Raw genomic sequence first — 95134 nt, forward strand, 5'->3', positions numbered from 1 at the left:
TTGATTTGAAAAGTGTAAAATCTAAACCTAAATTGGTTTGTTTAGAAGTTTCCCAAGTTAAATCAGGATTTGCAATATTGTTAACCGTAAAGAAGTTCCCCATTGCCGATTTGATTGCGCGAACCGTGCTCATGTAACCTCCACCACCAATATTTTGGTTTCCAGTCTCTCCATATCCACCTCTAAACTTGATATTATCAATATATTCTCTAGTTCCTTCCATAAACTTTTCGTTCGAAAGTTTCCAATACCCAGAAACTGAAGGAAAGTAACCCCACTTTTCACCTGGACCAAAATTAGAACTTCCGTCTGCTCTCATGGTTGCCTGTAAACCATATCGATTATCATAGTCATAATTAAAAGATCCAAAGAAAGAATATAAAGCAGAACTTCCTTTATACTCTGAAGCTACAACTGAATCGGGATCTCCTAAACTAATAGAATGAATATCATTACTTAATAACCCAGAAACAGATTGCGAATTACCAAACCAATGACTATCATTAGCCTCTTGACCAGCCAAAACATTAAAATGATGATTTCCAGCATCAACTTTATAAGTTAAAACGTTTTTAACGTTCAGTCCATACCAATTGTTTGCTCTCTCTGTCAGCATATTGGTTTCTCTAACCGCTGAACCCCATTTATAAGTAGGCTGAAAACCTTCAAAATTATCTATATTAGTAGATCCACCAAAGTCAAAACGATACTCCAATCCTTTGGCAATTCTAAAGTTAGCATAAAAATTTCCTATAAAATTTTTCTTAATCAACTTATTAGTATTCATCAAGGCAGAAGCTACTGGATTGATCCAAACCCCAATTGATCCATCTGCTGGCGGACCAGCATAGTTGCCATTCGTATCTTTTACCGCAACATCTGGCGTAGACAAAATAGAAGTACTGATAATACCATTGCTAGCACCATTGATTGTGATATCTTCATTGGTTACACCTGCTCCAACAGACACTCCAACAGTAAGCCAATCTTTTAGTTTGCTGTCAACATTTGTTTTAAAACTATATCTTTTGAAACCAGAACCGATAACAATACCCTCCTGATTAGTATAACCTCCTGAAATATAATAGTTAGTACCGTCTTTTGCTCCCGAAAATGAAATCTGGTGATTGTTCATTATCGCAGTTTTATAAATCTCGTCTTGCCAATTTGTTCCTTTACCTAAAACAGACGGAACAGCAAACTCATCTCTTGGCGCTACACCATAAACACCTGCCAAAGCATTTTGCTGTTCAGCGTATTGGCTCAAAGTCATTGTATCTAATAAACGAGTAACATTTTGAATAGAAAAATAGGTATCATAGGTGATTTTTCCTGCTCCTTTTTTTCCTCTTTTTGTAGTAATAATAACAACTCCATTCGACGCTCTAGAACCATAAATAGCAGTTGCAGAAGCATCTTTCAAAATATCCATTGTCTCGATATCGTTAGGGTTTAAAAAAGCTATTGGACTCGAAGTTACGTTTCCTGTATTCGATCCTAAATAACCTGTAACAATTGAACCTCCAGTTGCAGTATTGGCAGCATCTCCAGAAATCGGAATACCATCTATAATATACAATGGCTCATTGGTTCCAGAGATAGAAGTAGTTCCACGTATTTTAACCGACACACTACTTCCTGGCTGTCCAGAATTGTTCGTTACTGTTACCCCAGCAGCACGTCCTTGTAACAATTGATCTACAGATACTTGTGGAGAGTCTGCAATATCCTTAGTAGTAACAGTAGAAATAGCTCCTGTCAAATCCTTTTTCTTTACGCTTCTATATCCTACGTTTACCAAAACTTCACGCAAATCTTCTGCGCTAAGTTTCAAGACAACGTTTACTGTTCCGCCATTTTTAACATTGATAGTTTGCGAAACATATCCAATAAATGAAACAGAAATAGTAGAGTTTGCAGGTGCTTCGATAGAATATTTACCATCAAAATCTGTTGAAGCCGTCTTCTTTGTAGCTGTAACTATGATATTGGCACCTGGTATAGATAACCCTTTTTCATCAGATACAGTTCCCGAAACCTTTACCTGAGCCGTAATAAAATTACTAGTCAGTAACAAAAATAATATCAAAGGAATGGCTTTGTGGTCAGCCCTCCAATGAATGAAGCTAGTCATTAGTTTTTTCATAATAAGTGTTTGGTTAGTTAAATTTGTTTATTGCATAATCCAAAAGTAAATGCCTGGGTAATTTTTACTTTTAAATTATTTAACAAATCTATAACAGAGAGGATTATCAAATCGATAGTATTATATCATTTAATGATAATATTTTTACTATAAGCCTTTAAAAAAACACATATAAAAATAAAAGCGCCTAAATTTTAAATTATTCGCAATCATATCTCCCTCAAGAACACAAACGATGCATAAAAACCAATGAAATCTTAAAAATCAAACGTTTTCGTTAAAAATAATATTTACTTGTGATAAAAAAGTATCACTATAAAATTCGTTTTAAACCAGAAAACTCCTCACGATATTGGCTTGGAGTACAATTTTTTGTTGCTTTAAAACTGCGATTGAAGTTTGCTATATTATTAAAACCAGATTTAAAAGCCACTTCAGAAACACTCATATCTTTTTCTACTAGCCAACGCGCTGCATAACCAATACGAATGTCATTTATATAATTCACAAAAGTTTTTCCGGTTCTCTTTTTAATGAATCGGTTAAAAGAAATTATAGACATACTCGCCACATTTGCTACGTCTTCTAAAGTAATTTTTTCAGCAAAATGTTTTTGCACATATTCGTAAACTAACTTCATTTTATCATAATCATCAAAAGTATCATAGTCTACTGTATAAGTCGAAAGCAAACGCTGATTTCTGGAATTGGCCAGATCATACAGTAAAGATGTAATCTCTAAAAAATAATCCATACCATCCAGCTTAGAAAGCCTTACAAGCCTTGGCATCAATTCTTCGGCTGTTTTTTTAGAAAAAAGAATCCCATGAATTGATCTATTAAACATATCTCGAATCGGATTCATGATACGTCTTGCAAGCAAAGATTCATGAAATAAATCATTATGAAATTGAATCGTAATTTCGTGTATTTTTTTATTTGTGCATTTATTCAATTCCCAGCCGTGATATAAATTGGGACCAATCAAAACCAGCTCGACATTATCAATTTCTTCAATATTATCTCCTACAACCCTTTTAACCCCTTTTCCATTCTGAATAAAATTGATCTCAAATTCTGGATGATAATGAACAGGAAAATCAAAACTATCTTTTACACGATCAAAAACCAAAAAGCTGTCACTCGCAGCAAGCGGTGCTATTTCTCTATAAAAATTCTTCGTATTACTCATCTTAAAAACTATTTCAGGAAAACAAATGTTCTTTTTTTGATGCAATAATATGATATATAATTGATAAAATAATATTAATTACACTATAATCATCCGTTTATCTTTGAAAAAATTAATTTATCATTTCTTTAAAAAGAACATTAATAATAAACATTAATCATTTTTTATTAAATAACTTTTTATAGTTTTAATAATTTTAACGCTAATCGCATAGAGAATTTTCGACAGAAGAAATGCTATTATTTAAAAACCGTAAACCCTTGTTTAGTTAGCATTTAGCTAAACAGCCAACTCTTATTTTTCGATGAAAAAACATTTTTTAACGCTTTTAACTGTAACTGCACTAAGCAGTTCGTGTTGGTCTCAAAAAAGCACTAGTAATATTAATTTGTCACTTTCAGATAAAAAAGCAACAATAGAAACTAAAACTTTATATAAAGAACTTAATACTTTAACTCAAAAAGGTTTCTTATTCGGACATCAAGACGACTTGGCTTATGGTGTAAAATGGAAATACGAAAAGGGACGCAGTGACATAAAAGATGTTGTTGGAGATTATCCTGCGGTTTATGGCTGGGATATTGCGGGTTTAGAAAATGACAGTCCGAATAATATTGATGGAGTTCCTTTTGCTAAAATGAAACAATATATTATTGAGGCAGATTCTAGAGGCGGAATTTCGACTATCAGCTGGCATTTTGACAATCCTGCAACAGGAAAAAATGCTTGGGATAATGTTCCAAATTCTTTAAAAACGATTCTCCCTGGAGCCGAAAATCATAAAAAATTTACTTCTTGGCTAGACAAAGCAGCTGTTTTCTTTTTGTCTTTAAAGGATAAAAATGGCAAAAATATTCCGATACTTTTCAGGCCTTTCCATGAACTTACTGGCGGATGGTTTTGGTGGGGAAAAGGAAATTGCACTCCAGAGGAATTCAAAACCGCTTGGAAATTCACTTTTGATTACCTTCAGAAAAAAGGGGTTCACAACTTGATTTATGTTTATAACACAGGAAGTTTTGGAAGCGAAAACGACTTTCTAGCCAATTATCCTGGAGATGATTATACCGACATGTTGAGTTTTGACACCTACCAAAACAGTAATGATCCAAATGGCGAAAAATTCGTTGCTGAAGTTCAAAATCAATTTAAAATATTAAACGAAATCAGCTCAAAAAAACACAAATTAATGGCACTCGCTGAAGCTGGTTATGAAGCCGTTCCAGACCCAAAATGGTGGACGGGAACTTTACTGAAAGCAATTGGAGATTATAAAATTTCTTATGTATTGCTTTGGAGAAATCACGGATGGCAGGAAAAAGAGCAAAAAATGCATTATTATGCGCCATTTTCAGGCCAAGTAAGCGAAAAAGATTTTATCGATTTTTACAATCTCGACCAGACTATCTTTGAAAAAGACATTCAGAAAAAATTAAAATAATTGCCCCAAATAAATTACAACCTTAAAAAATAACCAATGCACGACAAAATTAGTTTAAAAGAAAAAATCGGTTACGGACTTGGAGACGCTGCTTCTTCTATGTTCTGGAAAATCTTTAGCATGTATCTGCTATTTTTCTACACCGACGTTTTCGGATTGGCGCCTGCTGTAGTAGGAACTATGTTTTTAATTACTAGAATCTGGGACTCATGTTTTGACCCAATTGTTGGAATTCTGGCTGACAGAACCAAAAGCAAATGGGGAAAATTTAGACCTTATTTACTTTGGGTAGCGATACCTTTTGCCGTGATTGGAGTTTTAACTTTTTACACTCCAGATTTTGATGAAAAAGGAAAAATTATTTACGCCTATGTGACCTATTCCTTAATGATGATGATTTATTCTTTAATCAACGTTCCTTACGCTTCACTTTTGGGCGTAATGTCATCTGATAGAAAAGAAAGAAACACACTTTCGTCTTATCGAATGGTTTTTGCTTTTGGAGGAAGTCTTTTAGCGCTTTGGCTAATTGAACCTTTGGTAAATTATTTTGGAGGAAATTTAAATTCTAAAACGGGCTGGCTGGCAACAATTGCCGTCTTCGGATTAATTACAACTGTCTTTTTCTGGGCTTGTTTTGCCTTCACTAAAGAAAGAATCAAACCTATTGCAGATGAACAGAATAACTTGAAAGAAGATTTAAAAGATCTTTGGAAAAATAAACCTTGGTGGATTTTATTGGGAGCCGGAATCGGAGCTTTGGTATTCAATTCTATTCGTGACGGGGCTGCCGTTTACTACTTCAAATATTATGTAAGCAGTTCTGTAAATTTTGATTTTTCGCTTTTCGGAACCGATTTCCACATGACGCCAACTTCAATTTATTTGGTTTTAGGACAAGCAGCAAACATTATCGGAGTAATCATTGCAACACCAATTGCCAATAAAATTGGTAAAAAGAAAACCTTTTTTGGTGCAATGGCTTTGGCAGCAATTTTAAGTCTGATTTTCTATTTATTCGGAAAAGAAGATGTTTTCTTAATTATGAGTTTTCAAGTTTTAATCAGCATTTGTGCGGGCTGTATTTTTCCTTTAATCTGGTCCATGTACGCCGACAGTGCCGATTATTCTGAATGGAAACAAGGACGTAGAGCAACAGGATTAGTTTTCTCTGCTTCATCTATGTCGCAAAAATTTGGATGGACGATTGGTGGCGCAGGAGCAGGATGGCTTTTAGGATATTACGGTTTTCAAGCCAATGTTGAGCAGACCGCAACAGCACAAAACGGAATTCAGCTAATGTTAAGCATATTGCCAGCAATTGCGGCCGCAATTTCAGTAGCTTTTATAGCATTTTACCCTTTATCAGAAGAGAAATTACAGATTATAGAACAAGATTTAAACGAAAAAAGAGATCAAAATCATTAAAAACAAAAGACATAGAAATCAATTGATATGACAACGATAACATCTTCAGCCACTTTTCAAGAAAGAAAATCGGCATTAGAAAAACAACATAAAACATTGCTTGAGCAAAAAAACGAACCTCAAGAAATAGTTGGAAACGGCATATATGAACGTTACAAAAGCCCTGTCGTTACTGCGGCACATATCCCATTAAACTGGCGTTTTGATTTTAACGAAAAAACAAATCCGTTTTTACAAGAAAGAATTGGCGTGAATGCCGCTTTCAACGCTGGAGCAATAAAATGGAATGGAAAATATTTATTGGCTGTTCGAGTAGAAGGAATTGACCGAAAATCTTTTTTTGCTATCGCCGAAAGTCCAAACGGAATTGACAATTTCAAATTTTGGGACAAACCTTGCGTAATTCCACAAACTGAAGAACCCGATACAAACGTGTACGATATGCGTCTTATTAATCACGAAGATGGTTACGTTTACGGGATTTTCTGTACCGAAAGAAAAGATCCGAAAGCTCCAAAAGGCGATACCAGTTCAGCTGTAGCCAATGCGGGAATTGTGCGTTCTAAAGATTTAGTAAACTGGGAAAGACTTCCAGATTTGATTTCGAACACAGGACAACAGCGAAATGTAGTTTTACACCCAGAATTTGTAAACGGAAAATACGCTTTATATACACGTCCACAAGATGGTTTTATTGATGTTGGAAGTGGTGGAGGAATTGGTTTAGGTTACGTTGAAGACATGACCAATCCTGTTGTAAAAGACGAAAAAATCATTTTTGGGAAACAATATCATACGATTTACGAACTGAAAAACGGTTTGGGTCCAGCTCCAATTAAAACATCAAAAGGTTGGTTGCATTTAGCGCACGGAGTTCGAAATACTGCAGCAGGATTACGCTATACTTTGTATATGTTCATGACCGATTTGAATGATATTACGAAAGTAACATACGTTCCCGCAGGGCATTTTATGGGACCAGAAGGAATTGAAAGAGTTGGAGACGTATCGAATGTTTTATTTTCTAACGGATGGATCGAAGACGAAGATGGAACGGTTTACGTTTATTACGCTTCTTCAGATACTAGAATGCACGTGGCGGTTTCATCTGTAGATAAACTTGTCGATTATGTAATAAATACTCCAGCAGATACTTTTATTTCGGCAGGTTCAGTGCAAACCATCATCAATCAAATCGAAAAAAATAACGCAATTTAAAATATCGTGTCATTACAAAGAAAGCTTTTAAAATCGGAACTAACCGCAGAACTGGATTCTATCCTAAACTATTGGTCGGAACGTACTATTGACGATCAAAATGAAGGTTTTGTTGGCCAAATCGATTTTAACGATCATCAAATTGCTCATGCAGAAAAAGGTTCGGTTCTGAATGCCCGAATTCTTTGGACGTTCTCTGCCAGTTATCAAACCACTAGAAACGAAAACCACAAAAGACTGGCAAAAAGAGCATTCGAATTTCTTGCTTCTTATTTTTATGACACACAATTTGGAGGTCTTTTTTGGAGTATAAATGAGGATAAAACTCCAAAAGACACCAAAAAACAGATTTACGCATTGGCTTTTGCGATTTATGGATTGTCTGAATATTATGCCATTTCAAAAGAACAACGAGCTCTTGAAATCGCTAAAAACTTATATGCAAAAATTCAAGAACATAGCTACGACAAGATAAACAAAGGCTATTTTGAAGCTTTTACCAGAGATTGGCAACCCATTGACGATTTGCGTTTAAGCGAAAAAGATGCCAACGAAAAGAAAACCATGAATACGCATCTTCATATTATTGAAGGTTATGTGAATTTATATAAAGTTTGGAAAGATGAAAAATTGCTCCTAGATATTGTTGAATTATTAGAAACCATCGAGAAGTATTTTATCAATACTGAAACGGGACATTTACGCTTATTTTTTGACGAAAACTGGAAAGAAAAACCAGATGTCATTTCGTATGGACATGATATTGAAGCAGCTTGGCTTTTGCAGCAATGTGCCGAAATTTCGGGAAATGAAACTTTGATTGCCAATTATAAAAAACATGCCATTCAAATTGCAGAAGTAACCAAAGAAGGTCTAGATGCTGATGGTGGTTTATGGTACGAATATGATCCTAAAAAAAAGGAGTTAATTGCTGAAAAACATTGGTGGCCACAAGCTGAAGCTTTAATTGGTTTTTACAACGCCTATCAATTAACGGGAAAAGAAGAATATCTGGATATCGTTTACAGAAACTGGAAATTCATAAAAAAACACATGATCGATCAGAAAAACGGAGAATGGCATTGGGGAGTTTACAGTGATTATGCTATTATGAAAAAAGATAAGGCAGGATTCTGGAAATGCCCATATCATAATAGCCGTGCCTGTCTGGAGCTTATTCATCGAATTGAAAATTGAGGTTTCAAATAAAATCAAAACGTCTTACAGAACGTAAAGTCCTAGCCCCGATAGAAGCGGCATCCTTTTATGGTGGGGTTCACCATAAAAGATACAGCGGATAGCGGGATTAGCTCCTTAAAATATAAATTATGAAAAACAGATTTTTTAAAACCCTTTCATTGGCCTTGATTTTTACTGCAATCGCTTGTCAGGCACAGGAAAAAATCACCGTAAAAGGAAATGAATTTTACAAAGGCGATAAACCGTACGCTTATATTGGAACCAATTACTGGTACGGAAGTATGCTGGCTTCTAAAAAAATAGGCGATCGTAAAAGGCTTTTGCGCGAGTTGGATTTAATGAAGAAAAACGGAATCGATAATTTACGTGTTTTAGTGGGTGCCGATGGCGGAAAATATGATTTTACCGTTCGTCCAGCACTGCAATATGAGCAGGGAAAATATGATGAAGATTTATTGGACGGATTGGATTTCTTGATTAACGAAATGAGTAAACGAAACATGTACGCCGTTTTGTACTTAACCAATAACTGGGAATGGTCGGGCGGAATGTCGCAATACTTGGAATGGAATGGCAAAGGAGCAATTCCAGTTCCGAATATTCCGCCGAATACTTGGCCTCAGTTTATGTCGTATACAGAACAGTTTCATAGTTGTGAACCTTGCATGGAAGCTTTAAATAATCATGTGAAGTTTATTATTGGCAGAACTAATGCGTATTCTAAAAAGAAATACAACGAAGACAACACGATTATGTCGTGGCAGGTTGGAAATGAACCGAGACTTTTTACGGTAGAAAATGAAGTTAAATTCACGAAATGGCTCAATAACATTGTTGATTTAATTGACAGCTTAGATAAAAATCATTTGGTTTCTACAGGTTCTGAAGGGAAAAATAGTTCGAACGACAGCATGGAAATCTTCGAAAGAACGCATCAAAATCCGAATATCGATTATTTGACGATGCATATCTGGCCTAAAAACTGGAATTGGTTTAAAGCCGATAATGCCGAAGCTACAATGCCTGCAACAATCGAAAATGCTGGAAAATATATTGACGATCATATTAAGGTTGCCAACAATCTGAAAAGACCTATTATTATTGAAGAATTTGGACTTCCGAGAGAAAATGAAAACCTGAATGTGGGAGCCTCTTCTGTTTACAGAAATCAATTTTATAGCTATATTTTTGGAAGAGTTGCAGAAAGCGTTAAAAATAATGGTCCGTTAAGAGCGGCCAATTTCTGGGGTTATGGCGGTGAAGGAAAAGCGGTAAACGAAACTGGAAAATGGAATCCAGGTGACCCTTTAACAACAGATCCTCCGCAAGAACCGCAAGGTTTAAATTCTGTTTTTAATGGAGATAAATCGACATTAGAAATTGTAAAAAAATACAATTCAGAATTAAAGAAAAAGTAAAATTAATTTTCCACCATATAAGTTATATAAGTTCATTTAAAAGTTTGATTAAAATGAACTTATATAACTTATATGGTTTAAAAAATATCCAGATGAAAAATACATTTATTCTTTTTTGTTTACTATTCCTAAATCTTTCTTTTTCTCAACAAAAACAGAGCTTTACAATTAGTTCTCCTAATGGAAAAATAGAAGTTAAAATTGCTGTAAATGATAAAATCTCTTGGTCAATTTCGCATGAAAAAGATTTGATTTTGACTCCATCTGAAATGTCTTTGACTTTAGATCAAAATGAAGTTTTAGGAAAAAATCCAGCAGTTTTAAATTCAAAAAAAGAAAGCATAAATACTTCTTTCGAAACGCCCTTATACAAAAAGAAAACGGTTAAAGATCAATACAACAAACTGATTCTAAATTTTAAAAATGATTTTGCTCTTGAATTTCGTGTTTTTGATGATGGAGCAGCGTATCGTTTCATCACAAAAAAGAAAAAAGAGATTACGGTTAAAGACGAAGAAGTCGTTTTGAATTTCGATCAGGATTATAATACTTTGATGCCGTATGTACGTGATTTAAGAAATCCGAAAGATCAGTTTATTTCTTCGTTTGAATCGCATTATGAAAACAAAAAAATAAGTGAATTTGCTAAAGATACTTTGGCGTTTTTACCTTTTCTAATTGAGTATAAAAACCATAAAAAAACCGTTTTTCTAGAAGCTGATCTCGAAAATTATGCTGGATTGTTTGTAACCAATAATAAAAACAAAACCGGTTTTGAATCTCGTTTTTCTAAATATCCAACCCAAGAAACCAACGGCGGATTTAATTACCTCAACAAACTAATTACCGAAAGAGCTGATTATTTGGTAAAAACAAAAGGAACGAGAACTTTTCCGTGGCGAGCGATTGTCATTTCTGAAAATGATGCTGCTTTAGCCAATAACGATATGGTTCAGAAATTAGCCGAGCCTTCCAAAATAAAGGATGTCTCGTGGATAAAACCTGGAAAAGTAGCTTGGGATTGGTGGAACGATTGGAATATTTACAATGTAGATTTTAAAGCTGGAATTAATACGCAAACTTACAAATACTATATTGATTTTGCTTCTAAAAACAAAGTCGAATATGTGGTTTTGGACGAAGGATGGAGCGTAGAAACCGACATTATGAAACACAATCCGAATGTGGATCTGGAAGCTTTAATCGCTTACGCGAAAGAACGAAACGTGGGCATTATTTTATGGGCTTCGTGGATGGCAATAAATGATAAAACAGAAGCCGTTTTTGACAATTATGCAAAATTGGGCGTAAAAGGTTTTAAAGTCGATTTTATTGACCGCGACGATGCAAAAATGGTCAATTCGGTTTATGATATTGCCCAAAAAGCAGCCAATCGTAAACTGATTATTGATTTTCACGGAATGTACAAACCAACTGGGATTCAGAGAACGTATCCAAATATTTTAAATTTTGAAGGCGTAAAAGGTTTAGAAAATAATAAATGGACCCCAAATGATGATGTTCCACTTTACGATACCACAATTCCGTTTATCAGAATGATGGCTGGGCCAATGGACTACACTCCAGGCGCGATGCGAAATGCTACCAAAAGCGAATTCAAACCAAGTCATTCTACTCCAATGAGTCAAGGAACGAGGTGCCATCAATTGGCTTTGTACACTATTTTTGAAGCGCCTTTGCAAATGATGGCCGACAGTCCAACTGCTTTTATGAAGGAACAAGAAAGCACCGATTTTATAGCTAAAGTTCCGACTACTTTTGATGAAACTGTTGCCTTAGACGGAGAAGTTGGAAAATTCGTTTCTATCGCTAGAAGAAAAGGAAATACTTGGTACTTAGGCGCGATTACAAATTGGGATTCTAGAGATATTACAATTGATTTTTCTTTCCTTGAAAAAGGCAAAAAATTCCAAGCCGAAATTTTCTCTGATGGTGTAAATGCTGATAAAGCTGCTACCGATTATAAAAAAGAGATTATTACTGTTGACTCGACAACCAAGTTAAAATATCGTTTGGCAAGCGGTGGAGGACTGGCAATGACTATTAAATAAAAATAACATCCATTTTATATAACAAACCCGACAGGTTTTTGAAACCTGTCGGGTTTTAACTATTTAGAATCTAAACTGGACGTAGACGCACTACGGTACATCTCTACAATCCCGTGCATTAACAATTCACAATTAAGCTAATATCTTTTCAATCGCATTCAATTCATCCTGCGAAAATTCCTTATTTTGAAGACAATCAATATTATTACACAATTGTTTTACAGAGCTAGCTCCAATTAAAACAGAAGTAATTCGTTTATCTTTTTGAAGCCAAGCCAAAGCCATTTGCGCCAAAGACTGATTTCTATTCTGGGCAATTTCATTCAGCTGAATTAATTTTTGAATACGTTCCTGTGTCACCTCATCTTCTTTCAAATGTCCGTTCGGATTATGTGCTCTTGAATTTTCAGGAATTCCATTTAAATATTTATCTGTTAATAATCCTTGAGCCAAAGGTGAAAACGCAATACAGCCTACTCCTTTTTCTTCCAAAACATCTAATAAGCCATTTTCAACCCAACGTTCCAACATCGAGTATTTTGCTTGATGAATCAAACAAGGCGTTCCCAATTGTTTTAAAACATCAACTGCAACTCGAGTCTGTTCTGCCGAATAATTACTGATTCCGACATACAAAGCTTTTCCGCTTCTAACAGCGTGATCCAAAGCCATCATCGTTTCTTCAATAGGAGTTTCTGGATCTGGACGATGTGAGTAAAAAATATCGACATAATCAATACTCATTCGTTTTAAACTCTGGTCTAAACTAGATAAAAGATATTTTCTAGAGCCCCAATCTCCATAAGGTCCGTTCCACATCGTATAACCAGCTTTTGTAGAAATCACGATTTCATCACGCAGATTTCCCTGAAAATTATGCCATAAGATTTTACCAAAATTCTCTTCAGCAGAACCTGGAACTGGCCCGTAATTATTCGCTAAATCAAAATGAGTAATTCCTTTATCAAAAGCTTCAATGGCAATACTTTCGGCATTATCAAAATTATCAACCGAACCGAAGTTATGCCATAATCCTAAAGAAATTTCTGGAAGCAGCAATCCGCTTTTCCCGCATCTGTTATATTTCATTGTTTTAATTTAAAAGTTGGAGTTTTAATAGATTTTAAAAATACAAAAAACTCCCGCAGATTTTGCAGATTTAGGAGATTAAAAAAATCCATTTGATCTGCAAAATCTGCGGGAGCAAATTAAAAACCAATCTTTATTTTTTAATCTAAATCGTGTATTCTTTTCAACTTGAAAGAGAAATAAATATAAAAAATTCCAAGCGCGATAAAAGCAAAAGCAGTCCAATATACAAGCGAAAGACCTGCAAAAATAGGATTCCATAATAAGACAAACGAAAACACTGTCCCAAGTATTCCCAATATTAAAAGATTTGCCCAATCAGAAACAGCGTAACTCTTTAAATTAAAAGCAATAACTATTGCCATTATTGAACGGAATAAAACCACAAATCCAACATAAAGAGGCAGTAAAGTAATTGAAATTAATGGATTAATAATCAACAATATTCCTACTACAAAACCTAAAATTCCAGATGCTAATGTCCATCCCCAATTGTCAATTTTCTTTCTATTTGAAAGTGCAAAAATGATTTCAAAAATTCCGCTTCCTAAAAACGAAACACTAAAGAGAAATGCAAGAGTTAAATAAGCCGCTACGGGTGTGATAAAAGACCAAATTCCGATTCCAACAAACAGCAATCCCACCAATAATGGAATATACCAGTAATCAATAGCTTTTTTTACTTTTTTAAATAAAGAATTTTCCATAAGTATACTTTTAAAATCATGCTTACTCTATAAAGTTTTCAGCTTACCTTAACTGCCAATAAAAAAACATTTAAATGGCTGTCTATCAAAGATAAGACAAAAGCGTAAGCCAGAATATTTTTTACATAATAAAATACTGACATATAAACACTTACCATCACAAAAAAATCAATTGCGTCCAGCTTTAGAAAACATAAACACAATCAAAAAGGGCTTTAGCCAAACCTATAAAGTTTGGCTAAAGCCCTTTCCTTATTCAAATCTTATTCCCCTAGCTGAAGCTAGGCGCTATTCAAAAAATGTGAATTGCTTTTGAAGAAATTATTGAGGATTTTCCAGAATTAAATAAAGAAGATATTCTTGTTGCTTTAGCATTTGCAAGATAACAATTCAATTGCGTCCAGCTTCAGCTGGATGAAAATATAATCATAATCAAAAGGGCTTTAGCCAAACCTATAAAGTTTGGCTAAAGCCCTTTCCTTATTCAAATCTTATTCCCTAGCTGAAGCTAGGGGCTATTCAAAAATCTTTGCGACTCTGTGCCTTTGCGAGATTAAAAACTTTGTTACTTTGTTACTTTTCTCCTAAAAAACCTATTCTTTAATTTCAAAACCACTCTGCAAACCTTTATCAGAACTTCCTCCAACCATGATTTTAAAAGTTCCTGGTTCTACTAAATAAGCTCCTTCATTGTTATAAAAACCAAGTTCTTTATCTGTCAAAGTAAACTTTACCGTTTTAGTTTCACCTTTTTTCAGATTAACCAATTCAAAACCTTTTAATTCTTTTATTGGACGAACGATACTTGCAAATTCATCATGAATGTACAATTGCACTACTTCTTTTCCATCATAATTTCCTGAATTCGTTACCTCAACACTTACCTCAACATTTTCTCCTTTTGCAAAAGCCGTTTTATTCAATTTCAAGTTTTTATAATCGAATTTCGTGTAACTCAATCCAAAACCGAACGGAAACTGAGGCGTTTTCTCTACATCCATGTAATGCGACCAAAAAACATTTTTATCACTGTCAATTGGTCTTCCTGTGCTGTATTTGTTGTAATAAATTGGCACCTGACCTACATTTCTAGGAAACGACATTGGCAATTTTCCACTCGGATTATAATCTCCATATAAAACCTGAGCAACTGCATTTCCAGTCTGAGTTCCCAAATGCCAAGCTTCTACAATTGCAGGAACATTTTCTGCTGCCCAAGGAATGCTCAACGGACGACCATTATTTAAAACCAAAACCACATTCGGATTCACTTTATAAATTTCTTCTAGCAATTCTTGCTGTAATCCAGGGAGGTTCAAATCAGTTCTACTTCTGCCCTCACCGCTTTGGAAACCATATTCACCTAAAACCATTACGACAACATCGGCATTTTTTGCTGCTTTTTTCGCTGCTTCAAATCCGCTTTTATCAGTTGTATTGAAAACTGTTTCAGTTAAGAAAGTTGCTTTTTGTTTCAGTAAATCAACCCCTTTTTCAAAAGTTAGTTGATTGTCTTTGTATTGTTGCATTCCTTCTAAAACCGAAACCGCTGTATCATCAGAAGCCGCAATTCTCCAACTTCCTAGCGGACTGTTTTTATCATTTGCTAAAGCACCAATTAAAGCGATTTTCTGCCCAGATTTCTTTAGCGGAAGCAAATTCTTTTCGTTCTTCAATAAAACGATAGATTTCTTCGCCATGTCTAAAACACCTTCGTTGTTGGCTTTACTTCCAACAACTTCTTTCTCGCGCTTTTCATCACAGTATCGGTACGGATCATCAAATAATCCTAACTCAAATTTCACACGCAAAATTCTGCGAACAGCATCATCAACCAAAGATTCTTCTACTTTTCCAGATTTTACCAAATCAACCAATTTTGCCACATACAAATACGATTCCATATCCATATCAGAACCTGCAATAACTGCTTTTACTGTTGCATCGGCTTCGTCTTTTGCATATCCATGCGCAATCATTTCGCGAATCGAAGCATAATCCGAAATTACAAATCCGTCAAACTTCCATTTTCCTTTTAAAATATCTCTTTGTAAAAAAGCATTTCCAGTTGCAGGAACACCATTCAAAGTATTAAACGAATTCATAAACGTACGAACTCCCGCTTCAACCGTTGCTTCAAAAGGAGGTAAAACCGAATTATACAATTTAGAATTACTGATATCCACGATATTATATTCCAAACCTGCTTCAACATAGCCATAAGCAGCAAAGTGTTTCGCGCAAGCTGCAATCGTATTTACTTTGGCCAAATCTGCAATGGTTTCTCCTTGAAAACCTTTCACACGAGCATAACCCACTTTACTTCCCAAATACGGATCTTCTCCTGCACCTTCCATCACACGACCCCAGCGCGCATCGTTTGCCACGTCAACATTGGGTCCAAAAGTCCAGTTAATTCCAGATGCCGAAGCTTCATCTGCCGCAATCGCTGCCGATTTTTTAATCGCTTCCAAATCCCAACTTGCCGCTTCTGCCAACGGAATAGGACTTAACGTTTTATAGCCATGTATTACATCAAAACCAATAATTAACGGTATTCCTAATCTAGTTTCTTCCACCGCAATTTTCTGCACCGCACGAACTTCCTTTACACCGCGAACGGTCAACATCGAACCGACCAATCCTTTTCTTAAATGTTCGTATTTTAATTCGGCTGTTCCACCTTTTGGCGCAGGTCCAGTAACATCCCAAAAACCATTATATTGATTCATCTGTCCCACTTTTTCCTCCAGCGTCATTAACGGTAAAAGCAAATCGATACGCTGCTCAACAGTTTTATTCTTATCCAGATACGGCTTTTTTTGTGCATTCATATTTCCAACAGTAAACAGGGAAAATACCCCAATAATTAGTATTTGTTTATTTTTCATATGTGGTTTAGTTAGTTTTTCTTTAAGATTCTAAGGTTCTGAGGCACTAAGATTCTAAGGTTTTCTATTTTGGCGTGTCCCGCCGAAAAAGGCGGGTCGGGCTTTCGGCTTTATCTTTTGTTCCGTTTCTCTTCACAAAAGGATACCGCCTCTATCCCTCACGCAAATCGTTTTCAAAAGAGCGTTTTTGGTTATTTTGTCATCCTGAGGAACGAAGGATCACACTAGAAACTCCGTACAGAACTTCGCTAAACTTTGTCGAGTTAAGTGTGTGATCCTTCGTTCCTCAGGATGACAAACTTTATCTCTCACTTTGCGGAGCTTCGACTTCGCTCAGCCTGACAAAACAGATCATAATCTAAAATCTATATTCTATTTTCTATTTTCTATTTTCTATATTCTATTTTCTATATTCTAAAATCTAAAATCTAAAATCTAAAATTCACTAGTAAAACAAGAAGCAGGCAAATTGGCTTTATTAAACAAATCTGATTGTGTTGTATTTCCCCAAGCAAACCTCACTTTTGCTGGATTTACAACTTTTTTACTTGTCAAAATCACTTCATTATTTTTAATTGAAGCTTCGGCTGGGTAGAAAACTCCATCAGCTCCCGCAACTTCAAATTGATTCGATTTTTTATCTTTAAAATAAAGTCCGTCAGCATAATCGAAAGAAACAATTACTTTGTTTTTTTCAATCTTAACCTCTTTAAACAAGGGACCATTTACCAAATTAGAATTGGTTTTATACATTTCCTTCAAAGCCAGATTCGCTAAACGAATTCCAACTGATTTTTTATTTTTGGGATGAATATCAATCGTATCCGAAATATCGCTAATCACTACCATTCCTGTCTTTGGAACTTCTTTCAATAATTTTCTTTGAGAATTTCTTACCGTTACATTTGAGAAATTATTAGAACCCGTTTTAAACGGCGCAATCTGAACATAATAAAACGGAAAATTATCATTCCATTCCTTTCTCCAAGACGTAATTAACGCTCCAAGAGTTTTATCATAAACCAAAGAACCCACATTTGATTCTCCCTGATACCAAAGCGTTCCTGCAATCTTAAATCCCACAATCGGGTAAATCATGGCATTGTAAGCACGTCCTGGCTGTCTTGGTCCGTATTCCTGTTCGTTTAGTTTTTTAGCATTTTCTAATAAAAGCGGATCATTATTTACCACATCTTCTGGCATCCAGATTTCTGCAGGAGTTCCTCCCCAATTCGAAGAAATTAATCCGATTGGAACATTTTTCAAATCTTCGCGAAGGCGTTTGGCAAAAAAGTAACCAATAGCGCTAAAATATTTCATGGTTTCCGGAGTCGATTCTGTCCAGTTTCCAAGTAAATTATTCTGCGGACTTGTAGCCGTTAATTTCGGAACCGTAAAAAATCGAATGTTTGGATTTGTTGCGTTTTTCATTTCTTCTTCGCCATCATCAATTCCCCAACTTACCGACATTTCCATATTCGATTGTCCAGAGCAAAGCCAGACTTCGCCAATTAGAATATTTTTTAAAATGACTTCATTGTAGCCTTTTATCGAAATAGTAAAAGGTCCGCCAGCCTCTGGAGTTTTAATCGTTAATTCCCATTTTGCCTGATTACTGGCCACGGTTTTATATTCCTGATTGTTCCAACTCGAAACCAGTTTAATTTCTTCTTTTGGATTTGCCCAACCCCAAATTTTCACTTCAGAGTTGCGCTGTAAAACCATATTATCACTAAAAATATTCGGAAGCGAAACGTTTGCCATCATAGTACTGGAAATCAATAAAAAGAAAACAAACTTATAGATATTATTTTTCATTTAGTAACTTCTTTAAAAATGGAGCATATTCGTCTGCCAAAACCTTATGATCTGCCACATCTGGATGTCCCATACATCCGTTCGGCGTCATCGGTTTGAATTTAAAAATCTGAATAGGCTTATGCGCTTTATCATTCGCGAAAGCGTTTTTAACTTTATTTAGGCAATCTTCAAAAACAACTCCTCTTTCTCCTCCAACCATTGGACTATTCGTAATTACAATCTGCACTTTCGGATTATGTTTGTAAAGCATTTTGATGAAGTTTACATAATTAGAAACATACTTTTCAGCGTTAAATGGAAGACGTTCTTTTTTACCATCTCCGCCAGAAAAATCATTTGTTCCTAAAGCAATGCTGATAATATCTGGCTGAAAAGCGAAATCATATTTAGGTTTCGAAGCATCTTTCGTCAAATACAAATTTGGATAAGCATCAGGCATTATAACTTCGTCTTTATTCTCGTCATTCCAATTTCTGTACATTCCAATTCCAGAAACACAACTCATTAAATAATCGACACCAATTTCTCTTGAAAGTGTTGGACCGTAAGCATAATAACTATTGTGGTGATCGTAATATTCTCCTTTATCGCAAGGAATTTCAGAACCATCGCTTGCTGCACCGCAAGTAATCGAATCTCCGATAAACTCGATTTTCTTTTTCTTTTTAAACGAAATTGACGTCAGCTTTGCCGTTGTTCCAGCAAACAAAACTCCTCCTGTATGCGCTTCTGTGTTTTTATAAATTTCTAAACGATGTTCTTTCTGATTTGAAGTAACTTTTACTGGAAAAGATTGAACCGCACCTTTTTCAATTCTAATTTTCCCAATATATTTTCCATCCAAAACCAATTGAACATAATTATGATGTTGATAAGCATCTACACTTTGAAGTAAAATCGAGCATTCATTCCCAGTAAAATTGAAAGAAACAGAAGACGCCGTTCCGATTAGAATGACATTATCATGCTGCAATTTTTCTATGCGACCTTGATATAGAAAAGTTTTATTTGAATTTAGTGTTTGCGAGTTCGAAATGATCGAAATCAGCAAAAACGAAATTAAAAGCGCTATTTTTTTGGGAAACATAATTTATTTGTTAAAATCTAAATACGATTCACAAATATATTGGAAAGAGATTATCTAAAAAGATACTAAAATGTCAAAAAGTAATAAAAAAACACCACATAAACACATCAATTTTTGCCGATAGAACGTTAATTCTTACAATTGAAACAAATGGTATTCTATTGAAATTCTAGATTTAAGGCTTATCTTTACCGTTTAACCCTTTTTGTATATAAAATGAGATCACATTTTTTTATTTTTCTATCAGCCTTTATTTTATTTTCCTCTTTTAATTTAAAAAAGAAGGAAAAGGAAAACCTGCCTCAAACTCCAACCGAAATTAATCGTGATTCTATAATTGTTTATGCAAAAAAATATTTAGGAACGCCTTATGTATACGCGAGCAGTAATCCGCAAAAAGGTTTTGACTGTTCGGGTTTTGTGAGTTATGTGTTTAAAAATTTTGGAATGACGCTTCCTAGAAGTTCAAGCGGATATAAAAACATCGGCAAAACTTTAAAACCCGAAGAATTTAAAGTTGGAGATATTTTGGTTTTCTACGGATATAAAAACAGAAATGTTGTGGGACACGTTGGCATTATTTGTGAAGCCAACGGAATGCAGTCGAAATTTATTCACGCTTCATCAGGAAAAGCGCAGCAAGTAACTATAACATCACTTGATACAGAACACTACACCAAACGTTTTTATAAATGTGTGGATGTTTTGAGTAAATAGTTTTTTTCTGTTTACACTAAATTTATTTTCACGCAGATTTAAAAAGATTTAAGCAGATACATGCAGATTTATTTATTTTCAAAGTGTAAAAAATCTAATTAAATCTGCTTTAATCTGCTAAATCTGCGTGAAATTCATTTTCTATTCTTCAGTCAATAATTTGATAAGACTTTCATCTCTTCCGTAAATATCTTTGTAGAAGTTTAGATTTCCTTCGCGGTCTACCCAAGCGGTAAAATAGCCAATGTAAACTGGAACTTTTTTCTTTAAAGTATACCAGCTTTCTTTTCCAGCGTGCATTGCTTTATCAATTCTTGCAGGATTCCATTGCGGATCGACTTTTAATAATTCTATTGCCAATTCACGAGGTTTTGCGACACGCACGCAACCATGGCTAAAAGCTCGGCTCTCTCTTTCAAACAAACTTTTTGAAGGTGTATCATGCAAGTAAATATTGCTTGAATTTGGAAATAAAAACTTCACCAAACCTAAAGAATTATTCTTTCCTGGAAGCTGACGAACTGAGCCGTTATTCCATTCCAGATTTTTCTTCTGTAAATAGTTTTTATCTTTTGCCATTCCGGGTTTAATCTCCGATTTGATAATGCTTGGTGGCACATTCCAATACGGGCTAAAAACAATATTGCTCATCATCCCGCTAAAAATAACCGTTTTTGTCATCGCCCTTCCCACCACAACTGGCGAAACAAAAGCGATTTTTCCGTCTTCAACTATATATAATTTAAATTCAGGAATATTAACTTCAATGTATTTTTGACCTTTTTCTAATTCAGGATCAATCCAACGACAACGCTCCATATTAGCAATAATCGTTTTAATGCGTTCCGAAACTGGAATATTCAAGTCATTAATATGTTCTAATAAAATGGTGTTTTTGGGAGTGTAGCCATGGCGCACTTCATAGTTTTTAATAGCTTTCATTAAAGTCGTATCGCAAACCGCACTTTTATTGTCTTCTTTAAGATCTTTGGTCACAAAAAGTCTTTCTCTTATCTGAGCCACAACATTTGATGAGTCTCCAACTTTTAGAGCTTTATAATCTTCATCTGTTTCGATCGTTTTCCAACCACCATTTTTTTCAATTTCTCTATATTCTTTTAGAGCATCACGAAGTTTATAATATTGGCTGAACATCTTTCTTTTCTTATCATCCAAAATGGTTGATTTTTTAAAGATAGAATCAGAAAGCACTTGGTAATTGAACTTTTTGCGAGGCAAAAGCCATTCTAAAGAAATACTAGTTTTCTCATCAAAACCTGCATATACTTTTTCTGCATAGTAGTAATACAAATTTGACAGCAGTAAATCAGTATCTTCTTTGGATAATTTCTTGGTTGGATTACTTTCAAAAACAGAATTTAGTTCTTCTTTATAAGGATAATTAGCTTTCAATCCTTCTTGATCTAAATTTTTGTATTGATTGAATAGTGTATTTCCAAACTCCACTACTCCTTTATTATCCTGCCATAATTGAGTCGATTTGTTTTTTTGATACAAAGAAGTTACATCTCCTTTAAATTTCTCTAGTTTTGGATAATTTTCATAAAACTTTGCGATTCGGACAGTATCAATAGTAAGTTTTAATTCTGGAATTTTTTCAACAGTTTTTATTGAATTTTCCTCTTTCTTATCTGCTTTCGAATTACACGAAAAAACAACAAAAAAAACAACTGCAACTATAGGCGTATACCAAATTTTCATAGCTTAAAATTTTTGAATAAAAGTAGAAAAAATTCTATTAAAACAAAGTTCTCGGCAATAATTCTTAATCCTTATTTTTTTGAAGTTTAAACGATTAATAAAAAAATAAAAGCTCCAAACAATTTACATGTCTGGAGCTTTCGCCATATAACCAACCTATTAAAATTCTTAGATAACTGTACCTTTTAAAGTAAGTACTTTTGGTGTTGTTTCTGCACTAGTTGTTACAGTAACTGTTTTTGTAAAAGCACCTTTGTTTGCAGCATTGTAAGTTGCAGTAACTTTTGCAGATTTACCTGGCTGAATTGGTTCTTTTGTGTAATCTGTCGCTGTACATCCGCAAGATCCTTGAACGTTTGTAATAACTACAGCTGTTTTTCCTGTATTTTTAAATTCGTAAACAATTGCTTTTGGAGTTCCTTGTGGAATTTGTCCTACATCAATTGTTTCTGCTTTCCAAACAATTGTAGAAGCAGCTGTAGTTTCTGAAATTTCATTCTCTGAAACTAAAGATTGTACTGGTGCAATTGCAGAAAAAGACATAAGGCCTAAAGCCAAAGCTAACATCGAAATTTTGATCATTTTCATAACTGATATATTTAAAATGGTTTGTAGTTCATATTGATATTACAAAGGTAATTCAGACAAAATCAAATTGCTGTTAACCGCTTTCAAACGTTTGTTAATGACTTGTTAATCGCTTATTTTCAGGCTAAAATTGATTAATATTACACTCTCAAAATTTGTTATTCTTGAAAATTAATAAACTCAACAGCATCATTCTCTTAGGATTGGTAGCCATCATTAGTATTTTGGTTGCACAATTGTTATGGACAAAAGAAGCTTTTACAATTGAACAAAAAAAGCTTAGCCAGAAAGCCCATATTGCTTTGTTGGAAGTGGCTAAAAAATTATACGAAGGAACTAACCACGAACTGCCGGTTCAAAATCCGGTTCAGAAAATTGCCAACGATTATTATATAGTAAATGTCGATAACGAGTTTGAACCTGATATTTTAGAATTTTATCTAAAAACAGAATTCAAAAAAATGAACATCACGACCGATTTCGAATACGCGATGTACAATTGTCAAAGCGACGAAATGATTTATGGTGATTACATTTCGCTTTATAAGAAAAAAGCAGAATGCAAAAAGACCGTTTATTTTCCTAAACATAAAAATCTAGTCTATTATTTTGCCGTTCGTTTTCCAAATGAAACTACTTATTTATTTAGTTCGATGCGTTTTTGGTTTGTACTTTCAACGGCATTGATCCTGATTTTACTGATTTACGTTTATTCGATTTTTAAGCTTTTACAGCATAAAAAATATTCGGAACTGCAACGTGATTTCATTAATAATATGACGCATGAATTTAAAACACCTCTGGCTTCAATTCTTATCGCTTCTAAATATTTAATTGAACAAAAACCAATTAAAGAAGACAAAAAACTGTATACCTACACCGATATTATTATCAATCAAGGAAATAAATTAAACGGCCATATCGAAAAGATTTTAAACATCGCAAAATCCGATTATGCTCCTTTAGAACTTAAAAAAGAAAGTATTTTAATTGTGCCTATAATTGAAGAAGCAATTGAAAATATCAAATTAAAATATCCTGAAGCTTCTATTAAAATCGAAACTTCTTCAAAAGAATATTTGCTGGAAACCGATATTTTTCATTTTGGTAATTTAGTTTATAATTTACTGGATAATGCAGTGAAATATTGTAATGAAAAGCCAGAAATTACGATTAAATTCACAGAAGAAAACAATTGTTTAAAACTAGAATTTATAGATAACGGAATTGGAATTAATCCTAAAAAAATATCTTTTATCTTTGATAAGTTTTATAGAGTTCAAAATGAAAAGAGCAATGAAGTTAACGGATTTGGACTCGGTTTATATTATGTAAAAGAAATCTGCAGTCTGCAAAACTGGAAAATAAAAGCCGAAAACAATAAAGAAAAAGGTGTTACTATAACTTTATCAATTCCTAACAAAAAATGAGAAACTTCAAAATACTATATGCCGAAGACGACGAAACCCTTGCGTTTTTAACCAAAGATAATTTGGAGCAAAACAATTATGAAGTTATTCATTGTTCTGATGGAAAATCTGCGCTTAAAATTTTTGAAGAAGAAGAGTTTGATGTTTGCATTTTTGATATTATGATGCCAAAAATGGATGGTTTTGAGCTTGCTGAAGCAGTTAGAAAAATTGACGTCGATGTTCCGATTATTTTCCTTTCGGCTAAAACTTTAAAAGAAGACCGCATTAAAGGTCTTCGTATCGGTGCAGATGATTATTTGGTAAAACCTTTCAGCATTGAAGAATTACTGCTGAAAATTGAAATTTTCTTGAAACGTTCGCAGAAAAATATTTCTCCTGCAAAAACAATTTATGAAGTAGGAAAATATCATTTTGATACTAAAAATTTCATTCTTTTTAATGATGAAGAAAAGGTTGGTTTAACTCAGCGGGAAGCCGAATTATTAAAACTTTTTCTAGATCATAAAAATTCTGTTTTGAAAAGAGAACAAATTTTAACGTCTCTATGGGGAACCGACGACTATTTTATGGGAAGAAGTTTGGATGTTTTCATTTCGCGTCTTCGTAAAATCCTTGCTAATGAAGAAGGAATTTCGATTGAAAACCTTCATGGAATTGGGTTTAGGTTTTCAATAGGATAAATCACAATTCTGTTAAAAATAAAGAAAAATCTGTAAGTAGTTTCTCGAAAAACTTTGTATTTTTAATATCTAATTTTCTTGGATATGAAATTACATCATTTGCGAAATGCCTCTTTGGTAATTGAAACAGAAAAGCATGTCATTTTAGTTGACCCAATGTTAGGTAAAAGAAAAACAATTCCGCCTTTTACTATTTTCAGATACAAACCAAAACGAAATCCTTTGGTGGCTTTGCCAAAAAACAGTCGTGACATTTTAAGTCGAGTGACGCATTGTTTGATCACACATTTGCATCCTGATCATATAGACAAAGCTGGTGAAGTTTTTTTAAGAAGAAAAAGCATTCCTGTAATTTGCAGTTCTAAAGATGAAAAAGCTCTTGTGCAAAGAGGTCTTAGTGTAATTCAGACTCTTGAATATTGGGAACCGCAAAAATTTCTGGATGGAAAAATTACCGGGATTCCAGCCATTCACGGTTATGGTTTCATTGCCAAATTAATGGGAAATGTAATGGGTTTTCTTATTGAACTGGCAGATCAAAAATCGATTTACATCAGTTCCGACACTGTTTTTACAGAACATGTAAATAAAGTTTTAACGCAATTAAAACCAGACATTTCGATTATAGCATGCGGAACCGCAAGATTAGATATCGGCCAACCTTTGCTAATGCGAATGGACGACATTTTAAAGTTCGTAACACTAGCACCAGGAAAAGTCCTTGCCAATCATTTAGAAGCTTTAAATCATTGCCCAACCACCCGATTACAATTAAGAACTGCTCTTTCAGATCATGGTCTTTTAAGCAAAACTTCTATTCCGAATGACGGAGAATGTATAGAATACTAATCCTAAACTATTTTTTTGAAAACAAGAATCATTTAGATGATGTTTTATTTCCAGTTCTTCTAGAAATATTATATTTGGCTCGCTAACCAAATCAAAATAAATGGAGGATTTTTTAAGGAAGATAAATTTAGTTCAAGACATTTCTATACAATTACCCATTTCAAAAATAGATTTCATTCAAAAATTCAGAACTAACGTTGATGAATCTGATTTAAGTTTTGTTCCATTTGAAGTGTTTGAATCAAGCAAAAATGAATATAAAGGCAACATCCTTAATAATAGTTTCGAATTTAAAAAAAGGAGGAAATTCTTTAACAATAATTATTCGTTTGCAAAAGTAACCGGCACATTCAAAGAAGATCATAACCTATTAATTGTAAATGCCGAAATTAATGGCTTTAAGAAGAGAATGCTTTTATTTTTAGGAATAATGATTCTGTTTTATTTGATCTCGATTTTCAGTTCTATTTTCCTACCTGGTGAAAATCCCCCTTTCATTTTTTTTCCCTTTCTTTTTTTTTCCCTTTCTTTTTTTTTCCCTTTCTTTTATTCCATATGTCTTTAATGATCGGAATTCCTTATTTCGTAATCAGGCGAAGTGTTAAAAGAATGGTTTACGATGTAGAAAGAGACTTACATTACTGGGTAACAAAAAATTAATTATTCGAATTGTTTAAAGTACCAATAACCCAAATTCACGCAAAGTGTTTATCGGTTTAGAATACCAGAACAATTCGAAATCTTCTAGCGAAGTTTCAAAATCATTTTTGACTTCCTGAAAAGTATAATTTTTAGAACCTGAAACCGCTATTTTGGATAAAATTGAAGTCAGCCACTCGCCTTCTTCTTTTCCGGTTTGAATATTGAAACTTTCTTTTTTATCATGAAAAGTTAGCGACATCATTTCCCAACTTCTTCCCTTTTTTGATTTTGCGAAGATTTCTGCAGCAGGTTTTCCTCCAAGCCAAACCACTTTTGCATTTGGTTTAGTATTGAAATCGTTTTGTTCTTCTAATGCATTAAAAATAAAGTCAGGGTGAATTTTGGTTTTCGGAATTTTAAAATCGAACCAATCCTGAAGTTCATAATCGAAACAGATTCCGTGCATAAAATTAAAAAGCGATTTCTTTAATCCGAAACTAAATTTGTCGTGATTAATCCCTGTTGAATCCGTGTATTCTATATCGTTGTTGGCAAAAGTTCCAATTGTTTCTGTTTTTTTTGTTACACCAAATTGCTCCGGATACAATCCAACCGGACTATGAGCCGTCAACGCAAATTGATGCCAAAATCCTGACTGTAAAACTCCAGCTTCAAACAATTGACGAACCATTTCTAGACTATCTACAGTTTCTTGAATCGTTTGTGTCGGATATCCATACATTAAATACGCATGAACCATAATTCCTGCTTCGGTAAAATTACGAGTTACTTTTGCGACTTGCTCAACAGTTACTCCTTTGTCTATCAGTTTCAATAATCGATCTGAAGCAACTTCTAAACCTCCTGAGACAGCAATGCAGCCTGAAGCCTTCAGTAACAAACATAAATCTTTTGAAAAACTTTTCTCAAAACGAATATTGGTCCACCAAGTTACTGCTAGTTTTCTTTTTAGAATTTCAAGCGCCAAAGCACGCATTAAAGCTGGCGGTGCGGCTTCATCAACAAAATGAAATCCGTTCTGACCTGTTTTTTCGATCAATTCTTCTATTCGATCACAAAGCATACTTGCCGCAACGGGTTCATATACTTTGATATAATCTAAAGAAATATCACAGAAAGTACATTTTCCCCAATAACAGCCATGTGCCATGGTGAGTTTATTCCATCTTCCGTCGCTCCACATTCTATGCATCGGATTAACAATTTCGATCACCGAAATATATTTATCCAAAGGCAGATCTGAATAATCTGGTGTTCCAACTTGAGATTGCTTGTAGTCGTGTTTTAAAGAATTGTTTTTATAGACTACTTCTCCATTTTCTAATAAAAATGTTCTCTTGAAAGAATTCGAATCTGGGTTTTCTAAATGAAAAATTAATTCTTCAATTGGAACTTCACCATCATCTAAAGTGATAAAATCGAAAAATTCGAAAACACGTTTATCAGAAAGCGAACGCAATTCGGTATTAGGAAAGCCTCCTCCCATTGAAATTTTAATTTCAGGATAATTTTCTTTTACCCATTGCGCACATCTAAATGCGCTATATAAATTCCCTGGAAAAGGAACAGAAATTAGAAATAAAGTTGGTCTTACCGCTTCGATTTTAGCTTTTAAAAGTGAAATTAAAATCGAATCGATATAAGTCGGTTCTTGCTGTAAGGCTTCATACAATTCATCAAAAGAATTGGCGCTTCGTCCTAAACGTTCGGCATAGCGGCTGAAACCAAAATTCTCATCAACACATTCTACAATAAAATCTGAAATATCTTCGAGATATAAAGTTGCCAAGTGTTTTGCTTTGTCTTGCGTTCCCATTGTTCCAAAAGCCCAATCGAGTTCTTCTAGTTGCGCAAAACGAGAAGCTTCTGGCAGAAAATCTTCCTGACAAATCTGTAGAGCCAAAGTTGGATTTTTTCCTTGCAAAAACTGAATTACAGAATCGATCGTTTTGATGTATTCATCTTGAAGAGCAAAAATTCGCTTAGAATTATCAGAGATTTCAGAGCCAACTTCAAACTTCAGGCTTGAAACTTCAAACAAATCAATAAGTCCTTTCTTGGAAAACAATTCTAAAATCACATCAATACCCAAATCAGCCTGAACTGATTCTATATTTTTAGTATTCAGAAAACCTTTTATATACGCCGTTGCCGGATACGGGGTATTCAGTTGTGTAAATGGCGGCGTAATTACGAAAAGTTTTGTTTTCAAAAGGGAATTATTTTTTTGCAAAAATACGGGATATCTAGGAATTATCGAGAAAAGATTTTGGAAAGAACTTTTACAAAAAAAACCTAAAAAATTGAAGATTTACGTGAATGAAAAAACTCATTTTAAAAATCTTTGTAAATTTTTTTGATATAAACTAACTTTTATTTGGCCTGAATTAAAACCCAACTCGAAATTTCTTCTAAAGCTATTGGCGAAAAAGTTTGTTCAATAGTGGCATATTCAGTTGGAGAACCTGTCTTACATTCTTGAAATAAGTGATTTAAATCTGATAATTCTTTAATGGTTACTTTCTTATTTCCCGCTTCTGTCAAAACTTTTTTAATATTTTCAAGATTAACTTGGGCTGGAACCTGCAAATCTTTACTTCCGTTAAGTGCCAAAACTGGACATTTTACTTTTTCTAAAAAAGGCTTTGGATCAAGTTTTAAAAGAGCATAATACCACGGACTTGTTATTTGATCTGTAATGGTTTTAGCCATATCATCATTCCCTAATTTTGATTTAAAATACGAATTGACTTTGGCTTTCAAATCATCATCATTAACAGTACTTTGTAAAATAAGATCATAAGCACCTTTAAAATTTTCTTTACTCTGCTCTACCACCGCATCTGGAACTCCCATTTGTTTTTCTAGTAATTCTCTTTGCAAAAGCAGCAATTTATCGCCACGAATTCCTGGTCCAGCAAGTAGAACTATAAATTTAACATCTTTAGAATTTCCAGCTATCATTGGAGCAATTATACCGCCTTCGCTATGTCCGATCAAACCAATCTTATTTTTATCGATTTCTTTTCTCGTTTTCAAATAGTCTACTCCAGCTTGTACATCTTTTGCAAAATCCATAGTAGTTGCTTTTTTAAAATCACCTGTGGATTGACCAAAACCACGATCATCAAAACGTAAAACAGCGATTCCTTTTTTGGTAAGATAATCTGCTAAAACTAAAAATGGTTTGTGCCCTAGCATTTCTTCATCTCGATTTTGCGCGTCACTTCCAGAAATTAAAATAACTACAGGAAAATTACCTTCTTTTTTAGGCATTGATAACGTTCCTGCTAGAGTCACTTTATCTGTTTTATTTTCAAATTTTACATCCTCTGTATAATAAGGAAATGGCTGTTTAGGTTCCTGAGGTTTTGCAACTTCCATATTTCCTTTAGATAAATTAAGATCTAATGTATGTCCGTTTTGAATCAATTTCCCAACAAAAACATTATCAGCACCTAACCTTCCTTCGTATAAACCACCGATAGTTGCAATATCTAATTTCAATACCGAATTTTCAAAAGTAGTAGATGCAACAGGAATTCCTTTTGCATTTTGATCCGGACTATCCACCGTAGAACTATACCCTTTTTCTGTTTTAGTAATATTAAAGAGAACCCTGAGTTCATTATTTTGAATTTTTAAAACACCATTCCATTGCCCAGAAATACCCTGCGCAAATGAATTAAAAAAGCTAAAAATTAGAAGTGCAAAAAGTATTTTCTTTTTCATTTTAGTAATTAGTTAGTTAAAGATTCTCTTCTTTTTTATCGAGACTTCTAAATTTTAAAAAAGAATAGATTAATGGTACAAATGCAATAACAAAAACAATAGTTAAAAAAAATGTAGAAAAAGTAGCGCTTTCAAAAATCAAACTTCCTAAAATTATAATCAGACCTCCGATAAACCAAAGTTTACCAGCAAATGCATGAGTTTTTTTCCATACTCCTTCATGTTGCAAAGTCCACGGTGTTCTAATTCCGATAAAATAATTAGGCTGTATTACTTTAAAATAATTGCCCAAAACCACAAATAAAGCGCCAATTAAAGCAAAAATAAAACTAGGACTAGAAGTACTTTGACTTTTTGTGCTATAGATAATAAACAAAGCTAAAATTGACATAAAAAGAACCAAAACAAATTTGAGCTGGTACAATTTTCCTCCCATTAAAGACATTCTTTTCTTAGGATCAATCTTAGTAATCGTCGACATAATGACATAAGTCAAAACAGGAAGAATAAAAAGCATTCCAATCAAAGTAAATTTACTTCCCCATCCGTCAATTTCCCCTTTAGTGTTCCAATGAATAGGAACTATTTCAGGTAGTTTGTTCCAAACTGTTGCCAAATAAATAAAAGGAATCAAAACAATTCCTATTAGGGGAAGCTCTTTTTTTAATTCTAAATTCATTTTTTATTGTTTAAAGGTTAGTATCCATTGTAAAACATCTTCCATTATGGTGGTATTGATGGAGTAAATGATGAATTGTCCGTTTTTTTCAGATGTAATTAAATTCGCCCGTTTTAAAATATCCAAATGATGTGAAATACTCGGTTTAGAAATATTAAAAGCGTCTGCAATCTCTCCTGCAGATAGATCCTTCTCCTTTAAAAGATCCAGAATCTCTCTTCTAGTGGCATCATTTAATGCTTTAAAAATATCATTCATTATATTTATATATTTAGACAAATATCTAAATACTTTTCTAACAAACAAAAAAAAGCAGTAATTTTTTACATTACTGCTTTTAAAATATTTTAAATCTATAACCTAAAATTTATGTTCGTCTTTGCTAATGACCAAAAATGAAACTAAAGATATAAGTGCGGCGGTTACCAAATAGAAACCTACATAACTCACATCATAGGTCTTAGCTAACCAAATTGCTATCATTGGTGCAAAAGCAGCGCCCAAAATTCCAGCCATATTAAAAGTCAAAGAGGCTCCAGAATAACGAACATTTGTTGGAAATAATTCAGACAGAAAAGTTCCCAAAGGTCCGTAAGTAAAACCCATTAATGACATTCCGATGCAGGCAAAAATGGTAACCAAAACGATATTTCCAGAGCTTAAAAAGTAAGAAAAGAAAAATCCGAAAACGGCAATAGCAGCAGTTGCGACGATAAGCATTTTGCGGCGACCAATCTTGTCGGCCACAACCGCAGAAACTGGAATAAAAAGCGCAAAAAACAATACTGAGAATAATTGAATCAATAATCCGTCTCTTTTTACAATTCCCAAATCTGAAGTAGCCCAGCTAAGTGTAAATACGGTCATTAAATAGAAAACCAAGAATGTTGTTATTGCCGCGAATGTTCCAAAAATCAACTGATTTTTATATGATTTTACTAATTCCAGAAAAGGAACTTTTACCTCTTCTTCCTCTTTTTTGGCATTTTCAAACGAAGGCGTTTCTGTAATTTTAGTTCTAATATAAAAACCAACTATCACTAAAAATGCACTTGCAATAAAAGGAATTCTCCAACCATAATTCATAAAATCTTCATTGCTCATAGAATCTGTCAACAACAAGAAAGTTCCACCAGAAAGCAATAATCCTATTGGAGCGCCTAATTGCGGAAACATTCCGTACCAAGCACGTTTATTTGGTGGTGCATTTTCTATCGCCAATAAAACAGCGCCTCCCCACTCGCCTCCTAAACCAACACCTTGTCCGAATCGGCAAAGCATTAATAATAACGGAGCGGCTACACCAATACTCGCATAACTTGGCAAAAATCCTATTGTTACTGTCGAAATTCCCATTGTCAATAAAGCTGCAACAAGAGTAAACTTACGTCCGATCTTATCACCATAATGGCCAAAAAATGCCGAACCTAAAGGGCGCGACAAAAAGGCAATAGAAAAAGTGGCTAAAGATTCCAGAGTCGCCATTGTCGAATCTGAACTAGGAAAAAATAATTGAGGAAAAACCAACACTGCTGCATTGGCATAAATATAAAAATCAAAAAATTCAATTGTGGTACCAATAAGGCTTCCAAAAAGAACATGTTTTAGAGAGTTCTTTTTATTCTCGTTAGTTTTCATGTAAAATAGATATAACTTTTTTTTTGATTACAAAAATATAGTTTCATTATTAATAATTCATGTTTCAAAGAATTAGTTTTAAAACATCATACGTTTTTTAACAAATCTGATGTTTTTTCCATTTTAAAAACACGAATTTTATTTCAATTTAAAAACTTGATTTAAGGTACTTTAAAACAAAAATTAAAAATCAAATCTTAAGCATTCGTTAAAAGCGTTTTTACCTGTATATTTTCATTAAATTTACAGCTGTCAAAAATAAATTTAAAATTATGCCAACCGACTGTATCAGCTTTCAATCTTCTGGATATTTCTCTAAATTAATGCAAGATTACTTAGATCAGAAACCAGAGTTAAAACCGCTGTACAACCATTTTCCAAGCCTAGAAAATTTTGAAAAACAAATAGCTGAAAAATCAGCCAATTTTGATCATAACAATAGAAATGCATTGGTTGAAACGCTGGAAAAACAATATCAAAATATTGAAATTTCGGAGTCAACTCAACATAATATTGCGCTTTTAAAACTCGAAAATACATTTACCATTACAACCGGACATCAGCTAAATCTATTTAGCGGACCGTTATATTTTTTATATAAAATTATTTCTACGATTAATTTAACTAAAGAATTAAAATCGAAATATCCTTCGTACAATTTTGTTCCAGTTTATTGGATGGCGACCGAAGATCACGATTTTGAAGAAATTAATTATTTTAATTTTAAAGGAAAAAAAATCCGTTGGAATGCAGAAAGTACTGGTCCCGTTGGAAGACTTTCAACTGAAGGCTTAGAGAATTTGTTTGAAATTTACTCTCAAGAATTAGGTTCAAGCACCAATGCAAATACACTTAAGAAGCTTTTTGAAAATGCGTATTTAAAACACGAAAATCTAGCCGATGCAACTCGCTTTTTGGCCAATGCGCTTTTTTCAAGCTATGGCTTAGTAATTATAGATGCAGACGATACCAATTTAAAACGTGCTTTTATTCCGTTTGTAAAAGAAGAATTAGAACATCAGACTTCATTTAAAGCCGTTCAAAAATCAATTGAAGCACTTTCTGACTATACTGTTCAAGTAAATCCTCGTGAAATAAATTTATTTTACATTGAAGATAAACTGCGCGAAAGAATCATTTTTGAAAATGATAAATACCTAGTTAACAACACTAGAATTTCATTTTCTAAAGAAGAAATTCTAAAACTATTAGAAAGCAATCCTGAAAAATTCAGTCCCAATGTAATTATGCGTCCGCTATATCAGGAAATTATTCTTCCTAATCTTTGCTACATTGGCGGAGGCGGGGAAATTGCTTATTGGTTAGAATTAAAAGCTTTCTTTGAGGCAGTAAACATTACCTTCCCAATATTATTAGTTCGAAATTCAGTTCTTTTAGCAACCGAAAAACAAGTTAAAAAAGCCGATAATTTAAATTTAACTTGGAAAGATTTATTCAATAAATCAGAGAATTTAGTCAATCAGATTACGCATAAACTATCTCCGTTTCCAATTGATTTAACTCCTCAAAAAGAAGCGCTTGAAAAACAGTTTGCTTATCTTTTTGAATTGGCCGAAAAGACCGATAAATCTTTTTCTGGAGCAGTTAAAGCTCAAGAAGTAAAACAAAAGAAAGGTTTAGAAAATCTAGAAAAACGTTTGTTAAAAGCACAAAAAAGAAAACTAGCCGATCAATTGGAGCGTGTAACCGATTTGCAATGCGAATTATTTCCAAACAACAGCCTTCAAGAGCGCCAAGCCAATTTTTCTGAATTTTATTTAGAAAAAGGAGAACAATTGATTCCGCTTTTAATTCAGAAATTAAAACCTTTAGAACATAATTTTGACATCATAATAATCTAAAATAATTATCTTTAGAAATTAAAAAGTACAGATTTAGAAACAAATAACCAGCACATTTTCTAAATCTTTACTCTCTCAAACCAAATAGAATTATATTTTATAACCTATTAACTAACTAACCTAATGGTAAGAGAACGATTAATTTCGCTTGATGTCTTTCGCGGGCTGACAATTCTATTAATGACTATTGTAAACAATCCAGGTGATTGGGGAAATGTTTACCCTCCGCTTTTACATGCGTACTGGAATGGCTGTACACCAACCGACCTTGTATTTCCGTTTTTTATTTTTATAATGGGAGTTGCTGTACCGCTTGCAATGCCAGAGAAAAAGTATGACGAAACAACATTTAACAAAATCCTGATTCGTTCTTTAAGAATGTTCTGTTTGGGGATTTTCTTTAATTTCTTTGGAAAAATTCAGCTTTTTGGATTAGACGGAATTCCGCTTCTAATTGGAAGATTGGTCATTACTTTTGCGGTTGGTTATGCTTTGATGGGAAGTTTTAGCACGCGACTAAAAAACATTTTTGCATTTGGCATATTGGCTATTTATCTCATTTTAGCCTACGGCGGATTTGAAAATTATCAAGATGTTCGACTTCCTGGAGTTTTACAGCGTATTGCAGTAGTCTATTTTGTCGTTTCGCTTTTATATTTAAAGACATCTCGAAAAACTCAAATTATTACGGGAGCAATTTTACTTCTAGGGTATTGGGCGGTTATGACTTTAATTCCTGTTCCTGGTTTTGGAGAAGCAAATTTAGAGAGAGGCACTAATTTAGCCGCTTGGGTTGATAGCATTTTCTTGAAAGGACATATGTACCATGAAACCAATACTTGGGATCCAGAAGGAATCTTAAGTACTTTGCCATCTATTGTAAACGGGATTATTGGTTTATTCATAGGACAAATTCTATTGCTTAATGTAACTAAAATCCAAAAAGCCCAAAGAATGGGAATGATCGGCACTGCGTTAATCTTTTTCGGTTTAATCTGGGATTTAGTTTTTCCAATAAACAAATCAATCTGGACAAGCAGTTACGTTTTATATACAACAGGATTGGCAACAATCTGTCTTACAGCATTATATTATATAATTGACATAAGAGAATACAAAAAAGGCTTTAAGCTATTTGTTATTTGGGGAGTAAACCCAATGATTGTTTTCTTTGCTTCACAGATTATTCCTCAAGCTTTGGTACTCATTCGTTTTCAGCATCCATCGCTTCCTGGCGAACAAATTAACCTTTTAGATTATCTATACCGTTTCGGAATTGCACCATTTTTCAACAATCCAATGACTGCTTCTTTGGCAGGCGCATTAACATACGTTGCAATCTGGACATTTATTTTGTGGGTATTCTACAGAAATAAACTGATTTTTAAAGTATAAAAAGCACCACATTATGTAAAGACGCACCGCAATGCGTCTTTATTATTCTTTATCAAAATTGTTTATATGCTTTAAGAAAATGTTTTTCTTGACCAAAACATCATTCTAATGTGTTTAAATTATGAATTTATTAAAATCAATTCATAAAAAAAGTATACTTTTGCACAAAATTTAATAAAATATAAAATGGCAACAAATAGAACTTTTACAATGATTAAACCAGATGCTGTTGCAAACGGACACATCGGGAATATCTTAGCAATGATTACTAATGGTGGTTTCAAAATCGTTTCATTAAAATTAACTCAATTAACTGTAGCAGATGCAAAAGCATTTTACGCAGTTCACGCAGAAAGACCTTTCTACGGAGAATTAGTTGAATTCATGTCTCGTGGACCAATTGTTGCTGCTATTTTAGAGAAAGATAACGCAGTAGAAGATTTCAGAACTTTAATTGGAGCTACAAATCCAGCTGAAGCTGCTGAAGGAACTATTCGTAAAGCATACGCTACTTCAATAGGAGAAAATGCAGTTCACGGATCTGACAGCGACGAAAACGCTGCTATCGAAAGCGCATTCCACTTTGCAGGAAGAGAGCAATTCTAATAAGAATTACAAATCAAACAAAAAAACCCGCTTCAAATTGAAGCGGGTTTTTTATTTTTATTACGAACAGATTATAGAGTATTAGCAGTCTTTTTTACCATTTTCTCGATTCTTCCATCTAAATCTTTCAAAAGCTCATCTAATGCACTCTCACACATTGGCAATACTTTATCAAAAGATAAAACAGGAATACCTCCTACAATTGTTCCGGTTTTCTTAGATGTTGCTCCTTCATTGAAAGCAAATAATTTTTTTCCATTTTTGTCATACAAAGCAATTCTTGCATAAGCTTTCATTTTAATAGTGCCTGTTCCACCAACAGCGAATCCTTTTACTACAGCAAAATGAATTTCAGTAAACAAAACACCATCAGCATTATCTTTAAACATAGTTGCTGTAGCCACTTCGTTTGCAGAACCATTTATTCCTTCATAAATATATTTGTATCCCGGATAGTTGATAATATATTTTCCAGCATCTCCTTCTTTATCAAAATGAGGAACGTAATCAATATATTCTTGTTTTTGAGTTACTTCCGTTTCAGGAATTAAATCAAAAGGAAATTTTTTCGAATAATCATTAAAAAATGCATTATGATATTTCTCCAAAATTGGCAATAAGTTAAAATTCGGATTACTTCCTAAATCTGTCACTGCAGCCAAACCATTTAAACCAAGCTCAGAAAGATCTATTGTTTTATCTGTATAAAAAGAGACAACAGCAACTTTTTTCTTTTGTGCAGAGCTAGTTAAAGCAAATAATACGGTTAAAATAAGTAAAATTTTTTTCATTGTTTTTTTTAATTGTTTTTGGGTTACTAAAAGATGCTACTTACAAAAAATAACGCTCAAATGTATCGCAAAAAAAAACACTTCACAATAGAAGTGTTACTTATTTTTAAAGTTAATCTTATTAAAAAAAATCAAATGAAATCAGCGTAAAACAACATCTTTTACTACCTCGCGTCCCAATTCTTCATTAATCATTTTAACAATTTTATATTTTCCATGAGTTAATTCTTCGCGCAGAACAGACGAGCCTAATTCTACATAAAGTGTACTGCCTTTCAGTACAACATTTCGAGTATAAGTATTGACCCCACTCCCCATAAGATTTTTCCAAGCGTCACGAACATCAATTTGATCCATACCTGGTTGCAATTTATTCACTTGAATAATCTGCTGTAATACAGCACTAATCGTGCTTTCGTTATTTAGTCTTTTCGCCATCGTTCAAAAGTTTTACTGGTCCAGCTTTTTTATAATGATATTCAATTTTTTGTGGATTTTTAACCACCAATTTGTCATCAGAGAGCGAAATAATTTCCTCGCTCCATTTTGCATAATCCGTTTTATAATCTAAGAAAACTTGTTCTCCAGTAATACGAACCGAAACATTCTCAAAAGTGTCTGTTGTCAAAAATGTACCATCAAATTGTGGCATCACTTTCGTTCGAACTCCTTTATTATTTTTAATTTGAAAAAAATCAAAAGTCTCGTTCATTTTATATTCCTTCTCCTCGCCTTTCTCAAAAACCACTTTTTCAATTTCCCAATAACCATTTAATTTAGCGAGGTCTGCAGGCTTTATTTCCTGTTTACAGCTCACAAATAAAAGTGAACAAAACAAAACTATAAAAGTGTTTTTCATAAATAAAAATATTAAAATTTATTCTTTTTTAATCTGAATGAAGTCGAAGAATTAGGAGCTATTTCCTGCTGTCCGCTGTATCTTTTGCGCCGAACCCCGGCACAAAAGGATGCCGCTCCCATCATGGCTAGGCTTGCGGTTTCAAAAGAAGATATTCTCAGACTACAAAGATAACCTTATAATCCTCAAAAGAAATACTTTGCCTATTAATTATTTTAAAAGATAAAACTGCCCTATTCTAATACATAAAAGACTTTTAAAGACAAACAATATCTAACATTATACAGAACTTTATCTCATTTACACATCAAAAAAATCTATCAAAAAGACAATAGCAAAATAATAATCAATAACTCAAAACTAAAAGCAGTGAAGACCATATCATTATTAATAATTACTATTTTATTTTTTAACTGCACTAAGCAAAAGCACACAAGCCATAATTATACAAAAAACAAAAAACAACATCTGACAGACAACAACAACATCCTGAAAGACAGTTCACATTTTTACAAAAAAGATTCAACAAAAGAGAACAAAAAAGAAAAAATTGATATAAAAATCATAAAAGCAACAATACGAGAAAGCTCTTATTCTGATCATAAAGACATTGAAATAGTTTTTAAAAATACAGGCAAGAAAACAATTAAAGCTATCAAATTTGAATGGTCTTGCGTCAATTCTTTCGACGAACCTGCAAGTGGCAAGTACTTTTATGGAGAAGGAAATTACCAGGAAAAATCCGCTATTCTTTTAAAACCAGGCCAAACCCAAACAGAATATTGGGAAGATTTCTCCACAGATGCCGATAAAGTTACAAAAATAAAAGCTACCTATATTGTTTATACTGACGGCACAAAATGGAAGCTTAATAACTAAGACAATTCCTTACAAAGACAAAGAATCAACATTAATCTTAACTAATCGATTAAACTATTTTGTACAATATTTACATTTTAATCTATAATTGCATGCAATAAAAATAAAGCCGAATCAGATCTTGTTCCAACTCATGAAGAAACAATATATTTCCGTTTATAATTTTAACAAACACCGAATTCTTAAAAAAAACTATTTCAACAATCAAACTAGAATACAAACTTGAGAGAATCATTTTTAATCCCAAATTAAAAACCAAAATTGACAGGAACGGAACTAGCCTTCAATTTTGTAAAACTGCCTTTATTCAAACACAACAAAAAAATGGAACAAAAAAAGCTTATAAATAAAGTTTCATTAAAAACCTTTATTTATAAGCTCAATATTTTTAGAACGCTATATGTTAAGACAAAAAAGCTACCGATTTGTTTTTATTCTCTTAAGAACCCCTAAAAAGAATAAAATTATTCCCGCCACTAGCAAAGCATAATAGACCGAAAGATTTTTATCCTTTAAAACATTTGCCAGAACAAAAGAGAGTACACTAGCAAAATAAAAAGTTAAAGCTGATATATTTTTCATTATTAATTATTTAAAAAAGCTATCTACAAATTCATATTTATTGAAGACTTGCAAATCTTCAATTCCTTCACCAACACCAATATATTTTACAGGAATTTGAAATTGATCTGAAATTCCAATTACCACACCGCCTTTTGCTGTTCCATCCAATTTTGTAACAGCTAATGAAGTAACCTCTGTAGCTGCCGTAAATTGTTTAGCTTGTTCAAAAGCATTTTGACCTGTAGAGCCATCCAAAACCAAAAGTACATCATGAGGCGCATCAGCAACCACTTTCTGCATTACACGTTTTACTTTTGTCAACTCATTCATTAAGTTGATTTTATTATGAAGACGTCCAGCTGTGTCAATAATTACAACATCAGCATTTTGAGCAACTGCAGATTGTAAAGTATCAAAAGCTACAGAAGCAGGATCGCTTCCCATTTGCTGTCTTACAATAGGCACATTTACACGATCTGCCCAAACTTGCAATTGATCAATCGCAGCAGCACGAAATGTATCTGCAGCACCTAAAACAACATTATGCCCCGCTTTTTTAAATTGATAAGCCAATTTACCAATTGTTGTAGTCTTTCCAACTCCATTTACTCCAACAACCATTAAAACGTAAGGCTTTTTATCTTTCGGAATTTCAAATTCTGTTGCCTCACCTGTATTCGTTTCAGATAATAAAGCACCAATTTCATCACGAAGAATTTGATTCAATTCTTCTGTTCCTAGATATTTATCTTCAGCAACACGCTTTTCAATTCTTGTAATAATTTTCAAAGTAGTATCTACCCCAACATCAGAAGCCACAAGAACTTCCTCCAGATTATCTAAAACATCATCATCAACTTTAGATTTCCCTGCAACGGCTTTACTTAACTTCGAGAAAAAAGTAGTTTTCGTTTTTTCAAGACCTTTGTCTAAAGTCTCTTTTTTTTCGGTAGAGAATAATTTTTTAAAAAAACTCATTTTTTGTAGATTATTTAGATTTACTAGATTTCTTGATTTTCATGCAAGAAATCCAAATCTTTAAAGAAAGCGCAATTGTTTTACCAAAAAAGGCCAATTGTTACGATTCTTTAAATTTTTAGACAAATATAGGTAATAAAAAAGCTACTTCCGAAAGAAAGTAGCTTTTCTATATAATGTAATTGTAATTATTTCTTTTTCAAGAACTCATCAACTTCTTCAGGAGCCATAATAGATTCTACGAATGTATACGCACCAGTTTTAGGAGATTTTACCATTTTGATGGCTTTTGATAATCTCTTAGAAGATGTTTGTAACGATGCTACGGTTTTCTTTGCCATGATTCAAATGTTATTTGAAATTCATTAAATCTTCAAATGAAAAACCATTTGAGATTTAATCAAAATCTCTAATTATTACTTAATTTCTTTGTGAACAGTTACTCTTTTTAAAACTGGATTAAATTTTTTAATCTCTAATCTGTCTGGAGTATTTTTTTTGTTCTTAGTTGTAATATATCTAGAAGTTCCTGCAACACCAGAAGCTTTGTGTTCAGTACATTCTAAAATTACTTGGATTCTATTACCTTTCTTTGCCATCTTGCTATATATTTATTTAGGAAAAGATTATTTGATAAATCCTTCTGACTGTGCTTTTTTCAAAACAGCAGTGATTCCATTTTTATTAATTGTTTTTATCGTAGATGCTGCTACTCTAAGAGTAATCCATCTATCTTCTTCTGGAAGATAAAAACGCTTTTTAACTAAGTTTACAGAAAACTTTCTCTTAGTTTTGTTCATAGCGTGAGAAACGTTATTTCCTACCATCGCTCTTTTACCTGTAAGGTCACAAACTCTTGACATTATACTTATCTTTTATCGTTATTCAAAATCAGGGTGCAAAGAAAAGAAAAATAAACCATTGTAGCAAAAAATTATTGCACAAATTTTAAAATTTCTTTCTGTAATATTTCCAAACTCTTGACAGACGCCCTATCTATCACTTTTTCACGAGGTTGTCCGAAGTTAAATTCCTCGACAATTACCCCGTCTGGTGTTGCCAAAGCAATAAAAACAGTACCTATTTCAGCATCAGAATCGCCTTTTGATGGGCCTGCATTGCCCGTCGTTGCTAGCGCATAGTCTGTTTTTAGCAAATCTTTAGCACTCAAAGCCATAGCCGATGCAACCTCAGCACTAACCACCGAAAATTGATCAATTAAATTTTTCGGTATTCCCAAAACATTTATTTTAACTTCTGTCGCATAAGAAACAATACTTCCTTTAAAATAGCTTGACGAACCTGGAACAGCCGACAATAATGATGCAATTCTTCCACCTGTGCAACTTTCTGCTGTTGAGATGGTTTTATTTTGTTTCAAAAGCAACTTACCAATTACTGTTTCAATTGTTTCATTCTCTTCGTAACCTACAATTATATCATGAATGATGGCATCCAAGGACTGCACATTACTTTCTATCGCTTCTTCTAATTCCTCTTTATTAGTCCCGCGAGCAGTTAAACGCAAACGAACTCGCCCTGGATTGGGCAAATAAGCCAATTTTATAAATTCAGGAAGGTTGTTTTCCCATTGCTCAATACGTTCTGCCACTAAACTTTCTCCTTGCCCATACGTCAAAATGGTTTTATGAATGATATAAGGACGTTTGTATTCGCGGACAATTTTAGGAATTATTTCTTCTTCTACCAGATATTTCATTTCGTACGGAACTCCCGGAAGCGAAATAAATACGGTATTTTCTTTCTTCATCCACATTCCTGGCGCAGTTCCAACTTTATTATGCAAAACAGTACAGGTTGACGGAACAAGAGCTTGATCTTTGTTCAATTGAGAAATGGGTCTTTTATAAAACCCTTCAATTAATTCCGTCACATGCGCCAAAACTTTTTGATCTACAATTAACTCATCATCAAAGTATTCACAGAAAGTTTTCTTTGTTACATCATCTTTGGTTGGCCCTAATCCACCTGTCACAATCACAACATCTACTTTGTTTTGTAGTTGCGCAAAAGTACCTAAAATATGTTTTTTGTCATCGCTTATTGATAGCATTTCTGCCACCTCAACTCCAATTCTATCGAGTGATTTGGCGATAAAAGCCGAATTTGTATCTACGATTTGACCAATTAAGATTTCATCTCCAATAGTAATAATTGCTGCTTTCATAATCAGTGAAATATTTGTGTCGCTTAAATAAATAAGCTAATAATTTATAAGTAGAAAATTAAATTTTGTCTAGGAGGAAGGTATTAACGGCTTTTACAAACTATAAGCCCGTTTACAAAATTTAAAAAATGTTTTGACTTATTCCTTTAAAAACAGGAATAAGTCAAATTTTATATTAAAGATCAAAATCTTTTTTAATTTCTTTAATCGCTTCTTTTACTTGCACTTTAATACTTTTAAAAGTTTCGATAATATCTTTTTTCTTGCCTTCAGCTTTTGTCCAAGCTTCTACCTGCAAAATTTCTTCAAAAGCCACATTTAACCCCATCAAATCAAGTGTAGGCTTTATTTTATGAGCATAGGAATAGGCGTATTTATGATCCTTCTTTTTTATTCCTTCTTTAATTTGTTTTAAATCTTCTGGAACTTCTGTAACAAATAAGGTTAAAATTTGATTTACAAATTCAGGGTCATTATCTGAAAGCGCATAAACTTTCGAAAGGTTGTACTTTAAAGCCATTATTTTACTTGTATTCTGAATAATTTTTTATCTTCTAAAAAGCCTTCTAAAACATCATTTGGTTTTACAGCCGCAACACCTGCAGGCGTTCCTGTAAAAATAATATCTCCAATTTTTAAGGTAAAAAACTGAGACACGTGAGAAATCAATTCATCAATTTTCCAAAGCATCATATTTGAGTTTCCTTTTTGAACTGTTTCTGAATTGCTTCTTAATTCAAAATTAAGATTTTCCATAGAAACAAAATCAGTTTTTGGCAAAAAATCTCCAATAACTGCAGAACCGTCAAATGCCTTGGCTTTTTCCCACGGAAGTCCTTTTTCTTTCAATTTACTTTGCAGGTCTCGAGCAGTAAAATCGATTCCAACACTTATTTCATCATAATATTTATGAGCAAATTTTGGCTCAATATATTTCCCTACCTTATTAATCTTTACGATTATTTCAACTTCATGATGAACATCTTCAGAAAACTCCGGAATAACAAAAGGATGCTGCTTCAACAAAACCGCCGAATCTGGCTTCATAAAAACAACTGGCTCGCTTGGGCGTTCGTTTTTCAACTCTTCTATATGATTGGCATAATTCCTGCCGACACAGATAATTTTCATTCTTTTTTAAGTTACTGAGATACTGAGATGCTAAGATACTAAGAATCTAAAAAACTTAGAATCTCAGAATCTTAGCATCTTAGAAACTTATTTAGTATTTAATTTTCTTAATTTAATTGCTGTCAAAACTTTTTTGGTGTACAACGGAAAATCAGCATTTTGAATCCAGCTGAAATACCCTGGTTCTGTTTCTAGAACCTTCTCCACTTTAGCACCTTTATGTTTTCCAAAAGTAAAAATTTCTTCGTCATCTTTATCAAAAGCAATCATTCCTGCAAAATCGGCGATTTTTTTACGTGTCGTAAATTCAGACAAAGATTTCATGTCGTTCTCTAATTCTGGATAACGATCTAATTGCGCTTTCAAGATTTCGTATGTTGCCATTGTATCTGCTTCTGCCGAATGCGCATTGTCTAAACTTTTTCCACAATAAAATTTCAAAGCAGCACTTAAAGTACGCTCTTCCATTTTATGAAAAATAGTCTGCACATCTACAGAAACTTTGTTTTTCATATCAAAATCAACTCCTGCGCGAAGTAATTCTTCTGCTAAAAGCGGAATATCGAAACGATCTGAATTAAATCCGCCAAGATCACTGTCTTTTATCATATTATGAATATGCGGAGCCAGTTCTGCAAAAGTGGGTTCATTGGCTACTTTCTCGTCTGTTATACCATGAACTGCAGTTGTTTGTGGAGGAATTGGAATTGTTGGATTAACCAACCAGGTTTTACTTTCTTTGTTTCCGTTTGGAAAAACTTTGAATATTGAAATTTCTACGATTCTATCTTTACCGATATCAATTCCCGTTGTTTCGAGATCAAAAAAGCAAATTGGCTTGTTAAGTTTTAATTCCATTTCTAATTTTTATAAGTTTACAAATGTAATTTTTAAAGCGGAATATCTCTCTTTATTCTGATTTTTTTTGTCGAAAAATGCTTTCAATTAATCAATTTTAACTTTTCAAAAACAAGCTTTTAGTAAGTCTGCGTAGTACTGCTTAATTCTTTTCTTACAAAACAAAAAATCCGCCAAGTTTTAAACCTGTCGGATTTGAATTTATTTGTACTTTATTTTTAGAAATCTCTATCTACATCAAAAGCTTCTAAATATTCTGCTACTCTTTTCACAAAACTTCCTCCTAATGCACCATCTACAACTCTATGATCGTAAGAGTGCGATAAGAACATTTTCTGACGAATTCCGATAAAGTCACCTTCTGGAGTTTCAATTACCGCAGGCACTTTGCGAATAGCACCAAGCGCTAGAATTCCAACTTGAGGCTGATTGATAATTGGCGTTCCGAAAACACTTCCAAAAGTACCAACGTTTGTTACTGTGTAAGTTCCACCTTGCGTATCGTCTGGTTTTAGTTTTCCAGCTTTTGCACGGTTTCCTAAATCGTTAACCGCTTTAGCCATTCCAACAAGATTCAACTGATCTGCATTTTTAATTACAGGAACAATTAAATTTCCGTTTGGCAATGCTGCTGCCATTCCTAAATTGATATTTTTCTTTTTAATGATATAATCTCCGTCAACAGAAATGTTCATTCCTGGAAAATCTTTTAAAGCTTTTGCAACTGCTTCCATCATAATTGGAGTAAAAGTCAGTTTCTCGCCTTCTCTTTTTTCAAAAGCTGCTTTTACTTTATCTCTCCATTTTACAATATTCGTTACATCTACTTCAATGAAAGATTGCACGTGAGCCGAAGTCTGAACCGATGCTACCATGTAACCCGAAATCAGTTTACGCATTCTGTCCATCTCAACAATTTCGTCACCACCATTTACAGAAACCGGCACTGCCTGCTGGCTTTTTTGAACAACTGGCTCAACTGCTTTTGGAGCTTCAGCTTTTGGAGTTTCTGCAACAACTTTTGGAGCAACTTCAATTGTTTGCGGAGCTTGAATAGATCCCGATTTACGAGCTTCTACATATTTTAGAATATCTTCTTTAGTCACACGTCCATCTTTTCCAGAACCTGGAATGTTTTCGAGTTCGTTTAAAGAAAGACCTTCTTCTTTTGCAATATTTTTTACTAATGGAGAAAAGAATTTATCTGATCCTGAGAAATCTTGAGAAGTTACCGTTTCTTTAACCGATTCGATTGTTTTTTCGATTTCTGCAGCTTCTGCAGGAGCGGCAGTTTCTTGAACCGTATTTGCAGCTTCTGGAGTTGCTGTTTCTCCGCCTTCAGTTTCAATAATAGCAATAGTTTGCCCTACCTGCACTAAATCATCTTTACCAAACAATTGCTCAACTAAAATTCCTGATACTTCGCTAGGCACTTCGCTGTCAACTTTATCTGTTGCAATTTCGAGTACAGCTTCATCAGCCTCAATTTTGTCTCCAACTTCTTTCAACCAATTTGTAATAGTTGCTTCAGCGACACTTTCTCCCATTTTAGGAAGCTTTAATTCAAATCTTGCCATATTGTTAATCTAAAAGATGTTTTTGATTTTCAGATTGCGAAATTAATGAATATTTTAAACATAAATTTCATTTAATATAATTTTTTACTCGATTTTTACAATTTGCCCTCTGTCATTTCTAGAATTACTTCCAATAATAAAATGGGTATTTTTAGGCAAAACTTTAAAAGTAATACTCTTATCTTTAATAGTTTCTATGATTTCGATACATTTTTTGAATGAAATGTACTGATTATCCAAAATTATTTCGACGTTTTTTCCCTTAAAAATCAGGCACGAATTTACCATTTTTTCTTTCGGGATTTTTAAAAACTGGACTTTATTTTTTAAAATTAGGGCTATTTTGTGAGACAAATCTTCATTTAAAGAATAAAAAACATGCAATTCTGGATTTGGTTTTATTCTTGTTTTGCCTTGAAACATTTTTACAAAAGAGAAAAACCAAGTTCCGATTTGGATGAAGAAACTAAAAAACAGTGATTTCTTAAAATGCTTCTGATAAAAGAAATTCATAGCTTCCTGAAAACGCTTCATATATTTTTCGTCTTTTATGGTGCTTTCTCCTTTATAGTGCAAAACTGTAGTTTCGTGAAAGTAAAAATTTGCCTTTTGTTTTTGCAATGCCCTATACGATAAATCGATATCATCAGCATACATAAAACAATCTTCATCAAAACCTTTTAAATCTTCATAAAGCTCTTTTTTCAAAAGCATAAAAGCGCCAACGAGAATATCTACTTCCCCCGTTTCGTCTTCATCTAAATGCTGTGCGTAATATTGATTGAAGAGTTTGGATTTGGGAAAAACTTTATACAATCCGAAAATTTTGGTGAAAGCAACCCAAGGCGAAGGAATTCCGCGTTTGCTTTCTGGAAGAAACTCCCCTGTTCCATCAATTAATTTACAGCCAACAATTCCGAGATTTTTTTGCCTTTCGGCGAAAGCCAAAATCTTCGTAAAAGTATCTTCCGCAACGACGGTATCTGGGTTTAAAATACAAATATACTTTCCTTTCGCTTGACGAACACCAATATTATTGCCTTTCGGGAATCCAAAATTTTCTTTGTTTTCGATCAGTTTTACGTCTGGAAATTTTTCTTTCATCATCAAAACACTTTCGTCTGATGAGTTATTGTCAATCACAATAATTTCTGCATCGATTGCCGCAATTGCCTCCTGAACACTTAAAACGCATTGTTCTAGAAAGTAACGCACATTATAATTTAAAATGACAACCGATAACAGCATGAAAAATTGAATCTGTAGATTTTGTCCGAAGTTAGAAATTTTCTGATAACCCCAAACGCAGTGACCAATCGTTTTTACTAATTCCGTAATCTAATGCCAAATTACTGCCATTACGTTTATTCCATTTAATACGAATTCCGGTTCCAATAGCAGGATTCCATTTTTTAAATTGATAGGTATCTAACTTAGAAACCGAAGAAATATTAGTAAAAAAAACAGCACCAAAAAATCCGTTTCGACTTATGTCGGTCCTGTATTCGGTTTCAAAATAAATAAGAGCATTGCTTCGGTATCTATTTTTGGTAAATCCACGTCCTGTTTTGCCTTCACGATCCCAACCAATACTTGGCAAATCTAAGTAATGCGGTTTTCCGCCAAACGTTGACCAGTAAAAAGCTCTTGAAGCCCAAACTCGATGTTTGGTTTTACTGAAAGAATGATATTTTCGAGCATCAAAATACAAAGATTGCCATTTGTTTCCTTCTACACCGCTAGTGTTCATTCTAAAATCGGCTTCTATATACAAACCTTTTTCGGGATTAATAATGTTTTCCCTCGAATCGTAAAGTCCCTGCAAGGCAAAACCAAACGAAGTCTCGTTAGAGTAATCGCCATTCATATATTTGTAATAATCGGTTTCTCCGTCTATATAGGATTCTTCCGAAATATTTTTATAATTATCTAAAAGAAAGCCAACTCCCAAACGATAATTTCCAATAACCTGCCTGGTAATAAACTGATAAAAACGCCATTGCTGGTAATCGAGCGTTGACATTTCTTTATCTGAATTGTCTTCGCCCAATCCATAAGTATCTTGGGGATAAATCATGTAGCGATAATCTCCAATAAGACTCCATTTATTATCTTTTGAATAGATGTAAGACTGAATTGGAAATACAAATTGCTTAGTAAAACTAAAATAAGGCGAAAAAGTAACCTGAGACATTCTGGTTGTTTTGGGATCTCCTAAATAAAATGTTGTCAGAAAAGAAACCACCAAACCTGTGCTGGAATTAACACCAACTGGAACCGGCAATAAGGAAAAAGCTAGTTTTTTATTTCTTTCTGGACGAATGGTGTCCTGCTTATCAAAAACTCGATGAATAACATCCAAAATATCTCGTGTACCCACATTTGTGCTATCATTTTGAGCTTGACAAAACGATCCAATTAAAAATAAAACTACAATGTATTTATTTTTTAAACCATTCACACACAATATTTTAAAAACACCCTCTTACAAATTTAGAATTTTATTAAGAATATCAATCATTTTTTTATGCTAATCTGAATTACATAAAAAGTTATATTTGAAATGCTAAATTATTTGATTTTGAAAATCTTTGCTATGTTTCGCTATTGTCTTTTTCTTCCGTTGATTATGCTCTTTGGCTTTTCAGCAACCTATCAGAAAAATGAAATAAATCTTGTAAAAACAAACAAATGGTTCATTGCTGGGCCTTCTGTAGAAAATGAAGACATGCTGAATAAATTCCGCCTACAAAATGGAATGGTTAGCGTTACAACAAATGACAACCCTAAGGGTGAAATAGAATTGAATGTCACGATTACTCCCTCTGAAACCAATGACGGAATTCCCGCAAATCTTTCAGACGATTCTAAATACCTCAAAATTACTTATCAATCTACACAAATTATAAAACTGCAAGCGAGAGAGGGCAATCAAGAAGGCACCGGTTGTGCGCACGGAGGTTCACATCCAAGAGTTTCTATACCTGCTTCTCCTAAACGCTTTTCTACAATAAAAATTCTATGGTCAGATTTCAGACAAGATGAACTCCCTGACGGAAAACTTTTAAACATTCATAATTTATGCAAGCTTAATTTTGTCAATTACAATCCTACTTCAGGTTCTGTTCTGAAGATAAAATCGGTGAGTTTTTAGTTTTTTTGTTTCAGGTTTCAGGTTTCAAGTTTTATCCGGAACTTGAAACATTGTCTTTTTTTTCTGCAAAATACGCAAGTTTTTGTTCTATGTTCCACTCACTACAAACGCAAAGTTCGCAAAGCTTTAAAAAACTTTGCGAACGTTGTGTATATCGTTGCGCTCTTTGCGGTTAAGTTCAACAACATGAAACTTGAAACTTGAAACCTGAAACTTGAAACCTTAAAGATGCAGCTGAATTTTATATCGATTCAAGATTTTCATAACATAAAGCATAATGATAGAAAATACTAAAGACCAAATAATTCCAAGAACTCCTTCTCTAAAATATCCGGGAATAATATGAAGATTAAACGCTTTACAGAAATAATAAATCACGCCTGGCAAAATATAAATCAATAACGGATTTGCCGCTGCAGGCATAAAAAATTCACTCCATTTGGTTTGTTTTTTAACTTCCATCAGCCAATACAACAAATAGAACAAAACGGTACATATTGCTGCCGAAAACATTGTCCACGATGGTGTTCCTTTAATTTTTGAAATTCCAAAGTAAGGACGAAGCAAAATAGCCGTGATTGTAAATAGCGCAACAAAACCAATTACAGACCAGTTGATTTTGGAACTGATTTTTCGATCAAAAAACAATAACGAAACTATTATTCCTGCTGAAGCTAAAGAAGCATGCGTTAAATGTCCAGCTATAAAACTCAACCAAGAAGTATTTTGTACAAAAGAATTTTCCGTTAGATTAAGCGAATTCATTGCAACAGAAAAAACTAAAAATGCAATCATTGCCCATAAATTTCCAGAAACTAACCAATAATAAACTACTGTAAAAAGATACGCCCAACCGATTAATCCGAGTATTCCCCACCATTTTGGAGTCATTCCTCGATCTCCAGTTTCTTGAACATATAAAAAATACAGTGTTACTAGAACTAAAATCCCTCCGTATTGAAGTATGCTTTTTAACCATAAAGGAAAATCTTTTGGATATTTATTCCAAATCGGAATTGGCATCGCATAGGCTAAAAGCCCCCAAAACGCAGGTGCGATTATCATTTTAGAAGCGTCGTAGCCATATTCGGCATTGACCATAAAAACGCCAATTACAATAAGAGCAATGGCTCTTTTAAGAGTATGTGTCCAAATTGTTTTCGGGCTGTCACCTTTTATCAATCTGGCATTAAAAGCAAACGGAATAGACATTCCAACAATGAATAAAAAAGCAGGGAAAACTAAATCAACAAAAGTCATTGCATCGGCATCTGCGGGCATATGTTTTAACCATTGCGGCACATTTTGAATGCTCGCAAGCTCATTTACAAAAATCATTACAAAAATGGTAATTCCACGTAAAGCATCAATAGAAATAATACGCTGATTAAACAGATTCTCTTTTATTTTCACAATTTTTTACTTTTTTACTAAAAATCAAATATAACATAAATCTAAAATGTCTTGTTACAAATTCTAGATTAATTTTGCACGCTATAAAACTGATTTATACTTTTTTGTTACATGTTATCATTCCTAAAACCAAAACCCATATTAAAAGAACTGCTTGACGGAAGTTTTGTTGACATTCATTCTCATATTTTACCAGGAATTGATGACGGAGCAAAAAACATAAAAAAATCAGTTGACCTGGTTTCGTCTTTACAAGAGATTGGGGTTTCTCAAATTATTACGTCGCCGCATATTAGTCATTATGTTTGGAATAATTCTCCAGAAATCATAGCGTCTAAACTTCTGGAAACAGAAAAAGCGTTAGAAGAAAATAAAATTGAAATTCCTGTTCGAGCTGCAGCAGAATACCTCATCGATAGCTGGTTTGAGAATCACTTTAAAGAAGAAAAACTTCTGACTTTGAAAGACAATTATATCTTAGTCGAAATATCGTATCAAAATGCTCCTTTAAATATTTACAAAACTATCTTTGAGATACAATTGGCTGGTTATATCCCTGTTTTGGCTCATCCAGAACGTTATCTCTTTTATCACAATAAATTTTCTGAATACGAGAAGTTAAAAAATGCAGGGTGTCTTTTTCAGCTAAATCTGCTTTCTACTGTTGAGTATTACGGTTCTAAAATTGCAAAAGTTACCGACGAACTTTTAGCGAAAGGAATGTACTCTTTTTGCGGAACAGATGTTCATCATAAAAAACATATCGAAGCTTTTGACAGCAAGTTAAAGATTAAAAACATTCAATCTTTAAAAGAAGTAATTGCGAATAATCAGTTTTTTAAATTTTAAAAAAGCTTAATAAGCGTTTTCTTCGCCTTTAAAAATATTAATTATCGTTTTTATAATAATCTTAATATCAAGCAGGAAACTCCAGTTTTCGATATACCAAATATCATATTCCACTCTGTTTTCCATATCGCTTAACACTTTTGTCTCTCCTCTATAACCATTGACTTGAGCCCATCCAGTAATTCCTGGCTTAGCATATTGTCGAACCAGATAATTATTAATAAGATCACTGTATTCTTTGGCAAGATTAACCATATGCGGTCTTGGTCCTACGACTGACATGTCTCCCCAAAAAACATTGAAAAACTGAGGCAGCTCATCGATACTTGTTTTACGAATAAAAGCTCCAAATTTTGTTATACGGCTATCGCCTTTTTCTGCTTGTTTATTATGAGCAAGTCCGTTTACATACATGCTTCTAAATTTCAAACATACAAATGATCGATTATCTCTACCCGATCTTTTTTGTTTAAAAAACACAGGGCCTGGAGATTCGATTTTTATAATAAGTGTGATAATCGGAAACAACCAAGGAAAAATTAGCAGGATTACCAAACTTGAAAAACAGACATCAAAAATCTTTTTCAAAAGTCTGTTTGAAGCAAATTCTAAGGGTTCTGTACGAAACATTAATACAGGAGTATTTTCGTAAAAAGCCACCTCAACTTTACTTGCTTTTGTGTACAGTTGAAAATCTGGAATAAACTTAATTCGAACCATTTTCTGCTCGCAGATTCTTGTGAGTTCATTAATTATTTCGATATTATCAATATGCAGTGCGACATACATTTCATCTACTTCATTCTCGTCCAAAAATGTTTCGATACCTTCAAACTTTCCGATAATAAGAGTAGGATCAACAATATTACCCTCCTTTTTTTCATCAAAAAAGCCTAAAAATCGATATCCGTAAGTTAAATCTCTAGCTAATACTTTTCGAATTTTTTCTCCAGATTCGTTTGCTCCAACAATTATAAAAGTTTTAAAATTGTATCCTTTTGCTCGAACATATTTTAAAAGTTTCATCGAGAAATATCGAGAAAACATAAGCAATCCGAAAAAGATCATGTAGAAATAAACTAAGCGAAGCCTAGAAATGTCGGTGTATTTTAGATAAACCACAAATATAGAAACCAAGGCAGCATGGATTGAAATCTTTTTGATTGTTCTCCATAATATCGATTCTATCGGCTCTACTCTCACGCTTCGATTAGAATCTTTTTGAAGCAATAACGCCACCCATATTAAAATTGCTAAAAGCGAAATTGTTCTTTCTTCTTTAGACAATAATTTATCCAAATCCCCAAACCTTGCCAACGCAGAAAGCAGCGTGGCAGAATTTAATAAAATGACATCAACTACTACAAACAAAAGTTTATAATACCGTGAAATTCTAAAGTGTGATAATTCTTGTAAAATTTTCATGTCGGGGCGAAATCTTATCCAAAAGGAATAAAAAAGACTTTTATAATAAAAGTGCTGCAAAATAACATTTAAATTATATTTTTTGATACTTATTTCATTCTAATTATTTAAAACTTTACTTTTATGTTATGCTGACCTAATAGTGCAATCATGCTTAAAATTATTTTTTTCTTTTTAACAATTACTTCCGTTTATTCCCAAATTCCTGGCTGTACCGATCCGCAAGCAGAAAACTACAGTTCATCATCTCTACAAAATAATGGTAGCTGCAATTACAAAAGTCTAAAAATCAAACCTGTATATTCTTATCATCTTAGCGATTCTATACGAGAAACCTCTGGCTTAATTGCTTTTCAAAATTTACTCTGGACACATAACGATGATCATGACACCGCAATTTATGGATTGGATACTTTAGGAAAAATCAAAAAGAAAATTATTCTTCCCGAAACTATCAATCACGATTGGGAAGAAATCTCGCAAGATAGCACACATCTTTATATCGGCGATTTTGGCAATAATTATTCTGGAAATAGAACCGATTTGAAAATTCTTAAAATTGAAAAAAGATCTTTTTTAGAAGAAAATCCGAAAATTGAAACCATCCTATTTTCTTATTCTGACCAAACTAATTTTTCTCTATCAAAACCAAACAAAACCGATTTTGATTGTGAAGCATTTATTGTTTCCAAAGACAGCATCTACCTATTTACCAAGCAATGGAAATCGTCTAAAACCAATATTTACGCTTTGCCAAAGCAAGAAGGAACACAAATTGCAAAACTCAAAGCAACAATTGATACCAAAGGTCTGGTTACTGGTGCCACTTATTTAGAAAACAAAAAACTAATTACTTTGTGCGGCTATACCAAAGTAGGAAAACCTTTTTTATATCTGCTCTACGATTTTAAAGATCAAGATTTTTTATCTGGAAATAAAAGGCGAATCGATTTAAAACTTCCTTTTCATCAAATTGAAGGAATTGCGACGAAAGATGGTTTACATTATTTTTTAACGAATGAATCTCTTGTTCGAAAACCAGTTATAAATGTTCCTCAGCAAATTCATTATTTCGATTTAAGTTCCGTTCTAAGGTTGTATCTCCATAAATAATTCGCAAATGCAAGATAATAGTTTACTTTTGCAGAAAGTTATGTTTTAGAAAACATTCATAACTCATAATTTATAACTTATAATTACAAAGTGAATTACTTATCAGTCGAAAATATATCAAAGTCATTTGGAGAAAGAGTCCTTTTTGACAACATTTCTTTTGGAATTAATAAAGATCAAAAAATCGCTTTCATTGCAAAAAATGGTTCTGGAAAAACAACCATAATGAGCATTATTAATGGTTTGGAAGAACCAGATACTGGGCAAGTTGTTTTAAGAAAAGGAATCAGAATGGCATTTCTATCGCAAGACAATAATCTTCAAGATGAACTTACGATCGAAGAAAGTATTTTTGCCTCAGATAACGAAACGCTTAAAGTTATTGAAGCTTATGAAAAGGCTTTAGAAAATCCTGCTGACGAAGAAGCTTACCAAAAAGCTTTTGATGCTATGGATCAGCATAATGCATGGGATTTTGAAACGCAATACAAACAGATTTTATTCAAATTAAAGCTGGAAGATTTCAAACTTAAAGTTAAAAATCTTTCTGGAGGACAGAAAAAACGTCTTTCTCTAGCCATAATTCTAATCAATCGTCCTGATTTATTGATTCTAGATGAGCCAACCAACCACTTAGATCTAGAAATGATCGAATGGCTGGAAAGTTACTTTGCCAAAGAAAACATCACTTTGTTTATGGTAACGCACGACCGTTTCTTTTTGGAGCGCGTTTGTAACGAAATTATAGAACTAGACAACGGAAAACTATACCAATACAAAGGAAATTATTCTTACTACCTACAGAAAAAAGAAGAAAGAATCACTTCTGAAAATGCTAGTGTTGACAAGGCTAAAAACTTGTTTGTAAAAGAATTAGAATGGATGCGCCGCCAGCCAAAAGCGAGAACAACCAAATCTAAATCACGTCAGGATGACTTTTACATTATTAAAGAAAAAGCGCAAAGCCGACGAAAAGAAAATAAAGTTGAGCTTGAAATTAACATGGAAAGAATGGGAAGCAAAATCATTGAGCTTCATAAACTTTCTAAAAAATTCAAAGACCGCGTTATTCTTGACAATTTCAGTTTTGATTTTCAACGTGGAGAAAGAATCGGAATTATTGGTAAAAACGGAACTGGAAAATCGACCTTCTTAAATCTTTTGACAGGAACAATTCCTCCAGACAGCGGACGTGTTGTTAAAGGAGATACTATAAAAATTGGATATTATACACAGTCTGGAATTAACCCAAAACCAGGTCAGCGTGTTATTGATATTATAAAAGAGTACGGAGAGTATATTCCGTTGACAAAAGGAAAAATTATTTCGGCTTCGCAATTATTGGAGCGTTTTCTTTTTGATGCCAAAAAACAATATGATTACGTTGAGAAATTAAGTGGTGGAGAATTAAAGCGTTTATACTTGTGTACGGTTTTAATTCAGAATCCGAACTTCTTGATTCTAGATGAGCCTACAAACGATTTGGATATTGTAACGCTAAACGTTCTAGAAAGTTTCCTTTTAGATTACCCAGGATGTTTATTGGTAGTTTCGCACGACCGTTATTTTATGGATAAAATTGTCGATCATTTATTTGTCTTTAGAGGTCAAGGCGAAATAGAAAATTTCCCAGGAAACTATTCTGATTTCCGTGCTTACGAAGACAGTGCTGATGTTGCTCAAAAAGAAGAAAACAAAGCAGAAAAGAAAGAATGGAAACAAAATAATCCAACCGGAAATCTAAGTTTTAACGAACAAAAAGAATATCAGAAAATCGAAAGAGAAATTAAAGATTTAGAAGCTGAAAAAGCCAAAATCGAACAATTATTCTCTGACGGAAAAATTGCAGATGCCGATATCGAGAAAAAAGCAAACGAACTTCAAAACATAATTAATAAAATCGAAGCAAAAGAAGAACGCTGGTTTGAACTTTCTGCTAAACTTGAAGGATAGATTTTTTGTTTCAAGTTTCAGGTTTAAAGTTTCAAGTTTTACTTTTTAAAAGAATTATTACACTGAAAACCGAGACTAAGACAAAAAACAATTTTAATATATTTAAGCTCTTTAAACAAATATCACAATGAAAAAACTATTAGCCGCAGTATTTACTTTAACCTTATTTATTTCTTGCAACAACACGGAAAAAGATACAGAAAAAGACACATCTGAACCAGCAAAAGATTTCACAGAACAAAACGAACAGGACATTAAAGATTATTTAGCCAAAAATAATTTAACTGCAACCAGAACCGATTCAGGCCTTTATTATATCATTACAGAACCAGGTAATGGCGCTCAACCAACTTCTACTTCTAATGTAACTGTTGCTTATAAAGGTTATTATACAAACGGAAAAGTTTTTGATCAAAGTAAAGATGCAGGAATTTCATTTGGTTTAAATCAAGTAATTAAAGGTTGGACAGAAGGTATCCCTCATTTTAAAGAAGGAGGATCTGGAGTTCTATTAATACCATCTCGTTTAGGTTACGGAAGTTATGATTACATGACAATACCGGGAGGTTCGGTACTTATTTTCGACGTAAAATTGATTAAAGTAAATTAATCTTTCATTCTAAATTTCTAGATGCTTTTTCAAATAAAATCTTATCTAAGCTTTCTTTGGCATTCTAAGAACGAACATGCCGTTCATTCGCCGTTTGTTTTTAATTTACTGACAAAATGTTTTTATGATAAGAAAACAAAACCTGAATATGCAATTCTAAAAAAATATAGAAAATCGCTTTTAGAAAATAAAAACTTCATTGAAGTAACCGATTTTGGAGCAGGCTCCAGAGTTTTTAAATCAAATCGAAGACAAATTTCTAAAATTGCACAAACAGCAGGAATTTCGCCAAAACGAGCAGAATTGCTGTTTCGTGTTACCAATTACTTTAAGCCAGGAAATATTTTAGAAATAGGAACTTCTTTGGGTTTGGCAACTTCTGCCCTAGCTTTAGGAAACCCAAAAGCAAAAGTCGTTACTATTGAAGGCTGTCCAAATACTGCAAAAGTTGCCCAAAATCAATTGACTGAATTTGATTGTAATAATATTGAAAATGTAATTTCTGAGTTTGAATCTTTTTTAATTTCCGAGAACATTCAAGCAACAAATTACAACCTAATATATTTTGACGGAAATCATTCTAAAAAAGCAACTCTAGGTTATTTTGACCTTTTACTACCAACGATCGACAATGATTCTGTATGGATTTTCGACGATATTCATTGGTCAGAAGACATGGAAGAAGCTTGGGAAATCATCAAAAATCATCCTCAAGTAAAAGTTACGATTGATACTTTTCAATGGGGATTTGTATTCTTTAGACGAGAACAACTGAAAGAGCATTTTATAATTCGAGCATAAAAAAAGACGATCATTTCTGATCGTCTTTTTCATTTTCTAATTCAAAATTTTAAAATCTTATTTTTTTGCGTCTTTGTTTTCTTCAGATTTAGCTCCCATTCTATTTACAGTATACATTGGTGCAAATTTTACTTTCAAACCAGCAATTTTACGATTATCTTCAGCTGTTAAACCTTCTTTTTCAACTGTATTTTTACGGCTGTCAAGAGCTTCATACATTAATTTGATTTCATCCCAGTCTTCTCTAGAATATTTATCTTTATTATTTTCTACAGTATGAACAAACTGCTGATAAACGCTATGAATGTTTTGGGCATTAACCCAATTAAAACTCATATCATCACCAATTTTTCCTGCACCAAACAACGCATCTCTTAACTGTTGTTTCGGACTAGGAGCTGGAGGGGCAAATTGGGCGGTCATTTCATTTTTAAATTCCTCGTACTTAATTTTACTTGCATTTATTTTTTCTGTTGCGGCAGCATTATCTTTAATATCAGCCAACGCAGCTTGCGCTTCGGTAGATCTTCTATCATATTCTGCTTCTACACTTTTCCAATTCTCTTTTAAGTCAGCAGCTGCCACATTTTTAACAGAGTCAACATAGATTACATAGTTCTCTACTGTTTTTTGAGCTCTTTCTTGTTTTTCATCTTTACACGATGTTAACCCTAATACTAATAAAGCAATTCCTGTAGCTATTTTGATATTTTTCATAATCTTGATTATTTAATTAATTGATTAATCAAATTTACCAAACGCTTTTCTTAATAAATTACATTATTATCATGTTTTTAAAATTAAAAACATCTTAAAACTATAAAAAACACAAAACAATGATAATATTGCAAAATATTTTAAAAAAGATATAACATTATTCTCTTTTAAAAATATATTATATAAAAACGTATTTACGAAAGAGGTTTTGTAACAAAAACCAATTCTGAACTACTTATCCTTTTTATTGAAAAGTGTTTTGTACTTTTAAATCCAAAATTGTAAAAAAAAATGGCTGAACCATTAATTAAAATAACCGACATCAAACGAAATTTTACTTTAGGAAATGAAATCGTTTATGTTTTAAAAGGAATAGATCTAGAAATACAAAAAGGCGAATACGTTGCTTTAATGGGACCTTCCGGATCAGGAAAATCTACATTAATGAATTTATTAGGCTGTTTAGACACTCCAACTTCAGGTCGTTATATTTTAAATGGAAAAGATGTAAGCAAAATGAAAGATGATGAACTGGCAGAAATCAGAAATAAAGAAATTGGTTTCGTGTTTCAGACTTTCAATCTTTTGCCAAGAACTACGGCTTTAGATAATGTTGCCTTACCCATGATTTATGCTGGTTACGGAAAATCTGAAAGAATTGCTCGTGCCACAGAAGTTTTAAAACAGGTTAATCTTGCCGACAGAATGGATCACCAGCCAAACCAGCTTTCTGGAGGACAGCGTCAGCGTGTTGCGGTTGCAAGAGCATTAGTCAACAGACCCTCTATTATTCTAGCCGATGAGCCAACTGGAAACTTAGACAGTAAAACCTCTGTAGAAATTATGAAGCTTTTTGGAGATATTCATGCACAAGGAAATACTGTAATACTAGTAACTCACGAAGAAGATATTGCCGCTTATGCACATAGAATTATTCGTTTGCGAGATGGTCTAATTGAAAGCGACACGAGAAAAACTGTTTAATCGTTTATTTGGTTAATCGTTTAATCGGAAAAAAACTTATAATTTCAGTTCAATCCAGATAAATTCTAGGGATAGAATCTAGAAAAATAAGCTCAAAGAAGAGAAAACTTAGCATCTCAGAACCTTAGCATCTTTAAAAAAAATGAAAGTATATACCAAAACAGGCGATAAAGGAACAACGGCTCTTTTTGGAGGAACGCGTGTACCAAAAGACCATATTAGAATTGACAGTTATGGAACTGTTGACGAATTGAATTCTTATATCGGATTGATTCGCGATCAGGAAATGGATTCTCATTATAAAACTATTTTAATCGAAATTCAAGACCGCCTTTTTACTGTTGGTGCCATTTTGGCAACTCCACAAGAAAAAGAAGTTTTGAAAAACGGGAAACTTCGTTTAGAAAATCTCGGCATAATTGATTCGGATATCGAATTACTGGAAAACGAAATAGATAAAATGGATGAAAGCCTTCCGCCAATGACTCATTTTGTTTTACCAGGCGGCCATCCTACCGTGTCACATTGTCATATAGCGCGCTGTATTTGTCGTCGCGCAGAACGTTTAGCAGTGCATTTAAGCCATAATGAACACGTTCCTGAAATAGCAATCACGTACTTAAACCGACTTTCTGACTACCTTTTTGTCTTGGCACGAAAGTTGTCCTCAGACTTAAAAGCGGAGGAAGTGAAATGGATACCCAGAAAATGAATTTTCTGAAAATTCCAAATTTTTGAAATCCCAAATTCCAAGAGAAAAATTTAAATTCTTTTGAATTTATAAAAAACAAAAAAAGCCTTCCAACATTGGGATTTGGAATTTAAATATTGGTTTTTAAACTTCTTTTTTGAAGTTTGGAATTTAAAAATTGGAATTTAATAATCGACGTTCTTAAATTTTATTAAAATAAATCAAAATTTACTTGTCTTTTTCAGTAAAAAATTTATTTTTGCACAAACTAAACAGATAACAGATGTATTGGACATTAGAATTAGCATCTTATTTAAGTGATGCGCCATGGCCTGCTAACAAAGATGAACTTATAGACTACGCTATCAGAGCAGGTGCTCCATTAGAAGTAGTAGAAAACCTTCAATCAATCGAAGACGAAGGTGAGATATATGAATCAATGGAAGAAATTTGGCCTGATTATCCAACAGACGAAGATTATCTTTGGAATGAGGATGAATATTAAAAAATAAACCAAAGGAAAAAGTCTCTCATCATAGAGACTTTTTTTTTGGTTCAAATACATATATATAATAAAGAAATACAATAAATCATGAGTTTCATAAACAGTATTATTAAAGTCTTTGTCGGCGATAAGTCGCAGAAAGATGTCAAAGCTTTACAACCTTACTTAAACAAAATTAAAACATTCGAAGCTCCTTTAATGAGTCTATCAAACGACGAGTTAAGAGGAAGAACCGTTTATTTTAAAGACAGAATAAAAGAAGCTAGAGCTGATAAAGATGCTAAAATTGCTTCGCTTAAAGCAGAAGTAGAAAACATCGAAGACATCGATAAAAGAGAAGACATTTATGATGCAATAGATGCTCTTGAAAAAGAGGCTTATGAAATCTCTGAAAAAACTTTATTGGAAATTCTTCCAGAAGCGTTTTCTGTAGTAAAAGAAACGGCTCGTCGTTTTAAAGAGAACTCTCATATTGAAGTTACTGCAACTCCAAAAGACCGCGAATTCTCAGCAACAAAATCATACATTACTATTGATGGCGAAAAAGCGATCTGGGCAAACAAATGGAATGCTGCTGGAAAAGACATCACTTGGGACATGATTCACTATGATGTTCAGTTAATTGGTGGTATGGTATTACACGAAGGTAAAGTTGCTGAAATGCAAACGGGAGAAGGTAAAACTTTGGTTGCTACTCTTCCACTTTATTTAAATGCTTTGACTGGAAATGGAGTTCACTTAGTAACAGTGAATGACTACTTGGCAAAACGTGATAGTACTTGGAAAGCTCCTTTATTCGAATTCCACGGTTTATCTGTTGATTGTATCGATAATCACCAGCCAAGTACAGAGCAAAGAAAAAAAGCTTACGATGCTGATATTACTTACGGAACTAACAATGAGTTTGGTTTTGATTACTTAAGAGATAATATGGCGCACTCTCCAAGCGATTTAGTGCAGAGAAAACACAATTTTGCAATTGTCGACGAGGTTGACTCTGTATTAATTGATGATGCTAGAACACCTCTTATTATCTCTGGACCAGTTCCTCAAGGAGATCGTCACGAATTCAACGAATTGAAACCAAAAATCGAAAACTTAGTTGCACAACAACGTCAGTTAGCGAATGGTTTCTTGGCTGAAGCTAAAAAATTAATTAAAGAAGGTAATACTAAAGATGGAGGTTTCCAATTATTAAGAGCTTACAGAAGTTTACCTAAAAATAAAGCATTAATTAAATTTTTAAGTGAAGAAGGAATTAAACAATTGCTTCAAAAAACTGAAAATCAATACATGCAAGATAACAATCGCGAAATGCACAAAGTAGACGAAGCTTTGTATTTTGTGATTGAAGAGAAAAACAATCAAGTAGAATTAACAGACAATGGTATTAAATACCTTTCTGGAGATACTGATGCAGATTTCTTCGTTTTACCAGACATTGGAACAGAAATCGCTGCAATTGAAAAACAAAAATTAGATAAAGACGCTGAAGCTGAAGCCAAAGAAAGATTATTCCAAGATTTTGGAGTAAAAAGCGAGCGTATTCATACTCTTACTCAGCTTTTAAAAGCATATGCTTTATTTGAAAAAGATGTAGAGTACGTTATCATGGACAACAAAATTATGATTGTCGATGAGCAAACAGGTCGTATCATGGACGGGCGTCGTTATTCAGACGGTCTTCACCAAGCGATCGAAGCAAAAGAAAACGTAAAAATCGAAGCTGCAACTCAAACTTTTGCAACTGTTACATTACAGAATTACTTCAGAATGTACAACAAACTGGCTGGTATGACTGGTACAGCTGTTACAGAAGCAGGAGAGTTATGGCAGATTTATAAATTGGATGTTGTTGAAATTCCAACAAACCGTGGAATTGCAAGAATTGACAAGGAAGATTATATCTACAAAACAACACGTGAGAAATTCAACGCTGTAATCGAAGATGTTACTGAACTATCTCAAGCTGGAAGACCAGTATTAATAGGAACAACTTCTGTAGAGATTTCAGAATTATTAAGCCGTATGCTTAAAATGAGAGGAATCACACACAACGTATTGAACGCTAAAATGCACAAGCAAGAGGCACAAATCGTTGAAGAAGCGGGTAAAGCTGGAGTTGTAACTATTGCAACAAACATGGCTGGTCGTGGTACCGATATTAAATTATCTCCAGAAGTAAAAGCTGCAGGAGGTTTAGCAATTGTTGGTACAGAGCGTCATGATTCTCGTCGTGTAGACAGACAGTTACGTGGTCGTTCTGGTCGTCAAGGAGATCCAGGAAGTTCTCAATTCTATGTTTCTCTTGAAGACAACTTAATGCGTTTATTCGGTTCTGAAAGAGTTGCGAAAGTAATGGACAGAATGGGATTGAAAGAAGGTGAAGTTATTCAGCATTCTATGATGACTAAATCTATCGAACGTGCTCAGAAAAAAGTAGAAGAAAACAACTTTGGTGTTCGTAAACGTTTATTAGAATATGATGACGTAATGAACTCTCAACGTGAAGTAGTTTACAAACGTCGTCGTCACGCATTGTTCGGAGAGCGTTTGAAACTGGATATCGCGAATATGCTTTACGATACTTGCGAATTAATCGTAAGCAACAGTAAAGTAACAAATGATTTTAAAGGATATGAGTTTGATTTAATTCGTTATTTCGGAATCACTTCTCCAATCTCTGAAGCAGATTTCTTAAAATTATCTGATATTGAAGTTACTGGAAAAGTGTACAAAGAAGCTTTAGCTTTCTATACTGAAAAAACAGAAAGAAGCGCTAGAGAAGCTTTCCCAATTATCAAAGGAGTTTACGAAGAGCCAAACAATCATTTTGAAAGAATCGTAGTTCCATTTACAGACGGAATCAAAACTTTGAATGTGGTAACTGACTTGAAAAAAGCTTATGATAGCCAAGGTGCTCAATTAATTGCTGATTTCGAGAAAAACATCACACTTTCTATTGTGGATGAAGCTTGGAAAAAACACTTACGTAAAATGGACGAATTGAAACAATCTGTTCAATTGGCTGTTCACGAACAAAAAGATCCATTGCTTATTTACAAATTAGAAGCTTTCAACTTGTTTAGAGGAATGTTGGATAACGTTAACAAAGAAGTTATTTCATTCTTATTCAAAGGTGATTTACCAGCTCAAAACGCTCCTGAAATTCACGAAGCAAGAGAAGTCGCTCGTCCAAAAGAAAATTTACAATTAAGTAAAGACGAAATCCCAAATAGCGAAAGCATCAACCGTGAAGCTGGAGAAACTCAACAACGTCAAGTTACAGAAACTATCGTTAGAGATATGCCAAAAATCAACAGAAATGATACGGTTGTAGTTCAAGAAGTTGCTACTGGTAAAACAGAAACAATGAAGTACAAAAAAGCTGAAGCTTTAATAGCAGCTGGAACTTGGGTTTTAATTAACTAATAATATTTTAAGTATTCAGTCGCAGGCACAGTTTACAGTATAGGCTGATACTTATAAATTCCATAAAAAAAGACCGATAGTTTCAACTATCGGTCTTTTTTTATGGAAAATTATCTTTATTTCCAATTCACTCCCTCGTCCTAAAACTGAGACTGAGACTGATCACTAAATACTGAACACTAATCCCTCGGGTTATCCTGATAATAACGTTCTTCAATTCGTTTTATATCTTTGATAGAGTTTTTCGCCCAAAGTAAGCGTTTTACTAAAATTTCTTCCTCTGTCAATTTCCAATTAATATCAGATCTGCGAAGTCTATTGGTTAAACTTTGAATGATAATGGCAGCCGACACAGAAATATTTAAACTTTCTGTAAAACCAACCATAGGTATTTTTAAGAAACCATCGGCGTTGTCCATAATTTCTTGTGACAATCCTTCTTTTTCTGTTCCAAAGAATAAAGCACTTGGTTTTGTAATATCGAAATCTTCCAACATGCAATCTTTCTCGTGCGGAGTAGTCGCAATAATTTGATATCCTTTACTTTTTAAATCGGAAAGGCATCCTGAAACCGAATCAAATCGATTGATGTCAACCCATTTTTGCGCACCCAAAGCAATTTCTTTGTCGATTCTTTTTCCAAAACGCTGTTCAATTACATTTAATTCCTGAATTCCAAAAACTTCACAGCTTCGCATTACTGCGCTTGTATTGTGCATTTGATAAACATCTTCTACTGCAACTGTAAAATGCTTTGTTCTATTTTCTAGTACTTTTAAAAAATTAGCTTTTCTGTTTTCTGTCAATATATTTTCTAAGAATGCGAGGTAATCTAAATCAATCATTTTATTTATGTTTGGCGCAAAAATAATAAATAAAAGAGAAAGAAGACTTCACCTTATTTTTCAGCCTGTCAAATCTGCAATAAAATTGACATTAAGTTTTTCGTGCAAAGCATGAAGCTGAGCCAAATTCACAGACAAAATATCGTCTTTATATGAATCTCCCGTAAAAACTGCTTGTTCATTTTTAGAATGTTTTTTAAGACGTTCCAGCATAGCGTTCAATTCACTTTCAGAAAAATCAACATTAATAAAAGCTATGAATCGCTCTATTACATTCTTCATTCCATCATTGTAATTAAGCATTATTATATTTTGGTCTCTTTCGTAAAAATCTAGAAAACTTTGAAAATACTTCTCTAAAACCAAAACTTGATATTGCTGAAAACTTACTTCTTCAACTTCTTTAGAAGTGATTCCGAAAACACTTGAAGGAATTAAATTTGGAATCATGTGCATGCCTGCCATTTTTTGATGCGATCTCAAAACTTCTCCTGGATTTCGGTACAATAATGCAAACGGAATTTCAGGAAAAACAGATCTTAAATAAGAAGCTTTAAAAATACTCCAAGCATCTAGTTTTATAATCAAATGTTTTTGTTCAGAAAATCTTTTTTGCCCTAAGAATCTCAAAACCGATTTCAGCAAAGTGGTTTTCATGGCGGAATCAAAAGCATTACTTCTTAAAATCTGATCGATGATAGGAGCTTCAGAAACCATTATATTTTCAGATGAAGTGGCAAGAGACTGACTCAACATGGTAGATCCGCATCTTGACACATGAAAAACCAATCCTTTTAATTCTACAAAATCGAGTTCTTTAGACCAGTCAATAATATTCTCTGCTGTACTTATTAATTTAAATGATTTTGAATTGTAGTCATGGCTTTGGCATTTTACAATGGTTTCTTCAAAAAAAGGTTCTGCAAATGGTATATCAGCAAAATAAGTCCATTCGAAATAAACCTCATTATCTTTTTCGATCAATTTAATCGGAATCCAATTTGAAATAAAATCTTTTACCTTTTCCATTTTATTATTTCATTTGAGATTGAAGTTCGGCAATAATCTTATCATTTGTCTCCGATGGATTTCTAGAAAGCTCCGCAATAACTTGTCTTTTCACTTCGTCTGAACATTCATATTTTGGCACATAATTCAGATCAAAACCCATTTTAGAAAATAATTCATCAGACCATTCATTTCTAATGCAATCCAAAGTTAAATGAATTCTAGGTTCTGGGCTTTTGTTCAGCACGCTATGTGGCAACTGAAAATTGGCGTACCAGCATTCTCCCATTTTCATTGGAACTTTCTGATGATTGACATAAAAATAAACTTCCGAGTTTGTAATAATTGGAACATGAATTCTAAAAAATCCATCTTCATATGAAGTATCATTATCAACATGTTCTTTAATTTCGCTATTAGGCCCAAGTCTTAATAATCTTACGGCCTCTTTTTCGCATTCAAACCAATCCATTATTTCTTTAAAATAAGAGCAACTGTCAAGCAAAGTCGTATTTTTATACTCTTTATCTGGAAAAGAAAAAATATCATTCTCTAAACCCGATTGCGATCGTAAAGAAACACTTGTCCAATTTCCTTCATATCGATTGGTATTAAAATGTGGTGTCCATAAATTGGTTTCGCAAATCAATAAATCATTTTGCAGTTTTTCTATCGAGAAAGAAATCGGAAGCTGACAAGAAGAAGGATTCATAACCTTAAAAATTTAAATTGCTAAGTATAAAATGGTAGAGTTTATTGGTAGAAGCTGAAACGGTTTCAGAATCTGTTTTTAATACTAAATCTGCTTTTTTCGGAATTTCAAAAACATCGCTTATTCCTGTAAAACTTTTAATTTTATTTTGATCACTGTCTGGCAGCAAGGCTCTTTTGTATAAGCCTTTTGGATCTCTTTCGATCAAATTAGAAATGGCGCAATCCAGAAATACCGTTTTTACAAATTCAAAAGACCTTAATTCATTTCTAAGATTTTCATATGGATTAATAACCGACATGAGAACTATTTTCTTTTCCTCAATTAAATTTCGCCCAACATTAAAAAGACGTCTTACATTTTCGCAACGGTCTTCTTTAGAAAATCCCAAATCTTTACAGATCGTTTGTCGGTACACATCACCATCTACAATTTCGGCTTCATAATTATTTTGAAGTAAAAGATGTCTGACATTTTCTGCCAATGTCGTTTTTCCCGAACCAGATAATCCTGTAAATTGAATTAAAATCATTTTAGCATCACTTTTATAAAACGTGACATTAAAACTAAATAATTTAGAACGAGAGACAAAGAGTATAAATACCCTTTATTTACTAGACATTTGAACAAAGAAATCACTATTTTTATCTTTTAATTAAACTAAAAATGAAAAAGAAACTTGTTGTTTTAACAGGAGCAGGAATAAGTGCTGAGAGCGGAATTAAAACTTTTCGAGACAGTGATGGTCTTTGGGAAGGGCATGATGTGATGGAAGTTGCAACTCCAGAAGGCTGGCATAAAAATCAAGAATTGGTTCTCGATTTTTACAACAAAAGACGCCAGCAGTTAAAAGAAGTCAATCCCAATCTTGGGCATATCATTTTGGCTGAATTGGAAAAAGATTTTGACGTACAAATTATCACTCAAAATGTTGACGATCTTCATGAACGTGCAGGAAGCACAAATGTTTTGCATTTGCATGGCGAATTATTAAAAGTACGTAGCACACAAAATAAAAATCTAATTTTAGACTGGACCGAAGATTTGCAAACTGGAGATTTAGATACAAACAGGCATCAATTGCGTCCGCATATTGTTTGGTTTGGCGAAGAAGTTCCTGCACTTGAAGAAGCTATTGACATTACAGAAACCGCAGATTATTTTGCCGTAATTGGAACTTCGCTTCAGGTTTATCCAGCTGCTGGATTAATTGCTTATACTCCAAGTACAACACCGGTTTTCTATATTGATCCGAAACCAATTTCGATTCCGAACCTTCGAAATAAAGTTGAAACCATTGCCAAATTTGCTTCCGAAGGAGTCGCCGATTTAAGAGAAAAATTACTTACCTTAGAAAAAACAACATGATTTTTGAAAGCTGGCTACAGCAGTTATTTCAGTTTAATATATTCTGGCTCTTTGTTTTCTTTTTAATAGAAAATGCAGCGTTAGTAGGTTTATCTGTTTTAATTGGAAAAGTAATCGAATCTGAGAACACCGTTTTAAAAAATAAAGATCGAAAATGGGTGTTTTCTACACTGCTTTGCAACACATTCATCACTTTAATAGGTTTTGAATTATATCGCTACGGAATACTGAACATAGATTTTTCTGGATCCTTAAAACTTATCATTTTTGATACACTTTTATTGATTCTTTTAATGGATCTTTTTATGTTTATTTTTCATTTTCTGGTTCATCATTTAAAATGGCTTTACCCCATTCATAAACTGCATCATACACATGTTGAAACGAATGTTTATAGTTTATATGTGCTTCATCCGATAGAAACTCTAGGTTTCGGTTTTATATGGCTGTTTTTAATTACGATTTTTACTTTTAATTATCTGAGCATCATTATTTATTTGATTCTCAATCTTTCTTATGGAATATTTGGACATTTAAAAAAAGACATATTTCCATCTTTCTGGTACAACAATTACTTCACAAAATGGATATCGACTACTAAATTTCATAATGATCATCATAAAAATGAATCTCACAATTACGGTTTTTACTTCACAATCTGGGATAAAATTTTCAAAACCATAATTTAAGCTCTAATATAGCTTTCAGAAGTTTTAACAATACCTTATATTTGCACCTTTCGAAAAACAACATAACAATGACTACTCTAAACGAATTGAATGCTATATCGCCAATCGATGGAAGATATAGAAATAAAACTCAAAATTTAGCACCTTTCTTCTCTGAAGAAGCTTTAATAAAATACCGCGTTTTGGTTGAAGTGGAATACTTCATTTCTTTATGCAAAATTCCATTACCTCAGTTACAAGGTATTGACTCTAGTTTATTTGAAAGCTTGAGAAATATCTACAAAAACTTCTCAACAGAAGATGCACTTTGGATTAAAGAAACAGAAAAAGTAACCAACCACGACGTAAAAGCAGTTGAATACTTTATTAAAGATGCTTTTGAGAAATTAGGTTTATCTCAGTACAAAGAGTTCATTCACTTCGGATTAACATCTCAAGATATTAACAACACTGCTATTCCGCTTTCTACAAAAGAAGCGTTTGAGCAAGTTTATATGCCAACCTTAATCGCAGTAATTGCAAAATTAAAAGAATTAAGTGTTGAATGGAAAGACATCCCGATGTTGGCACGTACACACGGACAACCAGCATCTCCTACTCGTTTAGGAAAAGAGATTTTGGTTTTCGTAGAACGTTTAGAAGAACAAATGCGTTTGTTATTCAATATTCCGTTTGCTGCTAAATTTGGAGGAGCAACAGGAAACTTTAATGCGCATCACGTAGCTTACCCGCAAATTGACTGGAAACAATTCGGAAATAAATTTGTTGAAACCGATCTTGGTTTAAAACATTCTTTCCCAACAACTCAAATCGAGCATTATGATCATTTCGCAGCTTTCTTTGATGCTTTAAAAAGGATCAATACGATCATCATCGATTTAGATCGTGATATTTGGACATATGTATCAATGGATTACTTTAAGCAAAAAATTAAAGCGGGAGAAATTGGTTCGTCTGCAATGCCTCATAAAGTAAACCCAATCGATTTTGAAAATTCTGAAGGAAACTTAGGAATTGCAAATGCAATTTTTGAACACTTGGCTGCAAAACTTCCTGTTTCAAGATTACAGCGTGACTTAACTGACAGTACTGTTTTACGTAATGTTGGTGTTCCTTTCGGACATACTATTATTGCATTTGAAGCTACTTTGAAAGGTTTAAACAAATTACTTTTAAACGAAAACAAATTTGCTGAAGATTTAGAGAGAAACTGGGCAGTTGTGGCTGAAGCTATTCAGACAATTTTACGTCGCGAAGCTTATCCAAATCCGTATGAAGCTTTAAAAGGTTTGACTAGAACTAATGAAGCGATTGACAAAAATGCGATTCATAACTTCATTGCAACTTTGGAAGTTTCAGATGCAGTTAGAGCAGAATTATTAGCGATAACACCTAGTAACTACACAGGAATTTAAGAAAAACACCAAATATTTTATCAAAAAAAGCTATCTTTATCGAGATAGCTTTTTTTATTTAACCTGGGGTAGTCCAGATTACTTCACTTAACTTTATTTTAGTTGGAGTTCAGTGAATTACATTAAAAAAGTCGTTTTGTTCAGAAAGCCAGAGTTTGAACAAAAAACTTTAAATAAAAAGCTGGATCAAGCTCACTGAAAACTAAAATACCACCTATGATTGCACTAAGCGCCGCTGCTGAAACTACACACCACTTACAACCTTTAATTAGTGATTTAGGTTTAATCCTAATGACTGCCGCAATTGCCGTTCTATTATTTAGAAGATTGAAACAACCTTTGGTTTTAGGCTACCTGATTGCAGGTTTTTTGGCTGGAAACCATTTTGATTTTTTCCCATCTATAACCGACATGAAAAGTGTTGAAGTCTGGGCCGAAATCGGGGTTATATTTTTACTTTTCAGTTTAGGACTCGAATTCAGCTTTAAGAAACTAATGAAGGTTGGAGGGACTTCGTCTGTCACCGCCATAACCCAGATTTTGTTTATGACCGTAATTGGTTATGCAGTCGGGCAATGGATGGGCTGGGGAAAAATGGATAGTATTTTCTTAGGAGCCACACTTTCTATTTCATCCACAACCATTATCATTAGAGCTTTTGACGAATTGGGAGTTAAAGGAAAAAAATTCGTAGGGATTGTTTTCGGAGCTTTAATTGTAGAAGATATAGTTGCCATCTTAATGCTTGTTTTATTATCAACTATTGCCGTAAGCGATCAGGTTTCTGGAACTGCATTATTGCAATCTGTTTTAAAACTTGTTTTCTTTTTAATCATCTGGTTTTTAGGAGGGATTTTTATTATTCCAACCATCTTCAAAAAAGCAAAACATCTATTAACAGACGAAATGCTGCTCATTATCTCATTAGCCTTATGCTTAATGATGGTGATTTTTGCTTCAAATGTTGGTTTCTCTCCAGCGTTAGGCGCTTTCATTATGGGATCTATTATTGCTGAAACTACAATGGCAGAAAAAATCGAACATTTAATTCAGCCCGTAAAAGATTTCTTTGGTGCTGTTTTCTTTGTATCAGTAGGAATGTTAATCAACCCTATAACATTGGTTAATTATGCTCTTCCTGTGGCTATAATCACTTTATTGACCATCTTCGGAAAAGCATTCAGTTCTTCTATCGGAGCTTTAATTTCTGGCCAACCTTTAAAACAATCTGTTCAAACCGGGATGAGTTTGGCTCAAATTGGAGAGTTCTCTTTTATTATTGCAACGCTTGGAATGACTTTAAAAGTTACCAGCGATTTCTTATATCCTATTATTGTGGCAGTATCTGCAATTACTACATTTACTACTCCTTTCTTAATTAAATATTCAGAGCGGTTTGCTTTCTTTTTAGAAGCAAAAATGCCTAAAAGGTGGGTTAAAAATATTAACCGTTATAGTGTGAATGCCCAAGCGATTAAATCTGTCAGTACTTGGCAGATTGTTCTTCGTTCTTCGATTACTCAAATTGTTCTTCATACGATCATTATTACTGCCATCATATTATTGTCATCTAAATTTGTAGCGCCTTTAGTAGCCGATACACGATTCGGAAATACTTTGGCTGCTTTACTAACTTTGGTTGTAATTGCACCGTTTTTATGGGCACTTTCGCTTCGTCGTGTAAAAGTAGATGAAGTTGAAGCACTTTGGGAAGAACGTAAATATCGTGGTGCACTTTTAATGCTTATTTTGATTAGAATGAGCCTTGGTTTATTCTTTGTCGGGTTTTTATTGAATATTTTCTTCTCTCCTTTGGTTGCTTTCGTCGCGCTGATTATTGCAATTGGAGCTTATCAACTTTTTCCTAAAAAATTAAACGAGCAATACCACAGAATTGAAAGTCACTTTTTAAAGAATCTTAACGATCGTGAAAACAAAAAGATCGACAGAAGATATGCTAATTTAATGCCATGGGACGGACACATGTCTTTCTTCGAAATTAAAAAGGAATCTAATCTGGTCGGACAAACTTTACAAGAACTTAAAATTCGCGAGCAATTAGGAATTAATATCGCTTACATTAAGCGAGGAGAAGTCACAATTCCGATTCCTACTAAAACCGAACGATTATTTCCAGGCGACGAAATTTGCGTAATCGGAACTGATGCTCAAATTACAGAATTCACAAAATTCTTAACTCAAAACGAAACAGAACCGCCTGCAAAAGTAGAAGAAACCGATATTGTTTTACGTCAGCTTGAAGTTTCTCAAGACGAATTTATTCAAAAAAGCATCGGACAATTCAGAGCCAAAACAGATGGGATGGTTGTAGGAATTGAACGAAACGGAAATCGTATCTTAAATCCTGAATCTAGTTTGATCTTGGAGAAAAATGACATTCTGTGGGTTGTAGGAGACAAGAAAAAAATGAATGCTTTGTTGGCAGCCAAGTAAGGTTCTGAGCCTTTTATATATAAAGCGTTGAAATTTTCATAAATTGAAAGTCTCAACGCTTTTTAATTTTCTTTGCTTTTCATAAAAACAAAAAAGCTAAAATTCTAAGAAAAAAAAACTTAGAACCTTAGCATCTTAGTATCTCAGAACCTCAAAAACTACTTATTCGGCTGCGGCGTCAAACGCAAATAAGGTTTGATTGGCGTGTGTCCTTTCGGGAATTTTGCTGGAATGTCACTATCTGGAATTGCTGGTGCAATTACCACATCTTCTCCATCTTTCCAGTTTGCTGGTGTTGCAACGCTGTAATTCGCTGTCAATTGTAAGCTGTCAATTACACGAAGTAATTCATCAAAATTTCTTCCTGTAGAAGCTGGATATGTCAAAGTCAATTTGATTTTTTTATCTGGACCGACAACAAAAACAGAACGTACTGTGAATTTATCACTTGCATTGGGATGAAGCATATCATATAGATTTGCTACTTTTTTATCCTCATCGGCAATAATTGGGAAATTTACTTCTGTATTTTGAGTTTCGTTAATATCTTTAATCCATTCTTTATGCGAGTCTAAACCGTCTACACTCAAAGCAATAACCTTAGTATTTCTTTTTTGAAATTCTGGAACATAGTTCGCTACAGTTCCTAATTCAGTAGTACAAACAGGAGTAAAATCTGCTGGATGAGAAAATAAAACACCCCAAGAATCTCCTAACCATTCGTGAAATTTAATTGGTCCTTGTGTGGTTTCTGCCTGAAAATCTGGAGCTATATCGCCTAATCTTAATGTTGACATAATTTATATTTTTTTAGTTCATCTAAAATTAACTAAAAAATGCATTTAGAAAACATTCAAAAGGTAAAAAAAAGTTAAAATTCTACATTCTCTATCTAGTTAGTGTTTTAATCTGATTTTAACACATAAAAATATAGATTTTGTAATGTTTACTGAATTATTTTATAAGCCTCTTTTTCATAGTAAAATTGCTCGCAAAGTCGCAAAGACGCAAAGTTTTATAAAAAACTAAAAAAAAGAAAAACTTAAAAAGAAAAGACTTAGCGACTTGGCGTCTTTGCGAGATTAAAAAACAAGTAAGAGATTAAATAAAACTTACCACAAAGTACCAAACAGCAAGCGTTACAAAGGAAATTGGAATTCCGAAACCAATCATCATACTGCTTAATTTTGGCTTTAATCCGTATGTTGAGGCTAAGATTGCACCGGTTATCATTGGGGCCATAGCAGTTTCCATTATAGTGATTTTTATGACTTCAGAATGCTGGTCAAAAATAAATACATACAGCACAAAAATCACAAAAGGAATTAAAAGCAGTTTAAAGAAAAGCCCCAATCGCAAAAATTTCCAATGCTGACTTTTTCTATCAAAAGTTAACTGCAAACCAACCGAAAGCAAGGCTAAAGGCGTTACCAAACTTCCAATTTTTAATAGTGCTGATTGAAAATTTTCATTTAAATCAACTCGAAAAATATTCATTAAACAAGCGATAACAAACATTATGAAAGGAGGAAACAAAATAATCTTTTTAAAAATACCGAAAGCATCTGGGCTTCCTTTAGAATAAAAAGCGGCTGTAAAAACACCAAGTGTTGAAACCACAACAAAAGTTCCGGGCTGATCTACCAAAACGGCAGTTTCTAAACCTTTCTTACCAAACAAAGCTTCAATAATTGGGTATCCGAGAAATGAGCTGTTACTTAATCCTGCTGTCAAAATCAAACATCCAATCAGTTTATTCGACCAGCCATTTCTTCTTCCCAAAAAATGAAAAAAAATAAAAGCCAGAATATAAGTAATCCACCCTGCTCCTATCGGAAACAGTAATTCGCTACTCCATTTTATCTTCGGAATATGGTATAAAGTAATCGCCGGAAGACAGAAATAAATAACAATTTTATTGAGCGTTTTGTAAATATGAGTCGGGAATTGTTTTACTCGCTGTAAAATCAATCCGAGTGAAAGAAAGAGAAATATTAGAATGAAGTTGTTCATTAATTGGTTTTTAGTAATTAGTAACTAGCCTTTAGTGATTAGTTGTTAGTACTTTTTTTTAGGAATCAATTTGTTAGAATTTAAAATTAATGCTCACAATTCTTTTTTCCTACCATTTCCGCTTACAATTAATAGATTTTACTAATTACTATGCAAAAGTAATAATTACAAAGTATCAAAAGCTCAAGACTAATTACTAAGAACTAGTTACTAATCACTAATAAATAAAAAAAAGTTAAATTAGTATTTTGTGTTACAAAAAGATGTAAATTTGTAACATATTTTATTACAGTATGATTTCAGGTAAGTTTGCCATAACGATTCACATTCTCACTCTGCTGCATAAATTCCCTAATGATTATTTATCATCGGAGTTTATTGCGGGAAGTATTAATTTAAATCCTGTTTTGGTTCGAAAAGAAATTGCCAACCTAAAAGCACATCATGTTGTAGAAAGTAAAGAAGGAAAAAATGGCGGTACAAAATTGGCGGTTAATGCTGCCGAACTGACTTTAAAACAAATATTCGAAATGACCTTTGAAACTATTGGTTTAGGTTTTGCTAAAAACCAACCGAATCCTGATTGTCCTGTTGGAAAAAACATCAATCAGCATTTGGAGAATTTATACAGCGAAATGAATCAGAAAGTCAGCTTACAGCTGGAAGGTATTTCATTGGAAGATTTTTCGAATCAATTTTAAAACTATTTTTTTAACCTAAACTGTAACATTTTTTATTACTAAATAAATTTATATATTATGAAAATCGCACTTATCGGAGCTACAGGATTTGTTGGCTCAGCAATTTTAAACGAATTAGCAGACAGAAAACACGAAATCACTGCTATCGCAAGAACTCCAAAAGACACAGCAAACGCTACTTGGGTTGCTGCAGATATCTTTAATGTTGATGCTTTGGCAGAGATCTTAAAAGGTCATGATGTTGTGGTTAATGCTTATAATCCGGGATGGACTAACCCGAATATTTACGATGACTTTTTAGCGGGATCTAAAGCTATTCAGGAAGCGGTTAAAAAATCGGGGGTTAAACGTTTTATCACTATCGGTGGTGCAGGAAGTTTATATGTTGCTCCAGATTTACAAGCGGTTGACACTCCAGATTTTCCAAAAGAGATTTTCCCAGGTGCGAATGCTGCAAGACATTATTTAAATATCATAAAAGAAGTAAAAGATTTAGACTGGGCATTTTTTAGTCCTGCTTTTGAAATGCATGCTGGAACTAAAACAGGTAGAACTGGAAAATACCGTTTAGGTTTAGAAAATCCGGTTTTCAATGATGAGCAAAGAAGTATCTTATCTGTAGAAGATTTAGCGGTTGTAATTGCTGATGAAGTAGAAACTCCAAAACATCATCAAGTACGCTTTACAGCTGGATATTAATTTTCTTCAGCCACGAATTCACGAATTTTCTTTTTAAAATCTTTGAGATTATTTTTTTCGAATTAATTCGAATAATATTAGATAAAGATTTTAAAAAGAAAATTCGTGAATTCGTGGCAAACTTTTTTTTACTCCTTTTGAGAATAACAAATTAGCGGAAATTCGTGTAATTGCTTCGCCTGTTCGCTATCGCTCGGGTCGTGGCAAACTAACTTTTTGAAACTGTCTTTGTTTTCTGTACTTTTACATTTCTAAAAAGTGCGTTTTGTCAAATTCTAATAAACAAACTGGTAGCATATCTGAAAAAGCTGGAATTTCACCTCCCGAAATCACCAATATTTTGGCTATCAATCAAATTAAAAATAAACGCAGACAGCAACCCTCTTCGCAAGAATTAATTAATGGTATTTTAGGCGGCAATAGAACTTCTTTAAGCCGTGCTATTACTTTAATCGAAAGCACTAATCCAGATCATTTTGAAAAAGCTGGCGAAGTCATTCAAGGCTGTTTGGCTCATGCCAATAAATCAATTCGAATTGGAATTACTGGAGTTCCCGGTGTTGGAAAAAGTACTTTTATTGAAGCTTTTGGAAAACATCTAACTGAACTTGGAAAAAAAGTAGCGGTCTTGGCCGTTGATCCAAGCAGTTCCCTTTCGCACGGAAGTATTTTAGGTGACAAAACCAGAATGGAAGAATTGGTTAAAGATGAAAATGCTTTTATTAGGCCAAGTGCTTCTGGAGAAACTTTAGGTGGAGTGGCTCGAAAAACCCGAGAAACGATTATTCTTTGTGAAGCCGTAGGTTTTGATACTATAATTATAGAAACAGTTGGTGTTGGCCAAAGTGAAACTGCTGTTCACAGTATGGTCGATTTCTTTTTACTTTTAAAAATTTCTGGTGCAGGCGATGAACTCCAAGGCATCAAACGAGGTATTATGGAAATGGCTGATGCTATCGTGATCAACAAAACAGACGACGACAATATAAAAAAAGCCAATCAGGCAAAATTAGAGTTTAATCGTGCTTTACATTTATTTCCTCCAAAAAAATCAAATTGGCAACCTAAAGTAACCACTTGCAGTTCGCTAACAAAAGATGGAATTCCCGAAGTTTGGAGTACGATTTCTAATTATTTAGAATTGACAAAAGAATCAGGATTTTTCCAAGAAAAAAGAAACGAACAAAATCATTTTTGGATGATGGAAACCATCAATGAGCAATTGAAACAGAATTTTTATAACCTCCCTGAAATTATTTCATTATTGGAAGAAAACAAAAAAGCAGTGCAAAACAATGAAATTTCATCTTTTGCCGCTGCTTCTGAGTTATTAAAATTATATTTTAAAAAAAGGTTCTAAGATACTAAGCTTCTAAGTTACTAAGGTTTCTTGTCTGTTCGAGCGGAGTCGAGAACCATATAGCATTTCGACTTCGCTCAATGTGACAAAACTTAGAAGCTTAGCAACTTAGTACCTTAGCATCTTTATTTCTTGGCTCTCAGCTTATACTTACTCTCTTTATACAAATTCCCTGCTGTAATAACATGCGCTAAGGCATCTTTTGCTAAATCTTCGTTTAATTTAACTGGAATTAAAGTTGTATCATTTTTGATTTCAAATTGTAATGGTTTCAAATTGGGCTGCATGATCACAACTTGATTCTCAACTCTAAATGCATTAATGTCATTAAACTGCATAATAGATCTTCCTTGCACTTTTGAATCTAATTTTGTCAAGTTGCGTCCTACCATTGGGGTTTCAAAAGGCATTCCTAAATACCCTAACAATGTTGGCGGAATATCAATTTGACTTGCTAGTCTGTCATAAACTGCTCCTTTTGGAACTCCCGGCCCCATAATAAATGCTGGAATATGGAATTTATTTATTGGAACTAAATTTTTGCCGTATGTTCTAGTATTATGATCTGCGATTACAATGAAAATTGTGTTTTTAAAATAATCCTCTTTTTTTGCCATTTCAAAGAATTTTCCAATAGAGAAATCGGCATATTTCATGGCATTATTTACCGTGTTAGGTTTTTTATCATAAGGTTTAATTCTTCCTGCCGGATATTCAAAAGGTTCGTGATTAGAAGTCGAAAACATTAAGGAAAAGAACGGTTTATCTCCTTTTGATTTAAAATACTGATTGGCTTTGGTTACCAAATCTTCATCAGAATATCCCCAAGTTCCTTTAAAAGCATATTTATTCCCATCAGATTCAAAATCGGTTTGATCAACAATATCTTGAAAACCATTTCCATTAAAAAATGAAGCCATATTATCAAAATTGGCCATTCCTCCGTAAATGAAACTGGTGTCGTACCCTTTTTGTTTTAAAGCATCTGCTAAGGTAAAAAAGCCTTGCTGTGAATTTCCTAATCTTACGACACTTTCAGATGGCGAAGGCAAAAATCCAGTTACTACTGCTTCAATTCCGCGAACACTTCTGGTTCCTGTGCAATACAAATTAGTAAATAATGTTCCTTCTTTAGATAATTTATCAAATTCTGGCGTTAATGGTTTTCCGCCTAAAATTCCAACGTACTCTGCGCCTAAACTTTCTTGCAAAAAGATTACTAAATTGTAAGGTTTCTTCAATAAAGAATCTGGTTGCTGGACATGCAAAAACGGAATTTCAGCATCGGTAAAATCCTTCGGCCCTGCGATCATGTATTTTTTTACACGAGCAATAGCTTCGGCTTCATCCATTTTTCCATACATTTTTGTATTTCCTTCATTTTTGATTGAATAGGCAGCAAAAGCAACCGTATAAAATGAATTTAATCCAAGAGCATTTGTTAATTGATCGGTAGAAAAAACAGCATTACTCGCATTAATAGGACGTTTTGAAGTTAGACTAGAACGTGCTCCAAAAAACAATAAAAAAGCTACTAATGGAAATATCATTAACTTGAATTTGTATTCTGCACTTGAAGTATAGAATAATTGCTTTCCTTTTTTGACAGCAAAATAAAGCGCAACTCCTAAAATTAGGAATGTTACGATTATAGAAGTCAGATAACTTTTTAAAAGCATTCCCACTACTTCCTTTGGATAAATAAGATAATCTAAGAAAATCTTATTTGGACGTGTATCATATTGTTTTACAAAATCTGGCGAAGCTAATTCTACAAAAAGAATTAAAAACAGAAACAGAAAACTATATATTACCAGAAACTTATTGGTAAATTTTAGCCATTTATTCGGCAAAAAGGTAATTAGTAATGCTGGAAGAAACGACAAATAACAAAGTAATATCAAATCCATTCGAAGACCGATTGGAAAAATATACCAGAAATCTGGCGTTTGAACTACTCTTTCTTTAAAAAGAAAAAATAAAAATACTCGACTTAGAGTTGTAATCAATAATCCGATTGCGATGAAACTAAAAATCGGTTTTAAGAAACGTAAGTTTTTCATTAAGATAGTTATAAGAACGTAAAATCAGACAAACAAATTACTCTTCGTAACGGTTTATTTCTCTGTCATAAAACTCATTTGCTTTTTCAATTAAATCTTCCATTTCGGCATTTAATTCTGCTTCGTCAAGATCTTCAGCTTCTTCTAAAAACTCCACCTCATCATCTTTCAAATTGATTATAAATCTTGGATAATCTAAGTGAATGATAAAAATATCGTCTGGAAAATCTGTGTTATCTCCAAGTAAAAATTTAGGTAATTCCATATGTGTTTATTTTTTTAGTAATTGATTATTATTTTTTTAACCGATTTCTCTTGTTTTAATCTTCAAAATCAGTGAAATATATTTTTCAAATTTAATTATTCTATATCTGATTTCGCAATTAATCTCTTTGTCAAGTAATGAAAACGAATATAAAGACAAATTGCCGCTGCAGTCAAACCTGCCAAAAGTCCGACCCAAACTCCTTGCGCCTTCAGTTCTGTGTGTTCTCCTAAATAATAGGAAATCGGAAAACCAATAACCCAATAGGCTACAAAAGTAATGTACATTGGAACTTTTACGTCTTGTAATCCGCGTAAAGCGCCTAAAACAACAACTTGAATTCCGTCAGAAATCTGGAAAACAGCTGCAATTAAAAGCAGTTTTGAAGCAATGCCAATAACTTCTTCGTTATCTAAAATCTGCCCTGTATTTTCCATATTTAAGAAAATGTATGGAAGATAATCGTGGAAAATAATAAAGAAAATTGCAAATACGGTCTCTAATATTATAGCAAGCAAAAAGATAGAACGGGCAACAACAATCAGTTTTTTATAATCCATCAGTCCTCTTTGGTTACTTACACGCACCATAGAAGTTACACTTAATCCCATTGCAAACATAAAAGTCATCGAAGCCAAACTCAAAGCAATCTGATTGGCAGCCTGACTTGTTTTTCCGATGTTCCCGCAAAGCCAGATCGAAGCGGTAAACAAAACCACTTCAAAAAGCATCTGCATTGCAGAAGGAAATCCGATACTGATAATTTTTTTGATCATAGTTTTTTTGATTTCATTAAAACTAAAACCTTTAAAAAATCGCTTTAAATCATCTCTTCGCGAAAGCATAATATGCATGAACATTACCAAAAATATTCTCGAAATTACGGTTCCTAATGCTGCGCCAATAATTCCCATTTTTGGAAAAATCCAGATTCCGTAAATCAAAACATAATTTATACCTACGTGAAGCACATTTGCCATTACCATCGCATACATAGAATATTTGGTCAAAGACATTCCGTCTGCAAATTGCTTATACCCCTGATACATTACAAGCGGAATCAAAGAAAAAGCTACCCATCCTAAATAAGGTTTTGCAAGAACAATAACATCTTCTGGCTGTTTTAACAATTCCATAATTGGTTTAGCAAACATGATAACGGTAAAAAGTACCAATCCTAGAATTGTACATAGAAATAATCCATGATGAAAGGCAGAACGAATTTTGGTATCGTTTTTCTCCGCATCACCTTCGGCAACGATTGGCGTAATAGCTGTAGAAAATCCAATTCCTAAAGACATCGCAATAAAAATCATACTGTTACCCAGTGAAACTGCCGCCAATTCTGTGCTTCCAATTTTACCAACCATTATATTATCAACAATACCAATTAAAGTATGCCCGACCATACCCAAAATTACGGGATATGCTAGTCTTAAATTATACGAAAACTCTTTGGTGTACTGCTTTAAATTCACTTTTATTCTATTTTGTGCGCAAAGATAGTCAGAAGCTTCGAATTCTATCCTATCAATAAAAATATATACCAATTTTAAGACAAAAATAAGACGAACTCAATATTATGTAACGATTTTTAAAAATTGTATAACAAACTCCAAACGCCTCCAATATAATTTTACAACATAGAAATTTCAAAAATATAAGCCATGAAAAAATTACAGATGTTATGCCTAGCTGCGTTCACGTTTTTATTTGCCAACACCACTTTTGCTCAAGAGAGCGGAGTAGAAAATTACGATCAGGGTTTTAGATTAGGAGTCGGATTAAATGGAGGATTACCTACCGACGGTGATTACGACTGGGCTCTTGGGGGAGACGTTCGTTTACAATATGATCTTTCTAAGAAAACATCTTTGACTTTAACAACGGGATTTACAAACCTATTTATGGGAAAAGATGACCTTGGAAACAACATAAAAGATCTTGGATTTATTCCGGCCAAAGCAGGTTTTAAAGCTTTTGTCTTAAAAGATCAATTTTATGTTTTAGGAGAACTGGGTGCTGGTTTTGCGGTAACAAATGGTTACGATAAAACAACTTTTTTATGGGCTCCAGGAATTGGTTATGCCAACAAGTACATCGACTTAAGTGTTCGTTACGAAGATTATCATGATTTTAGAACCAATCAAGTAGCATTGCGTGTTGCTTATGGTTTTAAACTATAAAAAATAGGTTTAATTTATTATTTTGTTTTTGGTAAAAACCCGACGGTCTCAAGAGTCTGTCGGGTTTTTTATTTTTACAACATACCATTGGTCAAAACAAAAGTGCAAGTAGTCAAATGATTTTTCAGGATTGATTTGGAACGCGGTAATTCGCAGAAAAATTAATCAAATCATGAACAAAACAATCTTTTATCTATCGCAACTTTTACTTTTTTTACTTGCCACAGTTGCTGCACGCTCACAATCGGGAATTTCAGGCGAATTTAAACTCGATTTTGTCCCTTTTTCTAAATATGTAAGGCCATTGGACAGTACGAAAACAAATGCCGAAAGCAATTTTAAAAGATCACAGATCGCTTTTGAAGTACCCCTATCTATAAAAATGGATAAATACGATCATCCAAAACTCTGGTCTGTATTTTTTAATAGCAGTTACGCCAAAATGGAAAACAGAAATTACAATATTCAAGATCTACCAGTAGAATTTCAAGGCGGATTTCCGAATGAATTACTCAATACGCAAATTGGAGTTAAGCATTTACGTTCCATTTCTTCTTCATGGTCTTTATTAATAATGGCTTCCGTTGGTGTTTATACAGACATGGTCGAAATTAATAAAGATGATGTCCTTATTCAAGGGGGAATTCTTTTTATCAAACAATTTAACCCTAAACTGGCTTTGGGTGCAGGTCCTGTTTTGACTAATAGTTTTGGTGTTCCAATGGTGCTTCCTGGAATTTATTTTAACTGGGAATCTACTGGAGCTTTACATTTTAAGGTTGCTTTTCCGGAAGGCGTAGAAATAGGCTATCGAATGTCTGATCATTTTGACTTAAAAGCAGTAGCTGAATTAAGCGGAATGACAGCTGAAACCAAAATTGGAAATAAATCTACATTACTCGGATATCAGCAGATAATTGCAGGCTTAAGACCTCAGATGAAATTTGGAAAACATTGGATTTTAGAACCAACTGGCGGAACTACTCTTGTTCGAAGTTTTTCGACGACGAACCGAAAAATTAAAGAAATCTTTAAAGAAAAAGATATTGCAGATCCAAGATTCACTACTACTTTTTATGGAGCAATAGCTCTAAAATGGAAATTCTAGAGCTATCTGCTTAACAAGTTTTTATACACTACCTCTTTCAATAATACTTCTCTTCGAGTTCTTGAAATAGGTAGTTCTTGTCCTTTTATAAATAATCGCCCGCCAGAAATAGAATCTATATGTGTAACATTTACCAGAAATGATTTATGGATTCTAAAGAAAATTTCTGCAGGAAGTGTTTCTTCTAATGATATCATCGTTTGATGAATAATTAGCACTTTATCTTTAAAATGAAGCTTAGCATAATTTTGCATTCCTTCGATATATAAAATATCGATCCAAGAAATTTTCTGAAATCCTTCTTCCTGACGTACATACAAAAAGGGATCTAATTGACTTTGTTTTGGAGAATTCATCATTTGATGCCATTGCTTTGCTTTTAACGAAGCCTGATAAAAACGCTGAAATGTAATGGGCTTTAATAAATAATCTACAACCTGAAGTCGGTATCCGTCTAAAGCATGTTCTGAATAAGCAGTTGTAAAAATTACTAAAGGTGGATTCTCTAAAGATTCTAAAAACTCCAATCCCGATAAATAAGGCATATTGATATCCAGAAATAATAAATCGATCTCTCTTTCCTCAAGATATGAAGTCGCTTCTAGAGCCGAAGCACAAGTCGCTACGGTTTCTAGAAAATCAATTTTAGAAACAAAATCTGCTATTCCGTTTCTTGCTATGGGTTCATCATCGATAATGAGACATTTCATGTTCATAGTTTATTGTTTCTGGTTTGGTGTTTTTTTCACGCAGATTTGTTTTTTAACCGCAAAGAGCGCAAAGATTTACGCAAAGTTCGCAAAGTTTTAGTTTTATAAAAGGACGCTAATAACTAAAGCAATATGTTGAGATTTTCAAGATTAAAAATTCGCGTTAATTCGTGCAATTGCTTCGCCTGTCGCTATCGCTCGAGTTGTGGCAAAAAAATATAATCTGTGGCAAAAAATCATTTCAAATCTAGAGTCACTTCAACAGTAAAATCAGAATCGGTTTTATGGATGTTTAAATTGTGTTTTCCTGGATATTGTATTTCCAGCCTTTTCTTTACATTTTCCAAACCTAATCCTTGATTTTTTGAAGATATTTTATATTGCTCTGTATAAGAGTTTTCGATTTTAAAACTCAATTGATTGTTGAGCTGTTTGCAGGACAAATGCACATATCTTTTTTGGTTCGGAAGCCTTGAAACATGTTTAAAAGCATTTTCAATTAGCGGAACCAAAAGCAAAGGCACAATCTGAAGCTGTCCATTTTCAATACTCCATTTACTTTTAACCTCTAGCTCATTTCCCCATCTGGTTTCTTCAACAGCAATTAAATCTTTTAAATATTTAATTTCAAGATGCAGAGGCACATATTCCTTATTGCATTCGTACAATTGATACCTCAAAATATCCGAAAACTGAACCAATAAATCTGAAGCTAACTTTACATTGCTTTGCATCAGAATATGAATATGGTTTAACACATTAAACATTAAATGCGGATTGATCTGATCTTGTAAAATCTTAATTTGTGCTTCTAAATGAACCTGCTGTAATTGTGCATGATTTCTTTCGATGACATTATGTTCCTGATAAAATCGAAGTCCGCAAGCAGTACCACAAATTAAAATCGCTGACGGAATGTTGCCATAAAATCGTGCCCACAAAAATTGTAGAGAATCTACATCTGCTGCTTCAGGATATGCTTTCCTTCTCAAAACCGAATCAGAAAAAACAATATAAATCAATGACAGACAAAACCCCAAAAGCATTACAACAAAAACGCTTTGTACCGCAAACCAGCTCATTTTATTTTGTTTTAGCGCTTTGGGCAGTATAACATCACTTAAAATATGAGCTAAAACAGCAGAACAAAACAAAACTAAAACAGCCTGAATCGTAGCGGTCAAAAAATCGTAATCTTCGATCATCTGCGCCCAAATCGTGATACCTAACAAGCTCCAAAAAAAGACTAAAAATATCCAATGCCTATTTTTACTGATTGCAATCATTTATAGTTAATTTATTGAGAAAATTTGACTTCAAAAATAGTCCTATATTTTTTGAAACAAATAACAAAGGAGCATAAACCACAAGCACTATTAAAATTAGTTTGACGAACTGCATTTTTGTTTTGACCAATGGTATTTGCAAAACAGTTTAAAATTTTCTCAGATATAAATATAAAATAACCCCGATAGGTTTTTCAAAACTTATCGGGGTTCAAAAAATTATCAAATTGACTAATTATCTCAATTGTTCCATTACTTCTCTCCTAATTCTTTCTTATACAATTCAATATTGGCAGCCGTTTTTTCGTCTAACTCAGGTTCTTTAATATCGGTATGCTTTTTCATTTCTTCCCAAATAATTTTTGCTACAATATAGCGTGACATTTCTTTGTCATCTGCAGGAACAATATACCATGGTGCATGCGAAGTCGATGTTTTATTGATTGCGTCTTCATAATACTTCATGTATTCATCCCAATAACCGCGTTCTTTTAAATCGCCTGGAGAAAATTTCCAATTGTGTTTTTCTTCCTCCAAACGACGCAATAAACGCTGGCGCTGTTCTTCTTTGCTCAAATGCAGATAGAATTTCATTACGATTGTTCCGTTTTGAGAAATATGCTTTTCAAAATTATTAATCTGTTCAATTCTATTTTTCCAAAAATCAGGCGTAATATTTTCTACAGAATTAATTTCTGGTAAGTTTTCGGCCAAGACATATTCAGGATGCACACGGGTTACCAAAACATTTTCATAATGGGTTCTATTAAAAATGGCAAACTTCCCTTTTTCTGGAAGCGCAATATAATGGCGCCATAAATAATCATGCTCCAGTTCTGTTGAAGTGGGCGTTTTAAAACTATGCACCACTACTCCACGCGGATTAAACTCCTTAAAAACTTCACGAATCAAACTATCTTTCCCCGAAGTATCCATTCCTTGCAGACAAATCAAAACACTGTATTTGTTGTGTGCGTACATTACGTCTTGCAAATCGCTTAATTTGGCTTGTACCTTATCTAATTTTTCTTCTTTTTCGTCATCATCTGCTTTGACATTCAAAACAGTTGGAATTTCTTTAAGCTTTATTTTATCTACAACTTTAAAATCTTTCGGATCTATTGATTTCATATCTTTTTCAATTTTTGTCTTATAAATATAGTAATTTTACGAAGCATATTCCTGCTATTCATTGCAATACTTTTCAATAAACTGCTTTTTTCCAAAGCCATAACAAGAGCTTCCGTTGGTCGCTTTCTTATGTCAGGAAAAAATGCAATTTCTTTTCAAAGTATTTCCATTTCTATCAGGGCTAGACATTCATTTTCAAAATAACAATTCAAGTATTTCAAATTCATAATGAAAAAGATATTTCTAATTGTATTTTTACTTTTCTTAAATAAGTCTTACTGTCAAGATGGAAATTACTCAAATCCTGAAAAAGCTTTAATTAAAGTATATGGAAAATGTTACGAGGATTTAAAGTCAATTGAAGGAACAAGAGGTCTTATTCCTGAAAAGAAAAATGTAAAATTCTGTTCCCTATACCAATGTGTTTCAAGAATTGAATATGCAGAGAAACAGAAAGATATCGAAAAAGCAATTATCAAAAGAGCTGTAGAAATAACTGTTAGACTTTATAGCGAAGGAACTCCTGTATATTTAATCTACGGGATGAACAGTTCAAGCCAAGCCGATTGGGATAATCAAATTTTGACAGACGACGATAATTTAGTCTATATAAGTGTTGCAGAATGTATTGTTTCAAACTCTTTAATAAAAATAAGTGAAGCTGTAAATAAAGCGACAATGGAGTTAGTTAATAACTCAAAATCAGTAAAACAAAAAAAATAAAATAACAGAAGCTCTCAAAACAACATTTCATGGAAAAATTCACCTTAGAAATATTATTTCAAATTATCGGAATCGGTTCTGCATCAGGATTATTTTACAATAACGATGCACTTTATGTAATTGGCGACAACAGCGGATTCCTTTACGAATACAATATGCAGAATCAGCAATTAAATCAACACGCTTTAATTGACAATCCGACGCAAAATATTCCGAAAAATCTAAAACCTGATTTTGAATCCCTAACGCATCATAACGACACATTGTATGTTTTTGGTTCTGGTTCAACCGAAAACCGAAATAAAATGATTGAATTTGATATTAAATCGAAAACGGTTTTACAAAAGAATAATTTAGTCGATTTGTACGGGGTTATGCAGAATTTCGGAGAAATAAAACCCGAAGATTTTAATCTGGAAGGCGCTATTTTTGATGGAGAAAATTGGTATTTATTCAATCGAGGAAATGGGGCCACTAACAAAAACACCATTTTTACCATTCACGCTAAAAATCTCGGAGAAGAATTTGCGCTGATTTCGGTCAATTACAAACTGCCAAAAATAAAAGGCGTTCGCTCCAGTTTTACCGATGCTGTTTTGGTCGATGATAAAATCTATTTCCTTTCAACTGCCGAAGATACCAAATCAACTTACGATGATGGTGCAATCTTAGGAAGTTTCATTGGAAGAATAGACGTTAAAACGATGAAAATAGATTTCACTCAAAAAATTACGGCAACCAATAAATTTGAAGGTCTAACTTTATACAAAAAAGAAAATAATAAAATCGAGTTTTTGCTTTGCGAAGACAATGACACAGAGCTTTTAGAAACGAAAATCTATAAATTGACATTACCGATTAAGTAAAAGCTATTCGATTACAATATTAACGTAGAGACGCACCGCAGTGCGTCTAACATGAGAGAATCCATAATTTGATATTCTTTGCGTAGACGCACTGCAGTGCGTCTCTACAATAAAACCTTTGTAGCTTTGTAACTTTGTAACTTTGAACCCAAAAAAAATATTTTAATATTTTTTTCACCCCCATCCCAACCTTTTTATCTTTTTATCTCTCTATACAAGAAAGACAACAATTGTGATAAACGAGACTCAAATAGCAAACTGTAAAAAAATGCACCGCGACGCCCAGCGTGAGGTGTACGAATACATGGCGCCTAAGTTGTACCGCCTATGCAAAAGATATTTAAAAAAGGAAGAAGAAATTGAAGAAGCGTTAGCCGATTCTTTCTTTACTATTTTCACCAAACTGGATCAATTAAAAGAAGCTTATGCTTTTGAAGCTTGGGCTAGACGAATAACTGTAAATCATTGTTTGGCAAGTATTAGAAAAGCAACCAACTTCAACATGTATTTAGACGACATAAAGCTGATTTCTCAGCCTTCTGTCGATGAACTGAATACGTTGGAAGAAGAAGATCTACTTAATTTATTAAACCACATTCCTGACGGCTGTAAAACTGTTTTTAACCTTTTTGTTATTGAAGGTTTCTCTCATAAAGAAATAGCCGAAATGCTAAAGATTTCTGAAGGCACCTCAAAATCACAACTGAATGCCGCTAAGACCAAACTGAAAGAACTGGTTAATAAACTGTATTATCAAAAAGCAAAATAGTCATGGACAATCAAGATAAATTATTCGATAAAATAAAAGAAGCTTCGCAAAAAGCCGAGTTTCAAGACTTTCCAGGAATGGAAAAAGTCTGGTCGCGTGTTGAAGAAAAACTGGACAAAAAAGAAGATAAAAAAACAATCGCTTTATGGAAGAAAATTGCAATTGCGGCTTCTCTTCTTTTACTTATTTCTTTAGGATATCAATTTTTACATGCAGATAAAGAAACTGTAACAGAAACGCCAAAAGTGGTTTTTGATGCAAAAGAAATCAAACAATTGGAAAAACCAATTTTAGATAAAAAAGTGGAAATTACTTCTTCAGATTCAGAAATAGTTTCTAATGAAGAAGCGGTTAAAATTTTAGAAAATCAAACTAAAAACAAAGAACGAGTTGCGATTCAAGAAACAATAATTCCTAAAGCAGAACCAATTCAAGCTGTTGCAACACCAAAAATTGAAGCAGAAGCTACTATTCCTGCAAAAGTTGCAATAAGTGAAAGTTTTGATGAAGAAGATGCTAGTTCTTCAAAAAAAGATGCTTTTGAAGAAAGAAGTTATCTAGACACAAAAAACAGACAATCTGCTAAAGTTGCTTACGCAGCCGCACCCGCTCAAAAAGCTAAGAAAAATGCTCCTCTGGTAATTCTTAACGGAAATGCGATGGCACACAGTGACGATGCTAAAAGAGATAAAATGATGCAAGCAGAAATGTCTAATTTACAGCCTGAAAATGTTGAGTCTCTAGTAGTTCTAGACGATCCTCTATACATTATCGACGGCATCTATTACTCTGAAGAAGATTTATTTGGTAAAAACCCAACAAGTCCTTATGCGCCTTTAGACAAACAGGAAATTAAAACAATAACTATTTTACAAGACCTCGAAGCTACTTCTAAATATGGCGAACGAGGAAAAAAAGGAGTTCTTATTATTACTACTAAAAACGGAAAACCAGCTCCGAAAAAATAATCTTATGCTTTGTCAAAGTCTGCAGCTTTGACAAAGCAAAATCAAAACATTAATCTTAAAACTTATTATCATGAAAAGTCTAAAACTTATTTCATCAGCCATTGCTATGCTTATATGTTTCGTAACCATGGCACAAGAAAGAACCATTACAGGAACAGTTACAGATGAATCTAGCCTAGCGCTTCCGGGGGTTCAAATAAATATTAAAGGAACTAAAAAGTATGCCCAAACCGATTTTGATGGTAAATATTCTATTCAGGCACAAAGGGGAGACGCTCTTGTTTTTAGTTACATCGGTATGGATACTCAAACCTTTTATGTACAATCTTCAAATATTATCAATGTTAAACTAAAAAGTAGTCATGCTGAATTACAAGAAGTTGTAGTTGTTGGCTATGGAACTTCCAGTTCTGAATACGAAGACCGAAGTTATGCTCGTGCTGAAAGAAAAAGAGAGAAAAAAGATGCTAAGCAAGCACTTAAAGGAAAAGTTGCAGGAATTCAAACTCAAAATTCTATCGCATATTCTGCTATGCCAGCTCCAATTGCTATTCGCGGTACTGCATCAATTTCACCCATAAACGAACCTATGTACATTATTGATGGAGTTCCTGCAAAAGCCAATCAAATGGCAAAAATTAATCCGAATGATATTGATAATGTTTCGGTTTTAAAAGACCAAGCGGCAACTTCGATTTATGGAAGCAAAGCTTCAAATGGTGTTGTAATTATTTCAACCAAAAATGAAATCTACAAAAACCTTTCTGAAAAAGAATTGGACAAAAAATTAAACATTATGCCAATTCCGACTGAACCAACTCAGGAAGATTATGATGCTTTTGTAGAAAATGCTTTTGAAAGTCCGAAAACAGCGCCACTTTCTACTTTTTCTATAGATGTCGATAATGCTTCTTATACGAATATTAGACGATTTTTAAACAACGGACAGCAAGTTCCAAAAGATGCCGTTCGTGTAGAAGAAATGGTTAATTTCTTTAAATATACTTATCCGCAACCCAAAAACGAACATCCATTTTCGATCAATACCGAAGTGAGCGATTCGCCTTGGAACTCCAATAACAAAATCTTGAAAATTGGTTTACAAGGAAAAAACATTCCAACTGAGGATTTACCCGCTTCAAACTTGGTTTTCTTGATTGATGTTTCTGGATCTATGGAAGACATGAACAAATTGCCTTTGCTAAAACAATCATTAAAAATTTTGGTTAACGAATTAAGAACAAAAGACAAAGTAGCGATTGTAGTTTACGCTGGTGCTGCGGGAATGGTTTTGCCTCCAACTTCTGGAGATGAGAAAAAAACAATTATTAATGCCTTGGATAATTTGCAAGCTGGAGGAAGTACAGCCGGTGGAGCAGGAATTGAATTAGCCTATAAAATTGCAACTGAAAACTTCATTAAAAGTGGAAACAACAGAGTAATCTTGGCTACCGACGGAGATTTTAACGTTGGAAGTTCTTCTAATTCTGATATGGAAAAACTAATTGAAGAAAAAAGAAAAACAGGCGTTTTCTTAACTTGTTTAGGTTATGGAATGGGAAATTACAAGGACAGCAAAATGGAAATCTTGGCTGACAAAGGAAACGGAAATTATGCCTACATCGATAACATTCAAGAAGCCAATCGTTTTTTAGGAAAAGAATTCAAAGGTTCGATGTTTGCTATCGCGAAAGATGTAAAAATCCAGATTGAATTTAATCCAAAACAAGTTCAGGCGTATAGATTGATTGGCTATGAAAACAGAAAATTGCGTCCAGAAGATTTTAAAAATGATGCAATTGATGCAGGAGAATTAGGCAGCAATCATACGGTTACAGCTTTGTATGAAATTATTCCGGCTGGAGTAAAAAGTGATTATTTAGCCGAACAGCCAGATGCTTTAAAATACACTAAAACCGAAAATAGTTCTACTAATTACAGCAATGAATTGGCTACAATAAAATTCCGTTACAAAAAGCCTGACGGCGATAAAAGCATCGAAATGGTTCAGGTAATCGAAAACAAATCGGTGAATTTAGAGAAAGCAAGTGATGATATGAAATTTAGTTCTGCCGTAGCTTGGTTTGGTTTGAAATTGAGAGATTCAAAACTAATTGCGGACAAATCTTCTAAAGAAATTATAAAACTAGCAAAACAAGGAAATTCAAACGACGGCGAAGGTTACAAAGCAGAATTTATTCGTTTAGTTGAAACTTCGAAACTGCACAATTAATAAAAATTATATTACATTTGCGGCTTTATTTTTAAAACTTATTTTACACACGTATGAATCCTATTTTAAGCCAAAATCTATTTTTAGTAAAAGAACATGTTGGAATGTTCAAAGCCGCAAACAATTACGATATTTATCATCCAGAAACCAATCAAATTATAATGAACTGCCGAGAAAACAATCTTGGTTTTTTCACCAAAGTATTTCGTTTTACAGATTATAAAAGAGCAACTCCGTTTAATGTTGAAATTACAACTGCTTCTGGAGAAAAATTAATAACAGTAAGAAGAGGTGTTGCCATCTTTAGATCTACTGTTGAAGTTTTGGACGAAAAAGATCGTTTGGTTGGAACTTTCAAACAAAAATTCTTTTCTATTGGAGGAAAGTTTGATATCCTAGATAAAAACGAAAAACCAGTTGCAACGCTTCAAGGAAAATGGACCGGTTGGGATTTTAAATTCTCTCATGAAGGCAAACAATTAGCGCAAGTAAATAAAAAATGGGCTGGATTAGGAAAAGAGTTTTTTACAAGTGCCGATAATTATGTACTTCAAATTGAAGAGACAGTAGCAGCCGATAGTCCGTTGAGACAGTTAATTTTAGGAGCCGTAATGTGTATAGACATGGTTCTGAAAGAATAACAGAAAGTTGTTAAACTTAGATTAAGAATATCTTTTAAAGCATCATTTTAGTTTTCAAAACCTTATTTTTGTAAGACTTAAAATGATGCTTTCTGCATTTCTAAAAACACAATCATGACCGACTTAAAAAATAAAAATGCCTTTATTACTGGCGCAGGAAAAGGAATAGGAAAAGCTGTGGCAATTGCTTTGGCCAAAGAAGGCGTAAACCTAATTTTAGTTTCGAGAACAAAAAGTGATATTGATCAGCTGGCAGAAGAAACTGCTAAACTGGGTGTAAAAACTTTGGCTTTGTCTGCCGATGTTTCTGACATCAGTTCTATCAATTCTGCTGTTGAAAAAGCTATCGCAGAATTTAAAAGCATTGACATTTTAATCAATAGCGCTGGAATTGCTTCTTTTGGAAAATTCTTAGAATTAGAGCCAGAAGCTTGGGAAAGAATTATTCAGGTAAATTTAATGGGAACTTATTACACAACTCGTGCCATTATCCCAAATATGATCGAAAGACAAACTGGAGATATTATTAATATTTCATCAACTGCTGGATTAAACGGAAACGCTTTGACAAGTGCTTACAGTGCTTCTAAATTTGCAGTTTTAGGTTTAACTGATTCTTTGATGCAGGAAATGAGAAAACACAATATTCGTGTTACGGCCTTAACACCAAGTACTGTCGCAACTGATATGGCAAAAGACTTAAACTTAACTGATGGAAACCCAGAAAAAGTAATGCAGTCTGAAGACATGGCAGATTTAATCATTGCTCAATTAAAACTGAACAGAAGAGTGTTTATTAAAAATAGCAGCATCTGGTCTACTAACCCATAAAGAATAAATTCTAAATTTTTGAAATTCCAAATTCCAATCTCAAAGTAATTGGAGTTTGGAATTTAAATATTGGAATTTGGAACTAAATTATTGGAATTTAAAAAAACATGATGGAACAATATTTAAGACAATTGGTCGAAATAGAATTTCAGGATAAAAAACAGATTTTCTCCGGATTTCTTATTGATTATTCTGATGAATGGATTTTGCTTCGAAATAATCCTGTAGATTTTATTTTGGATGGTTTTGTTATTTTGAGAAATAAAAACATTGAAGCCGTAAACCGAGATCACGATTTGGCTTTCACAGAAAAAGTAATTCGGATGAAAGGATTAAAAATTAATTCGGATGATATTATCCCGATTAAAGATTTGGCTTCGATTATTAAATTTATTTCTGAGAAATATGGCATTTTTCAGATTGCAAAAAAATCATCTAAATCTGCTTATCTAGGAAAATTAATCGAATTAAATGAGGAAGAATTGACTATCGATTTTTTAGATACGCAAGGTCAGTTTGGAGGAGAATTAAGTTTTAATCCCGAAAAAATTCGAGTTATAGAATTTGATACCGATTATATTAATTCTTTGAAATTGGTTGTTCAGGAAAATGAATAATTTATAAAAACAGAAAAGCCTCTAATAAGAGGCTTTTTTTTGTCATTCCGAGGAACGAGGAATCACACTAGTAATTCCGTATGTTATAATTGTCAATCTTTGTAGAGTTTCGAGTGTGATTCCTCGTTCCTCGGATGACAAATCTTTGAGTATATTTTTTAAGCTTCCGCCAATTTATTCAAAAACTCCAAACGAACACTTCCGTCTTCGTCTATTTTTGTCAAATTGATTTCTTGCAAAGTATTTACTAATTCTGGATTCCAAGGTGTTTTTACTTTTACGTAGTTTTCAGTAAACCCATGAATATATCCTTCTTTATTTTCGCTTTCAAAAAGAACTGTTCTGTTTGTTCCTAACTGGCTTTCGTAAAAAGCACGACGTTTTTTAACTGACAAACCGCGTAGCATTTTACTGCGCTTTGCTCTAACATTTGAAGGAACTACGCCTTCCATATCAACAGCTTCGGTATTATCTCTTTCTGAATACGTAAATACGTGTAAATACGAAATATCCAATTCATTTAAGAAATGATACGTTTCTAAAAAGTGTTCATCTGTTTCTCCAGGAAAACCAACAATCACATCGACACCAATACAAGCGTGTGGCATTACTTCACGAATTTTATTGACACGGTCAATATAAACTTCACGCAAATAGCGACGTTTCATCAATTTCAAAATATCATTGCTTCCTGATTGCAACGGAATATGAAAATGCGGTACAAAAGTTCTGCTTTTAGAAACAAATTCGATCGTTTCGTTTTTCAATAAATTCGGTTCGATAGACGAAATTCTTAAACGCTCAATTCCTTCTACTTTATCTAAAGCCTGAACTAAATCTAGAAAAGTATGTTCGTGTTTTTTGTTTCCGAACTCCCCTTTTCCGTAATCACCAATATTTACACCCGTTAAAACAATTTCACGGATATTTTGAGCCGAAATTTCTTTGGCATTTTTTAGTACATTTTCTAAAGCATCACTTCTAGAAATTCCTCTTGCCAACGGAATTGTGCAATAGGTACATTTATAATCGCAACCGTCTTGAACTTTTAAGAATGCTCTGGTACGGTCTCCAATAGAATAACTTCCTACGTAGAAATCGGCTTCAGCAATTTCGCATGAGTGAACTTCGCCCATATCGTTTTTGCTCAAATCATGGATATAGTCTGTGATTTTGAATTTTTCTGTTGCGCCCAAGACCAAATCAACACCATCAACCGCCGCTAATTCTTCTGGTTTTAATTGTGCATAACATCCAACAGCAGCAACAAAGGCCTTTTCATTCAGCTTCATTGCTTTTCTAACTACCTGCTTAAACTGCTTATCTGCATTTTCTGTTACAGAGCAAGTATTAATGACATAAATATCTGCTATTTCTTCAAAATCGACGCGGTCAAAACCTTCGTCATTAAAATTTCTGGCAATTGTAGAAGTCTCTGAAAAATTCAGTTTACAACCCAGCGTATAAAAGGCAACTTTTTTTCTGTTTTCCATAATCTGCTTAAATTAATGAAATCGTTGTCAAAAAATTTAAGGCTGCAAATTTACGAACAATATTCATCAAAAGAAAGCAATTAATTTACTTCGAATCAATAATTTGACACTAATGTTAATTTAGAAACATTCGAAAGCTAATTTTTTCTATTTTTATTAAAAAAAAATCTGAGCCTGATATTCTTGAAATTTTAATGCTCTGATAAGAATTAAATGACAAAATAATCGATTAAA

The 95134-nt window shown here is 33.4% G+C and carries 88 protein-coding genes (1 of these 88 running past the window's edge); 43 read left to right on the forward strand and 45 right to left on the reverse strand.

Annotated features, from left to right (window positions below):
* A protein-coding gene (locus tag BSF41_RS18730) for a TonB-dependent receptor (protein ID WP_095931030.1) crosses the window boundary here: on the reverse strand, nucleotides 1-2146 show its 5' portion. The gene continues 1022 nt to the left of window position 1, outside the view; the window shows 2146 of its 3168 coding nt (coding positions 1-2146); it begins with the start codon at nucleotides 2144-2146; the stop codon falls past the left edge of the window.
* Nucleotides 2147-2459: 313 nt separating this feature from the next.
* Entirely contained in the window at nucleotides 2460-3338 is an 879-nt protein-coding gene (locus BSF41_RS18735) for an AraC family transcriptional regulator (RefSeq protein WP_095931031.1), read from the reverse strand.
* Between the two features lie 304 nt (nucleotides 3339-3642).
* On the opposite strand from BSF41_RS18735, the gene BSF41_RS18740 reads away from it, so the two are divergent.
* The 6 genes from BSF41_RS18740 to BSF41_RS18765 all read left to right on the forward strand — a co-directional run bounded on the left by BSF41_RS18740 (nucleotide 3643) and on the right by BSF41_RS18765 (nucleotide 12115).
* On the forward strand, nucleotides 3643-4779 hold the full coding sequence (locus BSF41_RS18740; RefSeq protein ID WP_095931032.1) for a glycoside hydrolase family 26 protein: 1137 nt from the start codon (nucleotides 3643-3645) through the stop codon (nucleotides 4777-4779).
* A 36-nt stretch (nucleotides 4780-4815) separates the two neighbouring features.
* Entirely contained in the window at nucleotides 4816-6207 is a 1392-nt protein-coding gene (locus tag BSF41_RS18745) for an MFS transporter (RefSeq protein ID WP_095931033.1), read from the forward strand.
* A 27-nt stretch (nucleotides 6208-6234) separates the two neighbouring features.
* Nucleotides 6235-7425 (forward strand): glycosidase, encoded by a 1191-nt coding sequence (locus tag BSF41_RS18750; protein WP_095931034.1) that lies wholly within the window; start codon nucleotides 6235-6237, stop codon nucleotides 7423-7425.
* A gap of 6 nt (nucleotides 7426-7431) precedes the next feature.
* Complete coding sequence (locus tag BSF41_RS18755; RefSeq protein WP_095931035.1) at nucleotides 7432-8622, forward strand: AGE family epimerase/isomerase; 1191 nt, start codon at nucleotides 7432-7434, stop codon at nucleotides 8620-8622.
* Nucleotides 8623-8753: 131 nt separating this feature from the next.
* Nucleotides 8754-10043: a cellulase family glycosylhydrolase gene (locus BSF41_RS18760; RefSeq protein WP_095931036.1), complete on the forward strand. Its 1290-nt coding sequence runs from the start codon at nucleotides 8754-8756 to the stop codon at nucleotides 10041-10043.
* 92 nt (nucleotides 10044-10135) lie between these two features.
* Entirely contained in the window at nucleotides 10136-12115 is a 1980-nt protein-coding gene (locus BSF41_RS18765; protein ID WP_095931108.1) for a glycoside hydrolase family 97 protein, read from the forward strand.
* Nucleotides 12116-12247: 132 nt separating this feature from the next.
* Here the strand turns inward: BSF41_RS18765 and mgrA are convergent, their stop codons facing one another.
* Both mgrA and BSF41_RS18775 read right to left on the reverse strand, forming a co-directional pair.
* Nucleotides 12248-13204 (reverse strand): L-glyceraldehyde 3-phosphate reductase, encoded by a 957-nt coding sequence (gene mgrA / locus BSF41_RS18770; RefSeq protein WP_095931037.1) that lies wholly within the window; start codon nucleotides 13202-13204, stop codon nucleotides 12248-12250.
* Nucleotides 13205-13344: 140 nt separating this feature from the next.
* Entirely contained in the window at nucleotides 13345-13911 is a 567-nt protein-coding gene (locus BSF41_RS18775; protein WP_095931038.1) for an HdeD family acid-resistance protein, read from the reverse strand.
* Nucleotides 13912-14216: 305 nt separating this feature from the next.
* Here BSF41_RS18775 and BSF41_RS18780 point away from each other — a divergent pair, with 305 nt between their 5' ends.
* Entirely contained in the window at nucleotides 14217-14297 is an 81-nt protein-coding gene (locus BSF41_RS18780) for a DUF433 domain-containing protein (protein WP_095931109.1), read from the forward strand.
* Nucleotides 14298-14504: 207 nt separating this feature from the next.
* Here BSF41_RS18780 and bglX read toward each other — a convergent pair whose 3' ends face one another.
* From bglX to BSF41_RS18795, 3 genes are all read right to left on the reverse strand, one after another.
* Nucleotides 14505-16802, reverse strand: coding sequence for a beta-glucosidase BglX (gene bglX / locus BSF41_RS18785; RefSeq protein ID WP_095931039.1), 2298 nt, complete (start codon nucleotides 16800-16802; stop codon nucleotides 14505-14507).
* Nucleotides 16803-17237: 435 nt separating this feature from the next.
* Entirely contained in the window at nucleotides 17238-18620 is a 1383-nt protein-coding gene (locus BSF41_RS18790) for a sialate O-acetylesterase (RefSeq protein ID WP_095931040.1), read from the reverse strand.
* The gene (locus BSF41_RS18795; protein WP_095931041.1) at nucleotides 18610-19710 is read right to left on the reverse strand and encodes an SGNH/GDSL hydrolase family protein; all 1101 of its coding nucleotides are present in this window, start codon (nucleotides 19708-19710) and stop codon (nucleotides 18610-18612) included. Before BSF41_RS18795 ends, BSF41_RS18790 begins: the two co-directional genes overlap by 11 nt.
* A 216-nt stretch (nucleotides 19711-19926) precedes the next feature.
* Between BSF41_RS18795 and BSF41_RS18800 the strand changes: the two genes are divergently transcribed.
* The gene (locus tag BSF41_RS18800; RefSeq protein WP_095931042.1) at nucleotides 19927-20427 is read left to right on the forward strand and encodes a C40 family peptidase; all 501 of its coding nucleotides are present in this window, start codon (nucleotides 19927-19929) and stop codon (nucleotides 20425-20427) included.
* 141 nt (nucleotides 20428-20568) lie between these two features.
* Here the strand turns inward: BSF41_RS18800 and BSF41_RS18805 are convergent, their stop codons facing one another.
* Nucleotides 20569-22149 carry a murein L,D-transpeptidase gene (locus BSF41_RS18805; protein WP_095931043.1) on the reverse strand — a complete coding sequence of 527 codons (1581 nt, stop codon included), beginning with the start codon at nucleotides 22147-22149 and terminating at the stop codon, nucleotides 20569-20571.
* 168 nt (nucleotides 22150-22317) lie between these two features.
* Entirely contained in the window at nucleotides 22318-22737 is a 420-nt protein-coding gene (locus tag BSF41_RS18810) for a DUF1573 domain-containing protein (protein WP_095931044.1), read from the reverse strand.
* A 164-nt stretch (nucleotides 22738-22901) separates the two neighbouring features.
* On the opposite strand from BSF41_RS18810, the gene BSF41_RS18815 reads away from it, so the two are divergent.
* The 4 genes from BSF41_RS18815 to BSF41_RS18830 all read left to right on the forward strand — a co-directional run bounded on the left by BSF41_RS18815 (nucleotide 22902) and on the right by BSF41_RS18830 (nucleotide 26264).
* Nucleotides 22902-24167 (forward strand): sensor histidine kinase KdpD, encoded by a 1266-nt coding sequence (locus BSF41_RS18815; RefSeq protein WP_095931110.1) that lies wholly within the window; start codon nucleotides 22902-22904, stop codon nucleotides 24165-24167.
* The gene (locus BSF41_RS18820) at nucleotides 24164-24850 is read left to right on the forward strand and encodes a response regulator transcription factor (protein ID WP_095931045.1); all 687 of its coding nucleotides are present in this window, start codon (nucleotides 24164-24166) and stop codon (nucleotides 24848-24850) included. Before BSF41_RS18815 ends, BSF41_RS18820 begins: the two co-directional genes overlap by 4 nt.
* A gap of 84 nt (nucleotides 24851-24934) precedes the next feature.
* Nucleotides 24935-25699, forward strand: coding sequence for an MBL fold metallo-hydrolase (locus tag BSF41_RS18825; RefSeq protein ID WP_095931046.1), 765 nt, complete (start codon nucleotides 24935-24937; stop codon nucleotides 25697-25699).
* Nucleotides 25700-25799: 100 nt separating this feature from the next.
* Complete coding sequence (locus tag BSF41_RS18830; RefSeq protein ID WP_095931047.1) at nucleotides 25800-26264, forward strand: hypothetical protein; 465 nt, start codon at nucleotides 25800-25802, stop codon at nucleotides 26262-26264.
* A 108-nt stretch (nucleotides 26265-26372) separates the two neighbouring features.
* Here the strand turns inward: BSF41_RS18830 and BSF41_RS18835 are convergent, their stop codons facing one another.
* From BSF41_RS18835 to BSF41_RS18855, 5 genes are all read right to left on the reverse strand, one after another.
* Nucleotides 26373-28574 (reverse strand): radical SAM protein, encoded by a 2202-nt coding sequence (locus tag BSF41_RS18835; protein ID WP_095931048.1) that lies wholly within the window; start codon nucleotides 28572-28574, stop codon nucleotides 26373-26375.
* 161 nt (nucleotides 28575-28735) lie between these two features.
* Nucleotides 28736-30094, reverse strand: coding sequence for a S9 family peptidase (locus BSF41_RS18840; protein ID WP_095931049.1), 1359 nt, complete (start codon nucleotides 30092-30094; stop codon nucleotides 28736-28738).
* Between the two features lie 16 nt (nucleotides 30095-30110).
* Nucleotides 30111-30773, reverse strand: coding sequence for an SdpI family protein (locus tag BSF41_RS18845; protein ID WP_095931050.1), 663 nt, complete (start codon nucleotides 30771-30773; stop codon nucleotides 30111-30113).
* Nucleotides 30774-30776: 3 nt separating this feature from the next.
* Entirely contained in the window at nucleotides 30777-31031 is a 255-nt protein-coding gene (locus BSF41_RS18850) for an autorepressor SdpR family transcription factor (RefSeq protein ID WP_095931051.1), read from the reverse strand.
* A gap of 102 nt (nucleotides 31032-31133) precedes the next feature.
* The gene (locus tag BSF41_RS18855) at nucleotides 31134-32411 is read right to left on the reverse strand and encodes an MFS transporter (protein ID WP_095931052.1); all 1278 of its coding nucleotides are present in this window, start codon (nucleotides 32409-32411) and stop codon (nucleotides 31134-31136) included.
* Nucleotides 32412-32683: 272 nt separating this feature from the next.
* On the opposite strand from BSF41_RS18855, the gene bshC reads away from it, so the two are divergent.
* From bshC to BSF41_RS18870, 3 genes are all read left to right on the forward strand, one after another.
* Nucleotides 32684-34273 (forward strand): bacillithiol biosynthesis cysteine-adding enzyme BshC, encoded by a 1590-nt coding sequence (gene bshC / locus BSF41_RS18860; RefSeq protein WP_095931053.1) that lies wholly within the window; start codon nucleotides 32684-32686, stop codon nucleotides 34271-34273.
* Nucleotides 34274-34396: 123 nt separating this feature from the next.
* Nucleotides 34397-35668, forward strand: a complete 1272-nt coding sequence (locus BSF41_RS18865) for an acyltransferase family protein (RefSeq protein WP_095931054.1) — start codon at nucleotides 34397-34399, stop codon at nucleotides 35666-35668.
* A 186-nt stretch (nucleotides 35669-35854) separates the two neighbouring features.
* On the forward strand, nucleotides 35855-36274 hold the full coding sequence (locus BSF41_RS18870; RefSeq protein ID WP_012026941.1) for a nucleoside-diphosphate kinase: 420 nt from the start codon (nucleotides 35855-35857) through the stop codon (nucleotides 36272-36274).
* Nucleotides 36275-36345: 71 nt separating this feature from the next.
* Here the strand turns inward: BSF41_RS18870 and BSF41_RS18875 are convergent, their stop codons facing one another.
* From BSF41_RS18875 to BSF41_RS18885, 3 genes are all read right to left on the reverse strand, one after another.
* Nucleotides 36346-37065 carry a hypothetical protein gene (locus BSF41_RS18875; RefSeq protein WP_095931055.1) on the reverse strand — a complete coding sequence of 240 codons (720 nt, stop codon included), beginning with the start codon at nucleotides 37063-37065 and terminating at the stop codon, nucleotides 36346-36348.
* A 141-nt stretch (nucleotides 37066-37206) separates the two neighbouring features.
* Nucleotides 37207-37503, reverse strand: coding sequence for a DUF721 domain-containing protein (locus BSF41_RS18880; protein WP_095931056.1), 297 nt, complete (start codon nucleotides 37501-37503; stop codon nucleotides 37207-37209).
* On the reverse strand, nucleotides 37484-37924 hold the full coding sequence (locus BSF41_RS18885) for a lipocalin family protein (RefSeq protein ID WP_095931057.1): 441 nt from the start codon (nucleotides 37922-37924) through the stop codon (nucleotides 37484-37486). The genes BSF41_RS18880 and BSF41_RS18885 overlap by 20 nt, the downstream gene beginning before the upstream one ends.
* A gap of 369 nt (nucleotides 37925-38293) precedes the next feature.
* Here BSF41_RS18885 and BSF41_RS18890 point away from each other — a divergent pair, with 369 nt between their 5' ends.
* The gene (locus BSF41_RS18890; RefSeq protein WP_095931058.1) at nucleotides 38294-38803 is read left to right on the forward strand and encodes a hypothetical protein; all 510 of its coding nucleotides are present in this window, start codon (nucleotides 38294-38296) and stop codon (nucleotides 38801-38803) included.
* 417 nt (nucleotides 38804-39220) lie between these two features.
* Here BSF41_RS18890 and BSF41_RS23815 read toward each other — a convergent pair whose 3' ends face one another.
* The 12 genes from BSF41_RS23815 to BSF41_RS18945 form a co-directional block, all read right to left on the reverse strand.
* On the reverse strand, nucleotides 39221-39385 hold the full coding sequence (locus BSF41_RS23815; protein ID WP_172426939.1) for a hypothetical protein: 165 nt from the start codon (nucleotides 39383-39385) through the stop codon (nucleotides 39221-39223).
* 6 nt (nucleotides 39386-39391) lie between these two features.
* A complete protein-coding gene (gene ftsY, locus BSF41_RS18895) occupies nucleotides 39392-40345 on the reverse strand; it encodes a signal recognition particle-docking protein FtsY (protein ID WP_095931059.1) in 954 nt (317 codons plus the stop codon).
* A gap of 188 nt (nucleotides 40346-40533) precedes the next feature.
* Nucleotides 40534-40686 (reverse strand): DUF4295 domain-containing protein, encoded by a 153-nt coding sequence (locus BSF41_RS18900; protein ID WP_008468081.1) that lies wholly within the window; start codon nucleotides 40684-40686, stop codon nucleotides 40534-40536.
* A 75-nt stretch (nucleotides 40687-40761) separates the two neighbouring features.
* A complete protein-coding gene (gene rpmG / locus BSF41_RS18905; RefSeq protein WP_011963553.1) occupies nucleotides 40762-40944 on the reverse strand; it encodes a 50S ribosomal protein L33 in 183 nt (60 codons plus the stop codon).
* Between the two features lie 27 nt (nucleotides 40945-40971).
* A complete protein-coding gene (gene rpmB / locus BSF41_RS18910) occupies nucleotides 40972-41208 on the reverse strand; it encodes a 50S ribosomal protein L28 (protein ID WP_008468080.1) in 237 nt (78 codons plus the stop codon).
* 71 nt (nucleotides 41209-41279) lie between these two features.
* Nucleotides 41280-42533 carry a CinA family nicotinamide mononucleotide deamidase-related protein gene (locus BSF41_RS18915; protein WP_095931060.1) on the reverse strand — a complete coding sequence of 418 codons (1254 nt, stop codon included), beginning with the start codon at nucleotides 42531-42533 and terminating at the stop codon, nucleotides 41280-41282.
* 175 nt (nucleotides 42534-42708) lie between these two features.
* Nucleotides 42709-43053 (reverse strand): Hpt domain-containing protein, encoded by a 345-nt coding sequence (locus BSF41_RS18920; protein ID WP_008468078.1) that lies wholly within the window; start codon nucleotides 43051-43053, stop codon nucleotides 42709-42711.
* A complete protein-coding gene (locus BSF41_RS18925) occupies nucleotides 43053-43664 on the reverse strand; it encodes a fumarylacetoacetate hydrolase family protein (RefSeq protein ID WP_095931061.1) in 612 nt (203 codons plus the stop codon). The genes BSF41_RS18920 and BSF41_RS18925 overlap by 1 nt, the downstream gene beginning before the upstream one ends.
* Before the next feature lie 87 nt (nucleotides 43665-43751).
* Complete coding sequence (locus BSF41_RS18930; protein WP_095931062.1) at nucleotides 43752-44522, reverse strand: 3'-5' exonuclease; 771 nt, start codon at nucleotides 44520-44522, stop codon at nucleotides 43752-43754.
* Between the two features lie 218 nt (nucleotides 44523-44740).
* Nucleotides 44741-46099 (reverse strand): dihydrolipoamide acetyltransferase family protein, encoded by a 1359-nt coding sequence (locus tag BSF41_RS18935; RefSeq protein ID WP_095931063.1) that lies wholly within the window; start codon nucleotides 46097-46099, stop codon nucleotides 44741-44743.
* An 84-nt stretch (nucleotides 46100-46183) separates the two neighbouring features.
* Nucleotides 46184-47347 (reverse strand): glycosyltransferase family 2 protein, encoded by a 1164-nt coding sequence (locus tag BSF41_RS18940; protein ID WP_095931064.1) that lies wholly within the window; start codon nucleotides 47345-47347, stop codon nucleotides 46184-46186.
* 31 nt (nucleotides 47348-47378) lie between these two features.
* Complete coding sequence (locus BSF41_RS18945; RefSeq protein ID WP_253251856.1) at nucleotides 47379-48560, reverse strand: BamA/TamA family outer membrane protein; 1182 nt, start codon at nucleotides 48558-48560, stop codon at nucleotides 47379-47381.
* A 135-nt stretch (nucleotides 48561-48695) separates the two neighbouring features.
* Here BSF41_RS18945 and BSF41_RS18950 point away from each other — a divergent pair, with 135 nt between their 5' ends.
* Nucleotides 48696-49253, forward strand: coding sequence for a hypothetical protein (locus BSF41_RS18950; RefSeq protein WP_095931112.1), 558 nt, complete (start codon nucleotides 48696-48698; stop codon nucleotides 49251-49253).
* Between the two features lie 222 nt (nucleotides 49254-49475).
* Here the strand turns inward: BSF41_RS18950 and BSF41_RS18955 are convergent, their stop codons facing one another.
* Nucleotides 49476-50666 carry a DUF5009 domain-containing protein gene (locus tag BSF41_RS18955; protein WP_095931065.1) on the reverse strand — a complete coding sequence of 397 codons (1191 nt, stop codon included), beginning with the start codon at nucleotides 50664-50666 and terminating at the stop codon, nucleotides 49476-49478.
* Between the two features lie 111 nt (nucleotides 50667-50777).
* Between BSF41_RS18955 and BSF41_RS18960 the strand changes: the two genes are divergently transcribed.
* Nucleotides 50778-51515 (forward strand): tyrosine-protein phosphatase, encoded by a 738-nt coding sequence (locus tag BSF41_RS18960; RefSeq protein WP_095931066.1) that lies wholly within the window; start codon nucleotides 50778-50780, stop codon nucleotides 51513-51515.
* A gap of 6 nt (nucleotides 51516-51521) precedes the next feature.
* Here the strand turns inward: BSF41_RS18960 and BSF41_RS18965 are convergent, their stop codons facing one another.
* Entirely contained in the window at nucleotides 51522-52940 is a 1419-nt protein-coding gene (locus tag BSF41_RS18965; RefSeq protein ID WP_095931067.1) for an undecaprenyl-phosphate glucose phosphotransferase, read from the reverse strand.
* A gap of 150 nt (nucleotides 52941-53090) precedes the next feature.
* Here BSF41_RS18965 and BSF41_RS18970 point away from each other — a divergent pair, with 150 nt between their 5' ends.
* The 4 genes from BSF41_RS18970 (at nucleotide 53091) to BSF41_RS18985 (ending at nucleotide 57417) form a co-directional block, all read left to right on the forward strand.
* Nucleotides 53091-54053 carry a hypothetical protein gene (locus BSF41_RS18970; RefSeq protein ID WP_095931068.1) on the forward strand — a complete coding sequence of 321 codons (963 nt, stop codon included), beginning with the start codon at nucleotides 53091-53093 and terminating at the stop codon, nucleotides 54051-54053.
* A 90-nt stretch (nucleotides 54054-54143) separates the two neighbouring features.
* Nucleotides 54144-56006 (forward strand): ABC-F family ATP-binding cassette domain-containing protein, encoded by a 1863-nt coding sequence (locus BSF41_RS18975; RefSeq protein WP_095931069.1) that lies wholly within the window; start codon nucleotides 54144-54146, stop codon nucleotides 56004-56006.
* 127 nt (nucleotides 56007-56133) lie between these two features.
* A complete protein-coding gene (locus BSF41_RS18980; protein WP_095931070.1) occupies nucleotides 56134-56616 on the forward strand; it encodes an FKBP-type peptidyl-prolyl cis-trans isomerase in 483 nt (160 codons plus the stop codon).
* Between the two features lie 21 nt (nucleotides 56617-56637).
* Nucleotides 56638-57417, forward strand: coding sequence for an O-methyltransferase (locus BSF41_RS18985; RefSeq protein ID WP_095931071.1), 780 nt, complete (start codon nucleotides 56638-56640; stop codon nucleotides 57415-57417).
* A 57-nt stretch (nucleotides 57418-57474) separates the two neighbouring features.
* Here BSF41_RS18985 and BSF41_RS18990 read toward each other — a convergent pair whose 3' ends face one another.
* Nucleotides 57475-58134: a DUF6565 domain-containing protein gene (locus tag BSF41_RS18990; protein WP_095931072.1), complete on the reverse strand. Its 660-nt coding sequence runs from the start codon at nucleotides 58132-58134 to the stop codon at nucleotides 57475-57477.
* A gap of 291 nt (nucleotides 58135-58425) precedes the next feature.
* On the opposite strand from BSF41_RS18990, the gene BSF41_RS18995 reads away from it, so the two are divergent.
* The 4 genes from BSF41_RS18995 (at nucleotide 58426) to secA (ending at nucleotide 63746) form a co-directional block, all read left to right on the forward strand.
* On the forward strand, nucleotides 58426-59118 hold the full coding sequence (locus BSF41_RS18995; protein WP_095931073.1) for an ABC transporter ATP-binding protein: 693 nt from the start codon (nucleotides 58426-58428) through the stop codon (nucleotides 59116-59118).
* Between the two features lie 142 nt (nucleotides 59119-59260).
* The gene (locus tag BSF41_RS19000; protein ID WP_095931074.1) at nucleotides 59261-59830 is read left to right on the forward strand and encodes a cob(I)yrinic acid a,c-diamide adenosyltransferase; all 570 of its coding nucleotides are present in this window, start codon (nucleotides 59261-59263) and stop codon (nucleotides 59828-59830) included.
* A gap of 262 nt (nucleotides 59831-60092) precedes the next feature.
* Nucleotides 60093-60314, forward strand: coding sequence for a DUF2795 domain-containing protein (locus BSF41_RS19005; RefSeq protein WP_007138072.1), 222 nt, complete (start codon nucleotides 60093-60095; stop codon nucleotides 60312-60314).
* An 87-nt stretch (nucleotides 60315-60401) separates the two neighbouring features.
* Complete coding sequence (secA, locus tag BSF41_RS19010) at nucleotides 60402-63746, forward strand: preprotein translocase subunit SecA (RefSeq protein ID WP_095931075.1); 3345 nt, start codon at nucleotides 60402-60404, stop codon at nucleotides 63744-63746.
* Nucleotides 63747-63925: 179 nt separating this feature from the next.
* On the opposite strand, the gene BSF41_RS19015 is transcribed toward secA, so the two are convergent.
* The 4 genes from BSF41_RS19015 to cysC are packed head-to-tail and all read right to left on the reverse strand — an operon-like array spanning nucleotide 63926 to nucleotide 66843.
* Nucleotides 63926-64591, reverse strand: a complete 666-nt coding sequence (locus BSF41_RS19015) for an RNA methyltransferase (protein ID WP_095931076.1) — start codon at nucleotides 64589-64591, stop codon at nucleotides 63926-63928.
* Between the two features lie 60 nt (nucleotides 64592-64651).
* A complete protein-coding gene (locus BSF41_RS19020; RefSeq protein WP_095931077.1) occupies nucleotides 64652-65620 on the reverse strand; it encodes a sulfotransferase family protein in 969 nt (322 codons plus the stop codon).
* 4 nt (nucleotides 65621-65624) lie between these two features.
* The gene (locus BSF41_RS19025; RefSeq protein ID WP_095931078.1) at nucleotides 65625-66311 is read right to left on the reverse strand and encodes an aspartyl/asparaginyl beta-hydroxylase domain-containing protein; all 687 of its coding nucleotides are present in this window, start codon (nucleotides 66309-66311) and stop codon (nucleotides 65625-65627) included.
* 4 nt (nucleotides 66312-66315) lie between these two features.
* Complete coding sequence (gene cysC / locus BSF41_RS19030) at nucleotides 66316-66843, reverse strand: adenylyl-sulfate kinase (protein ID WP_095931079.1); 528 nt, start codon at nucleotides 66841-66843, stop codon at nucleotides 66316-66318.
* 134 nt (nucleotides 66844-66977) lie between these two features.
* Here cysC and BSF41_RS19035 point away from each other — a divergent pair, with 134 nt between their 5' ends.
* The 4 genes from BSF41_RS19035 (at nucleotide 66978) to BSF41_RS19050 (ending at nucleotide 72237) form a co-directional block, all read left to right on the forward strand.
* Nucleotides 66978-67679, forward strand: a complete 702-nt coding sequence (locus tag BSF41_RS19035; protein WP_095931080.1) for an NAD-dependent deacylase — start codon at nucleotides 66978-66980, stop codon at nucleotides 67677-67679.
* Nucleotides 67676-68368: a sterol desaturase family protein gene (locus BSF41_RS19040; protein WP_095931081.1), complete on the forward strand. Its 693-nt coding sequence runs from the start codon at nucleotides 67676-67678 to the stop codon at nucleotides 68366-68368. Before BSF41_RS19035 ends, BSF41_RS19040 begins: the two co-directional genes overlap by 4 nt.
* A 68-nt stretch (nucleotides 68369-68436) precedes the next feature.
* Nucleotides 68437-69783, forward strand: coding sequence for an adenylosuccinate lyase (gene purB / locus BSF41_RS19045; RefSeq protein WP_095931082.1), 1347 nt, complete (start codon nucleotides 68437-68439; stop codon nucleotides 69781-69783).
* A gap of 216 nt (nucleotides 69784-69999) precedes the next feature.
* Complete coding sequence (locus tag BSF41_RS19050) at nucleotides 70000-72237, forward strand: cation:proton antiporter (protein WP_095931083.1); 2238 nt, start codon at nucleotides 70000-70002, stop codon at nucleotides 72235-72237.
* Between the two features lie 158 nt (nucleotides 72238-72395).
* Here the strand turns inward: BSF41_RS19050 and BSF41_RS19055 are convergent, their stop codons facing one another.
* Both BSF41_RS19055 and BSF41_RS19060 read right to left on the reverse strand, forming a co-directional pair.
* On the reverse strand, nucleotides 72396-73034 hold the full coding sequence (locus BSF41_RS19055) for a peroxiredoxin (protein ID WP_095931084.1): 639 nt from the start codon (nucleotides 73032-73034) through the stop codon (nucleotides 72396-72398).
* 304 nt (nucleotides 73035-73338) lie between these two features.
* Entirely contained in the window at nucleotides 73339-74250 is a 912-nt protein-coding gene (locus tag BSF41_RS19060) for an AEC family transporter (RefSeq protein ID WP_095931085.1), read from the reverse strand.
* 293 nt (nucleotides 74251-74543) lie between these two features.
* Between BSF41_RS19060 and BSF41_RS19065 the strand changes: the two genes are divergently transcribed.
* The 3 genes from BSF41_RS19065 to meaB all read left to right on the forward strand — a co-directional run bounded on the left by BSF41_RS19065 (nucleotide 74544) and on the right by meaB (nucleotide 77010).
* Complete coding sequence (locus tag BSF41_RS19065) at nucleotides 74544-74951, forward strand: Rrf2 family transcriptional regulator (protein ID WP_095931086.1); 408 nt, start codon at nucleotides 74544-74546, stop codon at nucleotides 74949-74951.
* 57 nt (nucleotides 74952-75008) lie between these two features.
* Nucleotides 75009-75650, forward strand: coding sequence for an NAD(P)-dependent oxidoreductase (locus tag BSF41_RS19070; RefSeq protein ID WP_095931087.1), 642 nt, complete (start codon nucleotides 75009-75011; stop codon nucleotides 75648-75650).
* 265 nt (nucleotides 75651-75915) lie between these two features.
* On the forward strand, nucleotides 75916-77010 hold the full coding sequence (gene meaB, locus BSF41_RS19075) for a methylmalonyl Co-A mutase-associated GTPase MeaB (RefSeq protein ID WP_095931088.1): 1095 nt from the start codon (nucleotides 75916-75918) through the stop codon (nucleotides 77008-77010).
* A 125-nt stretch (nucleotides 77011-77135) separates the two neighbouring features.
* Here the strand turns inward: meaB and BSF41_RS19080 are convergent, their stop codons facing one another.
* From BSF41_RS19080 to BSF41_RS19090, 3 genes are all read right to left on the reverse strand, one after another.
* Nucleotides 77136-79073: an LTA synthase family protein gene (locus BSF41_RS19080; RefSeq protein WP_095931089.1), complete on the reverse strand. Its 1938-nt coding sequence runs from the start codon at nucleotides 79071-79073 to the stop codon at nucleotides 77136-77138.
* Between the two features lie 37 nt (nucleotides 79074-79110).
* The gene (locus tag BSF41_RS19085; RefSeq protein ID WP_095931090.1) at nucleotides 79111-79338 is read right to left on the reverse strand and encodes a hypothetical protein; all 228 of its coding nucleotides are present in this window, start codon (nucleotides 79336-79338) and stop codon (nucleotides 79111-79113) included.
* A gap of 95 nt (nucleotides 79339-79433) precedes the next feature.
* Nucleotides 79434-80816 carry an MATE family efflux transporter gene (locus BSF41_RS19090; protein ID WP_095931091.1) on the reverse strand — a complete coding sequence of 461 codons (1383 nt, stop codon included), beginning with the start codon at nucleotides 80814-80816 and terminating at the stop codon, nucleotides 79434-79436.
* A 189-nt stretch (nucleotides 80817-81005) separates the two neighbouring features.
* Here BSF41_RS19090 and BSF41_RS19095 point away from each other — a divergent pair, with 189 nt between their 5' ends.
* Nucleotides 81006-81524 (forward strand): hypothetical protein, encoded by a 519-nt coding sequence (locus BSF41_RS19095; RefSeq protein ID WP_095931092.1) that lies wholly within the window; start codon nucleotides 81006-81008, stop codon nucleotides 81522-81524.
* Nucleotides 81525-81696: 172 nt separating this feature from the next.
* Nucleotides 81697-82632: a DUF6268 family outer membrane beta-barrel protein gene (locus BSF41_RS19100; RefSeq protein ID WP_095931093.1), complete on the forward strand. Its 936-nt coding sequence runs from the start codon at nucleotides 81697-81699 to the stop codon at nucleotides 82630-82632.
* Nucleotides 82633-82634: 2 nt separating this feature from the next.
* Here the strand turns inward: BSF41_RS19100 and BSF41_RS19105 are convergent, their stop codons facing one another.
* The 3 genes from BSF41_RS19105 to BSF41_RS19115 all read right to left on the reverse strand — a co-directional run bounded on the left by BSF41_RS19105 (nucleotide 82635) and on the right by BSF41_RS19115 (nucleotide 85759).
* Nucleotides 82635-83348, reverse strand: a complete 714-nt coding sequence (locus tag BSF41_RS19105; RefSeq protein WP_172426940.1) for a LytTR family DNA-binding domain-containing protein — start codon at nucleotides 83346-83348, stop codon at nucleotides 82635-82637.
* Nucleotides 83349-83578: 230 nt separating this feature from the next.
* A complete protein-coding gene (locus BSF41_RS19110; RefSeq protein ID WP_095931094.1) occupies nucleotides 83579-84628 on the reverse strand; it encodes a sensor histidine kinase in 1050 nt (349 codons plus the stop codon).
* Nucleotides 84629-84880: 252 nt separating this feature from the next.
* Nucleotides 84881-85759 carry a PPK2 family polyphosphate kinase gene (locus BSF41_RS19115; protein ID WP_095931095.1) on the reverse strand — a complete coding sequence of 293 codons (879 nt, stop codon included), beginning with the start codon at nucleotides 85757-85759 and terminating at the stop codon, nucleotides 84881-84883.
* A gap of 228 nt (nucleotides 85760-85987) precedes the next feature.
* Between BSF41_RS19115 and BSF41_RS19120 the strand changes: the two genes are divergently transcribed.
* The 8 genes from BSF41_RS19120 (at nucleotide 85988) to BSF41_RS19155 (ending at nucleotide 93407) form a co-directional block, all read left to right on the forward strand.
* Nucleotides 85988-86482 carry a hypothetical protein gene (locus BSF41_RS19120; protein ID WP_095931096.1) on the forward strand — a complete coding sequence of 165 codons (495 nt, stop codon included), beginning with the start codon at nucleotides 85988-85990 and terminating at the stop codon, nucleotides 86480-86482.
* Nucleotides 86483-86511: 29 nt separating this feature from the next.
* The gene (locus tag BSF41_RS19125; RefSeq protein ID WP_095931097.1) at nucleotides 86512-87348 is read left to right on the forward strand and encodes a hypothetical protein; all 837 of its coding nucleotides are present in this window, start codon (nucleotides 86512-86514) and stop codon (nucleotides 87346-87348) included.
* A 268-nt stretch (nucleotides 87349-87616) separates the two neighbouring features.
* Nucleotides 87617-88117, forward strand: coding sequence for an RNA polymerase sigma factor (locus BSF41_RS19130; protein WP_095931098.1), 501 nt, complete (start codon nucleotides 87617-87619; stop codon nucleotides 88115-88117).
* A gap of 2 nt (nucleotides 88118-88119) precedes the next feature.
* Entirely contained in the window at nucleotides 88120-89085 is a 966-nt protein-coding gene (locus BSF41_RS19135; protein WP_095931099.1) for a hypothetical protein, read from the forward strand.
* 70 nt (nucleotides 89086-89155) lie between these two features.
* A complete protein-coding gene (locus tag BSF41_RS19140) occupies nucleotides 89156-91318 on the forward strand; it encodes a VWA domain-containing protein (RefSeq protein WP_095931100.1) in 2163 nt (720 codons plus the stop codon).
* Between the two features lie 53 nt (nucleotides 91319-91371).
* Nucleotides 91372-91959: a phospholipid scramblase-related protein gene (locus BSF41_RS19145; protein WP_095931101.1), complete on the forward strand. Its 588-nt coding sequence runs from the start codon at nucleotides 91372-91374 to the stop codon at nucleotides 91957-91959.
* Nucleotides 91960-92073: 114 nt separating this feature from the next.
* Complete coding sequence (locus tag BSF41_RS19150; RefSeq protein ID WP_095931102.1) at nucleotides 92074-92790, forward strand: 3-ketoacyl-ACP reductase; 717 nt, start codon at nucleotides 92074-92076, stop codon at nucleotides 92788-92790.
* Between the two features lie 110 nt (nucleotides 92791-92900).
* Nucleotides 92901-93407: a hypothetical protein gene (locus tag BSF41_RS19155; RefSeq protein ID WP_095931103.1), complete on the forward strand. Its 507-nt coding sequence runs from the start codon at nucleotides 92901-92903 to the stop codon at nucleotides 93405-93407.
* Between the two features lie 158 nt (nucleotides 93408-93565).
* Here BSF41_RS19155 and mtaB read toward each other — a convergent pair whose 3' ends face one another.
* Entirely contained in the window at nucleotides 93566-94900 is a 1335-nt protein-coding gene (mtaB, locus tag BSF41_RS19160) for a tRNA (N(6)-L-threonylcarbamoyladenosine(37)-C(2))-methylthiotransferase MtaB (RefSeq protein WP_095931104.1), read from the reverse strand.
* Nucleotides 94901-95134: the final 234 nt, after the last annotated feature.

The sequence above is a fragment of the Flavobacterium sp. ACN2 genome (assembly GCF_002303885.1).
Classification (GTDB): domain Bacteria; phylum Bacteroidota; class Bacteroidia; order Flavobacteriales; family Flavobacteriaceae; genus Flavobacterium.

Excerpts from the sequence above, each read along its gene's own strand:
- BSF41_RS18735 (WP_095931031.1), bottom strand. The coding sequence starts at position 3,338 with ATGAGTAATACGAAGAATTTTTATAGAGAAATAGCACCGCTTGCTGCG.
- BSF41_RS18740 (WP_095931032.1), top strand. The coding sequence starts at position 3,643 with ATGAAAAAACATTTTTTAACGCTTTTAACTGTAACTGCACTAAGCAGT.
- BSF41_RS18745 (WP_095931033.1), top strand. The coding sequence starts at position 4,816 with ATGCACGACAAAATTAGTTTAAAAGAAAAAATCGGTTACGGACTTGGA.
- BSF41_RS18750 (WP_095931034.1), top strand. The coding sequence starts at position 6,235 with ATGACAACGATAACATCTTCAGCCACTTTTCAAGAAAGAAAATCGGCA.
- BSF41_RS18760 (WP_095931036.1), top strand. The coding sequence starts at position 8,754 with ATGAAAAACAGATTTTTTAAAACCCTTTCATTGGCCTTGATTTTTACT.
- BSF41_RS18765 (WP_095931108.1), top strand. The coding sequence starts at position 10,136 with ATGAAAAATACATTTATTCTTTTTTGTTTACTATTCCTAAATCTTTCT.
- mgrA (WP_095931037.1), bottom strand. The coding sequence starts at position 13,204 with ATGAAATATAACAGATGCGGGAAAAGCGGATTGCTGCTTCCAGAAATT.
- BSF41_RS18775 (WP_095931038.1), bottom strand. The coding sequence starts at position 13,911 with ATGGAAAATTCTTTATTTAAAAAAGTAAAAAAAGCTATTGATTACTGG.
- bglX (WP_095931039.1), bottom strand. The coding sequence starts at position 16,802 with ATGAAAAATAAACAAATACTAATTATTGGGGTATTTTCCCTGTTTACT.
- BSF41_RS18790 (WP_095931040.1), bottom strand. The coding sequence starts at position 18,620 with ATGAAAAATAATATCTATAAGTTTGTTTTCTTTTTATTGATTTCCAGT.
- BSF41_RS18795 (WP_095931041.1), bottom strand. The coding sequence starts at position 19,710 with ATGTTTCCCAAAAAAATAGCGCTTTTAATTTCGTTTTTGCTGATTTCG.
- BSF41_RS18800 (WP_095931042.1), top strand. The coding sequence starts at position 19,927 with ATGAGATCACATTTTTTTATTTTTCTATCAGCCTTTATTTTATTTTCC.
- BSF41_RS18805 (WP_095931043.1), bottom strand. The coding sequence starts at position 22,149 with ATGAAAATTTGGTATACGCCTATAGTTGCAGTTGTTTTTTTTGTTGTT.
- BSF41_RS18810 (WP_095931044.1), bottom strand. The coding sequence starts at position 22,737 with ATGAAAATGATCAAAATTTCGATGTTAGCTTTGGCTTTAGGCCTTATG.
- BSF41_RS18820 (WP_095931045.1), top strand. The coding sequence starts at position 24,164 with ATGAGAAACTTCAAAATACTATATGCCGAAGACGACGAAACCCTTGCG.
- BSF41_RS18825 (WP_095931046.1), top strand. The coding sequence starts at position 24,935 with ATGAAATTACATCATTTGCGAAATGCCTCTTTGGTAATTGAAACAGAA.
- BSF41_RS18830 (WP_095931047.1), top strand. The coding sequence starts at position 25,800 with ATGGAGGATTTTTTAAGGAAGATAAATTTAGTTCAAGACATTTCTATA.
- BSF41_RS18840 (WP_095931049.1), bottom strand. The coding sequence starts at position 30,094 with ATGAAAAAGAAAATACTTTTTGCACTTCTAATTTTTAGCTTTTTTAAT.
- BSF41_RS18845 (WP_095931050.1), bottom strand. The coding sequence starts at position 30,773 with ATGAATTTAGAATTAAAAAAAGAGCTTCCCCTAATAGGAATTGTTTTG.
- BSF41_RS18850 (WP_095931051.1), bottom strand. The coding sequence starts at position 31,031 with ATGAATGATATTTTTAAAGCATTAAATGATGCCACTAGAAGAGAGATT.
- BSF41_RS18855 (WP_095931052.1), bottom strand. The coding sequence starts at position 32,411 with ATGAAAACTAACGAGAATAAAAAGAACTCTCTAAAACATGTTCTTTTT.
- bshC (WP_095931053.1), top strand. The coding sequence starts at position 32,684 with ATGCCAACCGACTGTATCAGCTTTCAATCTTCTGGATATTTCTCTAAA.
- BSF41_RS18865 (WP_095931054.1), top strand. The coding sequence starts at position 34,397 with ATGGTAAGAGAACGATTAATTTCGCTTGATGTCTTTCGCGGGCTGACA.
- BSF41_RS18870 (WP_012026941.1), top strand. The coding sequence starts at position 35,855 with ATGGCAACAAATAGAACTTTTACAATGATTAAACCAGATGCTGTTGCA.
- BSF41_RS18875 (WP_095931055.1), bottom strand. The coding sequence starts at position 37,065 with ATGAAAAAAATTTTACTTATTTTAACCGTATTATTTGCTTTAACTAGC.
- BSF41_RS18880 (WP_095931056.1), bottom strand. The coding sequence starts at position 37,503 with ATGGCGAAAAGACTAAATAACGAAAGCACGATTAGTGCTGTATTACAG.
- BSF41_RS18885 (WP_095931057.1), bottom strand. The coding sequence starts at position 37,924 with ATGAAAAACACTTTTATAGTTTTGTTTTGTTCACTTTTATTTGTGAGC.
- BSF41_RS23815 (WP_172426939.1), bottom strand. The coding sequence starts at position 39,385 with ATGAAAAATATATCAGCTTTAACTTTTTATTTTGCTAGTGTACTCTCT.
- ftsY (WP_095931059.1), bottom strand. The coding sequence starts at position 40,345 with ATGAGTTTTTTTAAAAAATTATTCTCTACCGAAAAAAAAGAGACTTTA.
- BSF41_RS18900 (WP_008468081.1), bottom strand. The coding sequence starts at position 40,686 with ATGGCAAAGAAAACCGTAGCATCGTTACAAACATCTTCTAAGAGATTA.
- rpmG (WP_011963553.1), bottom strand. The coding sequence starts at position 40,944 with ATGGCAAAGAAAGGTAATAGAATCCAAGTAATTTTAGAATGTACTGAA.
- rpmB (WP_008468080.1), bottom strand. The coding sequence starts at position 41,208 with ATGTCAAGAGTTTGTGACCTTACAGGTAAAAGAGCGATGGTAGGAAAT.
- BSF41_RS18915 (WP_095931060.1), bottom strand. The coding sequence starts at position 42,533 with ATGAAAGCAGCAATTATTACTATTGGAGATGAAATCTTAATTGGTCAA.
- BSF41_RS18920 (WP_008468078.1), bottom strand. The coding sequence starts at position 43,053 with ATGGCTTTAAAGTACAACCTTTCGAAAGTTTATGCGCTTTCAGATAAT.
- BSF41_RS18925 (WP_095931061.1), bottom strand. The coding sequence starts at position 43,664 with ATGAAAATTATCTGTGTCGGCAGGAATTATGCCAATCATATAGAAGAG.
- BSF41_RS18930 (WP_095931062.1), bottom strand. The coding sequence starts at position 44,522 with ATGGAATTAAAACTTAACAAGCCAATTTGCTTTTTTGATCTCGAAACA.
- BSF41_RS18935 (WP_095931063.1), bottom strand. The coding sequence starts at position 46,099 with ATGGCAAGATTTGAATTAAAGCTTCCTAAAATGGGAGAAAGTGTCGCT.
- BSF41_RS18940 (WP_095931064.1), bottom strand. The coding sequence starts at position 47,347 with ATGCTGTTATCGGTTGTCATTTTAAATTATAATGTGCGTTACTTTCTA.
- BSF41_RS18950 (WP_095931112.1), top strand. The coding sequence starts at position 48,696 with ATGTTTCGCTATTGTCTTTTTCTTCCGTTGATTATGCTCTTTGGCTTT.
- BSF41_RS18960 (WP_095931066.1), top strand. The coding sequence starts at position 50,778 with ATGTTATCATTCCTAAAACCAAAACCCATATTAAAAGAACTGCTTGAC.
- BSF41_RS18965 (WP_095931067.1), bottom strand. The coding sequence starts at position 52,940 with ATGAAAATTTTACAAGAATTATCACACTTTAGAATTTCACGGTATTAT.
- BSF41_RS18970 (WP_095931068.1), top strand. The coding sequence starts at position 53,091 with ATGCTTAAAATTATTTTTTTCTTTTTAACAATTACTTCCGTTTATTCC.
- BSF41_RS18980 (WP_095931070.1), top strand. The coding sequence starts at position 56,134 with ATGAAAAAACTATTAGCCGCAGTATTTACTTTAACCTTATTTATTTCT.
- BSF41_RS18985 (WP_095931071.1), top strand. The coding sequence starts at position 56,638 with ATGCTTTTTCAAATAAAATCTTATCTAAGCTTTCTTTGGCATTCTAAG.
- BSF41_RS18990 (WP_095931072.1), bottom strand. The coding sequence starts at position 58,134 with ATGAAAAATATCAAAATAGCTACAGGAATTGCTTTATTAGTATTAGGG.
- BSF41_RS18995 (WP_095931073.1), top strand. The coding sequence starts at position 58,426 with ATGGCTGAACCATTAATTAAAATAACCGACATCAAACGAAATTTTACT.
- BSF41_RS19000 (WP_095931074.1), top strand. The coding sequence starts at position 59,261 with ATGAAAGTATATACCAAAACAGGCGATAAAGGAACAACGGCTCTTTTT.
- BSF41_RS19005 (WP_007138072.1), top strand. The coding sequence starts at position 60,093 with ATGTATTGGACATTAGAATTAGCATCTTATTTAAGTGATGCGCCATGG.
- secA (WP_095931075.1), top strand. The coding sequence starts at position 60,402 with ATGAGTTTCATAAACAGTATTATTAAAGTCTTTGTCGGCGATAAGTCG.
- BSF41_RS19015 (WP_095931076.1), bottom strand. The coding sequence starts at position 64,591 with ATGATTGATTTAGATTACCTCGCATTCTTAGAAAATATATTGACAGAA.
- BSF41_RS19020 (WP_095931077.1), bottom strand. The coding sequence starts at position 65,620 with ATGGAAAAGGTAAAAGATTTTATTTCAAATTGGATTCCGATTAAATTG.
- BSF41_RS19025 (WP_095931078.1), bottom strand. The coding sequence starts at position 66,311 with ATGAATCCTTCTTCTTGTCAGCTTCCGATTTCTTTCTCGATAGAAAAA.
- cysC (WP_095931079.1), bottom strand. The coding sequence starts at position 66,843 with ATGATTTTAATTCAATTTACAGGATTATCTGGTTCGGGAAAAACGACA.
- BSF41_RS19035 (WP_095931080.1), top strand. The coding sequence starts at position 66,978 with ATGAAAAAGAAACTTGTTGTTTTAACAGGAGCAGGAATAAGTGCTGAG.
- BSF41_RS19040 (WP_095931081.1), top strand. The coding sequence starts at position 67,676 with ATGATTTTTGAAAGCTGGCTACAGCAGTTATTTCAGTTTAATATATTC.
- purB (WP_095931082.1), top strand. The coding sequence starts at position 68,437 with ATGACTACTCTAAACGAATTGAATGCTATATCGCCAATCGATGGAAGA.
- BSF41_RS19050 (WP_095931083.1), top strand. The coding sequence starts at position 70,000 with ATGATTGCACTAAGCGCCGCTGCTGAAACTACACACCACTTACAACCT.
- BSF41_RS19055 (WP_095931084.1), bottom strand. The coding sequence starts at position 73,034 with ATGTCAACATTAAGATTAGGCGATATAGCTCCAGATTTTCAGGCAGAA.
- BSF41_RS19060 (WP_095931085.1), bottom strand. The coding sequence starts at position 74,250 with ATGAACAACTTCATTCTAATATTTCTCTTTCTTTCACTCGGATTGATT.
- BSF41_RS19065 (WP_095931086.1), top strand. The coding sequence starts at position 74,544 with ATGATTTCAGGTAAGTTTGCCATAACGATTCACATTCTCACTCTGCTG.
- BSF41_RS19070 (WP_095931087.1), top strand. The coding sequence starts at position 75,009 with ATGAAAATCGCACTTATCGGAGCTACAGGATTTGTTGGCTCAGCAATT.
- BSF41_RS19080 (WP_095931089.1), bottom strand. The coding sequence starts at position 79,073 with ATGAAAAACTTACGTTTCTTAAAACCGATTTTTAGTTTCATCGCAATC.
- BSF41_RS19085 (WP_095931090.1), bottom strand. The coding sequence starts at position 79,338 with ATGGAATTACCTAAATTTTTACTTGGAGATAACACAGATTTTCCAGAC.
- BSF41_RS19095 (WP_095931092.1), top strand. The coding sequence starts at position 81,006 with ATGAAAAAATTACAGATGTTATGCCTAGCTGCGTTCACGTTTTTATTT.
- BSF41_RS19100 (WP_095931093.1), top strand. The coding sequence starts at position 81,697 with ATGAACAAAACAATCTTTTATCTATCGCAACTTTTACTTTTTTTACTT.
- BSF41_RS19105 (WP_172426940.1), bottom strand. The coding sequence starts at position 83,348 with ATGAACATGAAATGTCTCATTATCGATGATGAACCCATAGCAAGAAAC.
- BSF41_RS19110 (WP_095931094.1), bottom strand. The coding sequence starts at position 84,628 with ATGATTGCAATCAGTAAAAATAGGCATTGGATATTTTTAGTCTTTTTT.
- BSF41_RS19115 (WP_095931095.1), bottom strand. The coding sequence starts at position 85,759 with ATGAAATCAATAGATCCGAAAGATTTTAAAGTTGTAGATAAAATAAAG.
- BSF41_RS19120 (WP_095931096.1), top strand. The coding sequence starts at position 85,988 with ATGAAAAAGATATTTCTAATTGTATTTTTACTTTTCTTAAATAAGTCT.
- BSF41_RS19125 (WP_095931097.1), top strand. The coding sequence starts at position 86,512 with ATGGAAAAATTCACCTTAGAAATATTATTTCAAATTATCGGAATCGGT.
- BSF41_RS19130 (WP_095931098.1), top strand. The coding sequence starts at position 87,617 with ATGCACCGCGACGCCCAGCGTGAGGTGTACGAATACATGGCGCCTAAG.
- BSF41_RS19135 (WP_095931099.1), top strand. The coding sequence starts at position 88,120 with ATGGACAATCAAGATAAATTATTCGATAAAATAAAAGAAGCTTCGCAA.
- BSF41_RS19140 (WP_095931100.1), top strand. The coding sequence starts at position 89,156 with ATGAAAAGTCTAAAACTTATTTCATCAGCCATTGCTATGCTTATATGT.
- BSF41_RS19145 (WP_095931101.1), top strand. The coding sequence starts at position 91,372 with ATGAATCCTATTTTAAGCCAAAATCTATTTTTAGTAAAAGAACATGTT.
- BSF41_RS19150 (WP_095931102.1), top strand. The coding sequence starts at position 92,074 with ATGACCGACTTAAAAAATAAAAATGCCTTTATTACTGGCGCAGGAAAA.
- BSF41_RS19155 (WP_095931103.1), top strand. The coding sequence starts at position 92,901 with ATGGAACAATATTTAAGACAATTGGTCGAAATAGAATTTCAGGATAAA.
- mtaB (WP_095931104.1), bottom strand. The coding sequence starts at position 94,900 with ATGGAAAACAGAAAAAAAGTTGCCTTTTATACGCTGGGTTGTAAACTG.